Source organism: Pseudomonas sp. NBRC 100443 (assembly GCF_030268185.1).
Lineage (GTDB): Bacteria > Pseudomonadota > Gammaproteobacteria > Pseudomonadales > Pseudomonadaceae > Pseudomonas > Pseudomonas citronellolis.
The window spans coordinates 1-113,200 of the sequence record NZ_BSQE01000005.1 but is presented as its reverse complement, the minus strand read 5'-3'; the positions used below and the strand labels follow the sequence as shown (position 1 = coordinate 113,200).

Annotated in this window: 92 protein-coding genes, 1 tRNA gene and 4 pseudogenes (1 of these 97 cut by a window edge); 50 read left to right on the top strand and 47 right to left on the bottom strand. The window is 68.3% G+C overall.

What is annotated here, in order from left to right; genetic code table 11:
• Positions 1-433 carry the beginning of a nucleotide sugar dehydrogenase gene (locus QSJ95_RS08270; RefSeq protein ID WP_285641534.1) on the bottom strand. The gene continues 872 nt to the left of window position 1, outside the view, so the window shows 433 of its 1,305 coding nt (coding positions 1-433); its start codon is at positions 431-433; its stop codon lies beyond the left edge, outside the window.
• A gap of 191 nt (positions 434-624) precedes the next feature.
• Here QSJ95_RS08270 and QSJ95_RS08265 point away from each other — a divergent pair.
• A tRNA-Thr gene (locus QSJ95_RS08265) sits at positions 625-700 on the top strand.
• A 151-nt stretch (positions 701-851) separates the two neighbouring features.
• Positions 852-1,925 (top strand): diguanylate cyclase, encoded by a 1,074-nt coding sequence (locus tag QSJ95_RS08260; protein WP_109931570.1) that lies wholly within the window; start codon positions 852-854, stop codon positions 1,923-1,925.
• On the opposite strand, the gene QSJ95_RS08255 is transcribed toward QSJ95_RS08260, so the two are convergent.
• Both QSJ95_RS08255 and QSJ95_RS08250 read right to left on the bottom strand, forming a co-directional pair.
• On the bottom strand, positions 1,922-2,062 hold the full coding sequence (locus tag QSJ95_RS08255) for a hypothetical protein (protein ID WP_285641526.1): 141 nt from the start codon (positions 2,060-2,062) through the stop codon (positions 1,922-1,924). The genes QSJ95_RS08260 and QSJ95_RS08255 overlap by 4 nt on opposite strands.
• Before the next feature lie 4 nt (positions 2,063-2,066).
• Positions 2,067-2,305: pseudogene (locus QSJ95_RS08250) on the bottom strand (helix-turn-helix transcriptional regulator).
• Between the two features lie 136 nt (positions 2,306-2,441).
• Between QSJ95_RS08250 and QSJ95_RS08245 the strand changes: the two are divergent.
• The 4 genes and pseudogenes from QSJ95_RS08245 to QSJ95_RS08230 all read left to right on the top strand — a co-directional run.
• Positions 2,442-2,588, top strand: a pseudogene (locus QSJ95_RS08245) (type II toxin-antitoxin system HicA family toxin); the annotation flags it as partial.
• Positions 2,585-2,893, top strand: coding sequence for a type II toxin-antitoxin system HicB family antitoxin (locus QSJ95_RS08240; protein ID WP_285641524.1), 309 nt, complete (start codon positions 2,585-2,587; stop codon positions 2,891-2,893). The pseudogene QSJ95_RS08245 and the gene QSJ95_RS08240, both read left to right, overlap by 4 nt.
• A 199-nt stretch (positions 2,894-3,092) precedes the next feature.
• Entirely contained in the window at positions 3,093-3,320 is a 228-nt protein-coding gene (locus QSJ95_RS08235) for a DUF433 domain-containing protein (RefSeq protein WP_074977519.1), read from the top strand.
• 28 nt (positions 3,321-3,348) lie between these two features.
• The gene (locus QSJ95_RS08230; RefSeq protein ID WP_285641522.1) at positions 3,349-3,642 is read left to right on the top strand and encodes a DUF5615 family PIN-like protein; all 294 of its coding nucleotides are present in this window, start codon (positions 3,349-3,351) and stop codon (positions 3,640-3,642) included.
• A 12-nt stretch (positions 3,643-3,654) separates the two neighbouring features.
• Here QSJ95_RS08230 and QSJ95_RS08225 read toward each other — a convergent pair.
• The 4 genes and pseudogenes from QSJ95_RS08225 to nadC form a co-directional block, all read right to left on the bottom strand.
• Positions 3,655-3,870: pseudogene (locus QSJ95_RS08225) on the bottom strand (carboxylating nicotinate-nucleotide diphosphorylase); the annotation flags it as partial.
• Complete coding sequence (locus QSJ95_RS08220; RefSeq protein WP_285641520.1) at positions 3,864-5,060, bottom strand: type II toxin-antitoxin system HipA family toxin; 1,197 nt, start codon at positions 5,058-5,060, stop codon at positions 3,864-3,866. The pseudogene QSJ95_RS08225 and the gene QSJ95_RS08220, both read right to left, overlap by 7 nt.
• Complete coding sequence (locus QSJ95_RS08215) at positions 5,060-5,311, bottom strand: helix-turn-helix transcriptional regulator (RefSeq protein ID WP_089390530.1); 252 nt, start codon at positions 5,309-5,311, stop codon at positions 5,060-5,062. Before QSJ95_RS08215 ends, QSJ95_RS08220 begins: the two co-directional genes overlap by 1 nt.
• A 353-nt stretch (positions 5,312-5,664) precedes the next feature.
• A complete protein-coding gene (gene nadC / locus QSJ95_RS08210) occupies positions 5,665-6,513 on the bottom strand; it encodes a carboxylating nicotinate-nucleotide diphosphorylase (protein ID WP_109934227.1) in 849 nt (282 codons plus the stop codon).
• 270 nt (positions 6,514-6,783) lie between these two features.
• Here nadC and QSJ95_RS08205 point away from each other — a divergent pair, with 270 nt between their 5' ends.
• The 5 genes and pseudogenes from QSJ95_RS08205 (at position 6,784) to QSJ95_RS32970 (ending at position 13,257) form a co-directional block, all read left to right on the top strand.
• Positions 6,784-9,066 (top strand): DUF1631 domain-containing protein, encoded by a 2,283-nt coding sequence (locus QSJ95_RS08205; protein ID WP_285641484.1) that lies wholly within the window; start codon positions 6,784-6,786, stop codon positions 9,064-9,066.
• A gap of 612 nt (positions 9,067-9,678) precedes the next feature.
• Positions 9,679-10,239 carry a 1,6-anhydro-N-acetylmuramyl-L-alanine amidase AmpD gene (gene ampD, locus QSJ95_RS08200; protein ID WP_285641482.1) on the top strand — a complete coding sequence of 187 codons (561 nt, stop codon included), beginning with the start codon at positions 9,679-9,681 and terminating at the stop codon, positions 10,237-10,239.
• Positions 10,236-11,075, top strand: coding sequence for a regulatory signaling modulator protein AmpE (ampE, locus tag QSJ95_RS08195; RefSeq protein ID WP_285641480.1), 840 nt, complete (start codon positions 10,236-10,238; stop codon positions 11,073-11,075). Before ampD ends, ampE begins: the two co-directional genes overlap by 4 nt.
• Before the next feature lie 184 nt (positions 11,076-11,259).
• A pseudogene (locus QSJ95_RS32975) lies at positions 11,260-12,351 on the top strand (methyl-accepting chemotaxis protein); the annotation flags it as partial.
• The gene (locus QSJ95_RS32970; RefSeq protein ID WP_371857770.1) at positions 12,328-13,257 is read left to right on the top strand and encodes a methyl-accepting chemotaxis protein; all 930 of its coding nucleotides are present in this window, start codon (positions 12,328-12,330) and stop codon (positions 13,255-13,257) included. The pseudogene QSJ95_RS32975 and the gene QSJ95_RS32970, both read left to right, overlap by 24 nt.
• A 366-nt stretch (positions 13,258-13,623) precedes the next feature.
• Here QSJ95_RS32970 and QSJ95_RS08185 read toward each other — a convergent pair whose 3' ends face one another.
• Entirely contained in the window at positions 13,624-14,403 is a 780-nt protein-coding gene (locus tag QSJ95_RS08185; RefSeq protein WP_285641478.1) for a TatD family hydrolase, read from the bottom strand.
• 5 nt (positions 14,404-14,408) lie between these two features.
• Entirely contained in the window at positions 14,409-15,401 is a 993-nt protein-coding gene (gene cra / locus QSJ95_RS08180; protein WP_261746920.1) for a catabolite repressor/activator, read from the bottom strand.
• A 228-nt stretch (positions 15,402-15,629) separates the two neighbouring features.
• Here cra and ptsP point away from each other — a divergent pair, with 228 nt between their 5' ends.
• Genes ptsP through QSJ95_RS08165 form a run of 3 tightly spaced genes read left to right on the top strand, consistent with a single transcriptional unit; the run spans position 15,630 to position 21,210 of the window.
• Positions 15,630-18,506 carry a phosphoenolpyruvate--protein phosphotransferase gene (gene ptsP, locus QSJ95_RS08175; RefSeq protein WP_074977535.1) on the top strand — a complete coding sequence of 959 codons (2,877 nt, stop codon included), beginning with the start codon at positions 15,630-15,632 and terminating at the stop codon, positions 18,504-18,506.
• Positions 18,506-19,435, top strand: a complete 930-nt coding sequence (gene pfkB, locus QSJ95_RS08170; protein WP_285641471.1) for a 1-phosphofructokinase — start codon at positions 18,506-18,508, stop codon at positions 19,433-19,435. Before ptsP ends, pfkB begins: the two co-directional genes overlap by 1 nt.
• A gap of 47 nt (positions 19,436-19,482) precedes the next feature.
• Positions 19,483-21,210, top strand: coding sequence for a PTS fructose-like transporter subunit IIB (locus QSJ95_RS08165; RefSeq protein WP_256514322.1), 1,728 nt, complete (start codon positions 19,483-19,485; stop codon positions 21,208-21,210).
• 412 nt (positions 21,211-21,622) lie between these two features.
• On the opposite strand, the gene QSJ95_RS08160 is transcribed toward QSJ95_RS08165, so the two are convergent.
• Genes QSJ95_RS08160 through arnB form a run of 8 tightly spaced genes read right to left on the bottom strand, consistent with a single transcriptional unit; the run spans position 21,623 to position 30,491 of the window.
• Entirely contained in the window at positions 21,623-22,999 is a 1,377-nt protein-coding gene (locus tag QSJ95_RS08160) for a UDP-glucose dehydrogenase family protein (protein ID WP_074977541.1), read from the bottom strand.
• 17 nt (positions 23,000-23,016) lie between these two features.
• A complete protein-coding gene (gene arnF / locus QSJ95_RS08155; RefSeq protein ID WP_074977543.1) occupies positions 23,017-23,472 on the bottom strand; it encodes a 4-amino-4-deoxy-L-arabinose-phosphoundecaprenol flippase subunit ArnF in 456 nt (151 codons plus the stop codon).
• Entirely contained in the window at positions 23,469-23,813 is a 345-nt protein-coding gene (gene arnE, locus QSJ95_RS08150; RefSeq protein ID WP_285641460.1) for a 4-amino-4-deoxy-L-arabinose-phosphoundecaprenol flippase subunit ArnE, read from the bottom strand. Before arnE ends, arnF begins: the two co-directional genes overlap by 4 nt.
• Positions 23,810-25,456 (bottom strand): lipid IV(A) 4-amino-4-deoxy-L-arabinosyltransferase, encoded by a 1,647-nt coding sequence (gene arnT, locus QSJ95_RS08145; RefSeq protein ID WP_285641458.1) that lies wholly within the window; start codon positions 25,454-25,456, stop codon positions 23,810-23,812. Before arnT ends, arnE begins: the two co-directional genes overlap by 4 nt.
• Complete coding sequence (gene arnD, locus QSJ95_RS08140; protein ID WP_285641846.1) at positions 25,453-26,337, bottom strand: 4-deoxy-4-formamido-L-arabinose-phosphoundecaprenol deformylase; 885 nt, start codon at positions 26,335-26,337, stop codon at positions 25,453-25,455. The genes arnT and arnD overlap by 4 nt, the downstream gene beginning before the upstream one ends.
• A complete protein-coding gene (gene arnA / locus QSJ95_RS08135; protein WP_285641456.1) occupies positions 26,334-28,337 on the bottom strand; it encodes a bifunctional UDP-4-amino-4-deoxy-L-arabinose formyltransferase/UDP-glucuronic acid oxidase ArnA in 2,004 nt (667 codons plus the stop codon). Before arnA ends, arnD begins: the two co-directional genes overlap by 4 nt.
• The gene (arnC, locus tag QSJ95_RS08130) at positions 28,334-29,347 is read right to left on the bottom strand and encodes an undecaprenyl-phosphate 4-deoxy-4-formamido-L-arabinose transferase (RefSeq protein ID WP_285641454.1); all 1,014 of its coding nucleotides are present in this window, start codon (positions 29,345-29,347) and stop codon (positions 28,334-28,336) included. Before arnC ends, arnA begins: the two co-directional genes overlap by 4 nt.
• Before the next feature lie 4 nt (positions 29,348-29,351).
• Positions 29,352-30,491 (bottom strand): UDP-4-amino-4-deoxy-L-arabinose aminotransferase, encoded by a 1,140-nt coding sequence (gene arnB / locus QSJ95_RS08125; RefSeq protein WP_285641452.1) that lies wholly within the window; start codon positions 30,489-30,491, stop codon positions 29,352-29,354.
• Between the two features lie 359 nt (positions 30,492-30,850).
• Here arnB and QSJ95_RS08120 point away from each other — a divergent pair, with 359 nt between their 5' ends.
• From QSJ95_RS08120 to QSJ95_RS08105, 4 genes are all read left to right on the top strand, one after another.
• The gene (locus tag QSJ95_RS08120) at positions 30,851-32,866 is read left to right on the top strand and encodes an aminotransferase class I/II-fold pyridoxal phosphate-dependent enzyme (protein WP_285641450.1); all 2,016 of its coding nucleotides are present in this window, start codon (positions 30,851-30,853) and stop codon (positions 32,864-32,866) included.
• Positions 32,867-32,937: 71 nt separating this feature from the next.
• On the top strand, positions 32,938-33,726 hold the full coding sequence (locus tag QSJ95_RS08115) for a transporter substrate-binding domain-containing protein (protein WP_058488568.1): 789 nt from the start codon (positions 32,938-32,940) through the stop codon (positions 33,724-33,726).
• 51 nt (positions 33,727-33,777) lie between these two features.
• Positions 33,778-34,488, top strand: a complete 711-nt coding sequence (locus tag QSJ95_RS08110) for an ABC transporter permease (protein WP_009617684.1) — start codon at positions 33,778-33,780, stop codon at positions 34,486-34,488.
• A gap of 10 nt (positions 34,489-34,498) precedes the next feature.
• Positions 34,499-35,248, top strand: a complete 750-nt coding sequence (locus tag QSJ95_RS08105; RefSeq protein WP_285641447.1) for an ABC transporter permease — start codon at positions 34,499-34,501, stop codon at positions 35,246-35,248.
• Here QSJ95_RS08105 and QSJ95_RS08100 read toward each other — a convergent pair.
• Positions 35,245-35,868, bottom strand: coding sequence for a TetR/AcrR family transcriptional regulator (locus tag QSJ95_RS08100; RefSeq protein ID WP_064582025.1), 624 nt, complete (start codon positions 35,866-35,868; stop codon positions 35,245-35,247). The genes QSJ95_RS08105 and QSJ95_RS08100 overlap by 4 nt on opposite strands.
• A 104-nt stretch (positions 35,869-35,972) precedes the next feature.
• Here QSJ95_RS08100 and QSJ95_RS08095 point away from each other — a divergent pair, with 104 nt between their 5' ends.
• Entirely contained in the window at positions 35,973-36,986 is a 1,014-nt protein-coding gene (locus QSJ95_RS08095; RefSeq protein ID WP_285641444.1) for a M14 family metallopeptidase, read from the top strand.
• A 332-nt stretch (positions 36,987-37,318) separates the two neighbouring features.
• Here QSJ95_RS08095 and QSJ95_RS08090 read toward each other — a convergent pair whose 3' ends face one another.
• From QSJ95_RS08090 to QSJ95_RS08075, 4 genes are all read right to left on the bottom strand, one after another.
• Positions 37,319-38,908 carry a peptide chain release factor 3 gene (locus QSJ95_RS08090; protein ID WP_285641442.1) on the bottom strand — a complete coding sequence of 530 codons (1,590 nt, stop codon included), beginning with the start codon at positions 38,906-38,908 and terminating at the stop codon, positions 37,319-37,321.
• 178 nt (positions 38,909-39,086) lie between these two features.
• On the bottom strand, positions 39,087-39,416 hold the full coding sequence (locus tag QSJ95_RS08085; RefSeq protein WP_285641440.1) for an XRE family transcriptional regulator: 330 nt from the start codon (positions 39,414-39,416) through the stop codon (positions 39,087-39,089).
• A complete protein-coding gene (locus QSJ95_RS08080; RefSeq protein WP_009617700.1) occupies positions 39,400-39,777 on the bottom strand; it encodes a type II toxin-antitoxin system RelE/ParE family toxin in 378 nt (125 codons plus the stop codon). The genes QSJ95_RS08085 and QSJ95_RS08080 overlap by 17 nt, the downstream gene beginning before the upstream one ends.
• 89 nt (positions 39,778-39,866) lie before the next feature.
• Positions 39,867-41,138, bottom strand: a complete 1,272-nt coding sequence (locus QSJ95_RS08075) for a cation:proton antiporter (protein WP_285641438.1) — start codon at positions 41,136-41,138, stop codon at positions 39,867-39,869.
• A gap of 738 nt (positions 41,139-41,876) precedes the next feature.
• Between QSJ95_RS08075 and QSJ95_RS08070 the strand changes: the two genes are divergently transcribed.
• Positions 41,877-43,040, top strand: coding sequence for a type III PLP-dependent enzyme (locus QSJ95_RS08070; RefSeq protein WP_058071454.1), 1,164 nt, complete (start codon positions 41,877-41,879; stop codon positions 43,038-43,040).
• 614 nt (positions 43,041-43,654) lie between these two features.
• Here the strand turns inward: QSJ95_RS08070 and QSJ95_RS08065 are convergent.
• From QSJ95_RS08065 to QSJ95_RS08055, 3 genes are all read right to left on the bottom strand, one after another.
• Positions 43,655-45,445, bottom strand: a complete 1,791-nt coding sequence (locus QSJ95_RS08065) for a phosphoethanolamine transferase CptA (protein ID WP_285641435.1) — start codon at positions 45,443-45,445, stop codon at positions 43,655-43,657.
• 115 nt (positions 45,446-45,560) lie between these two features.
• Positions 45,561-46,355 (bottom strand): tetratricopeptide repeat protein, encoded by a 795-nt coding sequence (locus tag QSJ95_RS08060; RefSeq protein ID WP_285641433.1) that lies wholly within the window; start codon positions 46,353-46,355, stop codon positions 45,561-45,563.
• Position 46,356: 1 nt separating this feature from the next.
• Entirely contained in the window at positions 46,357-47,037 is a 681-nt protein-coding gene (locus tag QSJ95_RS08055; protein ID WP_069861899.1) for a Fe2+-dependent dioxygenase, read from the bottom strand.
• Positions 47,038-47,240: 203 nt separating this feature from the next.
• On the opposite strand from QSJ95_RS08055, the gene QSJ95_RS08050 reads away from it, so the two are divergent.
• Both QSJ95_RS08050 and QSJ95_RS08045 read left to right on the top strand, forming a co-directional pair.
• Complete coding sequence (locus QSJ95_RS08050; protein ID WP_285641429.1) at positions 47,241-49,490, top strand: TonB-dependent receptor; 2,250 nt, start codon at positions 47,241-47,243, stop codon at positions 49,488-49,490.
• Between the two features lie 90 nt (positions 49,491-49,580).
• Positions 49,581-52,124 carry a PepSY domain-containing protein gene (locus QSJ95_RS08045; RefSeq protein ID WP_285641844.1) on the top strand — a complete coding sequence of 848 codons (2,544 nt, stop codon included), beginning with the start codon at positions 49,581-49,583 and terminating at the stop codon, positions 52,122-52,124.
• 68 nt (positions 52,125-52,192) lie between these two features.
• On the opposite strand, the gene lpxO is transcribed toward QSJ95_RS08045, so the two are convergent.
• Positions 52,193-53,092 (bottom strand): lipid A hydroxylase LpxO, encoded by a 900-nt coding sequence (gene lpxO / locus QSJ95_RS08040; RefSeq protein WP_043315260.1) that lies wholly within the window; start codon positions 53,090-53,092, stop codon positions 52,193-52,195.
• A gap of 144 nt (positions 53,093-53,236) precedes the next feature.
• Here lpxO and QSJ95_RS08035 point away from each other — a divergent pair, with 144 nt between their 5' ends.
• From QSJ95_RS08035 to QSJ95_RS08025, 3 genes are read left to right on the top strand one after another with little or no spacing between them, the layout of a single operon-like run.
• Positions 53,237-53,992, top strand: a complete 756-nt coding sequence (locus QSJ95_RS08035) for a 5-oxoprolinase subunit PxpA (protein ID WP_058488578.1) — start codon at positions 53,237-53,239, stop codon at positions 53,990-53,992.
• Positions 53,989-54,666: a 5-oxoprolinase subunit PxpB gene (gene pxpB / locus QSJ95_RS08030; protein WP_285641423.1), complete on the top strand. Its 678-nt coding sequence runs from the start codon at positions 53,989-53,991 to the stop codon at positions 54,664-54,666. The genes QSJ95_RS08035 and pxpB overlap by 4 nt, the downstream gene beginning before the upstream one ends.
• Positions 54,663-55,583, top strand: a complete 921-nt coding sequence (locus QSJ95_RS08025; RefSeq protein WP_285641420.1) for a 5-oxoprolinase subunit C family protein — start codon at positions 54,663-54,665, stop codon at positions 55,581-55,583. Before pxpB ends, QSJ95_RS08025 begins: the two co-directional genes overlap by 4 nt.
• Here the strand turns inward: QSJ95_RS08025 and QSJ95_RS08020 are convergent.
• Complete coding sequence (locus QSJ95_RS08020; RefSeq protein WP_285641418.1) at positions 55,580-56,062, bottom strand: Lrp/AsnC family transcriptional regulator; 483 nt, start codon at positions 56,060-56,062, stop codon at positions 55,580-55,582. The two genes, QSJ95_RS08025 and QSJ95_RS08020, sit on opposite strands and share 4 nt — an antisense overlap.
• Before the next feature lie 137 nt (positions 56,063-56,199).
• Between QSJ95_RS08020 and QSJ95_RS08015 the strand changes: the two genes are divergently transcribed.
• The gene (locus QSJ95_RS08015; RefSeq protein ID WP_285641416.1) at positions 56,200-56,826 is read left to right on the top strand and encodes a LysE family translocator; all 627 of its coding nucleotides are present in this window, start codon (positions 56,200-56,202) and stop codon (positions 56,824-56,826) included.
• A gap of 227 nt (positions 56,827-57,053) precedes the next feature.
• Here the strand turns inward: QSJ95_RS08015 and QSJ95_RS08010 are convergent, their stop codons facing one another.
• The 9 genes from QSJ95_RS08010 to QSJ95_RS07970 form a co-directional block, all read right to left on the bottom strand.
• A complete protein-coding gene (locus tag QSJ95_RS08010) occupies positions 57,054-58,025 on the bottom strand; it encodes a peptide ABC transporter ATP-binding protein (protein WP_009617718.1) in 972 nt (323 codons plus the stop codon).
• Positions 58,025-58,996: an ABC transporter ATP-binding protein gene (locus QSJ95_RS08005; protein ID WP_043315253.1), complete on the bottom strand. Its 972-nt coding sequence runs from the start codon at positions 58,994-58,996 to the stop codon at positions 58,025-58,027. Before QSJ95_RS08005 ends, QSJ95_RS08010 begins: the two co-directional genes overlap by 1 nt.
• Complete coding sequence (locus tag QSJ95_RS08000) at positions 58,993-59,160, bottom strand: hypothetical protein (protein ID WP_285641411.1); 168 nt, start codon at positions 59,158-59,160, stop codon at positions 58,993-58,995. The genes QSJ95_RS08005 and QSJ95_RS08000 overlap by 4 nt, the downstream gene beginning before the upstream one ends.
• A gap of 11 nt (positions 59,161-59,171) precedes the next feature.
• Positions 59,172-60,083, bottom strand: coding sequence for an ABC transporter permease subunit (locus tag QSJ95_RS07995; protein WP_009617722.1), 912 nt, complete (start codon positions 60,081-60,083; stop codon positions 59,172-59,174).
• A gap of 10 nt (positions 60,084-60,093) precedes the next feature.
• Positions 60,094-61,104: an ABC transporter permease subunit gene (locus QSJ95_RS07990; protein WP_009617723.1), complete on the bottom strand. Its 1,011-nt coding sequence runs from the start codon at positions 61,102-61,104 to the stop codon at positions 60,094-60,096.
• Between the two features lie 64 nt (positions 61,105-61,168).
• Entirely contained in the window at positions 61,169-62,752 is a 1,584-nt protein-coding gene (locus tag QSJ95_RS07985) for an ABC transporter substrate-binding protein (protein WP_285641408.1), read from the bottom strand.
• 10 nt (positions 62,753-62,762) lie between these two features.
• On the bottom strand, positions 62,763-64,142 hold the full coding sequence (locus QSJ95_RS07980; RefSeq protein WP_285641406.1) for an OprD family porin: 1,380 nt from the start codon (positions 64,140-64,142) through the stop codon (positions 62,763-62,765).
• Positions 64,143-64,286: 144 nt separating this feature from the next.
• Complete coding sequence (locus tag QSJ95_RS07975) at positions 64,287-65,870, bottom strand: ABC transporter substrate-binding protein (RefSeq protein WP_442965426.1); 1,584 nt, start codon at positions 65,868-65,870, stop codon at positions 64,287-64,289.
• 239 nt (positions 65,871-66,109) lie between these two features.
• Positions 66,110-66,673: a helix-turn-helix domain-containing protein gene (locus QSJ95_RS07970; RefSeq protein ID WP_009617731.1), complete on the bottom strand. Its 564-nt coding sequence runs from the start codon at positions 66,671-66,673 to the stop codon at positions 66,110-66,112.
• A 182-nt stretch (positions 66,674-66,855) separates the two neighbouring features.
• On the opposite strand from QSJ95_RS07970, the gene QSJ95_RS07965 reads away from it, so the two are divergent.
• Positions 66,856-68,073: a M24 family metallopeptidase gene (locus QSJ95_RS07965; protein WP_285641402.1), complete on the top strand. Its 1,218-nt coding sequence runs from the start codon at positions 66,856-66,858 to the stop codon at positions 68,071-68,073.
• Positions 68,074-68,452: 379 nt separating this feature from the next.
• Here QSJ95_RS07965 and QSJ95_RS07960 read toward each other — a convergent pair whose 3' ends face one another.
• From QSJ95_RS07960 to QSJ95_RS07940, 5 genes are all read right to left on the bottom strand, one after another.
• On the bottom strand, positions 68,453-69,841 hold the full coding sequence (locus tag QSJ95_RS07960; RefSeq protein WP_285641401.1) for an OprD family outer membrane porin: 1,389 nt from the start codon (positions 69,839-69,841) through the stop codon (positions 68,453-68,455).
• Positions 69,842-70,106: 265 nt separating this feature from the next.
• Positions 70,107-71,489 carry an OprD family porin gene (locus QSJ95_RS07955; RefSeq protein ID WP_285641399.1) on the bottom strand — a complete coding sequence of 461 codons (1,383 nt, stop codon included), beginning with the start codon at positions 71,487-71,489 and terminating at the stop codon, positions 70,107-70,109.
• Positions 71,490-72,200: 711 nt separating this feature from the next.
• Positions 72,201-73,826: an ABC transporter substrate-binding protein gene (locus tag QSJ95_RS07950; RefSeq protein ID WP_281687552.1), complete on the bottom strand. Its 1,626-nt coding sequence runs from the start codon at positions 73,824-73,826 to the stop codon at positions 72,201-72,203.
• A 33-nt stretch (positions 73,827-73,859) separates the two neighbouring features.
• Complete coding sequence (locus QSJ95_RS07945; RefSeq protein WP_043272328.1) at positions 73,860-75,461, bottom strand: ABC transporter substrate-binding protein; 1,602 nt, start codon at positions 75,459-75,461, stop codon at positions 73,860-73,862.
• 199 nt (positions 75,462-75,660) lie between these two features.
• Complete coding sequence (locus tag QSJ95_RS07940; RefSeq protein ID WP_064582061.1) at positions 75,661-76,374, bottom strand: SIMPL domain-containing protein; 714 nt, start codon at positions 76,372-76,374, stop codon at positions 75,661-75,663.
• A 195-nt stretch (positions 76,375-76,569) separates the two neighbouring features.
• Between QSJ95_RS07940 and QSJ95_RS07935 the strand changes: the two genes are divergently transcribed.
• The 13 genes from QSJ95_RS07935 (at position 76,570) to QSJ95_RS07875 (ending at position 93,872) form a co-directional block, all read left to right on the top strand.
• On the top strand, positions 76,570-77,826 hold the full coding sequence (locus tag QSJ95_RS07935) for an ATP-binding protein (RefSeq protein WP_285641394.1): 1,257 nt from the start codon (positions 76,570-76,572) through the stop codon (positions 77,824-77,826).
• 22 nt (positions 77,827-77,848) lie between these two features.
• The gene (locus QSJ95_RS07930) at positions 77,849-78,409 is read left to right on the top strand and encodes a response regulator transcription factor (RefSeq protein WP_009617747.1); all 561 of its coding nucleotides are present in this window, start codon (positions 77,849-77,851) and stop codon (positions 78,407-78,409) included.
• 225 nt (positions 78,410-78,634) lie between these two features.
• Positions 78,635-80,368, top strand: a complete 1,734-nt coding sequence (locus QSJ95_RS07925) for an ABC transporter ATP-binding protein/permease (RefSeq protein ID WP_285641391.1) — start codon at positions 78,635-78,637, stop codon at positions 80,366-80,368.
• Positions 80,369-80,567: 199 nt separating this feature from the next.
• Positions 80,568-81,515: a M23 family metallopeptidase gene (locus QSJ95_RS07920; RefSeq protein WP_285641390.1), complete on the top strand. Its 948-nt coding sequence runs from the start codon at positions 80,568-80,570 to the stop codon at positions 81,513-81,515.
• Positions 81,496-81,858 carry a hypothetical protein gene (locus QSJ95_RS07915; protein WP_064582066.1) on the top strand — a complete coding sequence of 121 codons (363 nt, stop codon included), beginning with the start codon at positions 81,496-81,498 and terminating at the stop codon, positions 81,856-81,858. The genes QSJ95_RS07920 and QSJ95_RS07915 overlap by 20 nt, the downstream gene beginning before the upstream one ends.
• Positions 81,859-81,875: 17 nt before the next feature.
• A complete protein-coding gene (locus QSJ95_RS07910; RefSeq protein WP_009617754.1) occupies positions 81,876-82,322 on the top strand; it encodes a bactofilin family protein in 447 nt (148 codons plus the stop codon).
• Positions 82,323-82,395: 73 nt separating this feature from the next.
• A complete protein-coding gene (locus QSJ95_RS07905) occupies positions 82,396-83,337 on the top strand; it encodes an AEC family transporter (protein ID WP_276214956.1) in 942 nt (313 codons plus the stop codon).
• Positions 83,338-83,686: 349 nt separating this feature from the next.
• On the top strand, positions 83,687-84,493 hold the full coding sequence (locus QSJ95_RS07900; RefSeq protein WP_285641384.1) for a YfaP family protein: 807 nt from the start codon (positions 83,687-83,689) through the stop codon (positions 84,491-84,493).
• A gap of 40 nt (positions 84,494-84,533) precedes the next feature.
• Entirely contained in the window at positions 84,534-86,261 is a 1,728-nt protein-coding gene (locus tag QSJ95_RS07895) for a DUF2138 domain-containing protein (protein WP_285641382.1), read from the top strand.
• On the top strand, positions 86,231-86,890 hold the full coding sequence (locus tag QSJ95_RS07890) for a DUF1175 domain-containing protein (protein WP_488445051.1): 660 nt from the start codon (positions 86,231-86,233) through the stop codon (positions 86,888-86,890). The genes QSJ95_RS07895 and QSJ95_RS07890 overlap by 31 nt, the downstream gene beginning before the upstream one ends.
• A complete protein-coding gene (locus tag QSJ95_RS07885; protein ID WP_285641379.1) occupies positions 86,887-91,431 on the top strand; it encodes an alpha-2-macroglobulin family protein in 4,545 nt (1,514 codons plus the stop codon). Before QSJ95_RS07890 ends, QSJ95_RS07885 begins: the two co-directional genes overlap by 4 nt.
• Positions 91,432-93,069 (top strand): DUF2300 domain-containing protein, encoded by a 1,638-nt coding sequence (locus tag QSJ95_RS07880; protein ID WP_285641377.1) that lies wholly within the window; start codon positions 91,432-91,434, stop codon positions 93,067-93,069.
• Positions 93,070-93,074: 5 nt separating this feature from the next.
• Positions 93,075-93,872: a YfaP family protein gene (locus QSJ95_RS07875; protein WP_285641375.1), complete on the top strand. Its 798-nt coding sequence runs from the start codon at positions 93,075-93,077 to the stop codon at positions 93,870-93,872.
• A gap of 732 nt (positions 93,873-94,604) precedes the next feature.
• On the opposite strand, the gene QSJ95_RS07870 is transcribed toward QSJ95_RS07875, so the two are convergent.
• Genes QSJ95_RS07870 through gatC form a run of 5 tightly spaced genes read right to left on the bottom strand, consistent with a single transcriptional unit; the run spans position 94,605 to position 98,661 of the window.
• Positions 94,605-94,991 (bottom strand): carboxymuconolactone decarboxylase family protein, encoded by a 387-nt coding sequence (locus QSJ95_RS07870; protein ID WP_009617763.1) that lies wholly within the window; start codon positions 94,989-94,991, stop codon positions 94,605-94,607.
• Between the two features lie 11 nt (positions 94,992-95,002).
• On the bottom strand, positions 95,003-95,389 hold the full coding sequence (locus tag QSJ95_RS07865; RefSeq protein ID WP_009617764.1) for a septal ring lytic transglycosylase RlpA family protein: 387 nt from the start codon (positions 95,387-95,389) through the stop codon (positions 95,003-95,005).
• 53 nt (positions 95,390-95,442) lie between these two features.
• Positions 95,443-96,888, bottom strand: a complete 1,446-nt coding sequence (gatB, locus tag QSJ95_RS07860; RefSeq protein ID WP_285641372.1) for an Asp-tRNA(Asn)/Glu-tRNA(Gln) amidotransferase subunit GatB — start codon at positions 96,886-96,888, stop codon at positions 95,443-95,445.
• Between the two features lie 11 nt (positions 96,889-96,899).
• Positions 96,900-98,354: an Asp-tRNA(Asn)/Glu-tRNA(Gln) amidotransferase subunit GatA gene (gene gatA / locus QSJ95_RS07855; RefSeq protein WP_009617766.1), complete on the bottom strand. Its 1,455-nt coding sequence runs from the start codon at positions 98,352-98,354 to the stop codon at positions 96,900-96,902.
• A gap of 19 nt (positions 98,355-98,373) precedes the next feature.
• Complete coding sequence (gatC, locus tag QSJ95_RS07850; RefSeq protein WP_009617767.1) at positions 98,374-98,661, bottom strand: Asp-tRNA(Asn)/Glu-tRNA(Gln) amidotransferase subunit GatC; 288 nt, start codon at positions 98,659-98,661, stop codon at positions 98,374-98,376.
• Between the two features lie 241 nt (positions 98,662-98,902).
• Here gatC and mreB point away from each other — a divergent pair, with 241 nt between their 5' ends.
• The 8 genes from mreB (at position 98,903) to tldD (ending at position 109,915) form a co-directional block, all read left to right on the top strand.
• Entirely contained in the window at positions 98,903-99,940 is a 1,038-nt protein-coding gene (gene mreB, locus QSJ95_RS07845) for a rod shape-determining protein MreB (protein ID WP_009617768.1), read from the top strand.
• Between the two features lie 79 nt (positions 99,941-100,019).
• The gene (gene mreC / locus QSJ95_RS07840) at positions 100,020-101,084 is read left to right on the top strand and encodes a rod shape-determining protein MreC (protein ID WP_082816257.1); all 1,065 of its coding nucleotides are present in this window, start codon (positions 100,020-100,022) and stop codon (positions 101,082-101,084) included.
• A complete protein-coding gene (gene mreD, locus QSJ95_RS07835) occupies positions 101,084-101,572 on the top strand; it encodes a rod shape-determining protein MreD (RefSeq protein WP_009617770.1) in 489 nt (162 codons plus the stop codon). Before mreC ends, mreD begins: the two co-directional genes overlap by 1 nt.
• A gap of 71 nt (positions 101,573-101,643) precedes the next feature.
• The gene (locus QSJ95_RS07830; protein WP_009617771.1) at positions 101,644-102,228 is read left to right on the top strand and encodes a Maf family protein; all 585 of its coding nucleotides are present in this window, start codon (positions 101,644-101,646) and stop codon (positions 102,226-102,228) included.
• 39 nt (positions 102,229-102,267) lie between these two features.
• Positions 102,268-103,725, top strand: coding sequence for a ribonuclease G (rng, locus tag QSJ95_RS07825; protein ID WP_009617773.1), 1,458 nt, complete (start codon positions 102,268-102,270; stop codon positions 103,723-103,725).
• 14 nt (positions 103,726-103,739) lie between these two features.
• The gene (locus tag QSJ95_RS07820) at positions 103,740-107,567 is read left to right on the top strand and encodes a YhdP family protein (protein WP_285641366.1); all 3,828 of its coding nucleotides are present in this window, start codon (positions 103,740-103,742) and stop codon (positions 107,565-107,567) included.
• A gap of 54 nt (positions 107,568-107,621) precedes the next feature.
• Positions 107,622-108,470, top strand: a complete 849-nt coding sequence (locus tag QSJ95_RS07815) for a carbon-nitrogen hydrolase family protein (protein ID WP_058488595.1) — start codon at positions 107,622-107,624, stop codon at positions 108,468-108,470.
• 2 nt (positions 108,471-108,472) lie between these two features.
• Complete coding sequence (gene tldD / locus QSJ95_RS07810; RefSeq protein WP_043315227.1) at positions 108,473-109,915, top strand: metalloprotease TldD; 1,443 nt, start codon at positions 108,473-108,475, stop codon at positions 109,913-109,915.
• A gap of 160 nt (positions 109,916-110,075) precedes the next feature.
• On the opposite strand, the gene yjgA is transcribed toward tldD, so the two are convergent.
• The gene (gene yjgA / locus QSJ95_RS07805) at positions 110,076-110,600 is read right to left on the bottom strand and encodes a ribosome biogenesis factor YjgA (protein WP_009617781.1); all 525 of its coding nucleotides are present in this window, start codon (positions 110,598-110,600) and stop codon (positions 110,076-110,078) included.
• Between the two features lie 119 nt (positions 110,601-110,719).
• Between yjgA and pmbA the strand changes: the two genes are divergently transcribed.
• Together pmbA and QSJ95_RS07795 are read left to right on the top strand one after the other, a co-directional pair.
• Complete coding sequence (gene pmbA, locus QSJ95_RS07800; RefSeq protein ID WP_043272348.1) at positions 110,720-112,069, top strand: metalloprotease PmbA; 1,350 nt, start codon at positions 110,720-110,722, stop codon at positions 112,067-112,069.
• 175 nt (positions 112,070-112,244) lie between these two features.
• The coding region (locus QSJ95_RS07795) for an IS110 family RNA-guided transposase (protein ID WP_285641840.1) at positions 112,245-113,200 on the top strand (956 nt) is incomplete at its 3' end.

Below are 113,200 nucleotides of genomic sequence, written 5' to 3'. Positions count from 1 at the left end.
GGGCCAGCTCCTCTTCCGTAGTACCTGGCCAAGTGGTGCTCTCTAGGCTTATAAGTTGCCCTTCGTGAAAATATGGGAGAATAGATTCCACTGTGTTTATGACAAAACTAAGGTCCGGTTCGTGATGAGAGGTGAGCGGTGTTGGGACGCAGATGATTAGTGCATCGGCTTGTTGTGTTTGTGCGAAGTCACAAGTTGCCATGAATCCGTTTGCTAGAGCTTTTTTTATTGAGCTTGAGTCTAGGCGCTCAATATAGCTTTTTCCTGCGTTTAGAGCATTAACCTTTTTTTCATCAATATCAAATCCGATAACCCTTATGCCGACTTCTGAAAAGCGCAATGCAAGTGGGAGTCCGACATAGCCAAGGCCGTATATGCCAACGATTGCTGTGCCGTTGGATATTTTGGTTTGAAGCTGCTCAAGCATGCTCATGAATACTTCCAACTAGTATGTAGGGCTATTCTGGCGAGTTTTTCTCGTGCTGGGAATTGTTGGCTTGGCGGATACGATAATATGTGATGTCGCTCTCGTGATAGGGACGCCGTGCGGTTGTGTGGTTGCAGAAGCAAAAGCCCTGCCAGCAATTGCTTTACATTCATTAGAATGCTAGCTTACGCCGCGCCGCCGGTGTAGCTCAGTCGGTAGAGCAGCTCATTCGTAATGAGAAGGTCGGGGGTTCGATTCCTCTTACCGGCACCATCTCTGGCAAAGGCCCCGCTTCGGCGGGGCCTTTTGCTTTTTCGGCTCCGAAACCGTCGTATCTGCCGCATGGATGCTATCGAACGGCCACCAGGCGCCAGACTATACTGCGGCTGCCCAGGGAAGCTTTCGGTGAGGAAGGGAGCGGTCTGTGAAGCAGTCGAGTGAGTCCGCCAGGTTCAGCCGTTCCTATGCCCAGCGCGTGCTCTTGCCGCGCGCGGTGGGTTTGGCCGTGGGGTTCTTCTGTGTCGCCGGTGTGCTCTGGGGGAAAGGGTATTCGGCGTGGCTGTGGGGGCTGCTGCTGTGGTTCTGCTACCTGTGGCCCCTGATGGCCTACCAGGTCACCTCGCGCTCGTCGCGGCCCAAGGAGCTGGAGCGGCGTTTCGTGCTGTTCGATTCGCTGATGGGCGGGTTCTGGATCGCCACCATCCAGTTCAACGTGCTGCCCTCGGTGATGATGCTTTCCATGCTGGCGATGAACAACACGGCGGCGGGCGGGGCGCGGTTCGTGGTCCAGGGCTTCGTGTTGCAGTCGCTGGGCATGGTGCTGTCCGGCCTGTTGCTGGGCTTCGGTTTCTCGCCCGATACCTCCCAGGTCGAGCTGTACGCCTGCATTCCCATGCTGGTCATCCACCCCATGACCATCGGCCTGGTGCTCTACCGCCTGGCCATCCAGCTGTCGCGGCACAAGAAGGCGCTGCGGGACCTGAGCCGTACCGACAGCCTGACCCAGCTGTTCAACCGCGGCTACTGGAAGGAGCGCCTGCAGCAGGAGTTCGAGCACTGCCGGCAGGCGCAGCAGCAGGCCTCGCTGGCATTGATCGACGTCGATCACTTCAAGGCCACCAACGATAGCCACGGGCACGTGATCGGCGACCTGGTGCTGCGTCGCCTCAGCGAGTTCATGCGCAGCCATCTGCGGGCCGAGGACCTGGCCGGGCGTTATGGCGGCGACGAGTTCTGCGTGCTGTTGCCGCGGCTGGAGCCGGAGGCGGCGCGGGAGGTCCTGGGGCGGCTGTCCCGCGAACTGGCCGCGGAGGCCTGGGAGCGGGTGCCGGAGTTGCGCGTCAGCCTCAGCATCGGCATCGCCGGCTTCGATCCGGCCATGCCCGACGCCACCGAGTGGCTGCGCCGGGCGGACCAGGCGCTCTATGAGGCCAAGGGGCAGGGGCGCGACCGCATCGTCCTGGCTTCCGAGCTGGACGCCGCGGCGCGCCTGGCCTAGCCGAGCGTCCTGGCAAAAGGTTCGGCGCCGTGCCGGTCCTGAATAGAGCGGCCGAAGTTCTTCAGGTGCGCATCGCCATTGCCGACGATGCGGCTCAAGGGCACGATGCCGAGAAGCTGCTCCAGGGTGGCCGGCATGGCATCAGCCGAACACTCCCTGGATTTCCTCCAGCGGCGGGCGAGGGCGAACTCGCAGTCCAGGGCGCCGAGGGGCCGGGCATAGGCCTGCATGGCGACCGAAAGACTGCCTTTCTCGATGGCGATGATTGTCTGTCGGGTTGGCCCTGCCATGGAAGCAAGCTCAGTCTGGGGCAGTCCGCGATTCAGGCGTCTTTGGCGAATCTGCCCGCCCAGTCGGGTGGCGATGAGGGAATCGTCCATGTTCTGAATACGTGACATACCAAGTGATATGTCACGTATGCGGAGCTTTTTGAAAAAGAAAAGCCATGGGCATGTGTCTGGCTGAACGATCCCGTCTACTCCGGCGATCCGCTCGGCGCTGGGTTGCAGGCGACTGGAGGGCAGTGGGAGCCGGGTCAAATTCGACAACGACGATCCGCGGGCCTTGATCAACCTGCGCAGGCCGCACCCGGGTAATGAGCTGAAATCCTATGTCCGGTGCCAGATCATCGAGCACCTCAAGGCGGGAGGACTGATTCCGTGAACAATCTGCTGCAACATCGGGGCTATTACGGTTCCATCGAAGCCAGCACCGAGGACAACTGCCTGTTCGGCAAGCTGCTCTTCATCCGTGCGCTGGTCAATTACGAAGGCGAGACAGTGAGCGAATTGCAGGCCGCCTTCCGCGAGGCGGTGGACGACTACCTGGCCACTTGCCAGGAACAGGGGCGGGAGCCAGAGGTGCCCTGCAAGGGATCGTTCAATGTGCGGGTCGGCCATGACCTGCATCTGGCCGCGAGCGTGGCGGCCAACCGGCAGCGCATGAGCCTGAACGACCTTACCCGGTAGGCGCTGAGCGAATATCTGCAGCACCATGGTTGAGGTGTGAATGGGATTCCCGAGTACCCTCGAAGAGGCGCTTGCTGGACGAGCTATCGGCCTCTTGGCGCTGATCTGGCTCGTCGCGCCGCTACAGGCCAAGCTCGCTATGCGAGCCGAGGCGGATGATATAGTTGGATGACGTTACCCTTTCAACTGAGACAGAGCCATGGCGGATGAGTCGAGGATTACCCTGGAGCCCGGCAAGCGTGGCGGGAAACCCTGTGTGCGCGGGCTGCGGATAACAGTGGAGGATGTCTTGAGCTGGCTGGCCGCCGGAATGAGCCCGGAAGAAATCATCGCTGACTACCCGGAGCTCGAGCGTGAAGACATTCTCGCTTGCCTGGCCTTCGCGGCGGCTCGCATGAAGCATTCGGCGTGGATCAAGGCGGCATGAAGCTGCTGCTGGACGAGAATCTTTCCCGGTGCATGTTGCCCTCCCTGGATTTCCCCGTCTCCTCCAAGTCACCTTGCTCGGGCTCGAGCAGGTAAGTGATCGACAGATATGGGAATACGCTAAGCAGCACGATTATGTGATCGTCACCAAGGATGAGGACTTTCATGATTTGCAGGCAGCTTGGGGATATCCACCCAAGGTGATCCTGCTGGCGATGGGTAACGGTTCGAACCAGTCAATCGTCCAGGCCCTTCGCAATTCGGCAGAGCAATTGAAAAGGAGCCTGGAAGACGAGCGCATCGGCCTGGTGGAGCTGATCTGACCCGCGGTGCCGTTACAGGCTCAACCGCATCGACAGGTCCAGCGCCTTGACGTCCTTGGTCAGGGTGCCGATGGAGATGGAGTCCACGCCGGTCTCGGCGATGCCGCGCAGGGCGCTCTCGTTGATCCCGCCGGAGACTTCCAGCTTGGCACGGCCGGCGGTCAGGGCCTGGTTCAGTTCGTCCAGGTCTTCCACCTTGATTTCCACCGGCTTGCCCGGGCCTAGCCGAAGGTCCTGGCGAAGGGGTCGGCGCTGTGCCGGATGGCGGCCACCACCTGGGGCGCTTGCTCGCAGAGCTCGGGGTGGTTTGCCAGCACTTTTTCCACCGCTTGCAGTTGCGCGCGTATGACTTCGGCCGGCCGGGCCACATCACATACCCTGGCAAGGTCCAGAAGCCCTTGCCTCGACGCGAACAGCGACTTGTTGCCGGCAAGGTCCAGGGCAAGCACGTCCTCTGGGATATAGGCAGTGGTATTGACGATGTCATAGGCCGGCGCCAGCCGCGCGTCGCCTTGTGTCGGATCTGAATAGAGCAGGCCGAAGTTCTTCAGGTGCGCGTCGCCATTGCCGACGATGCAGCTCAGGGACACGATGCCGAAAAGCTGTTCCAGGGAGGCCGGCACATGCTCGGGAGGACAGAACAGTCGGATGGCCTTGGCAATGGCCGCATAGCTCTTGCTGTACTTCTGTTGCGCCGAGAGTCCCATCAGGGCCGCCATGTCCTCGAAGCCGATGGGGTCGAGTTGCTCATCCCTGTCGAAACGTCTCATGACGAACAGCCTGGCGTTGTCTGACAAGTAGAACTCTGGAACGGGAATGCCGCATGCCTTTGCCATGGACATGCAGAGGAATTCATTGATCGCCAGCCCCGGGAATTCAGCCCGGCCGCTCTTGATGATCAGGTCGGAGGTTTTCGAGGTGAACCGCTGCGCAACCGAATCCCGATGTTCTGGAACCAGCACCTTGGGCTGTACGCCCGATATGCCTGCCCGCAGGATGTAGCGGTCCACCAGTTCGGCAAAGATATCGTCCGTGCCATCCCAGGCCAGGATTTCCTCCAGCTTCTCACCTGGAAACTGCCTGCGTTGCAGTAGCGCATCGACCTCTTGCGAATTCACCAGGACCCGTCCGATAGGTGCACTGCTGCCAGACAGGGCCAGCAACAACATCGGGTCCACGTTCACCACCTTGGCCAGGCGGTTGCGCAGTTGTTCCAGGACATAGCCTTCGGGCAGGTTCATCTGGAAAATCGGGTGTAGCTCGCGATGGCGATACTCTTCCTGGCGCACAGGCATGAGCAGGCTGACCGCGGCGCGCGCATCCGTCCCTTCCTGATAGCGAAACAGGTAGTCATCTGCGCTACTGAAGAGCCTTCCGCTCGGACCTTCTGGCGTTGAAACCTTCAGCGTCACCGGCATCAGTCGAACACTCCCTGGATTTCCTCCAGCGTAGGTCTCGCTGCCGGTACGAGCGCGAACTCGCAGTCCAGGGCGCCGAGGATGCGGGCATAGGCCATCATGGCGACCGACAGGCTGCCTTTCTCGGCGGCGATAATCTTTTGTCGGGTGAGCCCGGCCATGGAGGCAAGCTTGGCCTGGGTCAGCCCGCGATTCAGGCGCCTTTGTCGAATCTGCTCACCCAGGCGGGTTGAGATGAGGGAATAGTCCATGTTCTGAATACGTGACAAGGCATGTGTTATGTAACGTATACGGAACCTGCTGGAAAGGCAAAACCCTGAGTTGCCTTGTGTCTTCGCTGGTAGGGGCGTGGGTTCTCATGCCAAACCCGCAATGCTGTTCCTCTTCCTGGTGGCCCGTCGGCCTGGATCGAGGCGGCATGACGCTGCTGCTGGACGGGAGTCTTTCCCGGCGTAGGTTGCCCTCGCTGGAGAAGGCCGACAGTTCGAATCAGACGATCATCCAGGCCCCTTGCGATTCGGCAGAGCAATTGAACAGAGCAATTGAAAGGGAGCCTGGAGAACGGGTGTGTCGGCCTGCTAGGACCGATCCGGCCGCCGCGCCGTTACAGGCTCAGCCGCATGGACAGGTCCAGCGCCTTGACGTCCTTGGTCAGGGTACCGATGGAGATGTAGTCCACGCCGGTCTCGGCGATGCCGCGCAGGGTGCTCTCGTTGATCCCGCCGGAGGCTTCCAGCTTGGCGCGGCCGGCGGTCACCTGCACGGCGGTGCGCATGTCCTCCAGGCTCAGCTCGTCGAGCATGATGATGTCGGCGCCGGCGGCCAGGGCCTGGTTCAGTTCGTCCAGGTCCTCCACTTCGATCTCCACCGGCTTGCCCGGGGCGATGCGCCGGGCCTCGGCGATGGCCTGGGCGATGCCGCCGCAGGCGGCGATGTGGTTTTCCTTGATCAGGAAGGCGTCGTACAGGCCGATGCGGTGGTTGTGGCAGCCGCCGCAGGTGATCGCGTACTTCTGCGCCAGGCGCAGGCCGGGCAGGGTCTTGCGGGTGTCCAGCAGCTTGACGCCGGTGCCTTCCACCAGGTCCGCATAGTGGCGGGCGCGGGTGGCGGTGCCGGAGAGCAGCTGGAAGAAGTTCAAGGCGCTGCGCTCGCCGCTGAGCAGGGCGCGGGCCGGGCCCTGCAGGCTGAACAGCGTCTGGTCGGCGCTGACCCGCTCGCCGTCGCGCACCTGCCATTGCACCTGCACGCGCGGGTCGATCTGCCGGAAGACTTCGTCGACCCAGGCGCAGCCGGCCACGGTGGCGTCCTCGCGGGTGATGACGCGGGCCTGGGCCTCGCGCTCGGCGGGGATCAGCTGCGCGGTGATGTCGCCGCTGCCGATGTCTTCGGCCAGGGCGGCGCGGACGTTGGCCTGGATTTCCCCGGTGAGGTCGGCAAGGGTGAGGTTCGGCATGGCGGGCTCCTGATTCGCGGTGGCGGGATTATACGGGGCGCGGCGGCGGCCGTGTGCATCCGCGGTGGCCGCCGGGAGTCGGACGAACGGTGGCTGTTCTTGTGTGAATTTCATCAAGAATGCCCGTGAAGGCTCTTGGTTGTAATCGGGGGTTCTCTATAATGAATAAGATGATTCTTATTTTTGACGCCATCTGATTGACGTTACGGACAACGCTCCCCCGAACATTGCCGTCGAAGCCCTGGCAGGCCCGTCGGCAGGAGACTTGCGATGCAGAACGACGCGAACGTAGTGCCGCTGAACAAGGCGGCCCAGGGCCAGTCGCCGACTGCTATCCCCGGGCGCCTGCCCGCGGCGCTGGTCAACGTCCGTGACAAGGCTTCGGTCCAGCTGCGCCAGGCCCTGCAGGTGCTGTTCGACAATGCCGACGACACCCTCTTCGAGATGGCCGACCGTGCCACCAGCAACGCCGAGCAGAGCGCCTTCTTCGAGGCCATGCGCGACCTGCGCCTGAAGCGCAAGGGCATCGAGCGCGGCTTCGTGCAGAAGTTCTTCGAGGGCTTCGCCAACCTCAACCAGTACCAGATCGGCAAGGCGCCCCAACTGGACGCCGTCTCCTTCGACAACCTGTCGCTGGTGCAGAACGACGAACTGGAAGAGACCGTGGCGATGGACGCCATGGTCGGCAAGGTGCTCAGCCGCGACGGCCTGGCCCTGGGCCACCTGACCACGCGCCTGAACACCCTGGTCAGCAACAAGGTCGAGGACAAGACCAACCCGCTCGGCCCGCGCCCGCTGTGCGAGGCCTTCCTCGAGGCCTGCCAGGGCTTGGGCGTGGAGATCAAGGTCAAGCTGATCGTCCTCAAGCTGTTCGAGAAGTACGTCCTTTCCGAGCTCGAGCAATTGTATGCCGAGGCCAACGAGATCCTCGTCGCCCACGGCGTGCTGCCCGAGCTGAAGTCCGCCCCCGTGCGCCGCCCGTCCCGTCCCGCCGCCGAGGCCCCGGCCAGTGGCGGCTACGCCGGTGCAGCCGCACAGGGCGCCGCCCCCGCTGCCTATCCGGATGCCGAGAGCCAGGAGGCCTTCGGCGCCCTGCAGGAGCTGATGTCCCAGGTCCGCGGCAGCCTGGCCGCGCGCCGCCAGGTGCCCGCCGACGCGGTGCCGATTTCCAGCAACGACCTGATGCGCCTGCTCTCGCACCTGCAGGACCACCTGCCGGCCCAGGGCATGGACGAGGTGGACGTGCGCCACCACCTGGACCACCTGCTCAACCGCGTCAGCCACAAGAGCGGGCGCTCGCGGGTGGTGGGGCAGGTCGACGAGGACGTCATCAACCTGGTGTCCATGCTCTTCGAGTTCATCCTCGACGACCGCAACCTGCCGGATTCTCTCAAGGCCCTGATCGGCCGCATGCAGATCCCGATGCTCAAGGTCGCGGTGCTGGACAAGACCTTCTTCAGCCGGGGCAACCATCCCGCCCGGCGCCTGCTCAACGAGATCGCCTCGGCGGCGCTCGGCTGGGCGGAACAGACCGACCTGCAGCGCGACAGCCTGTACCAGAAGATCGAGCAGGTGGTGATGCGCCTGCTGAACGACTTCGTCGACGACACGGCGATCTTCGGCGTGCTGCTGGAAGACTTCATCGCCTACACCGGTGACGAGCGCCGCCGCAGCGAACTGCTCGAACAGCGCACCCGCGATGCCGAGGAAGGCCGCGCCCGTGCCGGCGCGGCCCGGCGCGAGGTGGCGCTGGTGCTCAACCAGCGGCTGTTCGGCCGTACCCTGCCCGAGGTGGTGGTGCGCCTGCTGCGCGAAGCCTGGAGCAAGGTCCTGCTGCTGACCTGCCTGAAGCACGGCAGCGATTCGCAACCCTGGCGCGACGCCGTGGCGACCATGGACGACCTGATCTGGAGCGTCGAGCCCCACGAGGACCCGGAGTCCCGCACGCGCCTGCTGGAAATGGTCCCGCAACTGCTCAAATCATTGCGCGAGGGCCTGACCAGCGCGGCCTTCGATCCATTCTCCACCGGCGAGTTCTTCAGCCGCCTGGAGAGCCTGCACGTGCAAGCCTTCCAGCGCTTCAAGCAGGCGCAGGAAGCGGCGGCCGACGACGACCTGCTGGATGGCATCCCGCTGCTCGACGAGCCCGTCGAGGCGCCCGCGGCGCAGGCCAGCGGCCAGCCGGAGATGGTCGCGGTGGTGGAGGAGATCGTCCTGGCGACGCCTGACGAGGAGCGTGCGCCGGAGCCGGAAGAGCTGCTGGCGGACGACGACGACTCGCTGCGCAAGGTCGACGAGCTGCGCGTGGGCAGCTGGGTGGAAATCCACGAGGATGCCGAGCACAAGCTGCGCTGCAAGCTGGCCGCGGTGATCAAGCCGACCGGCCGCTACATCTTTGTCAACCGTACCGGCATGAAGGTGCTGGAGAAGACCCGCATGGGCCTGGCCGTGGAGTTCCGCCGCAATGCCGTACGCCTGCTGGACGACGCCCTGCTGTTCGACCGTGCACTGGAGTCGGTGATCGGCAATTTGCGGCGGTTGAAGAACGCCTGAGCCTTCCTCCCCAGGGAGCACGCTCCGTGCTCCCGGTACCCTCATCTATCGCGGACAAGGCTCCTACGCAGCAGAAACACCATGCCTCACAACAAACTGTAGGAGCGGGCCCTGCCCGCGAATCGCGCGCAGGGCGCGCTCCTACATGGACGCGGTGTTGATGCAACCCGTAGGAGCGGATCTCATCCGCGAATCGTGCCGATACCTCCGGTTATCGCGGACAAAGTCCGCTCCTACACAGCGGAAACGCCCTGCCTCACAGCAAACTGTAGGAGCGGATCTCATCCGCGAATCGCGCCGATACTTCCGGTTATCGCGGACAAAGTCCGCTCCTGCACAGCGGAAACACCCTGCCTCACAGTGACCTGTGAGCGGACTCCGTCCGCGATTCGCCCGCAGGCCGTAGGGCGGATAACGCCTACGGCGTTATCCGCCGTGTCGGACACCAGTGCTCCGGTCAACGGCGGATAACCGCGAACGGTTATCCGCCCTACGGAAGGCCATGCATCGCGGTGGGCTGCAGAACCGCAATGAGCTGACAGCCGCACAACGACCCCAATCGTTCTCTTCCGCCGCAAGCTGCTTTAGAGTGGGCCCAATCAAGGAGCCCCTATGCAGTTCGATCCCCGCAGCGGCTGGTGCCAGGGCGTCAGCCACTGTCCTTCGCCCAATTTCAACGCCCGCCCGGAGGGGGAGGTGGTCTCCCTGCTGGTGATCCACAACATCAGCCTGCCGCCGGGGCAGTTCGGTACCGGCAAGGTGCAGTGCTTCTTCCAGAACCGCCTGGATGCCGACGAGCACCCCTATTTCGCCGACATCGCGCAAATGACGGTGTCCGCGCACTTCCTCATCGAGCGCGATGGCAGCGTGTTCCAGTTCGTCTCCTGCAACGACCGCGCCTGGCATGCCGGCGTGTCGCGCTTCGACGGGCGGGAGAACTGCAACGACTTCTCCATCGGCATAGAGCTGGAAGGCACCGACGATGAGCCCTACAGCGAGGCGCAATATGCCGCCCTGGCGGTGCTGGGCCGGCAGTTGCTGCAGGCCTACCCGGCCATCACCGCCGAACGCATCCGCGGCCACAGCGACATCGCCCCGGGGCGCAAGACCGACCCGGGCCCGGCTTTCGACTGGCAACGTTTCCTCGCCGCTCTTTCCAAGGAGTCGACATGAGTTTCCTGGTACTGCTGCTGGCCCTGCTGGTAGAGAAGTTCTCCGGCTGGCGCGCGCGCCTGCAGAAGGATGGCGCCTGGCTCGCCTGGCTGGGTATGGTGCAGGGGCTGCCGGCCGTGGCGGCGCGGCCCTGGCTGGCGCTGCTGGTGGCCCTGCTCGGGCCCCTGCTGGTGCTGGCGCTGGTGCTGACGTTGCTGCAGCCGCTGGCCTACGGCCTGCTGGCGCTGCCGGTGCACCTGCTGGTGCTGGTCTGGAGCCTGGGCCGCGGCGACGTGCACCAGGCCATGGGGCCGTTCCGCGACGCCTGGCGCCGCGAGGACCTGCAGGGCGCCTACCACGTCGCCGAACGCGACCTGGGCGTGCAGGCCGATTCCGATGCCGAGCTGTTCGCCCAGGTCCAGGGCATGCTGGTGTGGCAGGCCTTCCAGGGCTTCTTCGCGGTGATCTTCTGGTATGCCCTGCTGGGCCCGGCGGCGGCCCTGGCCTACCGGCTGCTGTCGCTGACCGAGGTGCACCTGGGCCGTACGTCGGGGCTCGGTGAGCGGGCCGCGCTGCTGCGCCATGCCTTCGACTGGCTGCCGGCGCGGGCCCTGGCGCTGAGCTTCGCCTTCGTCGGCAACTTCGTCGCCGTGGCCCGGGTGCTGCTGCACCACCTGCTGGCCTGGGACTTCCCGGCGGCGCGCCTGCTGGCCCTGGCCGCCTGCGTCGGCGAGGACCTGTGCGACGCCACCCCCGGCCCGGCCGGGGTGGCCAGCCTGGATGCGCTCTGGCAGCTGCTGGTGCGCACGGCGGTGTTCTGGTACGCGGCCTTCGCCCTGTGCGCGATTTTCCTCTGAGTACCGCACGTCGCCACTGATGGCGTTTTAACCTTAAGTTACAGAACGTCCCGCCGATATCGGGTACACAGGAGCCTGCGCCAAGCGCGGGCTCGTAGCCCGCCTCGGCCATCCCACACAAAAACAACAACGGGAACAGGAGACGTCTTACGTGAAGACCGTGCTCTATCCAGCTATCGCACTGATGAACCGCCTGAGCTTCGGCATGAAGTTCAGCCTCATCAGCGTGCTCTTCTTCCTGCCGATGCTGGTGACCAACTTCTACCTGGTGCGTGATTCCTACCGCCAGTTCGTCAGCACCCGCGCCGAGCTGCAGAGCCTGCAGCTGATCGCCTCGGGCATGCAGATCCGCCGCGACGTCGAGGCCTACAACGATCTCCTGCAGATCAACATCGGCATCGGCCAGACGCGCACCACCGGCGACCTGGACAGCCGCATCGGCCAGCTGCAGCAGCGCCTGCACGCGGCGCTTTCGGCGCTGCAGCCGGTGGCTCGGGACAGCGAGCAGGTGGCCGCCTTCACCGCCAAGCGCGACGAGCTGCTCGCCGCCCTCAAGGCCGTGGAGACCGAAGGCTCGATGCAGAGCAAGGCAGGCATGGCCATGCGCCTGCTGAGCAACGTGCAGATCTTCAACAAGCTGCTGGCCACGCAGTCCGGGCTGAGCCAGGACGACAGCGCCGAAGTGCGGCAGATGGCCGACCTGATCAGCAGCGTCACCCCGGCGGTCACCGAGACCATCAGCCGCGGCCGCGTGCTGGGCACCGCGGCGCTGGGCCAGGGGTTCCTCAATTCCTCCACCAGCAGCAAGCTCGACGACCTGCTGCAGGACCTGGAGAAGCTCCACGCCGAATACGCCCTGAAGCTGCAGGAGGCGCTGGGCGCCAGCAGCGCGGCGCAGCAGGCGCTGGCCGGCGAGGCCGAGGCCAGCCGCGAGACGCTCAAGAGCCTGGGCAAGCTGATCGAGGACAAGGTGGTGATGGCCGACTCCCTCGACCTGCCCTGGGCGCAGTTCTACGACCAGATCAGCCAGGGCATGGACAAGACCTACCAGCTCAACGACAAGGTGCTCGGCTACCTCGGCGGCCAGCTGGAGCAGCGCCTGACCGGCAAGCAGGCGCAGATGGTCCTGCTGGTGGTGGCGCTGCTGGTGGTGTTCCTCGCCATCGTCTACCTCTACGGCGGTTTCTACGTCTCCACCCGCTCCACGCTCAAGAGCCTGGGCGCGATGATGGAGCGCGTCGCCGCCGGCGACATGACGGTCAACTACCAGGCGCAGAGCCGCGATGAGCTGGGCGAGCTGGGCCAGGCCTTCAACGAGACGGTGCGCCGCGTGCACGACCTGATCGAGCAGGTGGGCCGCACCGTGGCCGAGGTTGAGCGGCAGACCGGCCGCGTGGAAGTGGTGTCGGCGCAGAGCAACCAGGCGGTGGCCGGCCAGCGCGACCAGATCGAGCAGGTGGCCACGGCGATGAACCAGATGGCCGCCACGGCCCAGGAAGTGGCGCGCAGCGCCGCCGCCGCGGTGGGCAGCGCGCAGAGCGTGAACCAGGAGACGGTCAGCGGCCGCGACCTGGTGGAATCCCAGGTGGGCAGCATCCAGCGCCTGGCCGCGGAGATCGACCAGTCGGTGGAAGTGATCAACCAGCTGGCCGCCGACAGCGCCTCCATCAGCCGCGTGCTGGACGTGATCAAGGGCATCGCCGAGCAGACCAACCTGCTGGCGCTCAACGCCGCCATCGAGGCGGCCCGGGCCGGCGAGCAGGGCAGGGGCTTCGCGGTGGTGGCCGACGAGGTGCGCACTCTGGCCAAGCGCACCCAGCAGTCCACCGAGGAGATCGAACAGATGATCTCGCGCCTGCAGAGTGGCGTGGGCGCGGCGGTGAAGGCCATGGGCAGCAGCCACCAGACCGCCGACGGCACCGTCAGCCAGTCGGCGCAGGTGCAGCAGGCGCTGGACAACATCCTCGGCGCGGTGGGCATGATCGTCGACCAGAACCAGCAGATCGCCGCCGCCGCCGAGCAGCAGACCACGGTGGCCCACGACATCGACCAGAACATCGTGCAGATCAACCAGGCCGGCGAGCGCACCGCCCTGGGCGCCAACGAGACCGAGCGCGCCAGCCGCGAGCTGTCCGAACAGGTGGTGGAACTGAAGCGGCTGATCGGCGCCTTCAGGGTCTAAAGGGTTTCACCAGCAGCCCGGCATCCGCGCGAGCGCAAGGATGCTTCCCCATCTCGCGGGTGCCGGGTTGTCGGTGAAAAGGCTGTCGCCGGGAGCGTAGGGCGTATAACGCTCCGCGTTATACGCCGTTTGGCCTCGCCTCCCGGCGGCTCCGGGGTTGATATTGGCGTTGGCTGTGGCTCCGGTGTATCGGCGGATAACCGCGAACGGTTATCCGCCCTACGTTATGGATGGATCTGGTGTAGGGCGGATAACGCCTACGGCGTTATCCGCCGTCTGGCCTTGATTCGCGGCGGCTCCGAGGTTGACCTTGGCGTTGGCTGTGGCCCTGGTGTATCGGCGTACAACCGCGAACGGTTGTACGCCCTACGTCCAGCCGAAAACCTCCCCCGCATTCCGCGTACTAACCTCCGCCAACTCCTCCGCACTCACCCCCCGCAACGCCGCCAGCGCCTCGCAGATCGCCGGCAGGTGCTCCGGGCTGTTGCGCTGGCCGGGGAACATCGCCGGGGCCATGTCCGGGGCGTCGGTTTCCAGCACGATCGACTCCAGCGGCAGTTCCGCCACCGTCTTGCGCAGGCGGTTGGCCTGGGGCCAGGTGGGCGCGCCGCCCAGGCCCAGGCGGAAGCCCAGCTTGATGTACTCGCGGGCTTCCTCGCGGCTGCCGGCGAAGGCGTGGACGATGCCGCGGCGCGGCGGGCGGAAGCGCTTGAGGGTGGCGATCATCGCGGCGTGGGCGCGGCGCACGTGGAGCAGCACCGGCAGTTCGCAGTCGATGGCGATGCGCAGCTGTTCCTCGAACAGCGCCTGCTGCGCCTCGCGGTCCAGGTCCTCGAGGTAGTAGTCCAGGCCGATCTCGCCCACAGCGCACAGCTTCGGGTGGCCGGCCAGGCGTTGCAGGTGCTCGCGCAGGTCGCGCAGGTGTTCGGGGCGGTGCTGCGCCAGGTAGATCGGGTGCAGGCCCAGGGCGGCGTAGAGCGAATCGTTTTCCTCTGCCAGTCGCAGCACCCTTTCCCAGGTTTCGCGGAACACCCCCAGCAGCACCTGGCGCTCCACGCCGAGCCTGGCGCAGCGTTGCAGCAGGGCGGCGCGGTCGGCGTCGAAGTCCGGGAAGTCGATGTGGTTGTGGGTGTCGACCAGGCGCATGGCGGTCACCCGGCGCGCAGCTTGAGGGTGCGCGGGATGGGGTGCACGCCGGGCTGATAGTGCTCGTGTTCCACGGCCTCCAGGGCCAGGTCCAGCGCGCGGGCGGCGATCAGCGCGTGCTGCTGGGAGATGGCGTTGACCTTCAGCGGCACGAAGTCGAGCAACTGGGTATCGCCGAAGGTGCCCAGGCGCAGGTCGCTCGGCCAGCCGCCGGGCAGCGCCTGGAACACGTCGAACACGCCTTCGAGCAGCACGTAGGAGGTGGTGATCAGCGCGTCCGGCAGGTAGCCCAGGCGCTGCAGCAGGCCTTCCATCAACTGGCGGCCGCACTCGCGGCTGAAGCTGGCGCCCTGTTCGATGAAGCGCTCGCCGCCAAAGCCCTGCAGGGCCTGTTCGAAGCCGGCGCTGCGCTCCTGGCTGATGATCAGCTCCGGGCGCGCGCCGAGCAGGGCGATGTGCCGCGGCGCGGGCTGCAGCAGGGTGGCGGTGAGGCGCTGGGCGGCATCGCGGTCGTCGCTGACCACCGAGCAGAAGCGCCGTGGGTCCAGCTGGCGGTCGATGGCGATCACCGGCACGCCCTTGTCCAGCAATAGCTGGTGGCTGTCGTCGTCGGCCGGCAGGCAACTGGCCACCACCAGGGCGTCGCAGCGCCGCGCGCGGAACAGGTTCAGGGCCTGGCGCTCGCTTTCCGGTTCGTCGTCGGAGCAGGCGATCAGCAACTGGTAGCCGCGGGCGCGGGCGCCCTGTTCCAGCAGCTTGGCGATGCGCGCGTAGCTGGGGTTCTCTAGGTCCGGGAGGATGAAGCCGAGGGTGCGCGTCTGCCCGCGGCGCAGGCTGGCGGCCTGCTGGTCGGGGTGGTAGCCGTGGGCCTCGATCACCGCGCGCACGCGCTCCACGGTGGCCGCGCTGATGCGCCGCTGCACGGCCTTGCCGTTGATGACGTAGCTGGCCGTGGTCACCGAGACCCCGGCCAGACGGGCGATATCACTGAGTTTCAACACATACCCCGGCACTGCTGACTGACAACTGGAGGCTTCCAAGGATCACGCATTATCGGGTAACGTGCCAGTCTCAATAGGTGAAACGATTCAGCAAAAGCTGTCCCCCTGCCTGCGGCCACTATGCTGGTCACCAGGGACAGCCTCGCTGTTCACCCCAACAAGCGGATAACCGCCCCGTTTCGGCAGCCCGGCTTTCCTCCCGGGCGAGCCGCTGAGGAGAACGATGTGCTCGAACTGACCGCGCAGCAGGTCCGCATGCAACAGCGGGCCGCGGACAAGCCGGCCGCCCTCGAACTGCTCTGCCAGGCCCTGGAGGCCGACGGCCTGGTCGAGCCGGGCTACCTCGCCGGGCTCAAGGATCGCGAGGCCCAGGGCTCCACCTACCTCGGCCAGGGCATCGCAATCCCCCATGGCACCCCGCAGACCCGCGACCTCGTGCGCCGCACCGGCGTGCGCCTGCTGCACTTTCCCGACGGCGTGGACTGGGGCGACGGGCAGATCGTCTACCTGGCCATCGGCATCGCCGCGCGCTCGGACGAGCACCTGAACCTGCTGCAACTGCTGACCCGCGCCCTGGGCGAGGGCGACACCGGCGCGGTGCTGCGCGAGGCGCAGGATGCCGAGCAACTGCTGAAGGCCCTGAGCGGCGCCCCGCAAGCCCTGGCCCTGGACGCGCAACTGGTGGCGCTGGGGCAGGGCGCCGAAGACTTCGACGAACTGCTGCTGCTCGCCGCGCGCCGGCTCAAGGTCGCCGGCTGCGTGGAGAGCGGCTTCCTCGCCGCGTTGCAGCAAGGCGAGGCGCTGCCGCTGGGCGAGGGCCTGTGGTGGCTGGGCGGCGGCGAGAAGGTCAGCCGGCCCGGCCTGGCCTTCGTCACCCCGCAACGCGAGCTGCAGCACGCCGGCCAGCCCCTGCGCGGGCTGTTCTGCCTGGCCGAGCGCGGCGATGCGGCGTGCGTTGTGCTGGAGCGCCTGTGCGACCTGCTGGTGGACGGCCGCGGCGCCGAACTGGCCCGTGCGACTTCGGTACGCGCCGTGCTGGAGGCCCTGGGCGGCGAGCTGCCGGTGGATTGGCCGAGCCTGCGCGTGCCCCTGGCCAACCCCCATGGCCTGCATGCGCGGCCGTCGCAGGTGCTGATGCAGATGGCCCGCGACTTCGACGGCGAAATCCGCGTGCGCATCGCCGACAGCGAGGCGGCGCCGGTATCCATCCGCAGCCTGAGCAAGCTGCTCAGCCTGGGCGCGCGGCGTGGCCAGGTGCTGGAATTCTTCGCTGAACCTGCGATCGCCGAGGCGGCCCTGCCGGCCCTACGCGAGGCGGTGGAGCAGGGCCTGGGCGAGGACGTCCTGCCGCTGACGGAAGCGCCCGTGGAGCCCGAGACGCCGGCCGAGCCGGAAGCGCACCTGCCCGAACTGGTCCGGGGCGAGTGGCTGGATGCCATCGCCGCCGCCCCGGGCATCGCCAGCGGCCCGGCGCACCTGCAGGTGGAGCCGAAATTCCAGTACCCCGCCCGCGGCGAATCCCCCGAGATCGAGGCGCAGCGCCTGGCCGAGGCCAAGGCCGCCATCGCCACGGAGATCGAGGCCCTGGTGGAGCACAGCCGCAGCAAGGCGGTGCGCGACATCTTCGTCACCCACCAGGCCCTGCTCGATGACCCCGAACTGGGCGCCGAAGTGGCCGTGCAACTGGCCGATGGCGCCAGCGCCGAAGCGGCCTGGCACGCGGTGATCGAACGGGCCGCCAGCCAGCAGGAGGCCCTCGGCGACGCCCTGCTCGCCGAGCGCGCGGCGGACCTGCGCGACCTTGGCCGCCGGGTGCTGGCGCGCCTGTGCGGGGTGAGCCTGGCCGCCGAGCCGGCGCAGCCGTACATCCTGGTGATGGACGAGGTCGGCCCCTCCGACGTGGCGCGCCTGGACCCCGAGCGCGTGGCCGGCATCCTCACCGTGCGCGGCGGTGCTACCTCGCACAGCGCCATCATCGCCCGCGCCCTGGGCATTCCCGCCCTGGTCGGCGCCGGTGAAGGGCTGCTGGCGCTGCCGCCGGGCACGCCGCTGCTGCTCGACGGCGAGCGCGGCCGCTTCGTGGTGGCGCCCGCGGACGAGGTGCTGGAACAGGCCCTGCGCCGGCGTGAGGAACACCAGCGCCGCCAGGCCCTCGCCGAGGCGCGCCGGCATGAACCGGCGCGCACCCGCGACGGCCATGCGGTGGAAGTCTGCGCCAACCTCGGCGACAGCGCCGGCGCCGCCCAGGCCGTGGAACTGGGCGCCGAAGGCGTGGGCCTGCTGCGCAGCGAGTTCGTCTTCCTCGACAGCCCGCGCGCGCCGGACCTGGCGGCCCAGGAAGCCGAGTACCGCCGCGTGCTCGACGCCCTCGGCGGCCGTCCGCTGGTGGTGCGCACCCTCGACGTAGGCGGCGACAAGCCGCTGCCGTACTGGCCGATCCCGGCCGAGGCCAACCCCTACCTGGGCGTGCGCGGCATCCGCCTGACGCTGCAGCGCCCGCAGATTTTCGAGACGCAACTGCGCGCCCTGCTGCAGGCTGCCGCCGGGCGGGCGCTGCGGATCATGTTCCCGATGGTCGGCCAGGTCGAGGAATGGCGCCGGGCGCGCGACCTGGCGCTGGCCCTGCGCGAGGAATACGACTGCGCCGACCTGCAGCTGGGCATCATGGTCGAGGTGCCCTCGGCGGCGCTGCTGGCGCCGGTGCTGGCGCGCGAGGTGGACTTCTTCAGCGTCGGCACCAACGACCTGACGCAGTACGCCCTGGCCATCGACCGCGGCCACCCGACGCTGTCCGCCCAGGCCGACGGCCTGCACCCGGCGGTGCTGCAACTGATCGACATGACCGTGCGCGCCGCCCATGCCCACGGCAAGTGGGTGGGCGTGTGCGGCGAGCTGGCCGCCGACGCCCAGGCGCTGCCGGTCCTGCTGGGGCTGGCGGTGGACGAGCTGAGCGTGTCCGCGCGCAGCATCCCGCTGGTGAAGCAGGGCGTGCGCGAGCTGGACCTGGGCCGGGCCCGCGAACTGGCCGGCGCCGCCCTCGGCCTGGCCTCGGCGGCGGAGGTCCGCGCCCTGGTGGCGCGGGCCCTGGGGGAGGCGCGCTGATGGCCCGCATCCTCACTCTCACCCTGAACCCGGCGCTGGACCTCACCGTGCGCCTGCCGAGCCTGGAACTGGGCGCGGTGAACCGCAGCGAGGCGGTGTTGGCCCAGGCCGCCGGCAAGGGCCTGAACGTCGCCCAGGTGCTCGCCGACCTTGGCCATGAGCTGAGCGTGGGCGGCTTCCTCGGCGCCGACAACGCCGAGGCCTTCGAGGCGCTGTTCCGCCGCCGCGGCTTCCGCGACGCCTTCGTCCGGGTGCCGGGCGAGACGCGCAGCAACATCAAGCTGGCCGAGCGCAGCGGGCGCATCACCGACCTCAACGGTCCCGGCCTGGAAGTGGATGCCGAGGCCCAGCGGCGTCTGCTGGACGGCCTGGATGAACTGGCCGCCGATCAGGACCTGGTGGTGGTGGCCGGCAGCCTGCCGCGCGGCGTGGACCCGCAGTGGCTGCATGAACTGTTGCTGCGCTTGAAGCGCCTGGGCCTGCGGGTGGCCCTGGACAGCAGCGGCGAGGCCCTGCGCCAGGGGCTGGCGGCCAGGCCCTGGCTGGTCAAGCCGAACGCCGAGGAGCTGGCCGAGGCCTGCGGCCCGGCGGGCGCGGGCGGCGCCGATGCCCAGGCCCGCGCCCTGCGTGCCGGCGGCATCGAGCACCTGGTGCTCTCCGAGGGCGCCGAGGGCGTGCGCTGGTACGGCCCGGACGGGCTGTGGCAGGCGACGCCGCCGAAGGTCGAGGTGGCCAGCACCGTGGGCGCCGGCGACTCGCTGCTGGCGGCGATGGTTGATGGCCTGCTCGCCGGGCGGCCCGCCGCGCAGGTGCTGCGCCAGGCCACCGCGGTGGCCGCCCTGGCCGTGACCCAGTTCGACTTCGGCATCGCCGACCGCGAGCGCCTGGCCTGCCTGCAGGCGCAGGTGGCGGTGCGCGCGCTGGATTGATCCGCCCGCCCGCAGCGCCGGGCGGAGCCATAACAAGAGGTACGACGATGAACCTTGCCCTGATCACTGCCTGTCCCAACGGCCAGGTCACCAGCCTGCTCAGCGCGCGCCTGCTGCGCGCCGCCGCCGAACGCCTGGGCTGGTCGGTGTGCGTCGAGAGCAACGAGCCGCAGCGCCCCGAGCAGCGCCTGAGCGCCGAACAGATCGGCTCGGCCGACCTGGTGCTGGTGGTCAGCAGCCAGCCGCTGGACTTGTCCCGCTTCGCCGGCAAGCCGCTGTTCCAGGCGCGCCCGGCCGAGGCCCTGGCCGAGCCGGCGGCCTTTCTGCAACGCGCCGCCGCCGAGGCGCAGCCCTGGCAAGGCACGCAGGCCGAGGCCAAGGCGGTGCGGGTAGTGGCGGTGACCGCCTGCCCCACAGGCGTGGCGCACACCTTCATGGCCGCCGAAGCGCTGCAGCAGGCCGCCGAGCGCCTGGGCTGGCAACTGCGGGTGGAAACCCAGGGCTCGGTGGGCGCGCGCAACCCGCTGTCGGCCGAGGACATCGCCGCCGCCGACGTGGTGCTGCTGGCGGCCGACATCGAGGTGAACGCCGAGCGCTTCGCCGGCAAGCGCATCTTCCGCTGCGGCACCGGCGTGGCGCTGAAGCAGCCCGAGGCGACCTTGCGCAAGGCCCTGGAGGAAGGCGCCACGGAAAGCGCCGTCGCCGCCGCTGCGCAGAAGCCGGGCAAGGGCGAGGCGCGCGGGCTGTACAAGCACCTGCTGACCGGCGTGTCGTTCATGCTGCCGATGGTGGTGGCCGGCGGCTTGCTGATCGCGCTGTCCTTCGTGTTCGGCATCCAGGCCTTCAAGGAGCCGGGCACCCTGGCTGCGGCGCTGATGCAGATCGGCGGCGAAAGCGCCTTCAAGCTGATGGTGCCGATGCTCGCCGGCTACATCGCCTGGTCCATCGCCGACCGCCCGGGCCTGGCGCCGGGGATGATCGGCGGGCTGCTGGCCAGCAGCCTGGGCGCGGGCTTCCTCGGCGGCATAGTGGCGGGCTTGCTGGCAGGCTACTCGGCGCGCGCGGTGAGCCAGTGGCTGAAGCTGCCGCAGAGCCTGGAGGCGCTCAAGCCGATCCTGCTGATCCCGCTGCTGTGCAGCCTGTTCACCGGGCTGGTGATGATCTACGTGGTGGGCCAGCCGGTGGCCGGGCTGATGAGCGCGCTGACCGATTTCCTGGCCGGCATGGGCACGGCCAACGCCATCCTCCTCGGCCTGCTGCTTGGCGGCATGATGTGCGTCGACCTCGGCGGGCCGATCAACAAGGCCGCCTACGCCTTTTCCGTGGGTCTGCTGGCCTCGCAGAGCTACGCGCCCATGGCGGCGACCATGGCCGCCGGCATGGTGCCGCCGATCGGCATGGGCCTCGCCACCCTGCTGGCCCGGCGCAAGTTCGCCCAGAGCGAGCGCGAGGCCGGCAAGGCGGCGCTGGTGCTGGGCCTGTGCTTCATCTCCGAGGGCGCCATCCCCTTCGCCGCCAAGGACCCGTTGCGGGTGCTGCCGGCGAGCGTGGTGGGCGGCGCGTTGACCGGGGCGTTGTCGATGTACTTCGGCTGCAAGCTGCTGGCGCCCCATGGCGGGTTGTTCGTGTTGCTGATTCCCAATGCGATGAATCATGCGTTGGCGTATCTGCTGGCGATCGTCGTGGGGAGTGTGGTGACGGGGGTGATTTATGCGGTGCTCAAGCGGGATGAGGCGCAGGGGATGGTGGGGGTGCTGGCGCGGGCCGCCGAATGATCCCGTTGGCCGTTTCACCTTCGCCACAACCCACGCCAAGGTCGAATCCGAAGCCGCCTCGGGCCAAGGTCAGACGGCGGATAACGCCGTAGGCGTTATGCGCCCTACGCCAGGCTTGACCGTGACGTAGGGCGCATAACCGTTCGCGGTTATCCGCCGTTTCACCTTCGCCACAACCCACGCCAAGGTCGAACCCGAAGCCGCCTCGGGCCAAGGTCAGACGGCGGATAACGCCGTAGGCGTTATGCGCCCTACGCCAGGCTTGACCGTGACGCAGGGCGCATAACCGTTCGCGGTTATCCGCCGTTTCACCTTCGCCACAACCCACGCCAAGGTCGAACCCGAAGCCGCCTCGGGCCAAGGCCAGGCGGCGGACACCCGGCGTCCCCCTCGCTCCTACGAAGAGCGCCCCTCAGGCGCTGCGCCGCAACGGCTGCTCCTGCGCCGGCACCGGCAGCCGGTGCGAATCCCCCCGGCCCATGGCGAAGTATTCGAAGCCATAGCGCGCCATCCGCTCCGGATCGTAGAGGTTGCGCCCGTCGAAGATCACCGGCGCCTTCAGGCGGCTGGCCAGCAGCTCGAAGTCCGGGGCCTTGAATTGCTGCCACTCGGTGCAGATCACCAGGGCATCGGCGCCGCCCAGCGCCGCCTCGGGGGTGCCCATCAGTGTCAGGCGTTCGTCATGGCCGTACAGGCGCTGGGCCTCGGGCATGGCTTCGGGGTCGAAGGCGCGGACCTTGGCCCCGGCCGCCCACAGCGCCTCCATCAGGGCGCGGCTGGGGGCGTCGCGCATGTCGTCGGTGTTGGGCTTGAACGACAGGCCCCAGAGGGCGAAGGTGCGGCCCTTGAGGTTGCCGCTGAAGTAGGCGGCGATGCGCTCGAACAGCTTGTGCTTCTGGCGCTGGTTGATGGCTTCCACCGCGCGCAGCAGGTCGCTGGAGCAACTGGCGTCGTCCGCGCTGTGGATCAGGGCCTGGACGTCCTTGGGGAAGCAGGAGCCGCCGTAGCCGCAGCCGGGGTAGATGAAGTGGTAGCCGATGCGCGGGTCGGCGCCCATGCCCTGGCGCACCGCCTCGATGTCGGCGCCCAGGTGCTCGGCCAGCTCGGCGATCTGGTTGATGAAGCTGATCTTGGTGGCGAGCATGCAGTTAGCGGCGTACTTGGTCAGCTCGGCGCTGCGCAGGTTCATGCACAGGATGCGGTCGTGGTTGCGGTTGAACGGCTCGTAGATCTCGCGCATCACGTCCAGCACCTCGGGCCGCTCGCAGCCGATGACGATGCGGTCGGGGCGGCGGCAGTCGGCCAGGGCCGAGCCTTCCTTGAGGAATTCCGGGTTGGACACGATATCGAAGTCCAGGCTGCGGCCATGCTGGCTCAGCACTTTGTGGATGTGCGCCTTGACCAGGTCGCCGGTGCCCACCGGCACCGTGGATTTCTCGACGATCACCACCGGCGCCTTGCGGTGCAGGGCGATGCCCTCGGCCACCGCGAACACCGCGCCCAGGTCGGCCGAGCCGTCGGCGAGCGGCGGCGTGCCGACGGCGATGAACTGCACCAGGCCGTGGGCCGCGGCCACTTCCACCTCGCTGGTGAAGCGCAGGCGGCCGGCTTCCAGGTTCTCCTTCACCAGCTCGGCCAGGCCGGGTTCGTAGATGCTCACCTGGCCGCGCTGCAGCTTGGCGACCTTGGCCTGGTCGATGTCCATGCAGACCACGTCGTGGCCCACTTCGGCCATGACCGCGGCCTGCACCAGGCCGACGTAGCCGATCCCGAATACGCTGATTTTCATGGTTGTGTCCCTGGTGGTTACGGGTGATTCGAGCGCACCGCCGTGCTGCCGCCCTGGCTTGGGCCAGCATGCCGGTGCTTCGTTACGGTTCTTTTGCCGCGCGGCGCGTTGATGGTCAGCACGCCGGCGATCACCAGGGCCACGCCGAGGGCGCCGCGGGCGTTCAGCGGTTCGCCGAAGCCGGGCAGCGCGGCGGCGCCCAGGTAGACCAGGGCGTAGCTGATGCTCAGAAGCGAATAGGCGCGGCCCAGCGGCAGGTGGCGCAGGGCGCCCAGCCAGCACAGCAGCGACAGCGCGTAGGCCAGCACGGCGGCGGCGAGCATCCCCAGCAGTGGCAGGTGGTAGGTGCTCAGCGCTTGCAGCCACTGCGCCGGCTCGGGCAGGCGCACCATGGCCCAGCGCATGCCCAGCTGGGCGCCACTGACCAGGCCTACGCTGCCCAGCGCCAGGGCGAAGCCGGTGACGCGGCTCATGCCTGCGCCCCCAGCAGCGCCACGCCGGCGCCGATCAGCACGATGCCCAGCCAGTGGCGCGCATCGACCTGCTCGCCGAAGAGCAGGCGCGCGGCCAGGGTGACCAGCACGAAGTTCAGGCTCAGCATCGGGTAGGCCAGGCCCACCGGCAGGCGCTGCAACAGCAGCAGCCAGAGCAGCAGGGCGGCGCCCAGGCAGGCCATGGCCAGCAGCAGCCAGGGCGACAGCAGCTTGCCCGCAAGGCCGAGGCTGCGTTCGCCCCAGCCGTCCACGGCGAGCTTCTGGGCCACCTGGCCGAGGCAGGTGAGCAGGCACACGGCGGCGAGCAGCAGGGCGGTCATGGCGCGGCCTGCGGGATCAGCAGGAAGACCAGGTGGTTTTCCCGGTAGCTGGTGACGTCCCGCGGCATCAGCGCCAGCTCGGCTTCGTCGCCGGGGCTGTTGACGCGCAGGATCACGCCCACCGGACCCTTGCGGCGCGCATCGGCGAGCCAGGCGGGGAAGCCTTCCAGGCCCAGCGAGCGGCCCTGGGCGTCGGGGTAGCCGAGGCCGTACTTGAGCTCGCCCTCGGTGTTGAGCAGGAACACCTCGCTGCGCCCGGTGCGCCAGGCCAGCGCCGAGGCGCCGCCCAGGTCGTTGCTCAACAGGGTACGGGCGCTGGCCAGCTCCTCCAGATGCTGGGCGATGAACTGGTCGGGCATCTTGCTGTTGACCATGCGTTCGGGCAGCGCCGCCGGCGCCGCGGCCACCAGCAGCCAGGCGGCCAGCGCCGGCGCGGCCCACAGTTGCTGCGGGCGCAGCCATTGCAACGCGCCGCACAGGGCCCAGAGGGCGCAGGCCAGGCCGATCAGTAGCAGGCTCGGCAGTTGCTGGTGGTACAGCGCCTTCTTCGCCTGCAGGAATGCCAGCGCGGCCAGGCCGAGCAGGCCCAGCAGCAGGTTCAGCGCGCCGTTCAGGCGCAGCGCCCGCAGGCGCCCGCTCTCCAGGGCGCCGGCCAGGGCATCGGCCATCAGCAGGGCCAGGGGCGCGAAGCAGGGCATGATGTAGGTCGGCAGCTTGCCCTTGGCCAGGCTGAAGAACAGGAAGGGCATGGCGAACCACAGCAGCAGGAACACCGCGTGAGGCGAGCGGCGCGCCTGCCAGCCGCGCTGGAAGGCGGCGGGGACCAGCAGCGTCCAGGGCGCCGCGCAAGCGAACAGCAGCGGCACGAAGAACCAGAACGGCCGCGCGTGCTGGGCGTCGCTGCCGGCGAAGCGCTGGATGTGCTCGTGCCAGAAGAAGAAATGCCAGAAGTCCGGCTCGCGCAGGTGCACCGCCAGCACCCAGGGCAGGCTGGCCAGCAGCGCCACCAGCACCGCCAGCGGGCCGAGCAGGAAGAGTTCGCGCAGGCGCCGGCGCCATAGCGCGTAGGGCAACGCCACCAGCACCGGCAGCAGGCCGGCGAGGAAGCCCTTGGTCATGAAGCCCATGGCGCAGGCTGCGCCCAGCGCCACCCAGGCGCCGAGGCGGGCACGGGGCGAGGTGGCCTCGAAGGCGAACCACAGGGCGAACAGGCTCAGGTTCACCCACAGGGTGAATTGCGGGTCGAGGTTGGCGTAGCCGGCCTGCCCGGCGATCAACGCGAAGCTGCCGTACAGCAGCGCGGCCATCCACGCCCGGGCCGGCTGCGGCCACAGCCGCCGGCCCAGCAGCCACACCAGCAGGGTGCTGCAGGCGCTGACCAGCACCGAGGCGAAGCGCACGCCGAACAGGTTCTCGCCGAACGCCGCCTGGCCGAGGGCGACCAGCCAGTAGCCGGCGATGGGCTTCTCGAAGTAGCGCAGGCCGAGGAAGTGCGGCGCTACCCAGTCGCCGCCATGCAGCATGTCCTGGGCGACCTGCGCGTAGCGCGCTTCGTCGGGTATCCACAGGCCGTGCAGGCCCAGCGGCACGAGGAAGAACAGGACCAGCACGGCCCCGGCCAGCAGGGAATAGCGCCGGTTCATCGCTGCACGCCCAGCCAGCCTTCGCGGCCCGCCAGGCTGCCGCGGCGCAGCTCGCCCAGCGGCAGCGTCGCCGGGTCGGCCGGCAGCAACTGGCCGAGGGGGCGGAAGCGGATGCCGCCCTCGCGGGCATGGCTCAGCAGCGTGCGGAAGGCGTCGGCCATGACGATGCCTTCCACTTCGGCGTGCACGGTGTAGACGTTCAGCGCCCGCGGGCGGAAACGGGCCATGATGAAGTCGTTGAAGGCGTCGGCGGAAAGGTCCGGGCCCACCACCTCGTCGAAGGTCGGCAGGTCCACCGGCACCTGCGGGGTGCCCGGGCGGCCGTCGGCCAGGCGCGGGCGGAACGGCGAGGCGCCGCGGCAGTCGCTGTTGTAGCGGAAGCCGAAGGCCTCCTTGGCCTGCACGGTGCGCTCGTCGGCGCGCCAGCCGGCCACCGCCGAGCAGTCCACGCGCTGGCCGAGGATGTCGCTGAGGCTGTCCACGCCCAGGGCGATCTGCCGGTGCAACTGCTCGGCGCTCCAGCGCCCGGCGTTGGCCTGCCAGCCGTGGTGGTCCCAGGCGTGCAGGCCGACCTCGTGGCCGGCGGCCAGGGTGCGCCGCATCAGCGGGCCGAGGTCGCGGCCGATGGGCCGGCCGGGCCAGGCGGTGCCGGCCAGGAGGATGTCCCAGCCGTACAGGCTGGCGGCCTTGGAGCGCAGCATCTTCCACAGGAAGCGCGGCCGCGCCAGGCGCCACAGGTGGCGGCCCATGTTGTCCGGGCCGACGCTGAAGAAGAAGGTTGCCTGCACCCCGGCCTCGTCGAGCAGCTCCAGCAGCCGCGGCACGCCGTCGCGGGTGCCGCGGTAGGTGTCGACGTCGATGCGCAGCCCGGCCTGCATCAGCTGGCGATCCTCAGCTTGCCGGCCTGCTGCTGCTCGGCGATGGCCTCGCGCAGGAAGAAGTCGAGGGTCTTGGCGATGGTTTCGCGCATGTGCACCTTCGGTTCCCAGTCCAGCAGGCGGCGGGCGTTGTCGATGCTCGGCTTGCGGTGCGCCACGTCCTGGTAGCCGTCGCCGTAGAAGCTGCGGCTCTCCACCTCGCGGAAGCCGGCGAAGGGCGGGAAGTGCGCGCGCAGCGGGTGGGTCTCGAACTGGCGCAGCAGTTCCTCGCCCAGCTCGCGGATGCTCGCCTCGTTGTCCGGGTTGCCGATGTTGACGATCTGCCCGTCGCAGCGCCCGCCGTCGTTGTCGACGATGCGCGCCAGGGCTTCGATGCCGTCGTCCACATCGGTGAAGCAGCGCTTCTGCGCGCCGCCGTCGACCAGGCGGATCGGCGTGCCTTCCACCAGGTGCAGGATCAGCTGGGTGATGGCCCGCGATGAGCCGATGCGCGCCGAGTCCAGGCGGTCCAGGCGCGGGCCCATCCAGTTGAACGGGCGGAACAGGGTGAAGCGCAGGCCCTTCTGGCCGTAGGCCCAGATCACCCGGTCGAGCAGCTGCTTGGACACCGAGTAGATCCAGCGCTGCTTGTTGATCGGGCCCACCACCAGGTTCGAGCTGTCCTCGTCGAAGCTGGCGTCGCTGCACATGCCGTACACCTCGGAGGTGGACGGGAAGATCACCCGCTTGCCGTACTTCACGCAGTAGCGCACCAGCTTGAGGTTTTCCTCGAAGTCCAGTTCGAACACGCGCAGCGGGTTGCGGGTGTATTCGATGGGGGTGGCGATGGCTACCAGCGGCAGCACCACATCGCACTTCTTGATGTGGTACTCGATCCACTCGGTGTGGATGCTGATGTCGCCCTCGACGAAGTGGAAGTCCGGGTTGCTCTTCAGCCGTTCGATGGCGTCGGAGCCGATGTCCAGGCCGTACACCTCGTAATTGCCGTCGCGCAGCAGGCGCTCGGAGAGATGGTTGCCGATGAAGCCGTTGACGCCGAGGATCAGCACCCGCGTCTTGCGCCGGGGCTTGCCCACCGCGTGCAGCCGCGAGCCGGTCACCAGGCCCATCTCGCGGGCCAGTTGCGCGCCGGCGAGGAACAGCCCGGCGTCGCCCTGCTGGCCGGCGACTACCTCCAGGCTGTCTTCGCCGCAGGCGATGCGCAGCGGCTCCACACTGAGCACGGCGCCGGCCGGGCGGCCCTGGTTGCCGGGCACCACCTTCGATTGCCAGACGATCAGCTTGCGCTCGCCCACCGGGGCGAAGGCGCCGGGGTAGGGCTGCGTCACCGCGCGCACCAGGTTGTGCAGCTCGCCGGCCGGGCGGCGCCAGTCGAGCAGGCCGTCGGCGGGGGTGCGGCGGCCGAAGTAGCTGGCCTGGCTTTCGTCCTGCTCGCGCTCGACGAAGTCGCCTTCGAGCATCGCCGGCAACAGCCGGCCGAGCAGTTGGCCGGCGGCCTCGCGCAGCTTGCCGTGCAGGCTCAGGGCGGTGTCTTCGGCGTCGATGGCCACGCGCTGCTGGGCGATGATGGCGCCGGCGTCGGCGCGCTTGACCATGCGGTGCAGGGTCACGCCGGTTTCGCTTTCTCCGTTGACCAGCACCCAGTTGGCCGGGGCGCGGCCGCGGTAGCGCGGCAGCAGCGAGCCGTGCAGGTTGAAGGTGCCGCGGCGGGCGCAGGCCAGCAGCTCCTCGCCGAGCAGGTGGCGGTAGTAGAACGAGAAGATGAACTGCGGCTGCAGCTCGTGGATGCGCGCGATCCACAGCGGATGGTTGACGTCCTCCGGGGCGTGCACCGGGATGCCGCGCTGCGCGCACAGCTGCGCCACCGAGCCGAAGAAACGGTTCTCGCGCGCATCGTCGGCGTGGGTGAACACCGCGTCGATCTGGTAGCCGGCGGCCAGCAGGGCTTCGATGCCGGCGCAGCCGATGTCGTGGTAGGCGAATACGAGGGTCTTGGCGCTCATTGGGCTAGGGACTCGACGGCAGGGGTAGGGGAGATCGACGCGGTGCTGGCGGTGGGCAGGGCCGCGCCGCGCGCCACGCGCTCGATGAAGAAGCGCGGGCGGGCGCGCACGTCGTTGTACATGCGGCCCAGGTACTCGCCGAGCAGGCCCATGCCGACCAGCTGCACGCCGCTGAACAGGAAGAGGATGGCGAACAGCACGAACAGGCCGTTGCCGGCCCAGGCCGCGCCGAACAGCAGGCGCAGCACCAGCAGCAGGGCGCCGAAGGCGGTGCCGGCCAGGGCCATGCCGGCGCCGACCAGGCTGAGCAGGCGCAGCGGGCTGGTGGTCATGCAGGTGACCAGGTCGAACATCAGGTTGACCAGGCGCAGGAAGCCGTACTTCGACTCGCCGTGCTCGCGCTCGGCGTGGCCGACCACGATCTCGCTGGTGTGGCGGGCGAAGCTGTTGGCCAGGATGGGGATGAAGGTGCTGCGCTCGCGGCAGGCCAGCATCGCCTTGACGATGCCGCGGCGGTAGGCGCGCAGCATGCAGCCGTAGTCGCTCATGGCCACGCCGGTGGAGCGCTGCACGGCCAGGTTGATCAGCTTCGACGGCCAGCGGCGCAGGGCCGAGTCCTGGCGGTTGCCGCGCACCGTGCCGACCACGTCGTAGCCCCTGGCGGCCTGCTCGACCAGGCGCGGGATTTCCTCCGGCGGGTTCTGCAGGTCGGCGTCGAGGGTGATCACCAGGTCGCCGCGGCACTGCTCGAAGCCGGCCATGATCGCCGCGTGCTGGCCGTAGTTGCGGTTGAGGATGACCGCCAGCACGTGGCTGTCGGGCGCCTCGGCGGCTTCCTGGAGCAACTCGGCGGAGCCGTCGCGGCTGCCGTCGTCGATCAGCACGATTTCGTAGGCGCGGCCGAGCTGGTGGCAGGCGGCGTTGGTGCGGCGCAGCAGTTCGGGCAGGCTGTCCTGCTCGTTGTACACCGGGATGACCACGGAGACGCAGTCGATGGCATAGGGTTTCACGGGTTCACCGAAGAAGGGTTTCGCAGGCCCCGACCACGTGCTCCAGGTCGGCGTCGGTCATGTCGGGGAACAGCGGGATGGAACACAGGCGCGCCGAGTTCCATTCGGTGGCGGGCAGGCTGACGCCGGGGAAGCGCTGGCGGTACCAGGTGTGCAGGTGGGTGCCGATGAAGTGGATGCCGCTGCCGATGCCGCGCTGCTGCAGGGCCTGCATGAAGGCGTCGCGATGCATGCCGCAGGCCTGCTCGTCGATGCGCAGGATGAACAGGTGCCAGGCGTGCTGCTGCGGGTAGCCGGGCACGCTCAGCGGCTGCACCGGCAGGTGCGCCAGGCGCTTGAGGTACTGCGCGGCGAGTTCGGCGCGGCGGGCGTTGAGCGCGTCCAGGCGCTCCAGCTGTATCAGGGCGATGGCGGCGTTGATGTCGGTGAGGTTGTACTTGAAGCCCGGCTCGATCACCTGCGCCTGGGGCTTGCGGCCGTGGCTCAGGCGGTCGTAGGCGTCCACCCCCAGGCCGTGGAACTTCAGGGTGCGCACGCGGTTGGCCAGGGCCTCGTCGTCGCTGACGAACATCCCGCCCTCGGCGCAGGTCATGTTCTTGATCGCGTGGAAGGAGAAGATCGCCGTGCCGCGCGCGCCGACGTGGCGGCCGCGGTAGCGGGTGCCGGCGGCGTGGGCTGCGTCCTCGATCACCGCGATGCGGTGTTTTTCGGCCAGCGCGTAGAGCGGGTCGAGGTCGAAGGCGGCGCCGGCGTAGTGCACCGGGATGATCGCTTTCGTGCGCGGGGTGATGGCTGCCTCGATGCGCGCGGCGTCGGTCATCAGGGTGTCGCGGTCGACGTCGACGAACACCGGCGTGGCGCCCAGCAGGCAGATCATGTTGGCGGTGGACACCCAGGTCTGCGACGGGGTGATCACCTCGTCGCCCGGGCCGATGCCCAGCGCCAGCAGGGCGATGTGCATGGCGCCGGTGGCCGAGGCCACGGCCACCGCGTGCTTGCAGCCGACGTAGTCGGCGAAGCGCTGCTCCAGCAACTGGTTCTGCGGGCCGGTGGTGATCCAGCCGGAGCCGAGCACTTCGCTGACGGCCTGGATTTCTTCGGCGCCGATGCTGGGCCGGGAGAAGGGGAGGAACGCGTTGTCCATGCGGGTCACGGGACTGTGGCCATTGGGTGCGTCCATGCTCGCCGAGCATTCGTTAAGAACCCGTTATGAGCATGTTCGGAAAATGTCGGCTGGCCGCCTGCACCGTCCCGGGGCGGCGGAAAAACGCTGACCTGGGCCGCCGGCGCCCTTCGCCAGAGTCTTCGGCGCTTGCCGCGGCGGGCGCCGAAAATGGGCCTGCAGGCCGCGGCCGCTCTATTCCGGGGCAAATTGAACGATCGCTCGATTTGGCCGGAAAACACTGTTGAACACTCGTTCATTCGTGGTTATGGTGATGCCACGCCCCGCCGCCGAACGCCGTTCAAGCCGCGGGTTCTCCGTCATTCGGGTGAGGTCCGTGCATGCGTTATTCGTCGCTTGTGGACAGGATGGTCGGGCCAGGCGCAGCCGCCTGGGATATCCACTACGCCGCCGTGGCGGCGCAACGCGCCGGGGAGGACGCGATCGTCCTCAGCGTCGGCGATCCGGACTTCGCCACCCCGGCCTTCATCACCGACGCCGCGGTGGCCTCGCTGCAGGCCGGCGACACCCACTACAGCGACGTGGCCGGGCGCCCGGAACTGCGCCAGGCCATCGCCGACCTGTACCGGCGGCGCTTCGACCTGCAGGTGGGCGCGGACAACGTCATCGTCCTCGCCGGCGCGCAGAACGCCCTGTTCGCCGCCGCCCTGTGCCTGCTGGAGGCCGGCGACGAAGTCATCGTCTTCGACCCGGTCTACGTCACCTACGAGGCCACCCTGAAGGCCACCGGCGCCAAGCTGGTGGCGGTGCCCACTCCCGCCGACAACGGCTTCCGCCTCGACGCGGCGGCCCTGGAAGCGGCCATCACCCCGCGCACCAAGGCGATCTTCTTCGCCAACCCGAACAACCCCACCGGCGTGGTCATGCGCCCCGACGAGCTGCGTGCCATCGCCGCCGTCGCCGAGCGCCACGACCTCTGGGTGGTGGTGGACGAGGTGTACGAGGCGCTGACCTTCGAGCAGCCGCACCAGAGCTTCGCCGCGCTGCCGGGCATGGCCGCGCGCACCCTGAGCCTGGGCAGCCTGTCCAAGTCCCACGCCATGACCGGCTGGCGCGCCGGCTGGATCGTCGCCGAGCCGAAGCTGGTCGGGCACATCGAGAACCTGGCGCTGAACATGCTCTACGGCCTGCCCGGCTTCGTGCAGGAGGCCGCGCTGGCGGCGGTGCGCCGCCACGACGAGGTGGCCGCCGGGATGCGCGAGGTCTACCGCCGGCGCCGCGACCTGGTGCTGCGGCAGCTGGCGCGCAGCCCGCGGCTGAAGGTGCTGAGCCCCGAGGCCGGGATGTTCGTGATGGTCGACGTGCGCGGCACCGGCCTGAGCTCCCTGGACTTCGCCTGGCAGCTGTTCCGCGCCCGCGGCGTGTCGGTGCTCGACGCCGCCGCCTTCGGGCCCCAGGCCGACGGCTTCGTGCGGCTGTCCTTCACCCTGGCCGACGAGACCCTGGCCGAGGCCTGCGAGCGCATCCTCGGCTTCGTCGAGGGTTTGCCCGTGGCCTCCCCTGTAGGAGCGGGCCCTGCCCGCGAATCGCGCGCAGGGCGCGCTCCTACACAGAGCGTGCTCGCCAGCAAACCCGTGATCGAAGTCCGCGACCTGCACAAGCGCTTCGGCCAGTTCGAGGTGCTCAAGGGCGTCTCGCTGTCGGCCCGCGAGGGCGGCGTGGTGTCGCTGATCGGCGCCAGCGGCTCGGGCAAGAGCACCCTGCTGCGCTGCATCAACATGCTGGAGGTGCCCAACGCCGGCAGCGTCAGCGTCGACGGCGAGATCATCCGCCTCGACCAGGACCGCCACGGCGAGCCGCGGGTGGCCGACCAGAAGCAGCTGACGCGCATCCGCTCGCGGCTGGGCATGGTGTTCCAGAACTTCAACCTGTGGCCGCACCGCACCGTGCTGGAGAACCTGATGGAGGCGCCGACCTTCGTCCTCCACGAGAGCAAGGCCGAGGCCCGCGAGCGCGCCGAGGCGCTGCTGGCGCGGGTGGGCCTGGCGGAGAAGCGCAACGAGTACCCGGCCTTCCTCTCCGGCGGCCAGCAGCAGCGCGTGGCCATCGCCCGCGCCCTGGCGGTGCGGCCGAAGGTGATGCTGTTCGACGAGCCGACCTCGGCGCTGGACCCGGAGCTGGTCGGCGAGGTGCTGCGGGTGATCCGCTCGCTGGCCGAGGAGGGCCGCACCATGATCCTGGTGACCCACGAAATGGCCTTCGCCCGCGACGTCTCCAGCCACGTGGCCTTCCTCCACCAGGGCCTGATCGAGGAGGAGGGCACCCCCGAGGAGGTCTTCGCGCGGCCGCGCAGCGAGCGCTGCCGGCAGTTCGTCAACGCCCACCAGAATCGTTGAACCGGCCGCCCCGCGCGGCCACCCGGGCAAGCTTCTAGCACGACAAACCACAAGAAAGCGGAAGGGGCATCATGAACAGACAGGGTCTTTGCGGTTGGTTGGCGGGTGCGGCATTGCTGGCGGCGGGCATGGCCAGCGCGCAGGCGGAGACATTGCGCTTCGCCCTGGCGGCGGAGCCCTACCCGCCGTTCTCGGTGAAGCAGCCGGACGGCCAGTGGACCGGCTTCGAGCCGGACCTGATCCACAAGGTCTGCGCCGAGATGAAGGCGCAGTGCGAGATCGACGAGGTGGCCTGGGACGGCATCATCCCGGCGTTGATGGCGAAGAAGATCGACGTCATCTTCAACTCCATGTCCATCACCGACGAGCGCGAGAAGCAGATCGCCTTCAGCGTGCCCTACTACGACACCCCGGTGGCGGTGGCCGCGCCGGCCGCCAGCGACATCACCATCAGCCCCGAGGGCCTGAAGGGCAAGGTGATCGGCGTGCAGATCTCCACCGTCAGCTCCAACTACCTGAAGAAGTACTACGAGAAGATCGCCGACGTGCGCTACTACGACACCCAGGACTCGGTGAACGCCGACCTGGTGGCCGGGCGCATCGACCTGATGATGGCCGACGGCATCGCCGTGAAATCCTTCCTCGATTCCCCCGACGCCAAGGCCGCGGGCATCGTCAGCAAGGGCGAGGTGCCCCACGACCCGCTGTTCGGCCGCGGCGTGGGCGCCGGCCTGCGCAAGGACGACACCGCGCTGAAGGCCAGGCTCGACGAGGCCATCGGTAAGCTGCTGGCCAGCGACGACTACAAGGCGCTGTCGGACAAGTACTTCGGCCTCAGCGTCGCGCCCAAGCAGCAGTGATGAGCCGGCGCCGCCCCTGCCCGGGCGGCGCCGTGGTTCGAGGAATTCGCCATGCAATCCTATCTCGACCTCGTCGGCTTCGGCGCCCAGGGCTGGGGGCCGGCGCTGCTGCGCGGGCTGCTGGTCACCCTGCAGATTTCCTTCGGCGCCTTCCTGGTCGGCATGCTGATCGGCCTGGGCGCCGCCAGCGCCAAGCTCAACGGCCCGCGCCCGCTGGCCGCCGCCGCGCGCGGCTACACCACGCTGTGCCGGGCGGTGCCGGAGCTGCTGCTGATCCTGCTGCTGTACTACGTCGGCTCCATGGGCCTGAACCAGCTGTTCGCCTGGCTCGGCTACGGCGACGTGAAGCTCAACGGCACCATGGTCGCCATCGCCGTGCTCGGCCTGGTGCAGGGCGCCTACGCCTCGGAAATCTTCCGCGGCGCCATCCAGGCCATCCCCTACGGCCAGATCGAGGCGGCGCGGGCCTACGGCATGCACGGCTTCGGCCTGTTCCGCCGCGTCACCCTGCCGATCATGGCGCCCAACGCCCTGGCCGGGATGGCCAACCTGTGGGTCAACCTGATCAAGGACAGCGCGCTGATCAGCGTGGTGGGCACCAACGAACTGCTCTACACCGCCAAGCAGGCCGCCGGCTCGACGCGCCACTACCTGACCTTCTACCTCACCGCGGCGGCGCTGTACTACCTGCTCACGGTGCTCTCCAACCTGTTCTCCGGCTGGCTCGAGCGGCGTTTCCGCCGCTGGATACCGGCGGTATGAGGCGCGCGCGATGAGCGATCACTGGATATTCAGCTACGCCAGCCTGCTGCTGCGCGGCCTGGGCACCACCCTGTCGCTGCTGCTGCTCAGCGCCGTGCTCGGCTTCGCCCTGGCGCTGCTGGTGGCGCTGGCGCGGATGTCGCGCAACCTGTTCGTGGCCAAGGCCAGCCTGGCCTTCACCAGCGTCATCCGCGGCACGCCGCTGCTGGTGCAGATCTACACCTGCTACTACGGCCTGGGCAGCCTGTTCGCCACCTACCCGCCGATCCGCAGCAGCTTCCTCTGGCCGTACCTGCGCGACGGCTACTGGTACATAGTGCTGGCGCTGGTGCTGTCGATGGGGGCCTATGTCGGCGAAGTGGTGCGCGGCGGCCTCAAGGCCGTGCCGCGCGGCGAGCTGGAGGCCGCCGCGGCCTTCGGCATGCACCGCCGCCTGGTGCTCTACCGGGTGTGGCTGCCGCGGGCGATCCGCCTGCTGCTGCCGACCCTGGCCGGGGAAACGGTGCTGCTGCTCAAGTCCACCGCGCTGGCCTCGACCATCGCCGTGGTCGACCTGCTGGGCGCGGCCAACGTGGTGCGCGCGCAGACCTTCCAGGTGTACCAGCCGCTGCTGCTGGTGGCGGCCATCTACGTGTGCCTGACGTTCATCATCGAGGGCTGTTTCAACCTGCTGGAGCGCGCCACGCCGGTCCGCCGCGAGTCCGTCGCGCCGCGTTCGCGCGCCGGCTGGGTGTTCTGGCGGCGCAAGGCGAAGGTCTAGGCGTAGGCGCCGCGGCGCAGGCCCTCGACCCAGTGGCGGCTGAGCTGCAGGCCGTCCTCGGCGCTGAAGGTGGTGGGGTTCAGGCACCACTCCAGCCACAGGCCGTCGAGCATGGCCGACAGGCCGATGGAGGCCAGGCGCGGGTTGGCGATGGCGAAGCCTTCGCTGCGGGCGAGGTCGGTGATCAGGCCTTCGAGCAATTGCAGGTAGGCGCGGTAGCCGCGCTCGTGGGCGTCGTTGACCGGCGTGGAATGGCGGATGAGGCTCCAGAACACCACCCAGGGGCTGAGCAGGTCGGGGTCGAGCACGCCGGGGGCGAAGGAGCCGACCAGGAAGGCGTCCAGGCGCGCGGCGGGGTTCGGGCCGGCGGCGGCGACGCTCTCGCGCAGCGACTGGGTGACGCCGGCGGCGAGGCTTTCGTAGGCCTGGGCGACCAGCGCCTCGATGCTGCCGAAGTGGTGGTTGACCAGGCCCACGGCCACCCCCGCTTCCCTGGCGATGCGCCGCACCGAGATGCCGGCGTGGCCATCGGCGACCAGGCACTTGAGGCAGGCGCGCACCAGGTCCTCGCGGCGTTCCTCGGGCGTGGCGCGGCGGGCTTTCTGGCGGGGGCTGTCCACGCGGGGGAGTTCCTTGTGCGGGGCGCCGGGGCGCGGTGGGTGGAATCGATACTAGGGGGCGCCGGGCAAGTTTGCCATGCCCCGCGACGAGGGAGGAGGCAAGCATGATCGAAGACGTATCGCTGCGGCTGAGCGGGGATTCCGGCGCGCCATTGACGGTGCCGGCCTGGCGCATCGATGCCGGCCGGCCGGGGCCGCGGGTGCACCTGCAGGCCGGGGTCCACGCCGACGAAATCGCCGGCATGCTGGTGCTGCACCAGTTGCTGCCGAGGCTGCGCCAGGCGGCGGAGCAGGGGCGGCTCAACGGCAGCGTGACGCTGGTGCCGCAAGCCAACCCCTTCGGCATCGGCCAGTTCCGCCAGGGCCGGATTCTCGGCCGCCATCACGAAGCGACGGCGCGCAACTTCAACCGCGGCTTCCCGGCCTCGGCGAAAGCCACGGGCACGCTGGACAACCTCAGCGACTGGCAGCGCCAGCTGGCCGCGCTGGCGGCGCCGGCGGACATCGTCCTCGACCTGCACACCGACGACGAGGCGCTGCAATACCTCTACGTCCACGAACGCTTGTGGCCGGCGGCGCAGGACCTGGCCGCGGCGCTGCGCGCCGAGCTGGCGATCATCTGGGAAGGCGACAGCGACGGCGCCTTCGAGGAAGTGGTGATCGAACCCTGGCTGGCCGAGGATCGCTTCGACGGGCGCCTGGTGGCCACGCTGGAACTGCGCGGCCAGGGCGACGTCAGCGACGCGCTGGCGCAGCAGGATGCTGACGGGCTGTGGGCCTTTCTCTGCGGGCGCGGGGTGATCGAGGAAGCGGCGGAGCTGCCGGCCTGGCAAGGCGTGGCGGTGCCCATGGGTTTCATGGAAACGGTGTTTGCGCCGGTGGCCGGGGTGCTGGTGTTCGAGCGCGAGTTGGGTGAGGTGGTGCAGGCCGGCGAGCGCTTCGCCCGCATCGTCGCGAGGCCGGGGGATGCCGGGAGCGAGGTGGTGCTGCGGGCGCCGCAGACTGGGCTGTTCGTTACCCGCTATCGTGACCGGCTGATCCCGCGTGGGGCGATTGCGGCGAAATTTACCGGGGCGGCGCCGTCGTCCACCTGGAGCTCCGGTGCGTTGGATCCGTGATGAGATGTCAGGTGGGAAGAGTTGTGCGGGGGTTGGTTCCGTCCCCTCTCCCCAACCCTCTCCCTGAAGGGAGAGGGGGCTGTCCTGAGCGAGTGGGAAGTCAGGTGCCACCCTGCACCCTTGTTCGAATTCGCTTCTACGAAGCCAGCGCAAAAGCAGATGGTGCAGGATGAAACCGGACTATCTGCCTGCACGTACGGCCCCCTCTCCCTTCAGGGAGAGGGCTGGGGAGAGGGTGCGGAGTTCATTCGGAATACCGGCCCACCCGGGAGGCCCCCGCCACCAACAAAAACGCCCGCACAACGGCGGGCGTTTTCACGAAGGCACCGAACTCAGTGATGCTCGCGCGTGGCGCGGAAGGTGATGTCCGGCCAGCGCTCTTCCATCAGGCTCAGGTTCACCCGGGTGGGGGCCAGGTAGGTGAGGTGGCCGCCGCCGTCCACGGAGAGGTTCTCGAAGGCCTTGTCCTTGAACTCCTTGAGCTTCTTCTCGTCCTTGCACTCGATCCAGCGGGCCGACCAGACGTTGATCTGCTCGTAGGCGCACTCGACCTTGTATTCCTCCTTCAGGCGGCTGGCGACCACGTCGAACTGCAGCACGCCCACGGCGCCGAGGATGATGTCGTTGTTGCGCTCGGGGAAGAACACCTGGGTGGCGCCTTCCTCGGCCAGTTCCTGCAGGCCCTGGCGCAGTTGCTTGGACTTCAGCGGGTCCTTCAGGCGCACGCGGCGGAACAGTTCCGGGGCGAAGTGCGGGATGCCGGTGAAGCCGAGGTTCTCGCCTTCGCTGAAGGTGTCGCCGATCTGGATGGTGCCGTGGTTGTGCAGGCCGATGATGTCGCCGGCGTAGGCCTCTTCCAGCTGCTCGCGCTCGCTGGAGAAGAAGGTCAGGGCGTCGGCGATCTTCACGTCCTTGCCCAGGCGCACGTGGCGCATCTTCATGCCCTTCTCGTACTTGCCCGAGCAGATGCGCATGAAGGCGATGCGGTCGCGGTGTTTCGGGTCCATGTTCGCCTGGATCTTGAACACGAAGCCTGTGAACTTCTCCTCGGTGGGCTCGACGATGCGCTCGTGGGCAGCGCGCGCCAGCGGCTGCGGGGCCCAGTCGACGATGCAGTCGAGCACCTGGTCGACGCCGAAGTTGCCCAGGGCGGTACCGAAGAACACCGGGGTCATCTCGCCCTTGAGGAAGGCGTCCTTGTCGAACTCGTGGCAGGCGCCCTGCACCAGTTCCAGCTCTTCGAGGAAGTTGTCGTAGAGGTCGCCCAGGTGCGCGCGGGCCTCGTCGGAGTCGAGCTTGTCGATCACCTGGGTCTCGATGCGCTCGTGGCCGTGGCCGGGCACGTAGACGATGATCTTGTCCTCGGCCAGGTGGTACACGCCCTTGAAGTCCCGGTAGCAGCCGATCGGCCAGGTGATGGGTGCGGCCTTGATCTTCAGCACCGCCTCGATCTCGTCGAGCAGCTCGATGGGGTCGCGGATGTCGCGGTCGAGTTTGTTGATGAAGCTGACGATGGGCGTGTCGCGCAGGCGGCAGACTTCCATCAGGGCGATGGTCCGCGGCTCTACGCCTTTACCGCCGTCGAGGACCATCAGCGCCGAGTCCACCGCGGTCAGGGTGCGGTAGGTGTCTTCGGAGAAGTCTTCGTGGCCGGGGGTGTCGAGCAGGTTGACCATGTGCTCGCGGTAGGGGAACTGCATCACCGAGGTGGTGATGGAGATGCCGCGCTGCTTCTCCATCTCCATCCAGTCGGAGGTCGCATGGCGGTCGGACTTGCGCGACTTCACGGTGCCGGCGACGGCGATGGCCTTGCCCATCAGCAGCAGCTTCTCGGTGATGGTGGTCTTACCGGCGTCGGGGTGGGAGATGATCGCGAAGGTGCGTCTGGCCTTCACTTCATTGACAATTTTGCTGTCGGACATCGTTCTGGATCTCGATTGTGTACGCTGCTGTGTACACAGCTGAAGAGGCGCCCCTGGCCGTTTGTTCGGGCCAGCGCAGGAAACCGCGCATTGTAACAAAAGGTGGTCGGGATTGCCCGAGGGCGCAGCCGGGCGGGGGCTCGCCGGTTGCGAATGCCGCGATGGGCGAGGCGCTTGTCTATTCGTGCTCGGCGTGGAGGTCGCGGAAACCTTCGAGCTTGACCGGAGGGCGCCCCGGCAGGCGGGCGACCAGCTCCAGCGTGCCACCCATGGCTTCGACATATTCACGCAGGGTCGAGATCAGCATGTCGGTGCGCTTCTCGACCTTGGAGACGTTCCCCTGCTTGATGGCGAGGAGGTCGGCCATGGCTTCCTGGGTCAGGTTCAGCGCCTTGCGCAGTTCCTGTAGCGTCATCTGCTCGGCGATGAGCTCTGCGCCGCGCTGTTCGATCTTCTGCCGGCGGGCCGTGGGGAGCCCTTTCATAACCTGCTCAAGTGACTTGGCCATTGTCTTTCCCCTTCTGCAAAGCGACCAGGTGCCGGTCGAAGCGGGCATCCGCGCTCATGATCAAAGCCTTGTAGAACTTCCTTTCGCTGCCGCCGGACTTGTCGCCACCGACGAGCAGCACGGCCTTGCGTTGCGGATCGAACGCGAAGGCCACGCGCCAGACACCGTCATCGGCCCTGAAGCGCAGTTCCTTCATGTTGGCGTGCTTCGAGCCCTTGAGGGTATCCACTTGCGGACGCCCCAGTTCCGGACCGAAACGCTCCAGCACCTGGAGCTGGGCCAGCAGCTCATCCTGCACGGCCTCGGCCATGGCCGCGAATTCCGGCTCGAATTCATCGCAAAATTCGACCTGCCACCTCATCGTTGAATATATCCTTAAATGAATATTACTTGAAGGGTATAATTCAGGGCGCCCACCTCAAGCCGGCTCCGCGTTTCCTTGCAGGGCTGTCAGTGTTCCTCCACGGCCGCGGGCGCCGCGCCGCGGTAGAGGGTGCGCACCAGCGGGCCGATGGACAGGCCCTGGAGCAGGATGGACACCAGCACCACCACGTAGGTCAGGCTGAGGATCAGGTCGCGCTGTTCGCCCAGCGGCAGCGACAGCGCCAGGGCCACCGAGACGCCGCCGCGCAGACCGCCCCAGACCAGGATGCGGATGGTCCCGCTGGGCACCTGGCGGCGCCCGGCCTCGGTCTGGCGCAGCACCAGGATGGCCGGGGCCACGGTGAGCAGGCGCGAGGCCAGCACCGCGCCGCCGAGGACCAGGGCGGCCACCACGTGCAGCCAGTTGAACGGCAACAGCAGCAGTTCCAGGCCGATCAGGGCGAACAGCAGGGCGTTGAGGATTTCGTCGATCAGCTCCCAGAACTTGTCGATATAGCGCCGCGTCTCGTCGGACATGGCGTACTGGCGCGCCTGGTTGCCGATGATCAGCCCGGCCACCACCATGGCGATCGGCGCCGACACGTGCAGGCGCGCGGCCAGGGCGGCGCCGCCGATGACCAGGGCGAGGGTCAGCATCACTTCCACCTGGTACTGATCGATGCCGCGCATCATCAGGAACACCCCGTAGCCCAGCGCCGCGCCGAACAGCACGCCGCCCACCGCTTCCTGCAGGAACAGCCAGGCGGTGGCCGAGACGGTCGGCGTCTCGCCGGCCATGAGGATGCCCAGGAGGATGGTGAACACCACCACCGCGGTGCCGTCGTTGAACAGCGACTCGCCGACGATGGTGGTGGCCAGCGGCTTGGGCGCGCCGGCCGAGCGCAGGATGCCGAGCACGGCGATGGGGTCGGTGGGCGAGATGAGCGCGCCGAACAGTAGGCAATAGATGAAGTCCACGTGCCAGCCGAACAGGGCGAAGGTGTAGTAGGCCAGGTAGCCGATCACCGTGGTGGCGATCAGCACGCCGAAGGTGGCCAGCAGGCCGATCGGCCACTTGTAGTTGCGCAGGTCGCCGAGGTTCACGTGCAGGGCGCCGGCGAACAGCAGCGCGGGCAGGAACCAGGTCATCAGCACTTCGGAGAAGTCGATGCGGCGGATGATCTGCTGCATCTCCACCTCCAGCACCGGGTAGCCGGCCATCGACAGGCCCTGGGCGAGGAGCGAGAACACCAGCGCCGTGGCCATCACGCCGATGGTCGGCGGCAGCCGCACGAAGCGGTAGTTCACGTAGGTGAGCAGGGTGGTCAGCGTGATGAACGCCGCGGCGAGGTCGAGCATGTCGCAGGTACTCCTTGGCAAGGCAAGTGGGCCGGCCCCAGTGACCTATCCCTGGGTCGGGGGCACGCGGAAAGAGACCGGATGATAACCGGATATGGCGGACATATTGGCGAGCGCCGAGGTTTCGTCCGACAGGGGCGGGGAGTATGGGGTCCAGCCGTGGTTCGGGTTTCCGAGCCTGGTGCGCGAACTTTCTCCAAAGTCAGGGGGCGGTGGTCGGTCGGCACTGCTTGCGGATGAACCCTCGTTGCTGTCCCCGGTCTGTCAAAAAGAAGGGGGATGATCGGGACGTTCCGAAACCCCTGGAAAGCCCGTGCTGTGCGGTATTCCGTGCATTTTGTGGAGTATCTAGAACAGTCAACCGGCCAGGCGACAAAGGGATTCGGCAAAGCGGCAATTTCTGGTTGAACTCACGGACTTCAGGTCCTAAAGTTCGCGCCCGAACGTCCATGCTGGAAACGATCCATCCGGCTCAAGTACTGACGACGAGAGGTCGCCTCTGGTGCCCTGCGACTCCCGCAACCCTCTCCTGGCGTTGTTGCTCCGCCTTGCCGTAGGTCCACTACTGCCTGCGGCGAAGCGCCTAGCCATGAGAGGGTTGCAGTAGCCGCTGGAACATCGAAGGTCTGATCCTCGGCGACATGCCTTGGGAAGTAGGCGAACCAAAGTGGGGAAACGGATTAGACGTTCAGCTTCACCCCTACGTATCCATGTGTTTTGCCATTGGGAGTCCCAACCATGTCCATCAAGGTCGAGGATTACTTCGCCCCTGAAACCTTCCAGCGTATGAAGGCATTTGCCGACAAGCAGGAAACCCCCTTCGTCGTCATCGACAAACAGACCATCGCCGACGCCTACGACCAGCTGACCCACTGCTTTCCGTTCGCCAAGGTGTACTACGCGGTCAAGGCCAACCCGGCCACCGAGATCACCGAGCTGCTGCGCGACAAGGGCTCGAACTTCGACATCGCCTCGATCTACGAGCTGGACAAGGTGATGAAGACCGGCGTGGGCCCGGAGCGCATCAGCTACGGCAACACCATCAAGAAAGCCAAGGACATCCGCTACTTCTTCGATAAGGGCGTGCGCCTGTTCGCCACCGACTCCGAGGCCGACCTGCGCAACATCGCCAAGGCCGCCCCGGGCTCGAAGGTCTACGTGCGCATCCTCACCGAGGGTTCGACCACCGCCGACTGGCCGCTGTCGCGCAAGTTCGGCTGCCAGACCGACATGGCCATGGACCTGCTGATTCTCGCCCGCCAGCTGGGCCTGGTGCCCTACGGCATCTCCTTCCACGTCGGCTCGCAGCAGCGTGACATCTCCGTGTGGGATGCGGCCATCGCCAAGGTCAAGGTGATCTTCGAGCGCCTGAAGGAAGAAGATGGCATCGAGCTGAAGATGATCAACATGGGCGGCGGCTTCCCGGCCAACTACATCGCCAAGACCAACGACCTGGAAACCTACGCCGAGGAAATCATCCGCTTCCTCAAGGAAGACTTCGGCGACGACCTGCCGGAAATCATCCTAGAGCCGGGCCGCTCGCTGATCGCCAACGCCGGCATCCTGGTCAGCGAAGTGGTGCTGGTGGCGCGCAAGTCGCGCACCGCGGTGGAGCGCTGGGTGTACGCGGACGTGGGCAAGTTCTCCGGCCTGATCGAAACCATGGACGAGTCCATCAAGTTCCCCATCTGGACCGAGAAGAAGGGCGAGATGGAAGAAGTGGTGATCGCCGGCCCGACCTGCGACAGCGCCGACATCATGTACGAGCACTACAAGTACGGCCTGCCGCTGAACCTGGCCGCCGGCGACCGCCTCTACTGGCTGTCCACCGGCGCCTACACCACCAGCTACAGCGCGGTGGAATTCAACGGCTTCCCGCCGCTGAAGGCCTTCTACATCTGAGCCGTAGCTGAACCGAAGAAACCCCGCCGATGCGGGGTTTTTTCTTTTGTCCCGGCCAATGCCTTCCCGACTGCGCCGAGGGGCTTTTCGTAGGATGGGTTGAGCTTGCGAAACCCATGCGGTGGTGATGATGGGTATCGCTTCGCTCAACCCATCCTACGGGCTGGATGGCACGGACGTAAGAGCGGACTCTGTCCGCGATAGCCGGAGGTATCGGCGCGATTCGCGGATGAGATCCGCTCCTACGCGACCCCACCCACGCCATTCCCATGTAGGAGCGCGCCCTGCGCGCGAAATCGCGGGCAGGGCCCGCTCCTACAGTTCCAGGGACGCACGGGCGTAGGAGCGGACCTTGTCCGCGATAGCCGGGGGTGTCGGCGCGATTCGCGGATGAGATCCGCTACGCTGCCCCGCCCACACCATCCCCGGGACGCACGTCATGCGCACGAAATCGCGGGCAGGGCCCGCTCCTACAGTTCCAGGAAAGCACGGGCGTAGGAGCGGACCTTGTCCGCGATAGCCGGACGTATCGGCGTGATTCGCAGATTGCCCCAACACCGTACCCATGTAGGAGCGCGCCCTGCGCGCGATTTCGCGGGCAGGGCCCGCGCGGCTCAACCCTCGTTGGCCTGGCGTGCCTGGGCGGTAGCCGGCGCCTTGCCGGCCTTGGCCAGTTGCTGGTCGCCCATGGCGTTATCCAGCGGCAGCTTGTCGAACTCATGCAGGCCGTTCTTCGCGTAGGGATCGCCGATCCAGCGGGGTGCCGCCACGAAGCGCTCGTTGACCAGGCTCTTGCCCGGCTCGTAGCGGTCGTAGCTCAGGCCGGCCAGGTCGGACAGGGTGTGGATCAGGTGCGAGCTGCTGTAGGGCCTTCCGCTCAGCGCCTGCAGGTCGCGCGGGTGGGCCTGCTGCCAGCTCGGCGAGGTCCAGAGCAGGAAGGGGATGGTGTACATCGGCCGTGTCGGGTCGCCCTCGTTGCGCCCCAGGCGGTCGTGCTTGCCGGAGCTGAAGACTTCCTCGCCATGGTCGGAGAGGTACACCAGGAAGCCGTTCGGCTCGCTGGCGGCGTAGCGCTTGATCAGGCTGGCGACCACGAAGTCGTTGTGCAGCACCGCGTTGTCGTAGGCGTTGTAGGTGTCCGCCTGGTCGTCCGAGAGCCCGGCCGGCACGCCCTGGCGGTCCTTGAAGCGGGCGAACGCCTTGGGGTAGCGATAGCGGTAGTCCATGTGGGTGCCCAGCAGGTGCACCACGATGAGTTTCTTCGGCGCCGGGTCCTTGAGCACCTGTTCGAAGGGCGCGAAGACCACGTCGTCGTACTGGCGGGCGTTCTGGTTGCGCTGGTTGTTCAGGTAGAACTGCTCGTCCGTCTGCTGCGAGAAGGTGGTGAGCATGGTGTTGCGCTTGGTCATCGTCTGCTGGTTGGTGATCCAGAAGGTCTTGTAGCCGGCCTGTTTCATCAGGTTGATCAGCGACGGGTCGGTGAGGAAGCGGTCCGGGTGCTGCTCGTCGCCGAAGGTGAGGATCTGCTGCATCACCTCGATGGTGTAGGGGCGCGGCGAGACCACGTCCTTGAACACCGTCAGGTTGCGGTCGCCGGCGGCCAGGGCGTCGAGGTTCGGCGTGGTCGGCCGGTCGTAGCCGTACAGGTGCATGTGCTCGCGGGTGGTGGATTCGCCCAGCACCAGCACCAGGGTGCGCGGCGCCTCGCCGCTGCCATCCTTGAGGTTCTTCAGCGGCGGCAGGGCGGCGTTGCGCTGCAGCAGCTTCTGCATGTTGTCCAGCTGCTGGCGGTACTGCGCGTAGCCCACCACCAGTTGCCAGGGCACCGCCGGCTCCATGCGCTGCTGCACCTTCTCCAGGGCCTGGGCGAAGCTGCGCTCCTGGCTGACCATCTGCTTGTAGAAGGGGTAGGCCAGGTTCGCCGCCACCAGCAGCACGGCCAGGGCCACCCGGGCCGGCGCCGGCATGCGCAGCGGGCGCACGCGCCGCCACAGCAGCACCGCCACCGCCGTGTAGAGCAGCAGCGCCAGGCACAGCCAGGTGCTGAAGTACTGGCTGAAGTATTCGCCGGCCTCGGCCGTGTTCGACTCGAACATGACGAAGATGACGCTCTGCGAGAACTCCTGGTGGTAGATGCCGAAGTAGCTCAGGCCCACCAGCGAGGCCGCCCACAGCACCAGGCCGATCAGCGCCGCCAGGCCGCGGGTGAAGCGCGGCAGCAGCAACGGCGGGGCCAGCCACAGGCTGCTGAGGAAGAAGGCGTCGCGGAAGCCGGCGAAGCCGGTGGTGCCGCTGAACAGGATCAGCGCCTGGGTGACGCCGGAGAAGTACCAGAAGAACAGCAGCAGCCAGCCCAGGCCGGCCCAGTCCACCTTGCGGCGGGAGGGGTTGGTTGCAGTCGACACGCTTGCCTCGTCTTGCAGGGGCCGCCCGTGTGGGGCGGTCAGTTGGCTTGCGAGCCTAGCGAGGCATGTGTGAAGGGCGGGGCAAGGGTATGTGAAAAAAACGTCAAGAAATCGCTTACAGGCGTTTGAGCGCCGCGGCGAACAGATCGGCGTCGGCCGTCTCGCCGAGTTCCGCGGCGCGCCGGTAGTAGGCCAGGGCCAGGCTGCGCAATTGCGGCTGCGGCGCCCGTTCCAGCTGCTCGCGGGCCACCCGCAGGAAGTTCAGGTTGCCGCCCTCCAGGGCGCGCAGCAGCCAGTAGCGCGCGTCCTCCACCTCGCCCCGCTCGGCCAGCGCCGCGGCGTGGCTGAACTGGCCGCGGAAGTCGCCGGCCACCGCCGAGCGGCGGTACCACTCGCGGGCCTGCTCGGGGTCGCGCGGCACGCACAGGCCTTCCTCGTAGTGGCGGCCGACCAGGTTCATCGACTTGGCGTGGCCGAGGTCGGCGGCGCGCCGGTACAGCGCCAGGGCATGGGCCGCGTCGCGCGGCACGCCGCGGCCGGTGGCCAGCAGGTTGGCCAGGTTGTACAGGCCCCAGTCGAGGTCCACCGCCGCCGCGCGGGCGTAGTGTTCGGCCGCCTCGGCGGGGTTGGCGGGCACGCCCCAGCCGTGCTCCAGGCAGCGCCCGAGCATGTTGCGCGCCATGGCGTGGCCGCGCTCGGCGGCGATGCGGAACCAGGTCACCGCCAGCGCGGCGTCGCGCTCGATGCCCTGGCCGTCGAGGAGGATCTGCCCGAGCAGCGCCTGGGCCTCGACGTCGCCCTGGCGCGCGGCTTCGAGGATGGCCGCCGCGGCCTGGCGCGGGTCGCTGGCCAGGCGGGCGCGCAATTGCTCCACCGAGAGCTCTTCGCGCCGGCGCAGGACGAACGCCATGTCAGACCTCGACCCAGCGCCGCAGCAGGTTGTGGTAGGTGCCGGTCAGCTCGATCAGGGCCGGGTGCTCCGGCACGTCGGCGCTGAGCTTCTGGATCGCCTGGTCCATCTGGAACAGCAGGGCGCGCTGGCTGTCCTCGCGCACCAGGCTCTGCGTCCAGAAGAACGAGGCGAAGCGCGCGCCGCGGGTCACCGGCTCGACCTTGTGCAGGCTGGTGCCGGGGTAGAGCACCAGGTCGCCGGCCGGCAGCTTCACGCGCTGCTCGCCGTAGGTGTCCTGGATGACCAGTTCGCCGCCGTCGTAGTCCTCGGGGTCGCTGAAGAACAGGGTGGAGGAGAGGTCGGTGCGCACCCGCTCGCGGCCGCCCTGCACGTCGCGCACGGCGTTGTCGATGTGGAAGTCGAAGCTGCCGCCGCCGGTGTAGCAGTTGAACAGCGGCGGGAACACCTTGTGCGGCAGGGCCGCGGACATGAACAGCGGGTTCTGCCACAGGCGCAGCAGCATGGCCTCGGAAATCTCACGGGCCAGCGGGTGGTCCTGGGCCAGCTGCAGGTTGTGCTTGGCCTTGGCCGACTGGTAGCCGGCGGTGACCTTGCCGTCGCCCCACTCGGCCTGCTCCAGGGCGGTGCGGATGCGGGTCACCTCGTCGCGGGTGAACAGGCCGGGAATGTGCAGCAGCATGGCGGGGCTCGGTCAAATGAAAATCCGACGCCGATGATAGACATTTGCATTTGCAGCGTATAGCGGAGGTGGCGAACGGTCGCACGGGGTAAATGTAAATGTTGTAAATAAAGTGCGTCTGATAATATTTACTAATTGATACATATTCTCGTTTTGCACTAGATTGCGCCGCCTTCAGCAAGTCCCTGGGGAGGGAACTTTCGATGTCGCGTCAATCTGTCGAAGCCACCAGCGCTCCGCGCCTGCTGGTCTCCGCCGTCGGTGTGGCCATCACCGCCATGTCCGGCAGCCACTTCGCCCAGGCGGCGGAGTCCACCGAGAAGAAGCCCGCACAGGATGTGCTGTCGCTGGATGCCGACACCGTCGTCGGCCAGCAGGGCGAAGAAACCTACAACGTCCAGCAGTCGGCCTCGCAGAAGTACACCGCGCCGCTGCTCGACACGCCCAAGACCGTCACCGTGATCCCGCAGCAGGTGATCAAGGACACCGGCGCCCTGACCCTGGTCGATGCCCTGCGCACCACGCCCGGCATCACCTTCGGCGCCGGCGAGGGCGGCAACCCGGCGGGCGACCGTCCGTTCATCCGCGGTTTCAACGCCGAGAGCGACACCTTCCTCGACGGCATGCGCGACGTCGCCTCGCAGACCCGCGAAGTGTTCAACATCGAGCAGATCGAAGTCAGCAAGGGCCCGGGCTCGGCCTACACCGGCGCCGGCTCCACCGGCGGCAGCCTGAACCTGGTGAGCAAGACCGCCAAGCTGCAGGACTTCAACGACGCCAGCTTCACCTACGGTTCCGACCAGACCCACCGCACCACCCTGGACGTCAACCACACCCTGGGCGACAACGCGGCCTTCCGCCTGAACCTGATGAAGCACGAAGCCAACGTCGCCGGCCGCGACGACGTCAGCGTCAGCCGCTGGGGCGTGGCGCCGACCATCACCTTCGGCTTCAACACCCCGACCCGCGCGACCTTCTCCTACTACCACCTGGCCACCGACGACATCCCGGACTACGGCCTGCCGCTGACCAACGTCGACCGCAGCAAGCACAACCCGAGCAAGCCGGCCTCGGTCGACCGCGACAACTTCTACGGCCTGACCCACCGCGACTACCGCAAGAGCACCACCGACAGCGGCACCTTCCGCATCGAGCACGACCTCAACGACGACCTGACGCTGTCCAACAGCTTCCGCATGGTCCGCACCACCCTCGACTACGTGGTCAGCAACCCCGACGACAGCCGCGGCAACGTCGCCAACGGCTACGTCTATCGCTCGTCGAAGAACCGCAATTCCACCTCCAAGGGCTGGGTCAACCAGACCGACCTGAAGGCCACCTTCGACACCGGCAGCATCCAGCACAGCCTGGTGACCGGCCTGGAGTTCAGCTACGAGGACGTGCACAACCGCCCCTACGTGGTGACCCCGGGGGCCACGGGCAACACCTGCAACGCCGCCCTGCTGGCCAGCGGCGACTGCACCAGCCTGGCCAACCCGACGCCCAAGGACCCCTGGACCGGCAGCATCGTCGACAGCCAGGCCTACACCGACACCGATACCAAGACCTCGGCCGTCTACGTGTTCGACACCCTCAAGCTCAACGAGCAGTGGGACCTGAACCTGGGCCTGCGCTACGACGACTTCGACACCGAGTCCAGCGGCTACAGCACCGGCGGCCGCGGCTCGGCGCCGGGCAACTTCAAGCGCGAGAGCAACACCCACTTCTGGAACTACCAGACCGGCCTGGTCTACAAGCCGCTGCCCAACGGCAGCATCTACCTGGCCTGGTCCACCTCCAGCAACCCCAGCGGCGAGACCGCAGGCGAAGGCGGCCAGGAAGTCAGCGCGGCCAACACCAGCCTGGACCCGGAACGCAACCGCAACCTGGAGCTGGGCACCAAGTGGGACTTCTTCGACGAGGCGCTGTCGCTGAACGCCGCGGTGTTCCGCACCGACAAGACCAACGCCCGCGTCGCCGACCCGGACAACAGCTCCTTCCAGGTGCTCGACGGCGAACAGCGCGTACAAGGCGTGGAACTGGGCTTCAGCGGCCAGCTGACGCCCAAGTGGAAGGTCTTCGGCGGCTACACCTACCTGGATAGCGAGATCCGCAAGTCGACCACCAAGTCCGACGAAGGCAACCGCATGCCGCAGGTGGCACCGAACAACTTCACCCTGTGGACCACCTACGAGGTGCTGCAGGACCTGACCATCGGCGGCGGCACCACCTACGTGGACAAGCAGTTCGGCAACACTGCCAACTCGACCTACATCCCGTCCTACTGGCGCTACGACGCCATGGCCAGCTACAAGCTGAGCAAGAACGTCGACCTGCAGCTGAACGTGCAGAACCTGACCGACAAGCGTTACTTCGACCAGGTCTACAGCACCCACATGGCCCACGTGGCTCCGGGCCGCACGGCGCTGCTGGGGGTGAACCTGCACTTCTGATCGCACGGCCTTCCGTGCACCCCGCCCGTTGCTCCTTCGGGCGGGGTTTTCTATTGTTTGGCGCCCCGCGCCCGAGGTGAGAGCAAGGTGTTGAAGAAAGTCTGGTTCCAGCTGCACTGGTTCTTCGGCATAAGCGCCGGCCTGGTGCTGGCCCTGATGGGCGTGACCGGGGCGGCGCTGTCGTTCCAGGACGAACTGCTGCGCGCCTTCAACCCTGCCAGCCTGACGGTGCAGGAGCAGCCCGGCGGCACCCTGGCGCTGGACGAACTGGTGCAGCGGGTGGAGTCCGCCGAGCCGGGCAAGAAGGTGTCCTTCGTCTGGGCCAAGGTCGACGGCGACGAGGCCGCGCGCATCTTCTTCACCCCGCCGCCGGGCCAGCGCCGCGGCGAGTCGCGCTACGTCGACCCCTACACCGGTGCCTCGCTGCCGGCGCCGTCCGGGGAAGGCTTGTTCATGTTCATCATGCAGCTGCACCGCTTCCTGGCCCTGGGCGAGTTCGGCAAGCAGGTGACCGCGGCCTGCACCCTGATCCTCATCTATTTCTGCCTCTCCGGCTTGTACCTGCGCTGGCCGCGCAAGACCCTGAGCTGGCGCGCCTGGCTGGCCCTGGACTGGCGCAAGAAGGGCCGCGCCTTCAACTGGGACCTGCACGCCGTGGCCGGCACCTGGTGCCTGGCCTTCTACCTGCTGGCCTCGCTGACCGGCCTGTACTGGTCCTACGACTGGTACCGCGGCGCGCTGTTCAAGCTGCTCGACGACGCCCCGGCCGGCCAGCAGCGCCAGGGCGGCCGCGGTGGCCGTGGCGGCGAAGCGCCCAAGGGGCCGCCGCTGGAAGTGGATTACACAGCCCTGTGGAACACCCTGCGCAGCACCGCCGGCCCTGGTCTTGAGGCCTACAACCTGCGCCTGCCGCCGGTGGGCGGGCAGCCGGCCACGGTGTTCTACCGCCTGGACGACGCCGCCCACGAACGCGCCTTCAACGAAATGCGCATCGACCCGAAAAGCGGCCGCCTGCTGGGCGACAAGCGCTACGCCGACAGCAGCTTCGGCAAACAGCTGCTGACCAGCGTCTACGCCCTGCACGTGGGCAGCTACTTCGGTATGCCCGGGCGCATCCTGATGATGCTGGCGAGCCTGGCCATGCCGCTGTTCTTCGTCACCGGCTGGCTGCTCTACCTCGACCGCCGGCGCAAGAAGAAGGCCGCCCAGGCCGCCCGCGTCGAACTGGCTGGCGCCGGCGGCGCCGATGCCTGGCTGGTGGGCTACGCCAGCCAGAGCGGTTTCGCCGAGCAACTGGCCTGGCAGAGCGCCGGGCAGCTGCAGGCCGCGGGCCTGGCGGTGCGCGTCGAGCCCCTGGCGCGCCTGGACCGCCAGCAACTGGAGCAGACGCGCAACGCGCTCTTCGTGGTCAGCACCTTCGGCGACGGCGAGGCCCCGGACAGCGCCCGCGGCTTCGAGCGCAAGCTGCTCGGCGAAGCCGCCGGCCTCGGCCAGCTGCGCTTCGCCATGCTCGCCCTGGGCGACCGCCAGTACCAGGCCTTCTGCGGCTTCGCCCGGCGGATGCAGGGCTGGCTGCAAGGGCAGGGCGCGCAACCGCTGTTCGACGGCGTGGAAGTGGACAACGGCGACGCCGCCGCCCTGCGCGAGTGGCAGCAACACCTGGCGCAACTGACCGGCGTGACCGCGCCGACGCCCTTCGCCGCGCCGCAATACGAGCTGTGGAGCCTGGCCGCCCGCGAGCACCTGAACCCCGGCAGCCAGGGCCAGTCCACCTGGCTGCTGCGCCTGCAGGCGCCGGCCGGCAGCAGCGCCGACTGGCGCGCCGGCGACCTGGTGGAAATCCTTCCGCAGCACCCGCGCGAACGCGTGCTGGCCTGGCTGGCGCGGCTGGGGGTGGACAGCATGGCTTGCGTCGAGGTCGACGGCGGCCGCGTGGGCCTGGCCGAAGCCCTGACCGGGCGCGAGCTGCCGGCCTCCCTCGGCCACCTGGTCGGCCTGCACCCACAGGCCGTGCTGGACGCCCTGGTGCCGCTGGCGGCGCGGGAATACTCCATCGCCTCGCTGCCCAGCGACGGCGCCCTGGAACTGATCGTGCGCCAGGAACGCCGCCCCGACGGCAGCCTGGGCGTGGGCTCCGGCTGGCTCACCGAATACCTGCAACCCGGCGCCGGCCTGGCCCTGCGCCTGCGCCGCAACGCCGGCTTCCACCTGCCGGAGGAAGACCGCCCGCTGATCCTGATCGGCAACGGCACCGGCCTGGCCGGCCTGCGCTCGCTGCTGCGCGCCAGCATAGGCGCGGGCCGCCGGCGCAACTGGCTGCTGTTCGGCGAACGCAACCGCGAGCACGACTTCTACTGCCGCGAAGAGCTGGAAGGCTACCTGCTGAGCGGCGAACTCCAGCGCCTGGACGTGGCCTTCTCCCGCGACCAGGCGAGCAAGGTCTACGTGCAGGACGTGCTGCGCGAACGCGCTGAGGAGTTGCGGCAGTGGCTGGAAGAGGGCGCGGCGATCTACGTCTGCGGCAGCCTGGAAGGCATGGCCGGCGGCGTGGACGCGGTGCTGCGCGAAGCGCTGGGCGACCTGGCGGTGGAAGCGTTGCTGGAAGAAGGGCGCTATCGGCGGGATGTTTATTAAAGAGGCTGAAGGCTGAAGGCGGAAAGGCTCTTACCTCCAGCCTTCAGCCTCTAGCCTCCAGCGGCTCTTCAAACCCAGAGAATGAACGCCAGGATCGCCCCGAAGAACGCCCACTTCTGCAGGTAGTACAGCTTGCGGTTGCGCTTCTTCAACGCCTTGCCCTGCAGGCGGATCTTGTACAGCGTGCCGAAGGCGCGGTTGATGCCGCCGGTCTTGTCGCCGTCGTCGTTGGGCGAGGCGGCGGCGGCCATCACGTTGCGGCTGAACCAGCGGTTGAAGGCCTGCGCCCAGCGGTACTTCAGCGGCCGCTCGACGTCGCAGAAGAGGATCACCCGGTCATGCTCGGTGGTGTTCTCGGCGTAGTGGATGTAGGTCTCGTCGAACACCACGGCCTCGCCGTCCTTCCACGAGTAGCGCTGGCCGTCCACCTCGATGAAGCAGCCTTCGTCGTTCGGCGTGAACAGCCCCAGGTGGTAGCGCAGCGAGCCGGCGTAGGGGTCGCGGTGGCGCACCAGGCGCGAGCCCGGCGGCAGCTCGGCGAACATCGCCGCCTTCACCGAGGGGATTTCCCGCAGCAGCGCGGTGGTCTGCGGGCAGACCACGTCGGCCGAGGGGTGGGCGTCGTCGTACCACTTCAGGTAGAAGCGCTTCCAGCCGGTCTTGAAGAAGGAGTTGAAGCCGACGTCGTTGTACTGCTCGGAGCGCTTGATGCTGCCGGCCTCGCGCAGGCGCAGGGCTTCGGCGCGGATGACTTCCCAGTTGTCGGTGAGCTTCTGCATCTCCGGGAAGGCGTTGGGCGTCAGGTACGGCGTATTGGGCACCCTGGAGAACAGGTACATGAAGCAGTTCAGCGGAGCGAGGAAGCTGGAGTGGTCGCTCAGCTGCCGGGACAGCTTGTGGCGGACCTTGCCGCGCACGTGCACATAGGCGATGCAGGCCGCGTAGGCAGCCAGGATCAGGGCTTTCATCTTCGAGTCGATGGCTTTCGGCGGGAGGAAGCGGAGGATATTACTCCCCTGAATCGTTACTGAATATTCCTAAGACTAAATGATGGCCCTCTGGTTTAACCTAGGGATGTTTCCGAAACTCGCCGGCGAAGTCGAGGCAGTATCATGACCGATCAGTCAACTCGCATCCTGCTCAACTGCGACATGGGGGAAAGCTACGGCGCCTGGCGCATGGGCGACGACGTCCACGCCATGCCGCTGATCGACCAGGCCAACCTGGCCTGCGGCTTCCACGCCGGCGACCCGCTGACCATCCAGCGCACCGTGCGCCTGGCGCTGGAGCAGGGCGTGAGCATAGGCGCGCACCCGTCCTACCCCGACCTGGCCGGCTTCGGCCGCCGCCATCTGAGCTGTTCGCCGGAAGAGGTGCAGGCCCTGGTGCTGTACCAGGTGGGCGCGCTGGACGCCTTCTGCCGTGCCGCCGGCACCCGCGTCGACTATGTGAAGCCCCACGGCGCGCTGTACAACGACCTGGTGCGCGACGACGCCCTGCTGGCGGCGGTGCTCGATGCCTGCGCGGCCTACCGCAAGGGCCTGCCGCTGATGGTCCTGGCCCTGGCCGACAACCGCCGCGAACTGGCCCTGGCCGACGCTGCCGACGTACCGCTGATGTTCGAGGCCTTCGCCGACCGCGCCTACCTGCCCGACGGCCAGCTGGCCCCGCGGCGCCTGGCCGGCGCGGTGCACCACGAGCCGCAGCGCATCCTCGACCAGGCCTTGGCCATCGCCCGTGGCGAGCCCTTCCCGGACATCGACGGCAACCCCCTGCGGCTGCGCGCCGACAGCCTTTGCGTGCACGGCGACAACCCCGAATCCCTGGCGGTGCTGCGGCGCCTGCGTGGCCTGCTGGACGCCGCATGATCCGCGTCGAGCCCTTCGGCGCCGAAGCCCTGCTGCTGACCCTGGCCGAACGCCCGGACGCGCACCTGCCGCTGCGCATCGCCGCCCTGGCCGAACGCCTGCGCGCAGCCCTGGGCGAGGTGCTGACCGACCTGGTGCCGGGCTGGACCACGCTGCTGCTGCACTATGATCTGCGCCGCACCGAGCCCCTCGACCTGCAGCGCCGCCTGGCGCCGTTGCTGGCGGACTGGCCCGGCCCCGAGCCGAGCGACGCCGCCGGGCGCCTGCATGAAATCGGCGTGTGGTACGCCGGCGAGGACCTCGACGAGGTGGCCCGGCGCTGCGGCCTGCGGCGGGACCAGGTGATCGAACTGCACAGCGCCCGCGAGTACCGCGTCGGCGCCATCGGTTTCGCCCCGGGCTTCGCCTACCTCGGCGAGCTGGACGAGCGCCTGGCCCTGCCGCGCCGGGCCAACCCGCGCACCCGCGTGGCGGCCGGCAGCCTGGCCATCGCCGAGCGGCAGACCGCGGTCTATCCACAGGCCTCGCCGGGCGGCTGGCACCTGCTGGGGCTCACCGCGCAGCGCCTGTTCGACCCACACCAGGAGCCGCCGTGCCCGCTGGCGGTGGGCGACCGGGTGCGTTTCCTGCCCATCGACGAGGCTGCCTTCCGCCGCGCCGGAGGTCGCTCATGAGCGGCCTGCGGGTGCTCAATGCCGGCCCGCTGAGCCTGCTGCAGGATGCCGGCCGCCAGGGCTGGCAGCACCTCGGTGTTTCCACCGGCGGGCCTGTGGATATCCATGCCGCGGCTTGGGCCAACCATCTGCTGGGCAACGCCTGGGGCACGCCGCTGCTGGAGGTGGCCCTCGGCGGCCTGCGCCTGCGGGCCGAAGCGGACTGCTGGTTGGCGCTGTGCGGTGCGCAAGTGCCGATCCGCGTGGACGGCGAAGCGCGCCCTGGCTGGTCGCGCTTCGCCCTGCGCACCGGGCAGGAACTGGAACTGGGCTTCGCCGCCAGCGGCCAGCGCGCCTACCTGGCGGTGGCGGGCGGCTTCCGCGTCGAACCCGTGCTGGGCAGCGTCGCCACCCAGCGCCGCGAGGGCCTGGGCGGCCTGCACGGCGACGGCCGGGCGCTGGAGGAGGACGACCTGCTGCCTTGCGCGGCTAGCGGCGAAGCCTTCGGGCGCGGCGCCAGTGTGCCCTGGCCCTACGTGCCGGACTACCGCGAGACGCCGGTGCTGCGCGTGCTGCCCGGCGGCGACGTCTTCGAGCCGGAGCAGCGCGCGGCCTTCTTCGAGCGCACCTGGCAACTCAGCCCGCAATCCGACCGCATGGGCGCGCGCCTGCACGGCGAGCCGATCCGCGCACCCCGCCGGCAGTGGTCGCTGGGCATGGTCCGCGGCGCCATCCAGGTGCCGCCGGATGGCCAGCCCATCGTCCTGCAGGCCGACCACCAGAGCATGGGCGGCTACCCGCTGCTCGGCTTCGTCCACCCCCTGGACCTGGGCCGCCTGGCGCAGTGCCCGGCCCACGCCGAGGTGCGCTTCGCCGAGACGACGCTGGAAGTAGCGCAGGATGAACTGCGGCGCTTCTACCGTTTCTTCCGCGGCTAGCGGGGCAGGTGCTGCAAGGGCAGCGGCGCCGATTCCTTGAGGGTGCTGATGGCGAAGTTGCTGCGGATGTCGCTCACCCCCGGCAGCTTCAGCAGGGTGCTGGTGAGGAAGTGCTCGTAGGCGCGCAGGTCCGGCACCACCACTTGCAGGAGGAAGTCCGCTTCGCCGGAGACCAGGTGCACCGAGATCACCTCGGGCAGGTCGACCACCGCGCGGCGGAAGGCTTCGGCCTGCTCCTCGTGGTGACGCTCCACCTTGATCCCGACGAACACCGTCAGACCCAGGCCGATCTGGTCGCGGTCCAGGTCGGCGCCGTAGCGGCGGATCACCCCGGCCTCTTCCAGCAGGCGCACGCGGCGCAGGCAGGGGGAGGGCGACAGGCCGATGGCCTCGGCCAGTTGCACGTTGCTCAGGCGGCCGTCGCGTTGCAGGGCGGCGAGGATGCGGTGGTCGTAGGCGTCCAGTTTGTGGTTTGGCATATCTGGCCAGCTTTCAGGATTTGGATTGGCAGATCATGCCAAAACCAGATGGACTGGCAAGCCGAATACGCAAGCACCTGCCCTGGCCTTCGGGCATAGAATCCTTGACCGGAGTCCCTTGCTGCGGAGTGCGAACCATGGATTTCGGCGTCTTCCTGCTGGCCCTGGCGATGGTCTACCTGCTGCCCGGGCCGGACATGCTCCTGCTGCTGCACACCGGCGCCAGCCGCGGCGGCAGCACGGCCCTGGTCACCGCCCTGGGCCTGGCCACGGCGCGGGGCTGCCATGTGGTATTGGCTGGTGCCGGGCTGGCGCTGTTGTTCCGCAGCGTGCCCTGGACCTTCGATGTGGTGCGTCTGGCTGGCGCGGCGTACCTGGCGTGGCTGGGCTTGCGCATGTTGCTGGCGCGGCCGTCGTTGGCGGGCATCGGGCCTGTGGCCGAGGTTCAGGCGCGGAGTTGGCGGCGGGCCTTTGGCAATGGGTTGCTGACCAATCTGCTCAATCCCAAGGCGTTGTTGTTCTGTTCGGTGCTGTTGCCGCAGTTCGTGCGGCCGGATGCGGGGCCGTTGGCGTTGCAGTTCGGCGTGCTGGGGGCGGTGCTGGTGGGGGTGGGGTTGGTGTTCGATAGTTTCTATGCGTTGAGCGGGGCGCGGTTGGGGCGTTGGCTGGAGCGGCATGCCTTGGCGCAGCGGGTGCAGCAGTGGGCTTTTGCTTCGTTGCTGATCGGGTTCGGGGCGCGGTTGGCGTTGTTGAGGGAGGTGTAGGAGTGTGGGGGAGTTGTGGAGTACAGGGATGCTCCGTTCCCCTCACCCCAGCCCTCTCCCGGAGGGAGAGGGGGCCGTTCGGAGTGCGCTGATAATTCGGCGTTAGCCGGACGCTGTGCTATCCGGCTGAAACCTTACCTCCAGCCGGCACGGACAAGCTCCCTCTCCCTTCAGGGAGAGGGTTGGGGAGAGGGAACGGGACCCAGCACGAGCACCACCGTCCCCGGCTACCCCAGAAACTGCTCCGCATGATGGCAAGCCACCTGCCGCTCATCCAGCAGCCGCAGTTCCGGCACTTCCGTCTTGCAGCGCTCCGTCGCATAGGGGCAGCGCTTGTGGAAGGCGCAGCCGCTGGGCGGGTTGAGCGGGTTGGGCAGTTCGCCCTGGATCTTGATCTTCGGCTTGCCCGGGTCCGGGTGGATCGCCGGGGTGGCCGAGAGCAGGGCGCGGGTGTAGGGGTGCAGCGGGCGTTCGTAGAGCTTGTCCGCCGGGCCCATTTCCGCCGGGCGGCCGAGGTACATCACCAGCACGTCGTCGGCCACGTGGCGCACCACCGCCAGGTTGTGGGAGATGAACACGTAGGCGGTGCCGAACTCCTGCTGCAGGTCCATGAACAGGTTGAGCACCTGGGCCTGGATGGACACGTCCAGCGCCGAGGTCGGCTCGTCGGCCACCAGCACCTTGGGCTGCAGCATCATGGCGCGGGCCAGGGCGATGCGCTGGCGCTGGCCGCCGGAGAACATGTGCGGGTAGCGCTGGTAGTGCTCCGGGCGCAGGCCCACCTGCTGCATCATCGCCTGCACCCGCTCGCGGCGTTCGCTGCGCGACAGGCCGGTGTTGATCAGCAGCGGCTCGCCGAGCTGGTCGCCGATCTTCTGCCGCGGGTTGAGCGAGGCGTAGGGGTTCTGGAACACCATCTGCACGTCGCGGCGCAGTTGCTTGCGCTGCTCGTGGCTGGCGCCCTTCACTTCCTGGCCGGCGATGCGCAGGGAGCCGGAGGTGGGCTCCTCGATCAGCGTCAGGGCGCGGGCCAGGGTGGACTTGCCGCAGCCGGACTCGCCGACCACCGCCAGGGTCTTGCCGGCCTGCAGTTCGAAGGACACGCCGTTGAGGGCGCGGACCAGGGCGTGGGGCTTGAACAGACCCTGGGCGATGTCGTAGTGGCGGGTCAGGTCGCGGGCGGTCAGTACGGCTTCCATCAGACCACCTCCTTGAGGTTCAGCGGGTAGTAGCAGCGCACCGCGCCGCGGACGTGGGGTTCCAGGGCCGGGCGGATGGCGCGGCAGTCGTCCTGCACATAGGGGCAGCGCGGCGACAGCAGGCAGCCCTGTGGCCGGTCGTAGCGCCCGGGGACGATGCCGGGCAGGGTGGCCAGGCGTTCTTCGCCTGCGCTGTGCTCGGGAATCGCCTTGAGCAGCGCCTCGGTGTAGGGGTGGGTGGGCAGGTCGAACAGCGCCGGCACCTGGCCGATCTCCACCGCCTGGCCGGCATACATCACGCAGACGCGCTGGGCGGTCTCGGCGACCACGGCGAGGTCGTGGGTGATCAGGATCAGCGCCATGCCCTGGTCGCGCTGCAGGTTCAGCAGCAACTCCATGATCTGTGCCTGGATGGTCACGTCCAGGGCCGTGGTGGGTTCGTCGGCGATCAGCAGCTTGGGCTCGCCGGCGATGGCCATGGCGATGGCCACGCGCTGGCTCATGCCGCCGGAGAGCTGGTGCGGGTAGGCGTCCAGGCGCTGGGCGGCGCCGGGGATCTCGACCTTCTCCAGCAGTTCCAGGGCGCGCTGGCGCGCGGCCTTGCCGCGCAGGCCCAGGTGCAGGCGCAGCACTTCCTCGATCTGGAAGCCCACGGTGTAGCTGGGGTTGAGCGCGGTCATCGGGTCCTGGAAGACCATGGCGATGTCCTTGCCGACGATGCGCCGGCGCTCGCGGCCCTTGAGCTTGAGCATGTCGCTGCCGTCGAAGCGCAGGGTGTCGGCGGTGATGCGCCCGGGGGCGTCGATCAGGCCCATCAGCGCCATCATGGTCACCGACTTGCCGGAGCCGGACTCGCCGACGATGGCCAGCACCTCGCCCTTGTCGACGTTCAGGTCGAGGCCGTCGACCACGGGCACGGCGTCGGCGCCGCCGAAGCGCACCGAGAGGTTGCGGATTTCCAGGAGGCTCATACGGCGGTCTCCATCAGGCGCTGCACGGGAACATTCATCGTTGCGGGGGCGGGCATGCGGGGCGCGTAGGATGGGTTGAGTGCAACGAAACCCATCGGCTTGGCGCTGGAATGATGGGTATCGCTTCGCTCCACCCATCCTACGAGGAGCATGAGGTTCTTCATCTGCATGCTCCTTACGCCGCGCTCTTGAGTTTCGGATCCAGCGCGTCGCGCAGGCCGTCGCCCACCAGGTTGATGGCCAGCACGCTGAGCAGGATGGCCAGGCCCGGCAGGCTCACCACCCACCAGGCGCGCTCGATGTAGTCGCGCGCCGAGGCCAGCATGGTGCCCCACTCCGGGGTCGGCGGTTGCACGCCGAGGCCGAGGAAGCCCAGGGCGGCGGCGTCGAGGATGGCCGAGGAGAAGCTCAGGGTGGCCTGGACGATCAGCGGCGCCATGCAGTTGGGCAGCACGGTGACGAACATCAGCCGCCAGAGGCCGGCGCCGGCCAGGCGCGAGGCGGTGACGTAGTCGCGGTTGACCTCGCCGAGCACCGCCGCGCGGGTCAGGCGCACGTAGGAGGGCAGCGAGACCACGGCGATGGCGATCACGGTGTTGAACAGCCCCGGGCCGAGCACCGCGACGATGGCCACCGCCAGCAGCAGCGAGGGCAGCGCCAGCATGATGTCCATCAGGCGCATGATCACCGGGCCCAGGCGGTTCGGCGAGAAGCCGGCGACCAGGCCCAGCACCAGCCCCGGCAGCAGCGAGATGACCACCGAGCTCAAGGCGATCAGCAGCGACAGGCGGGCGCCGAAGATCAGCCGCGAGAGCATGTCGCGGCCCACTTCGTCGGTGCCCAGCAGGAACTGCCCGGTGCCGCCTTCCAGCCACACCGGCGGGGTGAGCAGGAAGTCGCGGAACTGCTCGCTGGGGTCGTAGGGCGCCACCCAGGGCGCGAACAGCGCGCAGAAGACGATCAGCACCATGAAGGCCAGGCCGCCCACCGCACCCTTGTTGTGCGCGAAGGCTTGCCAGAACTCTTTCAGGGGCGAGGGGTAGACCAGGCTCGGGTCGCCGGCGGGAGCGTTTTGCATGGAATTCATCGCGGGCTCCTCAGCGTTGGTGGCGGATGCGCGGGTTGACCAGGCCGTAGAGGATGTCCACGGTGAAGTTGACCAGGATCACCAGGGTGGCGACCAGCAGGATGCCGTTCTGCACCACCGGGTAGTCGCGGCGGCTGATGGCGTCGATCAGCCACTTGCCGATGCCCGGCCAGGAGAAGATGGTCTCGGTCAGCACGGCGCCGGCCAGCAGCGCGCCGACCTGCAGGCCGAACACGGTGAGCACCGGGATCATGGCGTTGCGCAGGGCGTGCACGAACACCACGCGGGCCGGCGACAGGCCCTTGGCGCGGGCGGTGCGCACGTAGTCCTCGCGCAGCACTTCGAGCATGGCCGAGCGGGTCATGCGGGCGATCACCGCCAGCGGGATGGTGCCCAGCACGATGGCCGGCAGGATGAGGTGGTGCAGGGCGTCGAGGAAGGCGCCCTCCTCGTCGGAGAGCAGCGTGTCGATGAGCATGAAGCCGGTTTTCGGCTCGATGTCGTAGAGCAGGTCCAGGCGCCCGGACACCGGCGTCCAGCCGAGGGTCACGGAGAACAGCATGATGAGGATCAGGCCCCACCAGAAGATCGGCATCGAGTAGCCGGCCAGGGAGATGGTCATCACCCCGTGGTCGAAGACCGAGCCGCGCTTGAGCGCCGCTATCACCCCCGCCAGCAGGCCGAAGGTGCCGGCGAAGAGCATGGCGGCGATGGCCAGTTCCAGGGTCGCCGGGAACAGCGTGAGGAACTCGTGCCAGACGCTGTCGCGGGTCACCAGGGATTCGCCGAGGTTGCCCTGGGCGAGGTTGCCGATGTAGTCCAGGTACTGCTGGTACAGCGGCTTGTCCAGGCCCAGGCGGTGCATGGCCTCGGCGTGCATCTGCGGGTCGACGCGGCGCTCGCCCATCATCACCTCGACCGGGTCGCCGGGGATCATGCGGATCAGCGCGAAGGTCAGCAGCGTGACGCCGAAGAAGGTCGGAATGAGCAGGCCGAAACGGCGTGCGATGAAACTCAGCATGGTGGGGGCGGACTCCTCATCACGCGGCTGCCCGCGGGGATAACGCGGGCGCCCGTTTTTATTGTCACTTCACCCGGATATCGGCGAAGTTGTTATTGCTCAGCGGGCTGATGGTGTAGCCCTCGATATTGCTGCGGCGCACATTGAACAGCTTAGGATGCGCCAGGGGAATCCAGGGGGCCTGTTCGTGGAATATCTTTGTCGCCTTTTCATAAAGTTCCTGCCGTTTCGACCGCTCGTCGGTGCGCCGGGCCTGCTGGATCAGTGATTCGAAGGCCGCATCGCACCAGCGCGCCTGGTTTTCCCCGGATTTGGCCGCCGCGCAGCTGAGGTTGGGGCTGAGGAAGTTGTCCGGGTCGCCGTTGTCGCCGGCCCAGCCGAGCAGCGAGAGGTCGTGCTCGCCGGCCTTGGAGCGCTTGAGCAGCTCGCCCCATTCCAGCGAGCGGATCTGCAGCGCGATGCCGACCTTGGCCAGGTCCGCCTGCATCATCTGTGCCGCCAGCGCGGGGTTGGGGATGGTCGGCGAGCTGCCGTTGCGGATGAACAGCGTCAGCTTCAGGCCGTCGTCCACCCCGGCTTCCTTGAGCAGGGCCCGGGCGCGCCCGGGGTCGTGCGGCCAGTCCTGGAGCTGCCGGTTATAGCCGAGCAGCGTCGCCGGGTAGGGGTTGATCGCCGGCGTCGCCGCGCCGGGGCCGAACACCGCGTCCAGCAGCGCCGGCTTGTCGATGGCCAGGTTGATGGCCTGGCGCACCCGCGCATCGTCCAGCGGCTTGTGCTGGGTGTTGAGGGCCACGTAGGTGGTCAGCAGGGCGTCGGTGCTGTCCACCGCCAGGTTCGCTTCCTTCTGCAGCTGCGGCACGTCGGCCGGCTTCGGGTAGAGCGCCACCTGGCACTCGCCGCGGCGCAGCTTCTGCATGCGCACGTTGGGGTCGAGGGTGATGGCGAACACCAGGTTGTCGATGGCCGGCTTGCCGCCGAAGTAGTCCGGGTTGGCCTTGTAGCGCACCTGGGCGTCGCGGGCGTAGCGGCTGAAGACGAAGGGCCCGGTGCCGATGGGCTGGGTGTTGAGCTGTTCCTGCTTGCCGGCCTTGAGCAACTGGTCGCCATATTCGGCCGAGTAGATGGAGGCGAAGCCCATGGCCATGTCGGCGAGGAAGGGCGCTTCCGGGTGGTTGAGGGTGAAGCGCACGGTCAGCTCGTCGAGCTTGTCCACCGACTTGATCAGCTCGCCCATGCCCATGGCCTCGAAGTAGGCGTAGCCGCGCGGCGCCGAGGCGTGCCAGGGGTGTTGCGGGTCCAGCGCGCGGCGGAAGCTCCAGAGCACGTCGTCGGCGTTCAGCGGGCGGCTGGGCTTGAAGTAGTCGGTGCTGTGGAACTTCACCCCCGGGCGCAGGTGGAAGGTGTAGGCCAGCCCGTCGGGGCTGACCTCCCAGCGCTGCGCCAGGGCCGGCACTACCTCGGTGGTGCCCGGGCGGAACGCCACCAGGCGGCTGAACACCGTCTCGGCGGCGGCGTCGGCGGTGACCGCGCCGGTGTACTGGACGATGTCGAAGCCCTCCGGGCTGGCCTCGGTGCACACCACCAGGTTCTGCGCCAGCGCGGGGCCGGCGCCGAGCGCCAGGAGCAGGGGCAGGTAGCGCGGGATCATGGGGGTTCTCCTACAGCAGGTCGAAGGGGAAGGTGCTGACCAGGCGGACCTCGTCGATGCTGCCGTCGACCTGGTTCTGGCTGGCCAGGTGCTTCATGTACATCAGGCGGAACTTGCTGCGCTTGAGCGGGCCGTCCTGGACCACGTAGGTGCCCATCAGGCCCAGCTCGTGGTGCTTCTCGCCGTCCTGGTTGCGGACCTCGGCGTAGTTGCCGTAGGCGCCGTTGCGATCGCCGTCGTAGTGGGTGCCGTCGATGTCCCAGCCCTTGGCGTACCACACCGCGGTGCTCAGGCCGGGCACGCCATAGGGCGCGAAGTCGGTGCCGTAGCGCAGCTGCACGGACTTTTCGTTGGGACCGTTGTAGTCCGACAGCAGCGAGTTGGCCAGGTAGATGGCCGAGGTCTCGTGCACGTAGTCGAAGTACTCGTTGCCGTCCACCTGCTGCCAGCCGAGCATCAGGCTGTGGGCGCCATGGCTGAGGGTGAAGGCCAGGCTCCAGGTGTCGTTGTCGATGTAGCCGGCCTCGCGGTTGCCGGTGTCGCGGGTGCTGTAGAGGTTGAAGCTGGTGTTCAGGGCCAGGCTCTGCGCATCGCCCAGGTCGTGGGAGAAGCCGAGGTAGTACTGGTTCCAGACGTCCTCGAAATGCCCGCCGTAGGCGCTCACCGAGAGGTTGTCGGCGACCTTGTAGGTGCCGCCGAGGTAGCTGTAGCGGTCGCCCTTGACCTGGCGCGTGCCGTACTCGGTGGTGAAGTCCTCGTCGCCCGCCCCGGTGCGCGGGCTGGCGCGGGTGAAGCTGCCGGCCTGCAGCGAGAGGCCGGCCAGCTCTTCGCTGAGCAGGCCGACGCCGTTGAAGCTCGACGGCAGGGCGCGGTTGTCGATGCTGTTGAACACCGGCGTCTCCACCTGGAAGCGCCCGGCCTTGAGTTCGGTGTTGGAGACGCGCAGGCGCAGGTTGGCGATGCCCAGCTTCGACCACTCGTCCACCGCCTCGCCGTCGCTGTGGGCCAGGGTGCGGTTGCCGCCGCCGCCGATCACGCCCTTGCCGCGCTCCAGGTTGATGGCGTTGAAGCCGGCCACGTCGAGGCCGAAGCCGACGGTGCCCTGGGTGTAGCCGGAGCTGTACTGGAGGATGGTGCCCTGCACCCAGGCGCGGCGGCTGTGGGTGAATTCCGAGCCGCCTTCCTTGGGAATGCGGAAGCCGAAGCTGTCGTGCATCTGCTCGCGGGAAAAGAAGTTGCGCGTGCTGAGGGTCAGTTTCTGGCCCTCGATGAAGCCGCTGGCGCCGGCCTGGCCCCTGTTCGCATCGTCCTCGGCGGCCTGGGCCTGGCCGAGCAGCCCGGCGCCGATCGCCAGGCCCAGTACAGCGGGTTTGAGGTAGGGACACTGCATGGATTGCTCCTTTTTCTTCTTCGTTGTTGTTCGAGACGGCAAACGCATCCCGCCGCGCCTGCCTGGGCGGGCGCGCGGGGTGTGGGGCAGTGGCGAAACGAAGGGCCGCCCGTCTGCGCCGGGTCGGCGGGCCGAAAGCCTCGGCTAGGGCTGGTTGCTCACGCCGTAGAAGGTGTTGCGCCCGAAGGGGCTGATGAGGAAGCCCTGCACCGACTTGCGCATGGGCTGGTACACCGTGGAGTGGGCGATGGGGCTGATGGGCAGTTGCTGGGCGAGCAGTTGCTGGGCCTGCTGGTAGAGGGCGACGCGCTGGGCGTGGTCGGTGGTGGCCTTGGCCTGCTTGACCAGCTTGTCGTAGGCCGCGTCGCACCACTTGGAGATGTTGTTGCCGTTGACCGCGTCGCAGCCGTAGAGGGTGCCGAGCCAGTTGTCCGGGTCGCCGTTGTCGCCGGTCCAGCCGAACAGGGCGGCGTCGTGCTCGCCGGCGTGGGCGCGCTTGATGTACTCGCCCCACTCGTAGCTGACGATCCTGGCCTTGATGCCGACCTTGGCCCAGTCGGCCTGGATCATCTCGGCCATCAGCTTGGCATTGGGGTTGTACGGGCGCTGCACCGGCATGGCCCAGAGGGTGATCTCGGTGCCTTCGGCGATGCCGGCCTGCTTCAGCAGTTCGCGGGCCTTCGCCGGATCGTAGGCCTGGCCCTTGATGGATTCGTCATAGGACCACTGCGTCGGCGGCATGGCGTTCACCGCCAGCTGGCCGGCGCCCTGGTAGATGGCGTCGATGATCGCCTGCTTGTTCACCGCCATGTCCAGCGCCTGGCGCACCTCGACGCGGTCCAGCGGCTTGTGGGTGACGTTGTAGGCGATGTAGCCGAGGTTGAAGCCCGGCTGCGAGGGCATGTTCAGGTTGGCGTCCTGCTTCAGCGAGGCCAGGTCCGCCGGGCGCGGGTTGAGGCTGATCTGGCATTCGCCGGCCTTGAGCTTCTGCATGCGCACCGAGGCGTCGGTGTTGATGGCGAAGATCAGGTTGTCCAGGCGCACGTCCTCGGGCTTCCAGTAGTCCTTGTTGCCCTTGAAGCGGATCAGCGCGTCCTTCTGGTAGCGGCTGAGCACGAAGGGCCCGGTGCCGATGGGCTTCTGGTTGATCTCGCTGGCCTTGCCCCGGGCGAGCAGCTGGCCGGCGTACTCGGCGGACTGGATGGCCGCGAAGCTCATGGCCAGGTTCTGGATGAAGGCGGCGTCGACCTCGTTGAGGACGAACTTCACGGTGTAGTCGTCGAGCTTCTCCACCCTGGCGATGTTGCGGTCCAGGCCCATGTCGGTGAAGTAGGGGAACTCGGTGGGGTAGGCCTTGCGGAACGGCTGGTCCTTGTCGAGCATGCGCTCGAAGGTGAAGACCACGTCGTCGGCGTTGAACTCGCGGCTGGGCTTGAAGTAGTCGGTGGTGTGGAACTTCACGCCGTGGCGCAGGTGGAAGGTCCAGGCCTTGCCGTCGGCGCTGGTCTCCCAGCTTTCGGCCAGGGCCGGCACGGCCTCGGTGCCGCCGCGCTCGAACTGCACCAGGCGGTTGAACAGGGTTTCCGACGTGGCGTCGTAGTCGGTGCCGGTGGTGTACTGGCCCGGGTCGAAGCCGGCCGGGCTGCCTTCGGAGCAGTACACCAGGGTGCTGCCGGCGAAGCTCGCCGAGCTGGCCAGCAGCAGGCCGCCGGCGACCAGTGAATGCATGGAGTTACGACGCTTCATACGCATGCCTAACCTCGTTGTTCTTTTTCTGAGGGAGCCGGGCGCGGGCCTGATGGACCTGTGCCGGCTCGGGCGCCACCGCTCCCCCGTGGGCGATGGTCGGATGCCGCCGGGGTAGCCGGCGAACGTCGAACGCGAAGTTAAGTCAGGCTGAAATTAAGGTCAACTTAAATTCAGTGCTACTGCAAAAATCAGAAGCGTCCTAACACCTAGGGAATGTCTCAGGTACCCGGATGCTCGCCGAACAGCGGCATGGTGGTGACGGTCAGCACCTCGGCGGTTTCCTCGCCGGCATTGCGCAGGCAGTGGGGCTTGCCGGCGTCGAAGTGCACCGAGTCGCCGGGGCCGAGGGGGTAGCTGCGGCCGTCGATGGTGTAGACGATGCTGCCGCTGAGCACGTAGGCGAATTCCGCGCCCTCGTGGGCAATCAGCTCGGACTGGTAGCCGACCGGCATGTTCATCTTCACCGCGTTGAGCTGGTTGCCGGGGAAGGAACTGGACAGGCGCTCGTAGCCCAGCGGCTGGCCCTCGATGGCATAGCGCACGCGCTCGCCCTGGTGGGTGTCCGGCTGCGCTTGCTGCGGCTGGTCGAACAGTTCGTTGAGCGGCACCCCCAGGGACTTGGCGATGCTGGCCAGGGACGAGATGGAAACCCCGGTGAGGTTGCGTTCGGCCTGGGACAGGAAGCTGGCGGTGAGGCCGGATTCGCTGGCCACCTGGTTGAGGGTCTTCTTCGCGGCGCGCCTATAGCGACGCAGGCGCTCTCCGATTCGATCGACGGTCATTGGCTGGGCTCTTGGAGGATGCCGGCAGTATACCGGCGAAGGAAGGCGGAGGAAGAGGGCCGGAAAGGTTGGCTTGCGAAGAGGGCTTTTGCCGTGATTTTAAGTGGTGCTTAAAATTCGTTTGGCACGGATTTTAAGTAATGCTTAAATTCCGCCGGAATTCTCAGGATGGGAGTTGGGCGATGACGTTGGGCGTTGGGGGCAGCAGCCCCGAGCAGGCTCTGGCGGGGCTGCGCGACATGAGCGGCGGCGTCGAGCCGATCGGGCTGGACGAATACCGGGCCCGGGTGGCCGGCCTGCAGGCGCGCCTGCGCGAGCAGGGCATGGCCGCGGCGTTCGTCGATGCCGGCAGCTACCTGCGCTATTTCAGCGGGGTGAAATGGAACCCCAGCGAACGCCTGGTCGGCCTGCTGGTGCCCGCCGAGGGCGCGCCGCAGTACCTCGCCCCGGCCTTCGAGGAGGGCACGGTGCGCGACTTCCAGGTGCTGCCCGGGGCGATCCGCACCTGGCAGGAACACCAGAGCCCCTACCGCCTGCTGCTGGACATGCTGGTGGAGCTGGGCGTGCCGGCCAACGCCCGCCTCGGCCTGTGCCCGAGCCTGCCGTTCGGCATGGTCGAGCGCCTGCGCGAGGTTGCCGGCGCCCTGCGCCTGGTGGATGCGAGCGCCGCCGTCGACCATGGCCGGCAGCGCAAGTCGGCCGCCGAGCTGGCGCTGATGCAGCGCGCCAAGGACATGACCCTGGAAGTGCACAAGGCCGTCGCCAGCATCCTCCGCGAAGGCATCACCACCACCGAGGTGGTGCGCTTCATCGAGGCGGCGCACCGCCGCGTCGGCGCGCCCGGCTCGACCTTCTGCATCGTGCTGTTCGGCGAGGACAGCGCCTTCCCCCACGGCGTGCGCGAGCCGCGCCCGCTGCGCGAAGGCGACATGGTGCTGATCGACACCGGCTGCCAGTTGCACGGCTACAACTCGGACATCACCCGCAGCTACGTGTTCGGCACGCCCAGCGAGCGCCAGCGCAGCCTGTGGAACCTGGAGAAGGCCGCGCAACTGGCCGCCTTCGCCGCCGCCGTGCCGGGTGCGCCCTGCCAGGCGGTGGACGCCGCCGCGCGGCGCTGCCTGGAAGCCGGCGGGCTGGGCCCGGACTACGCCTTGCCCGGCCTGCCGCACCGCACCGGCCACGGCATCGGCCTCGACATACACGAAGGCCCCTACCTGGTGCGCGGCGACGAAACCCCGCTGGAGGCCGGCATGTGCTTCAGCAACGAACCGATGATCTGCGTGCCCGGCGAGTTCGGCATCCGCCTGGAAGACCACTTCTACATGAGCGCCGAAGGCCCACGCTGGTTCACCCGGCCGAGCCATTCCATCGACGATCCGTTCGGTCTGGCGGGGTAAGGCCTACCGCACCGGGGGGCATTGTAGGAGCGGGCCCTGCCCGCGATTCGCGCGCAGGGCGCGCTCCTACAGGGGGATGGCGGCGCAGGATTTCATCCGTGATCGCGCCGGGGCGTTCGGCTATCGCGGACAAGGTCCGCTCCTACGGGAGAAATGCCGCGCTGCCCGGCGACCTGTAGGAGCAGGCCCTGCCTGCGATTCGCGCGCAGGGCGCGCTCCTATAGGGGACTGGTGCGGGTGGGGCAGCGTAGCGGATCTCATCCGCGAATCGCGCCGGGACGTCCGGCTATCGCGGACAAGGTCCGCTCCTACGTTGCAGGCGAGCACAGCTTTTCGTAGGAGCGAGCACCTCGGTACAGCCTGCAATGTTGCACGGTGGCTAGAGCAATTCGAAGGGAAAGGTACTGACCAGCCGCAGCTCGTCGACGCTGCCGTTGCTCTGCTTCTGGCTGGCGCGGTGGCTGACGTACATGAGGCGGAAGTGGCTGCGTTTGAGCGCCCCGTTCTGCACCACGTAGGCGGCCGACAGGCCCAGTTCGCGGTGCTTCTCGCCGTCCTGCTCGCGGCCCTTCGCGTAGTTGCCGTAGGCGCCGTTGCGGTCGCCGGTGTAGCCCGTGCCGTCGATGTCCCAGCCCTTGACGTACCACACCGAGGTGCTCAGCCCCGGCACGCCGTAGGCTGCCCAGTCGGTGTTGTAGCGCAGCTGCGCGGATTTCTCGTTGGGCCCGTTGTAGTCGGCGAAGGCCACGTTGCTCAGGTGGATGGCCTTGGTCTCGTGCACGTAGTCGAAGTATTCGTCGCCTTCGACCTGCTGCCAGCCGAACATCAGCGAGTGGGCGCCGCGGCTGAGGGTGAAGTCCAGGCTCCAGGTGTCGTTGTCGATGTAGCCGGCGGCGCGGCGGCCGGTGTCGCGGGTGCTGTAGAGGTTGGCGCGGGTCCGCAGGGCGAGCTTCTGCGGGTCGCCCAGGCTGTGGCTCAGGCCCAGGTAATACTGGTTCCAGATGTCCTCGAAATGCCCGCCGTAGAGTGTCGCCGACAGGCCGCCGGGGGCCTTGTAGCTGCCGCCGAGGTAGCTGTAGCGGTCGCCCTTGGCCAGGCGGGTGCCGTATTCGGTGGTCAGGTCTTCCTCGCCGGCGCCGGCGCGGGGGCTGGCGCGGGTGAAGCTGCCGGCCTGCAGCGCCAGGCCCGGCAGTTCCTCGCTGAGCAGGGCGAAGCCGTCGAAGCTGGCGGGCAGGACGCGGTTGTCGTGGCTGTTGAACACCGGCGTGTCGACCTGGAAGCGGCCGCCCCTGAGTTCGGTGCTGGAGACGCGCAGGCGCAGGTTGGCGATGCCCAGCTTGGACCATTCGTCCACCGCGTTGCCGTCGCTGTCGGTCAGGGTGCGGTTGCCGCCGCCGCCGGCGATCACGCCTTTGCCGCGCTCCAGGCTGAGGGCGTGGTAGCCGGCCACGTCCAGGCCGAAGCCGACGGTGCCCCGGGTGTAGCCGGAGCTGTACTTGAGCAGGGTGCCCTGCACCCAGGTGCGGCGGTTGTGGGTGAACTCCGCGCCGTCTTCCTTGGGGATGCGGAAGCCGTTGCTGTCCTGGGCCTGTTCCAGGGCGGCGAAGTTGCGGGTGCGCAGGCTCAGGCTCTGGCCTTCGACGAAGCCCTTGGCGCCGGCCTGGCCGCGGGCCTCGCGGCGGTCGTCCTCGGCGGCCCAGGCCTGGCCGAACAGACAGGCGCCGAGGGACAGGCCCAGGGCGGTGGGGCGGATGTGCTGCTGGATCATTGGCTGTTGCTCCCTTCTTGTTCTTGTTGGAGGGGCTAGGCCGATGACGCCGTGGGTGCGCTGGCCCCTGTGAGGGGCCGAAGCTAAGTGGGGGCGGGAAGGGCGATCAAGGCGGATTCGGCCGCGCTGCGAAAAACGGAAAATTCCGAATATTCAGGGGATTGCATTCGGGCGACGGGGTACTCGTCGAAGGTAGGCGCGGGGGCGATGGAGGGCGCCTACCTGCCCGGCGCCGCCTCTGGCGGGGCGGCGCCGGGGTGGGGGACTACAGCAGGTTGAAGGGCAGGGTGGTGATCAGGCGCACGTCGTCGATGCTGCCGTCGGCCTGGTTCTGGCTGGCCCGGTGGCGCCGGTAGGTCAGCTTGATGCTGCTGCTCTTGAGCGGGCCGTCCTGGATCTTGTAGGCGATGGTCATGCCCAGTTCGCGATGCCTTTCGCCGTCCTGCTTGCGCACCTCGGCGTAGCTGCCGTGGGCGCCGTTGCGGTCGCCGTCGTAGCGGGTGCCGTCGATGCCCCAGCCCTTGGCGTACCACAGCGTGCTGCTCAGCCCCGGTATGCCGTAGCGGGCCCAGTCGGTGCCGTAGGCCAGCTGGGCGGACTTCTCGTTGGGGCCGTTGTAGTCGGATTGCAGGTAGTTGACCAGGTAGATGGCCGCGGTCTCGTTGACGTAGTCGAAGTACTCGTCGCCATCGACCTGCTGCCAGCCCGCCATCAGGCTATGGGCGCCGCGGGCGAGGGTGAAGGCCAGGCTCCAGGTGTCGTTGTCGATGTAGCCGGCCTTGCGGCTGCCGGCATCGCGGGTGCTGTAGCCGTCGAAGCGGGTGTGCAGGGCCAGCACGTCGGGGTCGCCGAGGTCGTGGGAGAAGCCCAGGTAGTACTGCCGCCAGATGTCCTCGAACTCGCCGCCGTAGGCGCTGAGGCTGAGGTTGGGCGTCGCGCGGTAGGTCCCGCCGAGGTAGCTGTAGCGGTCGCCCTTGGCCTTGCGGTCGCCGTAGGTGGTGGTGAGTTTCTCGTCGCCGGCGCCGGTGCGCGGGCTGACGCGATCGAAGCTGCCGGCCTGCAGCCTGAGCCCGGTGAGTTCGCTGCTGGTCAGGCCGACACCGCGGAAGGTGGAGGGCAGGGCGCGGTTGTCGATGGTGGCCAGCACCGGCGTCTGGACCTGGAAGCGGCCGGCGCGCAGTTCGCTGTTGGACAGCCGCAGGCGCAGGTTGGCCACGCCCAGCTTGGACCACTCGTCCAGCGGCCGCCCGTCGCTGTCGGTCAGGGTGCGGTTGCTGCCGCCGGCGACCACGCCCTTGCCGCGCTCCAGGTTGAGGGCATGGAAGGCGCCGACGTCGAGGCCGAAGCCGACGGTGCCCCGGGTGTAGCCGGAGCTGTACTGCAGGATGCTGCCCTGCACCCAGGTGCGCCGGCTGTGGGTGGGCTCGTAGCCGTCCTCCTTGGGGATCTTGAAGACGAAGCGCCCATGTTTTTGCTCGCGGGAGGCGAAGTTGCGGGTGCTCAGGGTCAGGCTCTGGCCTTCGATGAAGCCCTTGGCGGCGGCCTGCCCCCGCTGCCTGTCGTCCTCTTCGGCCGCCCAGGCCTGGCCGGTGACGCCGGCGAGCAGCGCCAGGCCGATGGCGGTGGGGCGGAAGTGTGGATTGGTCATCTGATTGCTCCTCGTTTCTAGTGCTGTGCGCAACGGCGGGCACCTGGGCGCGCGCCGGGAACGGCCGGTGGCCGGCTGCAAGGCGGAAAGCGAGTGCGGTGGGATGATTGTTGGAAGAGCCTGGCCGGTCGGGCCTGGCTCATGGCTGCCCGCAGCGGATGGGGCGGGCGCAGGGACGGCAGCGGCGGGTACGCCGTGCCGTGGAAGGCGTGGGGGCCGGGGCTGCCGGACCTTCAGGGGGGAAGCTAAGCCATGCCTGGCGGCCGCGACAATGAAAAAATGCCTGGTGCTTCACTACGCCGCTTCTCGCCGATGCCCGGAATAGAGGCTTCGCAGCGTTTTGGGGAGGCGGCGTGGTGGGAATCTTGGTACCCACCTGTAGGAGCGGGCCCTGCCCGCGATTTCGCGCGCAGGGCGCGCTCCTACATTGGAATGGTGTGGGTGGGGCGGCGTAGGAGCTGATCTTATCCGCGAATCGCGCCGGAACGCCTGGCTATCGCGGACAAGGTCCGCTCCTACGGGGGAGGCATGCCGTGTCTCTCGGTAACCTGTAGGAGCGGGCCCTGCCCGCGATTTCGCGCGCAGGGCGCGCTCCTACATTGGAATGGTGTGGGTGGGGCGGCATAGGAGCGGATCTCATCCGCGAACCGCGCCGGAACCTCCGGCTATCGCGGACAAGGTCCGCTCCTACGGGGGGCGGGAAATATGGGCTCAGGGCCCCAGTTCGACGTGGGTGAAGTTGTTCGAGCCCAGCGGGCTGAGGGTGAAGCCCTTCACCCTGGGGCTCAGCACCACGAACTGTTTCGGGTAGGCCAGGGCTATCCAGGGCGCTTCGCGCTGGAAGATCGCCAGGGCCTGGCGGTACAGCGCGGCGCGGGCGTCCTGGTCTGTGCTGGCGCGGGCCTGGCGCAGCAGGTCGTCGAACTGGGCGTTGCACCAGCCGGCCATGTTCTCGCCGCTCTGCGCGGCGGCGCAGGACAGGTTGGGGGTGAGGAAGTTGTCCGGGTCGCCGTTGTCGCCCACCCAGCCCATGAACACCAGGTCGTGCTCGCCATGCTTGGCACGGCGGATCAGCTCACCCCATTCGTAGACGCGGATGTCGGCGCGGATGCCCAGCTTGCCCAGGTCGTTCTGCAGCATCTGCGCGCCTATGCCGGGGTTGGGGTTGGCCGGGCCGCCGCCGGGGCGGGTCCAGATGCTGAGCTTCTGCCCGGGCTGCACGCCGGCCTCGGCCAGCAGCTGGCGGGCCCGTTCGAGGTCGCGCGGCCAGCCTTTCAGGTCCGCGTCCGAACCCCACAGCGTCGGCGGGTAGGGCGCCACCGCCGGGCTGGCGCCGCCCTCGCCGAACTGCGCCTTGCGGTAGGCGTCGCGGTCGAAGGCGAGGTTGATGGCCTGGCGCACGCGCACGTCGTCCAGCGGCTTGTGCCGGGTGTTGATGGCGACGTAGGCGACCAGCAGGGAGTCCAGTTCCTCCACCTTCAGGCGCGGGTCCCTGCGCAGTTCGGGGATGTCCGTGGGCCGCGGGTACACCGCCACCTGGCAGTCGCCGGCGCGCAGTTTCTGGATGCGCACGCTGGGGTCGGGAGTGATCGCCAGCAGCAGGCGCTCGATCTTCGGCGTGCCGCCCCAGTAGTCGGGGTTGGCGGCGAAGCGCACCTGGGCGTCCTTCTGGTAGCGCTGGAAGACGAAGGGGCCGGTGCCCAGGGGCAGGTTGTTCAGTTGCTCTGGCTTGCCGGCCGCCAGCAGCAGGTCGGCGTATTCGGCCGAGTAGATGGAGGCGAAGCCCATGGCCAAGTCGGCGAGGAAGGGCGCCTCGGGATGGCGCAGGGTGAAGCGCACTGTCAGGTCGTCGACTTTCTCGACGCGCTCGATCAGCCCCGGCAGGCCCATCGACTGGGCGTAGGGGAAGCCGCGCGGGGCCAGCCTGTTCCACGGATGCGCCGGGTCGAGCTGGCGCCGGAAGCTCCAGAGCACGTCGTCGGCGTTGAAGGTGCGGGTAGGCGTGAAGTAGTCGGTGCGCTGGAACTTCACGCCGGGGCGCAGGTGGAAGGTGTAGGCCAGGCCGTCGGCGCTGATGTCCCAACTCTGCGCCAGCGCGGGGATCACCTTCGTGCTGCCGGGGGCGAACTGCACCAGGCGTTCGTACACCGTCTCCGCCGTGGCGTCGGCGGTGGTGGCGGCGGTGTACTGGGTGATGTCGAAGCCTTCCGGGCTGCCCTCAGTGCACACCACCAGGGGCCGGGCCAGGGCCGGCGCGGCGGCGAGCAGCAACGCCAGGGCCGCCCACGCGGGGCGGCCCGGTCGTCCATCGGCAAGCGGCTGTGGCCAGCGCAGCATGGCGTGACGGCCGCCTCGCGGCGGCCGCGGGCCTTACTTGCCGACGCCCACGCCGTAGAAGGAGTTGAGCGCGAAGGGGCTGATCTTGAAGTCCTCGACCGTCTTGCGCATCGGCTGGTACACGGTGGAGTGGGCGATCGGGGTGATCGGCACCTGCTCCTTGAGGATGTGCTGGGCCTGCTTGTACAGCTCGGTGCGCTTGGCCTGGTCGGGGGTTCGCTTGGCTTCCTTGATCAGCTTGTCGTAGGGCTGGTCGCACCATTTGGAGAAGTTGTTGCCGTTGACCGCGTCGCAGCTGTACAGGGTGCCCAGCCAGTTGTCCGGGTCGCCGTTGTCGCCGCTCCAGCCGATCAGCATGGCGTCGTGCTCGCCGGCCTTGGCGCGCTTGATGTACTCGCCCCATTCGTAGGTGACGATCTTCGCCTTGATGCCGACCTTGGCCCAGTCGGCCTGGAGCATCTCGGCCATCAGCTTGGCGTTGGGGTTGTACGGGCGCTGCACGGGCATGGCCCACAGGGTGATCTCGGTGCCTTCGGGCACGCCGGCCTTCTTCAGCAGTTCCTTGGCCTTCTCCGGGTTGTAGCCGGCGTCCTTGATGCTGTCGTCGTAGGACCACTGGGTCGGCGGCATGCCGTTCACGGCGAGCTGGCCGGCGCCCTGGTAGACGGCGTCGATGATGGCCTTCTTGTTCACCGCCATGTCCAGCGCCTCGCGCACTTCCAGCTTGTCCAGCGGCTTGTGCAGCACGTTGTAGGCGATGTAGCCGAGGTTGAAGCCCGGCTGCGAAGGCATGTTCAGGTTGGCGTCCTTCTTCAGCGACTCCAGGTCCGCCGGGCGCGGGAACAGGGTGATCTGGCACTCGTTGGCCTTGAGCTTCTGCATGCGCACCGAGGCGTCGGTGTTGATGGCGAAGATCAGGTTGTCGATCTTCACCTCGCCGGGCACCCAGTAGTCCTTGTTGGCCTTGAAGCGGATCATCGCGTCCTTCTGGTAGCGGCTGAACACGAAGGGCCCGGTGCCGATCGGCTTCTGATTGATGTCGCTGGCGCGGTTCCGCTTGAGCAACTGGTCGGCGTATTCGGCGGACTGGATGGAGGCGAAGCTCATGGCCAGGTTCTGGATGAACGCGGCGTCGACCTCGTTGAGGACGAACCTGACGGTGTAGTCGTCGACCTTCTCCACCTTGGCGATGTTGGCGTCCATGCCCATGTCGGTGAAGTAGGGGAATTCGGTGGGGTAGGCCTTACGGAACGGGTGGTTCTTGTCGAGCATGCGCTCGAAGGTGAACAGCACGTCGTCGGCGTTGAATTCGCGGGTCGGCTTGAAGTAGTCGGTGGTGTGGAACTTCACGCCGTGGCGCAGGTGGAAGGTGTAGGTCTTGCCGTCATCGGATACGTCCCACTTCTCGGCCAGGCCGGGGATCACCTGGGTGCCGCCGCGCTCGAACTGGGTGAGGCGGTTGAATACCGTCTCGGCGGCGGCGTCGAAATCGGTGCCGGTGGTGTACTGGCCGGGGTCGAAGCCCGCCGGGCTGCCCTCGGAGCAGAACACCAGGTTGCCGGCGGCGTGGGCGAAGGGAGCGCTGGCGATCAACCCAGCGGCGATCATGGAGCGGATGACGGCATTCTTGCGCATGCTGACCTCAGTTTGTTGTGGTTGTCATCGAGGCACGTCCTTGTGGGGCGTGTCGCCTGAAACTATGCAGGGCACATGCCGGGCGCAAGGGCCACACCCGCCACAGTGTAGAAGCTGTGGGGAAGTCGTAAGGGAATGTCGCAATAACGCAAGAAGCCCGCCGCGGCGCCCGGCTGGGCGGCGCCGCGGCGGGCCCGCATCAGGGCATCTGCACTTCGATGGTGCCGTCGGCGGTCACCGTGACCTGGCTGGTGCCGGCCTCGATCTCCGGGGCCGCGGCGAAACCGGCGTCGGCCTTCATCGCCGCCATGCGCATCACCGGCATCGGCCGCGGCGCGCCGGCGCTGTTCAGGTTCAGGTTGACCAGGCGGTAGCCCTTGCCGCCGAGGGAGTCGGTCAGCAACTGGGCGCGGGCCTTGAACGCCGCCACGGCGTTCTTCATCAGGCTGTCCTCGTTCTGCTGGCGGGTGGAGTCGGCGATGCTGAAGCTCATGTTGCCCATCTTCAGCTTGCCCAGCAGGCTGGCGGTGAGCTGCGACAGCGCGGCGAAGTCGGAGCTTTCCAGGCGCAGCTCGGCGCGTTCGCGCCAGGCGGTGATCTTCTGGCCCTTGTCGTCGTACACCGGGTAGCTGTTGCGGCTGCCCAGGCTGACGGTCACGCCCTTGGCCTTGCGCGCCTCGGTCACCGCGGCGTTGAGGGCGGCGGTGGTCTCGGCGGCGAGCTTGGCCGGGTCGCTGGCCTGGGCTTCGTTGAAGAGGGTCACGTGCATCTGGTCGTGGGCCACTTCCTGGCTGGCCTCGGCATGCAGCGACACCAGGTTGTAGCGCGGCTCGTCGGCGTGGGCGGCGAAGCTGGTGGCGGCCAGGGCGACGGCTGCGGCCAGGGCGGCGAGGCTTTTCTTCAATGCGGACATGTTCGACTCCTTGGTCCTGTAATGAGTCCCGGGTGCAGGGTAGACGACCCCGCACATGGACAGTCAGACCTATTGACGCAGGTCGGCGTTCAAAGGGGTTGAATCGCGATAGCCTTTATCTCGTATGCTGTGTCGCTATGACGCACCGAGAGGGGAAGGGGCTTGGCTATACTCGCGCAAATTCCGGAATTCACCATGCGCACACCGGTTTTCCAGTTATCCGCCAGCCGGCAGAACCTGCTGCACCTGACGCTCATCCGTATTCTCGTGCTGGCCGCCCAGGCCGGTTCGGTGGGCATCGCCTACAAGGTCCAATTGATCCCGCTGCCCTGGGCGGCGCTGGGGGTGACCCTCGGCGTGTCCCTGGTGCTGTGCCTGGCCACCGCCCTGCGCCTGCGCGGGCCCTGGCCGGTGACCGAGGTGGAATACGCGGTGCAGCTGGGCTGCGACCTGATCATCCACAGCGCCCTGCTGTATTTCTCCGGCGGCTCGTCCAACCCCTTCGTCTCCTATTACCTGGTGCCGCTGACCATCGCCGCGGCGACCCTGCCGTGGCTCTACACCATCGTCCTCGCCGGCCTGGCCCTGGCCGCTTACACGGTGCTGCTGGTGTGGTTCCACCCGCTGAACATCGCCCCGGCGCAGCGCGACTACCTGCTGATCTACGGCATGTGGCTGAGCTTCGCCCTGGCCGCCGGGCTGATCACCTTCTTCGTCGCGCGCATGTCCCAGGCGCTGCGCCGCCAGGAACAGATAGTCGCGCAGCGCCGCGAGGAGGGCATGCGCGACCAGCAGCTGCTGGCCGTGGCCACCCAGGCCGCCGGCGCCGCCCATGAGCTGGGCACGCCGCTGGCGACCATGAGCGTGCTGCTCAAGGAGCTGCGCCAGGCGCACCCGAAGGATCCGCTGCTGCAGGAAGACCTGGCGCTGCTGCAGGAGCAGGTCAAGCTGTGCAAGGACACCCTGCAGCAACTGGTGCGCGCCGCCGAGGCCGACCGCCGCCAGGCCATCCAGGAACAGGGCGTCAACGAATGGCTGGAGGCGGTGCTGCGCCGCTGGCACCTGATGCGCCCGGAGGCCACCTACCGCTACCTGAACCTGGGCCCGGGCAGCGCCCCGCGGCTGACGCCGCCCACCGACCTCACCCAGGCCCTGCTGAACCTGCTGAACAACGCCGCCGATGCCTGCCCGGACGACCTGGAGATCTGCGTCGACTGGACTGCCACCGACATCTGCCTGAGCATCCGCGACCACGGCCCCGGCGTGCCTCTGGCGATCGCCGAGCAACTCGGCAAACCCTTCTTCACCACCAAGGGCAAGGGCTTCGGCCTCGGCCTGTTCCTCAGCCAGGCCAGCGTCACCCGCGCCGGCGGCACGGTGAAGTTGTACAACCACGAAGACGGCGGCACGCTTACCGAGCTGCGCCTGCCGCGCAGCTATGGTGTGGTGTGAACCCACGCGCGAGGAAGTACCCATGAGCGAAGAGAATCTGTTCGAAGGCGAAGAGCAACCCCACCTGCTGCTGGTGGACGACGACGCCACCTTCACCCGTGTGATGGCGCGTGCGATGAGCCGCCGCGGCCTGCGCGTATCGGTCGCCGGCTCTGCCGAGGAAGGCCTGGCATTGGCCAAGGAGGACCTGCCCGACTACGCCGTGCTCGACCTGAAGATGGACGGCGACTCCGGCCTGGTGCTGCTGCCCAAGCTGCTGGAGCTGGATGCGGAGATGCGCGTGGTGATCCTCACCGGCTACTCCAGCATCGCCACCGCGGTGGAGGCCATCAAGCGCGGCGCCACCAACTACCTGTGCAAGCCGGCCGACGCCGACGACGTGCTGACCGCGCTGCTCTCGCAGCACGCCGACCTGGACAGCCTGGTGCCGGAAAACCCCATGTCGGTGGACCGCCTGCAGTGGGAGCACATCCAGCGCGTGCTGGCCGAGCACGACGGCAACATTTCCGCCACCGCCCGCGCCCTGGGGATGCATCGGCGGACGTTGCAGCGTAAGCTGCAGAAGCGCCCCGTGAGGCGTTAAGGAATTCATAAGAAGCTGTATCTACGATCTCGCGAGCTAGCGCAGAACAAGGCGAAAACAGGCGAGGGAGGCACCGGGCTCGCGTTCGAGTTTAGTCCGCTAAATGAGCATCACTCGCCTGTTTTTAACGCAGTTATGCCGACGCGCAGCAGATCGTAGACAGGTTCTAAGACAGGGAGCGCCGACTGGGCGCTCTTTTTTTGTGCCCGTGCTGAGCCCGACCCGATGACCGAAAGCGCCGAATACCGTGCCGCGAACGATGCCGTTCGCGGGCATTTCTTCTCCCAGGTGTGGAAACTGACGGCGCCCTACTGGCGCAGCGAAGAGAAGGGCATGGCCTGGTTGCTGCTGATCGTGGTGATCGCCCTGTCGCTGGTGGTGGTGGCCCTGCAGGTCTGGCTCAACAACTGGTCCCGGGACTTCTACAACGCCCTGCAGAACAAGGACCTGAAGAGCTTCATCCACCTGATGTTCATGTTCTCGGGGATCGCCGCGGTGTTCATTCTGACCGCCGTCTACCGTCTCTATCTCACGCAGATGCTGACCATCCGCTGGCGTCGCTGGCTCACCGAGCAGCATTTCGCCGCCTGGCTGTCGCACAAGAACTATTACCTGATGGAACAGAGCGGCTACACCGACAACCCCGACCAGCGCCTCACCGACGACCTCAAGGACTTCACCGACACCACGCTGAGCCTCGGCCTGGGGCTGATCAGCAACATCGTCAGCCTGGTGTCCTTCTCGGTGATCCTCTGGGGCGTGTCCGGCAGCATCGAACTATTCGGCATCAGCATCCCCGGCTACATGTTCTGGGCCGCGTTGCTCTACGCCCTGGTCGGCAGCTGGCTGACGCACCTGATCGCCCGCCGCCTGATCGGTCTGAGCAACCGCCAGCAGCGCTACGAGGCCGACTTGCGCTTCGGTCTGGTGCGGGTGCGCGAGAACGCCGAGAGCATCGCCCAGTACGATGGCGATGAGAACGAGCGGCAGCGCCTGATGGGGCGCTTCGCCAATGTCTGGCACAACTTCCGTGAACTGATGAACGTGCAGAAACGCCTGACGTTCTTCTCCTCGGGCTATGCGCAGATCGCCACCGTGTTCCCCTTCATCGTCGCCTCGCCACGCTACTTCGCCGGCAAGATTCAGCTCGGCGAGCTCATGCAGATCAACTCCGCCTTCGGCAACGTCCAGGACGGCCTCAGCTGGTTCATCAACGCCTATGGCAGCCTGGCGGGCTGGCGCGCCACCTGCGACCGTCTGCTGAGTTTCCGCCGGGCCCTGGAGGAGAGCCAGGCCGAGCACGCCGGTATCGAAGTGCGCAAGGATGGCAACGGCCTGCAGCTCAAGCACCTGAGCCTGTGCCTGGGCGACGGCAGCGTGCTGCTGGAACCCACCGACCTGACCCTGCGAGCCGGCGAGCACGTGCTGATCAGCGGCCCCTCCGGCGCCGGCAAGAGCACCCTGCTGCGTGCCATGAGCGGGCTCTGGCGCTACGGCGCCGGGCAGGTGCAGATGCCCGCGGCGCGCACGCTGTTCCTGCCGCAGAAGCCCTACCTGCCGATCGGCAGCCTGGCCACGGCCCTGAGCTATCCGGAAGAACCCGGCCGGCACGGCCCCGAGCGCCTGCGCGAAGTGCTGCGCCTGTGCCGCCTGGAGCACCTGGGCGAACGCCTGGACGAAGCCCAGCACTGGCAGCGCCTGCTCTCGCCGGGCGAACAGCAGCGCCTGGCCATCGCCCGCGCGCTGCTCTATGCGCCGGCCTGGCTGTTCCTCGACGAGGCCACCTCGGCGCTGGACGACAACGACGAAGCCGCGCTCTACCAGACCCTGCTGGAGCAACTGCCCGGCGTGACCCTGGTCAGCATCGGCCACCGCGCCGACCTCAGGCGCTTCCACGAGCGCCAGCTGCGCCTGGAGGATCGTCACCTGCGGGAGGTCGGGGCGGTGCTCCCGGCCTGACACGCCTACCTGTCGCAAGGGAATCCCCCGGCGATAGGATTTTGGGAAAGATCGTGCTGTGAATTCCTTCAGATTTTGCAGGAAAGCTCGCAATTGCTTGGCAGTTTTGGGGACTGCTGCATCGTTCCCTGACCCATACCCGGTACCCTCGACGGCTTTGCGGTAAACAGCCCGTCGCATTCGGATTCCGGATATCGCCATGCATGGTCTTTCCCCTTCTGGTCAGGCGTTGACGCGCGAGGCATTGCGCCTGGTGAACCCGCGCCGCTTCCTTGGCCTCGCGCTCGCCGGCGCCGCGGCGCTGGCGCTGCTGGCCTTCGCCGCCGGCCTGTGGCTCGGCCGCGTCATGGCGCCGCCCGCGCCGCTGGCCGAGGCCGCCCCGCAGCAGACGCCGGAGCAGCGCTTCGCCGTGGCGCGCCTGGGCGAGCTGGCCGGGCGCCTGCAAGTGCTGGAAAAGGACGCCGCCTACCTGCTGAAAGTGGTCGACGGCCACGAGGACATCGCCCGCAAGCTGGCGCGCATCGACCCCGGCCTGGTGCCGGAGCAGGCACCGGCACGCGGCGCTGACGGGGAGGGCGGCCTGCTGCTGCCGCCGCGGCCATGCCAGGCCGCGCCGCTGGTCGACGTGCAGCAGGGCACCGAGGCCGCCCGTTGCCTGCGCCGCCAGCTCGACCTGCTGCTGGACGCGGTGTCGCGGCGCAACGCCGACTTCCTCGCCATCCCCACCCATCGTCCGGTGGACAAGGCGCGCCTGGGCTCGGCCTTCGGCAACCGGGTGGACCCGTTCAACCGCCGCCTGGCCTTCCACTCCGGGCTCGACTTCGCCGCGCCCGGCGGCACCGAGATCCAGGCCGCCGCCGGTGGCCGGGTGGTCGCCGCCGGCCCCTTCAGCTCCTATGGCATCCGCGTGGAAATCGACCACGGCAACGGCCTGCTCACCCGTTATGCGCACCTGTCCAGGGCCGAGGTGCGCGTCGGCGACGTGGTGATGCCCGGCCAGCGCATCGCCGCCATGGGCTCCACGGGCCGCTCCACCGGCTCGCACCTGCATTTCGAAGTGCTCTACCGCGGCGAGTTCGTCGACCCGCAGCACTTCCTTTCCCTCGGCGACATGGAGAAGGCCCTCGATGCGCTGGCGCAGGACTAGGCCGGCGACCACCCGCGAACTGCTGCGCGCCGAGCACCAGCCGCGGGCCCAGGTGGCGCGCAGCTACCGGCCGCTGCTCTGGGCCGCGCTGGCGCTGGCCGTGGCTTTCGCCGCGCTGCATTTCTGGCGCGGCTCGCAGCAGGCCGAAACACAGCGGCGCATCGACGCGCTGCAGGCCGGCAATGCCGCGCTGGCCGCCGACCTGCAGCGCCAGCGCCTGCTGACCGCCGAGGCCCAGGCCACGCGCGAGCAGCTGCAGCGGCGCATCGACCAGATGTCCGGGGAACTCAAGAAGCTCAAGACCGACCTGGCGTTCTACCGCCAGCAGAAACCCGCCAAGTGATCCGCAGGAGGACGAACATGTTCAGCAGCAACAAGAAGAAGGGGCCGCAGGTGGCGGTGGACAGGTTTTCCAGCCTGCTGTCGGGCAACCTGGCGCTGGTGGGCGACCTGGAGTTCGAGGAGGGCCTGAAGGTCCAGGGCCGCATCCAGGGCAACGTGCGCCACAAGCCGGGTACCCAGAGCCTGCTGGCCCTGGGCGCGGAAGGGCGGATCGAGGGCTGCGTCAGCAGCTACGACGCGCTGATCGACGGCACCATCGTCGGCGACCTCTACGTCGAGCACCTGCTGGAGCTGCATTCCAACGCCCGCGTCATCGGCAACATCCACTACCGCCAACTGAGCATGGAGAACGGCGCCAGCGTCGACGGCAAGCTCACCCGCCTGGACGAGCAGCGCCCGCTGGAACTGCCGGCGCCCGAGAGCCACCGGGCGCGTGCCGGGGCCGAGGAAGCGGAGCCCGCCTGAGGCAAATCGTTAGCACGCGAAGCACTGCCCCTTGCTATGATCGCCGCAGTTCTTCCGCCGGCGTTTCCCCTCCATGCTCGCACTGCTGTTCCAGACCCTCGGCATCACCGCGCCGGTGTTCTCCATGCTGTTCATCGGCGTGCTGCTGCGCCGCGTCGGCTGGATCGACCAGGGCTTCATCCAGACCGCCTCGGCCCTGGTGTTCAACGCCACCATGCCGGTGATGCTGTTCCTCGGCATCTACCATTCCGACCTGCACCGCGCGGCCAGCCCGGCGGTGCTGACGTTCTTCTGCCTGGCCACCCTCGGCGGCTTCCTGCTCGCCTGGGCCTGGGCGCACTGGCGGGTGCCGCGGCAAGAACGCGGCGTCTACGTGCAGGGCGCCTTCCGCGGCAACAACGGCATCGTCGGCCTGGCCCTGGCCACCAGCCTCTACGGCGAGCACGGCCTGGCCCTGGGCTCGGTGCTCGCGGCCCTGGTGATCCTCTGCTACAACACGTTGGCCACGGTGGTCCTGGCGATCTACAGCCCTGTACTCAAGTCCGACCCGCTGAGCATCGCCCGCCAGGTGCTGGTCAACCCGCTGATCATCGGCGTGCTGGCGGCCTTTCCGTTCGCCTGGTGGGGCATCCAGCTGCCGGCCTGGGTGCTCACCTCCGGCGACTACTTCGCGCAGATGACCCTGCCCCTGGCGCTGGTCTGCATCGGCGGCACCCTGTCGCTGCCGGCCCTGCGCAGCAGCGGTAGCCTGGCCCTGAGCGCCAGCCTGATGAAAATGGTCTGGCTGCCGGCGCTGTGCACCGCCGCCGCCTGGCTCTGCGGCTTCCGTGGCGCCGAACTGGGCGTGCTGTTCCTCTACTTCGCCAGCCCCACGGCCGCCGCCAGCTACGTGATGGCGCGCGCCGCCCAGGGCAACGCCGAACTGGCGGCCTCGATCATCGTCATCACCACCCTGGCCGCGGCGCTAACCACCAACCTCGGGCTGTTCATCCTGCAGTGGGGTGGATGGATCTGAGGTGCTCAACCCCGAATCGCGGCGTCAGCCGGCAAGTTCGTAGGGCGTATAACCGTTCGCGGTTATACGCCGCTTCACCTAACTCATGCCCGGCGTTGCGGTCGAGCTTGGAGTGCCCCGAAACAGGCGCTCCGTGGCCGAACCCGAAGCGCGCCTGGGATCGAGGTTAAACGGCGTATAACGCCGTAGGCGTTATACGCCCTACGCCCTGGACAACCTCCCACTGGGGCGCGGTCTAGGCAGAATCTGAATTCGCAGACAGCATCACTTACTCTGCCCGAAGGCCATTTCAAGCCGTTTTACAGGCGGTTACACTGTCCCCCTTCCAACGCGCGACAAAGGATTGCTCATGCGTTTCCAGGATTCCGCCCGCAGCCTCGCGCTGCTGCTCGGCCTGCTGTGGCTGGCGTCGTCGTATGCCGGGCCGGGGGCCAAACTGTCCAGCCCGGCCGCCGGCTGGCGCTACTCGGGGTTGCTCGACGACCTCGACAGCCCGCGCGTGGCCTATCCGACCCCGCCCATCGACCGTGGCGGCCAGCGCGGCCGCAGCCTGATCGAGGGCGACCTGAAGAACCTCGCCGGCACCGACCGCGCCCAGCGCCTGGTGGTCAACGGCAACCCGCTGCCGCTCTATACCGACGCCCAGGGCCACTTCGTCCGCCCCTACGCCTTCGGCGCGGGTTCCAACAGCGTCGAGGTGGCCAGCGCCGACGGCCAGTCGCTCAAGCGCGTGCAGTTCTACGAGGCCAACGCCGGGCGCGTGCCGCCGCGGGTGCGCGTGGCCCTGGGCTGGGACGACCCCAAGGCCGAGCTGGACCTGCACATAGTCACCCCCGACGGCCAGCACGCCTTCTGGGCGCGCCCGCGGCTGGGCAACGGCGGCGGCCTCGACCCGGACGGCGTCGACGGCCCCGGCCCGGAAATGTTCAGCATGGCCGCGCCGCTGCACGGCACCTACCTGGTCTACGTCAACTACTGGGGCAATTTCGGCGCGCAGGGCTATAACTTCCAGGCCGGCGCCAATCAGCAGGACGTGATCACCGCCCAGGTCAACCTGGTGTTCAACGAAAACAGCGTCGACGAGAAGCGCGAGACCTTCGTGGTGCCGCTGCGCACCATCGGCGACCTGGTCCTGGTCAAGACCTTCACCTATTGAAAGCTGTCCCCTGCCAGGGATGAAACGGGATCGAGCAAGCATGAGCGACAACACCACTCCCAGCCCCACTCCTTCCGCCGAAGCCGCACCGGTGAAGCGCTGGCCGCTGATCTTCGGCGGCCTGGTGCTGGCCTTGCTGGTCCTCGGCGGCCTGTTGGCGCGCTACGTCTGGCTGGCGCCGCCGAGCGGCCCGCTGGCCGGGCTGGAGGCGCCGCCGGCCAATGCCCCGGGCCGCGACATCAGGCACCCGGACGCGCTCATCGAAAGCGCCTCGCTCGCCCGCCTGCCCAAGGAACTGCTGGAGGTGCCGCTGCTGCGCGACACCCTCACCGAGGACTTCGTCTTCTACTACGAGAACGACGGCGACCGCCTCGGCCTGGCCGGCAGCCTGCGGCGCATCGTCTACGAGCACGACCTGACGCTGAAGGACAGCCTGGTCGAGGAACTGCTCGACCAGCCGGCCCAGGTCGCCCTGTGGCGTGGCGCCGACGGCCGCCTGCGCGATTTCCTGGTGGTGATGAAGCGCGGCGGCCTGGCCAAGTTGCTGGAGCCGCTGGCGCACATCGCCGCCGACGACAGCCAGTTGCGCAAGGTCGGCGAGCTGAAGGGCGGCACCGGTGTCTACCGCCTGCGCTACAACGCCCAGAAGACCCTGCTGTTCGCCTCCAGCGGTGACTACCTGGTGCTGCTGTCCAACCCGAAGATGCTGTTCCCCGACGCCAGCGACGAGGAGCCTGGCGCGGCCGACGCCCAGGTCAGCGCCGACCTGGCTGCCCTGCTCGGCGGTGACGACGCCTTCCCGCGCGCCTTCGGCCTGGGCCCGCGCGGCGAGCTGAGCCAGCGCATCAGCCTCGGCGCCGGTGCCCTGGCCATGGGCTACCAGCGCTTCATCCCGGCCTTCGCCGGGGTGCGCTTCGACAAGGGCGCCAAGGGCTGGAGCAGCTACCTGGCGCTGAACGCGGTGGAGCGCCAGCCGGACCTCGACTTCAGCCCCGTGTGGCAGGCCATGCCCATGGGCGCCAGCGCCTGCGTGGCCCTGCCGCTGACCCCGGGCCTGTACGACAGCCTGCTGGTGCGCCTGGGCGCCGAGCAGAAGATGGCCGCGGCCTTCTCCGAACACCTCTCCGGCGCCGCCGGCCTGTGCTGGTACGCCGACTCGCGCCTGTACACGCCGCTGCTGGTGGCCACGCTCAGCGCGCCGCCCGGCCCGGAACTGGACGCCGACCTGGGCAGGCTGTTCGACAGCCTGGTGGGCGCCTACGAGGCCAACGCCGAAGGCGGCAACTTCCCGGTGGACGAGCAGAACCAGGGCGAGACCCACAAGTGGCTGCGCCAGGTCAGCTCCAATTTCGGCCAGTACGCCGCCGCCGATGCGGCCGACCCGGACGCCGTCAGCGGCCGCGGCTTCTTCCGCGTCGGCCTGGCGCGGCAGGGCAGCACCCTGCTGTTCTCCCTCGACGACCAGTTGCTGGACAAGGCCCTGGGCACCCTCGACAAGCGCTTCCCGCCGCTGGCCGACGTGCTGCCCAAGGACGCCCTGGTGCCGGCCTACCTGGCGCCGCAGTCGCTTTCCACGCTGCTCCAGCGCGAAACCCTGGACAGCCTGCCGCAGGACATGGAGCCGGTGTTCCGCAACGCCGCCGACAGCCTGCTGCTGCCGCGCCTGAAGGCCCTGGCCGGGCACGGCGGCTACGCCCTCGGCCTGCCCGCCGGCAGCCGCGCCGAACAACCCTGGCAATGGCTGCCGCTGCAGTGGCGCGCGCTGTGACGGCACGCGCCCTGCTGCTGGCGTTCGGCCTGTGGGCCGCCCAGGCGGCACAGGCCGGTAGCGCGTCGCTCGACCCGCAGCAGTCCCAGGTGTTCCGCGCCTGGTTCGTGCGCATCGCCGAGGAACAGCTGCGCCAGGGCCCCAGCCCGCGCTGGCACCAGCAGGACTGCGCGGGCCTGGTGCGCTTCGCCGCCAACGAGGCGCTCAAGCCCCACGACGCCAAGTGGCTGCGCGCCAACGGCCTGTCCAACCGCTACCTGCCGCCGGAGCTGGCGCTGAGCGACGAGCAGCGCGCCCTGGCGCAGAACTGGCGGCAGGGCGGCGGCCAGGTCGGCCCCTACGTCAACGCCATCAAGCTGATCCAGTACAACAGCACCTTCGTCGGCCGCGACCTCAACCAGGCGCGGCCGGGCGACCTGATCTTCTTCGACCAGGGCGACGACCAGCACCTGATGATCTGGATGGGCCGCAACATCGCCTACCACACAGGTACCAGCACGCCGACCGACAACGGCATGCGCTCGGTCAGCCTGCAACAACTCATGACATGGAAGGACACCCGATGGATACCCGACCCTGCCAACCCCAACTTCGTCGGCGTGTACCGCTTGTCGTTCCTCGCCCGATGAAGCTGCTCGCGCTGTGCGCCGGCCTGGCCCTGGGCGGCCTGCTGGCGGGCGCGCCGGCGCAGGCGTGGGCCGACGACGAGGTGCCGGCGAGCAACTACGCGCCGATCAGCGGCGAGTCGTTCTTCCTGCTCGCCGACAGCAGCTTCGCCCCCGACGAAGAGGCCCGCGTGCGCCTGGAGGCGCCGGGCCGCGACTACCGCCGCTACCGCATGGAGGCCTACGGCGGGGTGGACATGCGCGTCTACCGCATCGACAAGCCGCTGGACTTCCTCAAGCGCCAGAAGAACCTGCACCGGGTACTGGCCGAGGGGCAGTTCAAGGGCGAGGGGCTGTCCAACACCCTGGCCTACCTGTGGGACAACTGGTACCGCAAGTCGCGGCGGGTGATGCAGCGCGCCTTCTCCTATGAGTCGCGCAAGCAGGTCACCGAGGTGGTGCCGGAGCTGAAGATGGGCCAGGCCATGGCCGCGCCCACGCCCTACGACGCCCAGCCGCAGTACGCGCCGATCCCCGGCCTGCCGCTGGTCGAGCAGTTCCGCTATCCGCTGTGGGACGCCAAGCCCATCGAGCCGCCGGCCGACGTCAAGCTGGCCGGTTCCTCCAGCGAGTTCATCAACGTCTCGCCGGGCAACGTCTACGTGCCGCTGGGCAAGCTCAAGCCGGGGCTGTACCTGGTCGAGGCGCTGGTGGGCAAGTACCGCGCCACCACCGTGGTGTTCGTCTCCAGCAGCGTGGCGGTAAGCAAGATCGCCGGCAACGAACTGCTGGTGTGGTCGGCGCGCAAGCATGAAGGCACCCCGGTACCGGATACCCAGGTGCTCTGGACCGACGGCCTGGGCGTGATGAGCAGCGGCCGCACCGACGCCGAGGGCCTGCTGCGCCTGCAGCACGCCAGCCCCGAGCGCTCCTTCGTGATCGGCGAGGACAAGGAAGGCGGCGTCTTCGTCTCGGAAAACTTCTACTACGACAGCGAAATCTACGACACCAAGCTCTACGCCTTCACCGACCGCCCGCTGTACCGCCCCGGCGACTGGGTGGCGCTGAAGATCTACGGCCGCGAATTCAAGAACGCCCGCGACTCCGCCGCGCCCCAGGCCGCGCCGGTGAAGCTGAGCGTGATCGACGCCGCCGGCACCACCCTGCAGACCCTCGACCTGCAACTGGACGCCAAGGCCGGCGCCAACGGCCGCTTCCAGCTGCCCAGCAATGCCGTGGCCGGCGGCTACGAGCTGCGCTTCGACTACCGCGGGCAGACCTACAGCAGCGCCTTCCGCGTGGCCGAGTACATCAAGCCGCACTTCGAGATTTCCCTCGACCTGGCCAAGCCCGACTTCAAGACCGGTGAAGCGGTGAAGGGCAACCTGATCCTGCTCTACCCGGACGGCAAGCCGGTGGCCAATGCCAAGCTGCAACTGAGCCTGCGTGCCCAGCAGCTGTCCATGGTGGACAACGAGCTGCAGTACCTCGGCCAGTTCCCGGTGGAGCTGACCAGCGCCGAACTCAGCACCGACGCGCAAGGCCGCGCGGCCCTCGAACTGCCGGCGGCGGACAAGCCCAGTCGCTACCTGCTGACGGTGTTCGCCAGCGACGGCGCCGCCTACCGGGTGAAGACCAGCAAGGAAATCCTCATCGAGCGCGGCGCCGCGCGCTACCGCCTGGCCGCGCCGCAGCGCTTCAGCGCAGTGGGCGACAAGGTCGAGTTCAGCTATGCGGCGGAGCAGCCCACCGAACTCAAGCCCAAGAGCTACCGCTGGGTACGCCTGGAGGATCGCTCCACGGGTGACGGCGAGGCCGGCGACGGCAAGTTCGTCATCGCTTTCGACAAGCCCGGCACCTACAGCATCGAGCTGCGCGACGCCCAGGGCCAACTGCTCGGCGGCACCGGCTACGCGGTGAGCGGGGAGGGCGTGAAGGCGGTGCCCGGCACCGTGGAAATCGTCCTCGACAAGGCCGAGTACCAGGCCGGCGACGAGGCCCTGGCGCTGATCACCTTCCCCGAGCCGGTGGACGACGCCCTGCTGTCCCTGGAGCGCGACAAGGTCGAGGCCACCGCGCTGCTGTCCAAGGGCGGCGACTGGCTGAAGCTGGAGAAGCTCAACCCCACCCAGTACCGCGCGCGCATCCCGGTGAAGCCCGACTTCTCGCCGAACCTGACCTTCTCCGTGCTCTACACCCGCGGCGGCGACTACAGCTTCCAGAACGCCGGCATCAAGGTGACGGTGCCGCAGGTGGAAATCGCCATCGCCACCGACAAGGAACGCTACGAGCCGGGCGACACAGTGACCGTCGACCTCTCCACCACCTACGCCGGCAAGCCGGTATCCAGCCAGGTGGCGGTGGGCGTGGTGGACGAGATGATCTACGCCCTGCAGCCGGAGATCGCCCCGGGCATCGACCAGTTCTTCTACCACCCGCGGCGCAACAACGTGCGCACCAGCGCCAGCCTGTCGTTCATCAGCTACGACGTGGCCCTGCCGGGCAGCGCCAGCGCGCCGGGGCGCAGCAACCGCAGCGAGCGCGGAGTGAAGGTGCTGGAACGGCCGCGCCGCGAGGACGTGGACACCGCCGCCTGGGAACCGAAACTGGTCACCGACGCCAAGGGCAAGGCGCGCTTCAGCTTCCGCATGCCCGATTCGCTGACGCGCTGGCGCATCACCGCGCGGGCCATGGACGGCGACGGCCAGGTCGGCCAGAAGAAGCAGTTCATCCGCTCGGAAAAACCGCTGTACCTGAAGTGGAGCGGCCCGAAGCGCTTCCGCGCCGGCGACAAGCCGGACCTCGGCCTGTTCGTCTTCAACCAGGGCGAGCAGGCCAAGGCCGAGCTGCTGGTGCGCTACGCCGGCCAGGAACAGACCCAGGCGCTGGAGCTGGCCAAGGGCGTGAACTACGTGCGCCTGCCGGCCCAGGCCCTGAGCGACGGCGAGTGGAGCGCCGAGCTGCGCCAGGACGGCCAGGTGCGCGACAGCCTGGCCGTGCGCTTCGCCCTGGCCGCCGACGGCTGGCAGGTGCTGCAAGCGCGCAGCCTGCAACTGGCCGGGCAGAACAGCCCGCTGCAACTGCCGGCGGACGCCCGCGACATCCGCCTGCGCCTGGACGACAGCGCCAGCGCGCTGTTCCGCGGCAGCCTCGACGACCTGCTGGCCTACCCCTACGGCTGCGTCGAGCAGACCGCCAGCCGCCTGCTGCCGCTGAGCGTGGCCTACCCGCTGCTGGCTGAGGGCGAGCCGCGGGTGCGCGACCGCCTGCGCCTGATCATGCAGAACAGCCGCCTGCGCCTGGTGCAGATGGCCGGGCCGAACGCCTACTTCACCTGGTGGGGCGACAACACCGACAGCGACGCCTTCCTCACCGCCTATGCCTACTATGCCGACTGGCACGCCAGCCGCGCCCTGCAGATCAGCCTGCCGCCGGAGCACTGGCAGCGCGTGCTCGACCTCTACGCCAAGCTGGCCGAGCAGACGCCGCTGCTGCAACGCGCGCTGATCCTCGGCTTCGCCCGCGACATGCAGCTGCCGGTGCAGACCCTGGTCGGCGGCCTGCTCGACGACCTGGCCAAGGCCGGGGAGGGCGAGGACGCGAAGCTGCCGGCCGACGCCGAAGTCAGCCTGGTGATGGCCGAGCCGGACTCCAGCCTCGGCCTGGCAGTGGCGCGGGTGCTGGCCAACAACCTTGCGCAGCAGGCCAAGGTGCCGCTGCCGGCGGCCTTCGCCAAGCAACTGGATGGCGCGCGGCTGAAGGTCAACGGCAGCGACCAGCCGTTCGCCCAGGCAGTGCAGCTGTCGCTGGCGGCGCCCGACGTCAACCGCGCCCGCGCCCTGCTGGCGCGCCTGGGGCCGCAGCAGTCGACCCTGGAACGCGCCCTGGCGCTGACCTGGCTGCAGCGCGCCCTGGCCCAGGCTCCAGCGGCCGAACCGCTCAAGCCGGGCAAGGACTGGGCCGAGCAGCAGGGCCCCAGCGGCGAGCGCTACTGGCAGTGGCAAGGCCAGGGCGTGCCCGCCGAGCTGACCCTGCAGACTCCGCCGTCGCGCCCGCTCAATGCTTCGCTCAGCTACCGCAGCGCCGAGGCGCCGGCCAGTCAGTTGCCGGTGAGCATCAGCCGCCGCCTGCTGCGCCTGGTGCCGGGGGACAAGGCCTTCGAGTTCAAGGTCGAGGAACTGGGCGACAAGCCGCTGTCCAGCGACGAGCTGTACCTGGACGAAGTGACGGTCAAGACCGAGCAGCCCACCGCGCTGCGCTACGGCATGCTGGAAGTGCCGTTGCCGCCGGGCGCCGACGTCGAGCGCACCACCTGGGGCATCCAGGTCAGCGGCCTGGGCGGCACCGAGGCGACCAGCCTGGAACGCGCGCGCAACGAACCGGGCGACCTGCACTACGGCATCCCGGTGGACAGCCTGGCCGGCGAACTGCGCTTCCGCCACCTGGTGCGCTTCTCACAGAAGGGCGAGTTCGCCCTGCCGCCGGCGCGCTATGTGCGCATGTACGCGCCGGCGGAGCAGGCCCTGGAGCAGAACCCGGCGCTGGCCAGGGTGAAGGTGCAGTAAATGGGACGGCGCCTGGCCTGGCTGCTGCTTCTGCTGCCGCTGTGCGCGGCGGCGCAGGCGCCCGTCGAGCTGGCCTGGCGCAGCCCCCAGGGCGACCTGCTGCTGCATCTGGACCAGCAGCAGGTGCTCGCCCGCGAGCCCCTGCCGGCGGACCTGCGCACGCCGCTGGGCAGCCTGTGGAAACTCTTCGTCTTCGCCTGGCTGGTGGACAACGACCGGCACGAGCCGGAGTACGCCTGCAAGGGCCAGTCCCGCGAGGAGGTGTACTGCTGCTCGGCCGGGCAGAGCATCGGCCGCGACCAGGCGCTGGTGAAGTCCTGCGGCCTCTACTACCAGCCGGCGCGCCTCGGCCTGGACGCCGCCACCTGGCGCCGCTACTGGCAGGAACGCCAGGCGCCGGCCTGGCTGCTCGACCTCGAACACCTGCAACCACAGACCGAAGTGCCGGTGGCCGAACTGCTCGACATGCTGATGCGCCTGCCGGCCCAGGCCGAGGCGCGCCAAGTGCTGCTCGACGTGGTGGTCAACGCCGACGACGGCCGCGCCCTGGCCAGCCTGGGCGGGCGCCTGCGGGTGAAGACCTGGAGCTGGCTCGATCCAAACGATTCGCAGGCCCGCCGTGGCGGCTTCGCCGGCTGGCTGGCGGACGGCTCGGCGGTCTGGGCCTCCGGGCCCGGCACCAGCAAGACGGTGCTGGCGCACTACGCCGAAGCCCTCGGCGCCGCGCTGCCGGCGCCCTGGCCGCGCGAGCCGGGGCGCTGCGTGGCGGTGGCGCTGTTCGAGCGCTACCCGCTGCGCGAGGTCTTCGACGTCCAGGGCCGCCCGGCGGCGGCCGGTGGCCTCAGCGGCAGCTACCGGGTGCGCTTCGCGAACGGCAACGATCTGGATATCCACAGCGACGGCGAACTCTTCCTGCAGCGCGACGGCAAGCCGCAACTGGTGGCGCGCCTGGACCGCGAGGAATACGTCGCCCGGGTGCTGCAACGCGAAGCCGCGGCGACCCCGGTCGAGGCCGCCCGCGCCCTGGCCGTGGCCATTCGCAGCTACCTGCTGCAGAACGCCGGGCAGCGCGGCGAGTGCCTGAGCATCGCCGATAGCAGCCAGCGCCAGCGCGTCGCGCCGCGCCCGGCCACGGCGCAGATGCGCGCCGTGGCGGCCTTCACCGACGGCCTGGTGCTGGCCGGCAGCCCGGTCACCTACCACGCCGACCAGGCCGGCCCGGCGAGACTCTCCTGGCAGGACGCCAAGGCCCAGGCGGCCAACGGCCTGCGCTTCGACGCCATCCTCGCCCGCGCCTTCCCGCAGGCCAGCCTCAGCGCCTGGAACAACCCGGTGGCCGCCTGCCAGCCGCTGCCGGCGGCCGAGGACTGGCTGCGCAAGCAGCGCCGCGCGTGGCGCGCGAAGCTGGACGGTGAGCCGGGCTACGAGGAACTGCAAAGCTTCGCCGTGTGCCAGCTGTCCTCCGGGCGCCCCTACGTCGACCGCGAGCGCCAGCGCATCTACGTGCGCGGCCTGTATTCGCTGCAGGACCGCCTCGACCTCACCCACGAATACCTGCACCTGGCCTTCCAGGCGCACCCCAACGGCCAGGACGAGGGTTTCGTCGAAAGCCTCGCCCGCCGCCTGATACTGGAATGACCGCCATGAAGCTGCGTCCCTGCCTGCTCCTCCTCCTCATCACCGGGCTCGCCCAGGCCGCCGAGCCGGGCATCCGCCTGGACGCCCCGCTGGGCGGCTGGCGCCCCGGCAACGGCGAGGGCGCCAACTTCCGGCAGAGGGTGAACTACCCGGCGGCCTCGGTGAACACCCCGGCCGACCAGGCCATGACCGCGCGGATCAAGGGCGAGATCGCCAATGCAGCAAAGGACAAGCCGGCCACCCTGGTGGTCAACGGCGTGTCGATGCCGCTGAAGATAGGCGAAGACGGTGGCTTCGACAGGCCTTACGCGTTCCCGGCCGGCAGCAACAGCCTGGAAGTGATCAACCCCGATGGCCAGCAGCGCAAGCGCGTGCAGTTCTACCACGGCGGTGGCGGCGGCGAGGTGCCGGCCAAGCTGCGGGTGATGCTGTCCTGGGACAGCGACAACACCGACCTCGACCTGCACCTGGTGACCCCCGACGGCGGCCACGTCTGGTACGGCAACCGCAGCCTGCCCAACGGCGCCACCCAGGACGTCGACGTGACCACCGGCTACGGCCCGGAAATCATCGCCACGCCTACGCCGCTGAAGGGCGCGTACCTGGTCTACGTGAACTACTTCGGCGGCGGCTACAGCCAGGACAGCGAGAGCGGCGACGTGGAAGCCGCCCAGCCGCTGACCACGGCCAGGGTGACGATAGTGACGGAGGAGGGCACGCCGAACGAGAAACAGGAGAGCTTCCTGGTGCCGATGCGCCAGCCGGGGGAGCTGACGTTGGTGAAGCGGTTCAGTTATCCGTAGGGGCGGCTGGAGGCTGGAAGCCGTAAGCAAAAGCGTTCCCTACGAAAGCGCCGGGGTTGCCGGCTGACTCTTGACCTTGAACTCGCTCAGGACAAGCTCCCTCTCCCTTCAGGGAGAGGGCTGGGGAGAGGGTTACGGACTTCGCCCACACACCTCTGCCAACCCTGACTCCGCTCCCTCTCCCTAACCCTCTCCCTGAAGGGAGAGGGGACCGTCCGGAGCGAGCTGGAATCGCGGAGCTCCCGGTTATCCGCCATTGGCCCTGTCTCCGGCGTTCCGGCTGTCGTAGGAGCGAGCTTGCTCGCGAACGGTTTTGCTGCGAGGCGGGTTCGCGAGCAAGCTCGCTCCTACGAAAGCGCCGGGGTTGCCGGCTGACTCTTGACCTTGAGCTTGCTCAGGACAGGCTCCCTCTCCCTTCAGGGAGAGGGCTGGGGAGAGGGTTACGGACTTCGCCCACACACCTCTGCCAACCCTGACTCCGCTCCCTCTCCCTAACCCTCTCCCTGAAGGGAGAGGGGACCGTTTGGAGCGAGCTGGAATCGCGGAGCTCCCGGTTATCCGCCATTGGCCGCGGTCTCCGGCGTTCCGGCTGTCGTAGGAGCGGACCTTGTCCGCGATAGCTGGACGTATCGGCGCGATTCGCGGATGAGATCCGCTCCTACGGGCTGCCCCAACACCATGCCCATGTAGGAGCGCGCCCTGCGCGCGATTCGCGGGCAAGGCCCGCGCCCGTCAGGCCTTCTGATCCCCCTGCCACGCCTCGATCACTTCCTGTGCCGCGCGGAAGGCATCGATCGCCGCTGGCACCCCGGCGTAGACCGCGCAATGCAGCAGCGCCTCGCGGATTTCTTCCACCGTGCAGCCGTTGTTCAGCGCGCCGCGCACGTGGCCTTTCAGCTCCTGCGGGCATTTCAGCGCTGTCAGGGCGGCCAGGGTGATCAGGCTGCGGGTCTTGCGCGGCAGGCCGTCGCGGGACCAGACGCTGCCCCAGGCGTTTTCGTTGACGAAATCCTGCAGCGGCTGGGTGAAGTCGGTAGCGTTGTTCAGGGCGCGGTCGACGAAGGCGTCGCCCATCACTTCGCGGCGAACCTGTTCGCCGGCCTTGCGCTTGTCGGTCATGCTCGGTGCTCCTAATCGATGGCTTCCAGGCGCACCGGCGCGGTGCCGCTGCGCAACATGTCGAGGCGTTCCGCGGCCGCCCGCGACAGGTCGATGATCCGCCCGCGGCCGAAGGGCCCGCGGTCGTTCACCCGCACCACCACGCTGCGGCCGTTGTCGAGGTTGGTGACCTTCAGCCGCGTGCCGAACGGCAGGCTGCGGTGCGCGGCGGTCAGGGCGTGCTGGTCGAAGCGCTCACCGCTGGCGGTTTTCTTCCCATGGTGCGCGCGGCCGTAATAGGACGCGGTGCCCTCGGCGCGGTAGCCGCGCGCCGAGCCGCTTTCATAGGACGAGCTGGCGCAACCGGCCAGCAGGGCCAGGCCGCAGAGCAGGGCAGGCAGGGCGAGGGAACGCAGCATCGAGCCTCCGGACGAAAAAACGCCGGGCAAGCCCGGCGTCAGGAAGAGTGGGCTCAGCCTTCGAGCTTTTTCTTCAGCAGTTCGTTCACCTGGCCGGGGTTGGCTTTCCCCTTCGAGGCCTTCATGGCCTGGCCGACGAAGAAGCCGAACATCTTGCCGCGCTTGGCTTCGTCGCTGGCACGGTACTGTTCGACCTGCTCGGCGTTGGCCGCCAGCACCTCGTCGAGCATCTTTTCGATGGCGCCGGTGTCGGTGACCTGCTTCAGGCCCTTGGCCTCGATGATCTGGTCGGCCGAGCCTTCGCCGGCGGCCATGGCCTCGAAGACCATCTTGGCGATCTTGCCGCTGATGGTGTTGTCCTTGATGCGCAGGATCATGCCGCCCAGCTGTTCGGCGGAAACCGGCGACTGCTCGATCTCCAGGCCGTCCTTGTTGAGCAGGCTGGACAGCTCGCCCATCACCCAGTTGGCCGCCAGCTTGGCATCGGCGCAGATGCCCTGCACCTGCTCGAAGTAGTCGGCCATCTCGCGGCTGGCCGAGAGCACGCTGGCGTCGTAGGCGGACAGGCCGTACTGGCTCTCGAAGCGCTCGCGCTTCTGGTCCGGCAGCTCCGGCAGGCCGGCGCGCAGCTCTTCCAGGAAGCTGCGCTCGATCACCACCGGCAGCAGGTCCGGGCAGGGGAAGTAGCGGTAGTCGTTGGCTTCTTCCTTGCTGCGCATGGAGCGCGTCTCGTCCTTGTTCGGGTCGTACAGGCGGGTTTCCTGCACCACCTTGCCGCCGTCCTCGATCAGCTCGATCTGCCGCTGCACTTCGTGGTTGATGGCCTTTTCGATGAAGCGGAAGGAGTTGACGTTCTTGATCTCGGCGCGGGTGCCGAACTCGGCCTGGCCCTTCGGCCGCACCGAGACGTTGCAGTCGCAGCGCAGCGAGCCCTCGGCCATGTTGCCGTCGCAGATGCCCAGGTAGCGCACCAGCGCGTGGATGGCCTTGACGTAGGCCACCGCTTCCTTGGCGCTGCGGATGTCCGGCTCCGAGACGATCTCCAGCAGCGGCGTGCCGGCACGGTTCAGGTCGATGCCGCTCATGCCGTGGAAGTCTTCGTGCAGGCTCTTGCCGGCGTCCTCTTCCAGGTGCGCGCGGGTGATGCCGACGCGCTTGACGGTGCCGTCTTCCAGGGTGATGTCGAGGAAGCCCTTGCCGACGATGGGGTGGTCCATCTGGCTGGTCTGGTAGCCCTTGGGCAGGTCCGGGTAGAAGTAGTTCTTGCGCGCAAAGACGTTGCGCTCGGCGATTTCGGCGTTGATCGCCAGGCCGAACTGGCAGGCCATGCGCACCGCCTCGGCGTTGAGCACCGGCAGGGTGCCGGGCATCGCCAGGTCGATCAGGCTGGCCTGGGTGTTGGGCTCGGCGCCGAAGGTGGTGGCGCTGCCGGAGAAGATCTTCGATTGGGTGGCGAGCTGCGCGTGGATTTCCAGCCCGATCACGGTTTCCCATTGCATGTGCGTCGTCCTCAGAATCCAGCCGGTGCTTGTTTGTGCCAGTCGGTCACCTGTTGGTACTGGTGCGCGACGTTGAGCAGGCGGCCTTCCTGGAAGTACGGGGCGAGCAGCTGCACGCCCACCGGCAGGCCATCGACGAACCCGGCGGGCATGGACAGCCCGGGGATGCCGGCGAGGTTGGCGGTGATGGTGTAGATGTCTTCCAGGTACTGGGCGACCGGGTCGTCGTTCTTGGTGCCGAGCTTCCAGGCCGGGTTCGGCGTGGTCGGGCCGAGGATGACGTCGACGTCGGCGAAGGCGCTGACGAAATCGTTCTTGATCAGCCGGCGAATCTTCTGCGCCTTCAGGTAATAGGCGTCGTAGTAACCGGCGGAAAGCGCGTAGGTGCCGACCATGATGCGGCGCTTCACCTCGGCGCCGAAGCCTTCGGCGCGGGAGCGCTTGTACAGGTCCTGCAGGTCCCTGGGGTTCTCGCAGCGGTAGCCGTAGCGCACGCCGTCGAAGCGCGACAGGTTGGAGCTGGCCTCTGCAGGCGCGATCACGTAGTAGGCCGGGATGGCGTGCTGCATGTTCGGCAGGGAGATGTCCTTGACCTGCGCGCCCAGTTGCTTGAGCTGCTCGACCACGGCCAGCACGGCGTCGGCGATGCGGCTGTCCAGGCCGGCGCCGAAGTATTCCTTCGGCAGGCCGATGCGCAGGCCGGCCAGGGGCTTGCCCAGGGCGGCCAGGTAGTCGTCCAGCGGCTGGTCGACGCAGGTGGAGTCCTTGGGATCGAAGCCGGCCATGGCGCCGAGCATCAGCGCGCAGTCCTCGGCGGTGCGGGCCAGCGGGCCGGCCTGGTCGAGGCTGGAGGCGTAGGCGATCATGCCCCAGCGCGAGACGCGGCCGTAGGTCGGCTTGATCCCGGTGAGGTTGGTCAGCGCCGCCGGCTGGCGGATCGAGCCGCCGGTGTCGGTGCCGGTGGCCGCCGGGATCAGGCGCGCGGCCACGGCAGCGGCTGAGCCGCCGGAGGAGCCGCCGGGCACGCGGCTGGTGTCCCAGGGGTTCTTCACCGCGCCGTAGTGGCTGGATTCGTTGGCCGAGCCCATGGCGAACTCGTCCATGTTCAGCTTGCCCAGGCTCACGGCGCCGGCGGCGGCCAGGCGCTCGACCACGGTGGCGTCGTAGGGCGAGACGAAGTTGTCGAGGATCTTCGAGCCGCAGCTGGTGCGCACGCCCTTGGTGCAGAACAGGTCCTTGTGGGCGATGGGCGCGCCGAGCAGGGCGCCAGTCTCGCCATTGGCGCGCCGTTGGTCGGCTGCCTTGGCCTGGGCGATAGCCTGGTCGGCGGTGACGCTGATGAAGCTGTTGAGCTGCGGGTCGAGCTGCTCGATGCGGCTCAGCAGGGCACGGGTCAGCTCTTCGGCGGAGAACTGTTTGTCGGCGAGGCCGCGGGCGACTTCGGCGAGGGTCAGTTGGTGCAGCATGGGTCCGTGTCCTTCCTTATTACTCGATCACTTTCGGAACCAGGTACAGGCCGTCTTCCACGGCCGGTGCGATGGCCTGGTAGGCTTCGCGCTGGTTGCTTTCGGTCACCAGGTCCTGGCGCAGGCGCTGGGTGGCTTCCAGGGGGTGGGCGAGGGGTTCGACGCCGTCGGTGTTCACCGCCTGCATCTGGTCGACCAGGCCGAGGATGTTGTTCAGGGTCGCGGTGGTCGGTTGGACGTCGGTTTCCGCCAGGCCCAGGCGGGCCAGGTGGGCGATTTTTTCCACGTCGGAGCGGTCAAGCGCCATCGGGGGTCTCCAGGCTAGAGCTGCCAGCGTCGATCGGACGCATGGCCGGACGAAACGTAGGCGGGGGAACGGAACCCGCGGCGGGCGGTCCCAGGGACCGCGGGGACAGGCCTCAAAGGCACTGAAAGTCAAGCAATTTAACACAATGCCGCCTTGCCCAAAATCCCCGTCGTTGTTAGAGTTTGCCGCACTTTTTTACCCGCGCATTTTTCACCCACGCATCGTCCAGGGTTCCCTTTCCATGTTCAAAAAATTGCGTGGCATGTTCTCCAGTGATCTGTCGATCGACCTGGGCACTGCCAATACCCTTATTTATGTGCGCGAACGCGGCATCGTCCTCAATGAGCCTTCGGTAGTGGCCATCCGCAACCATGGCAACCAGAAGAGCGTGGTCGCCGTCGGCACCGAGGCCAAGCGCATGCTCGGCCGCACCCCGGGCAACATCTCGGCCATCCGCCCGATGAAGGACGGCGTCATCGCCGACTTCAGCGTCTGCGAGAAGATGCTGCAGTACTTCATCAACAAGGTGCACGAGAACAGCTTCCTGCAGCCCAGCCCGCGCGTGCTGATCTGCGTGCCGTGCAAGTCCACCCAGGTGGAACGCCGCGCCATCCGCGAGTCGGCCCTCGGCGCCGGCGCCCGCGAGGTGTACCTGATCGAAGAACCGATGGCCGCGGCCATCGGCGCCGGCCTGCCGGTCGAGGAAGCCCGTGGCTCGATGGTCGTCGACATCGGCGGCGGCACCACCGAGATCGCCCTGATCTCGCTGAACGGCGTGGTCTACGCCGAGTCCGTGCGCGTCGGCGGCGACCGCTTCGACGAAGCCATCGTCACCTACGTGCGCCGCAACTACGGCAGCCTGATCGGCGAATCCACCGCCGAGCGCATCAAGCAGGAGATCGGCGCGGCCTTCTCCGGCGGCGAAGTGCGCGAGGTGGACGTCCGCGGCCGCAACCTGGCCGAAGGCGTGCCGCGCAGCTTCACCCTGAACTCCAACGAGGTCCTGGAAGCCCTGCAGGAATCCCTGGCGACCATCGTCCAGGCGGTCAAGAGCGCCCTGGAGCAGTCCCCGCCGGAGCTGGCCTCGGACATCGCCGAGCGCGGCCTGGTGCTGACCGGTGGTGGCGCCCTGCTGCGCGACCTGGACAAGCTGCTGGCCCAGGAAACCGGCCTGCCGGTGATCGTCGCCGAAGACCCGCTGACCTGCGTGGCCCGTGGCGGCGGCAAGGCGCTGGACATGATGGACCGTCACTCCATGGACCTGCTCTCCACCGAGTGAGGTGGGAGCCTTGAGGGTGGTTGACGTTTTGTCGCGCGCGGCGAAACATCAACCGCCTTCAATCAGCTAGGAGCTGGTCATCAAACCGCTATTCTCCAAAGGGCCCTCGCTGGGCGTGCGCCTGCTGGTGCTCGCCGTGCTCTCGGTGGGCCTGATGGTGGTCGACGCGCGTTTCGACTACCTCAAGCCCGTGCGCAGCCAGATGGGCCTGGTGCTGACCCCCTTCTATGGCGTGGCCGACCTGCCGGTGCGCGCCTGGGAAGGCGTGCGCGACCAGTTCACCAGCCGCAGCGAGCTGCTCGCCGAGAACGAACGGCTGAAGGCCGAGTCGCTGTTGATGCAGCGCCGCCTGCAGAAGCTGGCCACCCTGACCGAACAGAACGTGCGCCTGCGCGAGCTGCTCAACTCCGCCGCCCTGGTGGACGACAAGGTGCTGGTCAGCGAGCTGATCGGCGTCGACCCCAACCCCTTCACCCAGCGCATCCTCATCGACAAGGGCTCGAAGGACGGCGTGTTCCAGGGCCAGCCGGTGCTCGACGCCAGCGGCCTGATGGGCCAGGTGGTCGAGGTCATGCCCTACACCGCCCGCGTGCTGCTGCTCACCGACACCACCCACAGCATCCCGGTGCAGGTCAACCGCAACGGCCTGCGCGCCATCGCCGTCGGCACCGGCAACCCGGAACGCCTGGAACTGCGCTTCGTCGCCGACACCGCGGACATCAAGGAAGGCGACCTGCTGGTCAGCTCCGGCCTCGGCCAGCGCTTCCCGGCCGGCTACCCGGTGGCGGTGGTCAAGGAAGTCATCCATGATTCCGGCCAGCCGTTCGCGGTGATCCGCGCCGTGCCCACCGCGAAGATGAACCGCAGCCGCTACGTGCTGCTGGTGTTCAGCGACAGCCGCACCCCCGAACAGCGCGCCACCGAGGCCGCCGAAGCCCAGGCCGAGGCCGACCGCAAGGCCGCCGAGGCCGCCGGCCAGGCACCGGCACCGAGCGCGCCTGCGCCTGCCGCTCCAGCCACGCCTGCCGCTCCGGCTGCCCCGGCCCAGGGCGCCGCTCCGGCACCCGCACCCGCCGCGCCGGCCGCTACCCCCGCGCATCCGCCGGCGCCGGCCCAGGCCGCACCACAAAGGAACCGTCACTGATGCCTGCCCAAGGACCGCGCAACGGCTGGCTGATCTGGGTCAGCCTGCTGCTGGCGCTGCTGCTGTCGGTGGCGCCGATGCCCAGCTTCACGGAAATCGGCCGGCCGCTGTGGCTGGCGCTGTTCCTCACCTTCTGGGTGCTGATGGTGCCGCAGCGGGTGGGCATGGTCACCGCCTGGGTCTGCGGCCTGGCCGAGGACGTGCTGTACGGCAGCCTGCTCGGGCAGAACGCGCTGATCCTCAGCTTCATCGTGTTCCTGGTCATGGCCCTGCAGCAGCGCCTGCGCCTGTACCCCGTCTGGCAGCAGTGCCTGGTGCTGATGGTGGTCTACGGCCTGGCGCAGCTGGTGCAGCTGTGGCTCAACGCCCTGACCGGCAACCGTCCGCCGACCCTGGCCTTCCTGTTGCCGGCGCTGGTCAGCGGCCTGCTCTGGCCCTGGGTGCTGGTGCTGCTCAAGGGCCTGGGCCAGCGCCTGAAGGTCTACTAATAGCCGTCCCGCCGCTTCCCACCTGGCACGGGCCGGGGGAGGGGCGGCCGGGACTCTTCCGGGAGTCGCAGATGCCCCAGCTTTACCTGGCCTCCAGCTCGCCGCGCCGGCGTGAGCTGCTGACACAGATCGGCCTGTCCTTCCACCTGGTTTCCGGCAATATCGACGAAACCCCGCAGGACGGCGAGACGCCGGCCGCCTACGTCGAGCGCCTGGCGCGCGGCAAGGCCCTGGCCGGACTGACTATGCTTGCCCAGAGACCCGACGTCTGCGTGCTCGGCGCCGATACCGCGGTGGTGCTCGACGGCCGCATCCTCGGCAAGCCGGCGGACCGCGAGGACAGCCTGGCCATGCTGCGCGCGCTGTCCGGCCGCCAGCACCAGGTGCTGACCGCGGTGGCGGTGGCCGACCGCGACCGCTGCGAGGTGCGGGTGGTGACCAGCCTGGTATCGTTCCGCAATGTTTCCGAGGCCGAAGCCGAGGCCTACTGGGCCACCGGCGAGCCCCAGGACAAGGCGGGCGGCTACGCTATCCAGGGGCTGGCGGCGATCTTCGTCAACCGCGTCGAGGGCAGCTACAGCGGGGTGGTCGGCCTGCCCCTGTGCGAGACCGCGGAACTGTTGGCTGACTTCGCGATCCCTTGCTGGCAGTCTTGAAGAAGTAGCGCTGCACACGGGCGCGATAAGGAAGGGCGCATGAGCGAAGAGATCCTGATCAATATCACGCCGATGGAATCGCGCGTGGCGGTGGTGGAAAACGGTGTCCTTCAGGAAGTCCACGTCGAGCGCACGCTGCGCCGCGGGATAGTCGGCAACATCTACAAGGGCAAGGTGGTCCGCGTGCTGCCGGGGATGCAGGCGGCCTTCGTCGACATCGGCCTGGAGCGTGCGGCCTTCATCCACGCGGCGGAAATCTCCACCCGCGAGGGCAGCGCGGTGGAAAGCATCGGCGCCCTGGTCCACGAGGGCCAGAGCCTGGTGGTGCAGGTCACCAAGGACCCGATCGGCACCAAGGGCGCGCGCCTGACCACGCACCTGTCGATCCCCTCGCGCTACCTGGTGTACATGCCGCGCACCAGCCACGTCGGCATTTCCCTGAAGATCGAGGACGAGCAGGAGCGCGAGCGCCTCAAGCAGGTGGTGGCCAAGTGCGTCGAGGCCGAGGGCATCGTCGAGAAGGGCGGCTTCATCCTGCGCACCGCCGCCGAGGGCGCCGGGGAGGACGAGATCCTCGCCGACATCCGCTACCTGCGCCGGCTGTGGGACCAGATCGATGCGCAGATGCAGACGGTCGGCGCGCCGACGGTGATCTACGAGGACCTGTCCCTGGCCCAGCGCACCCTGCGCGACCTGGTCAACCCGCGCATCGAGAAGATCCGCGTGGATTCCCGGGAGAACTTCCAGAAGATCACGCAGTTCGTCGACGAACTCATGCCGGAAATCGCCGACCGCCTGGAGCACTACCCCGGCGAGCGGCCGATCTTCGACCTCTACGGCGTCGAGGACGAGATCCAGAAGGCCCTGGAGCGCAAGGTGCTGCTCAAGTCCGGCGGCTACCTGATCATCGACCCGACCGAGGCGATGACCACCATCGACGTCAACACCGGCGCCTTCGTCGGGCACCGCAACCTCGAAGAGACCATCTTCAAGACCAATCTCGAGGCCGCCACCGCCATCGCCCGCCAACTGCGCCTGCGCAACCTCGGCGGGATCATCATCATCGACTTCATCGACATGGAGGACGAGGAGCACCGCCGCCAGGTCCTGCGCACGCTGGAGAAGCAGCTCGAGCGCGACCATGCCAAGACCAACATCATCGGCATCACCGAGCTGGGCCTGGTGCAGATGACCCGCAAGCGCACCCGCGAGAGCCTGGTGCAGGTGCTCTGCGAGCCCTGCCCGTGCTGCCAGGGGCGCGGCATGCTGAAGACCCCGGAAACCATCTGCTACGAGATCTTCCGCGAGATTCTCCGTGAGGCCCGCGCCTACCAGGCCGATTCCTACGTGGTGCTGGCCAACCAGAAGGTGGTCGACCGCCTGCTCGACGAAGAGTCGGGCAACGTTGCCGATCTGGAGATGTTCATCGGCCGCACCATCAAATTCCAGGTCGAGCCGATGTATTCCCAGGAGCAGTACGACGTGGTCCTGCTCTGAGGCGCGCGGCTGAGATGGACCGCTTTGGCCGCCTGCTCGCCCGCCTGCTGCGCCTGCTCCTGGGGCTCTGCGCCCTGGGCCTGGTGCTGCTGGCGCTGTACGTCAGCCTGGGGCGCCAGTTGGCGCCGCTGGTGGCGGAATATCGCGAAGACCTGGCCGAGCAGGCCAGCGCGCGGCTGCACATGCCGGTGCGCATCGGCGCCCTGGAAGGCAGCTGGCGCGGCTTCGGCCCGATCATCACGGTGCGCGACATCCAGCTCGGCGAGGGCAGCGACGCCCTGCGCCTGGAGCAGGTGCGCCTGACCCCCGACATCCCCGCCAGCCTGCTGGCGCGCCAGCCGCGCATCGACAGCCTGGAGCTGCAGGGGCTGCACCTGAGCCTGCGCGAGGGCGAGGACGGCCACTGGCAGGTCGAGGGCCTGCCGGCCAGCCCGCAGGGCAGCGACCCGCGCCAGCTCGTCGACCTGCTGCTGACGCCGCGCCGCCTGTCGCTGCTGGACAGCCAGCTGAGCCTGCTGCCGCGCGAGGGGCAGACGCTCAACCTGACCTACCTCGGCCTGACGCTGCACAGCGGCGTGTTCGGCCAGCGCCTGGACGGCCGCTTCAACCTGCCCGACGGCCAGCCGGTGGCGCTGCGGGTGGACACGCGCATCGACCGCGAGGACTGGAAGCGCAGCTCGGCCGACGCCTACCTCAGCCTGCCGCAGAGCGACTGGGCGAAGTGGCTGCCGGCGAGCCTGACGCGGCAATGGCGCATCCAGCGCCTGGAGGCCGGCGGCGAGTTCTGGGCGCGCATCGACAAGGGCCAGCCCAGCGCGGCGGTGGCCAGGCTCAATGCGCCGCAGGTGCAGGCCTCCTTCGATGGCCGCGAGGCGGTGAAGGTCGGCGACCTCGGCGTGGGGTTGTACTTCCAGCGCCAGGGCGAGGAAATGAGCCTGCGCGTCAGCGATCTGGCGGCCAACCTCGGCGAAAAGCGCTGGGGCGAGGCGGAACTGGAACTGAACCGGCAGACCCGCGGCGAAGACCACTGGCGCCTGCGCGCCGACCGCCTGGACCTGGGCCCGCTGCTGCCGGTGGTGGAAAGCCTGGCGCCCTTGCCGGACAAGGCTGTGGAGTGGCTGCAGGGCCTGGCGCCGCAGGGCGTGCTGCACCACCTCAACCTCGACTGGTGGCCGCAGCGCCAGGGCGCCGAGCGCCTGGCCTACGGCGTGAACCTGGAGAAGGTCGGCGTCAACGCCTTCCACGAGGTGCCGGCGGTGGCCAACGTCGACGGCACCTTCAGCGGCAACCTCGGCGGCGGCCAGCTGGACGCCTCGGCCAAGGACTTCATGCTCCACCTGGCCGCCCTGTTCCCCGAGCCGTGGCGCTTCCGCAGCGCCAACGCGCGGCTGTTCTGGAAGTGGGACGACGAGGCCTTCACCCTTGGCAGCCACCTGATGAAGGTCGAGGGCGACGTCGGCCGCCTGGGCGGCGACATGCTGATCCGCCTGATGCACGACCACGACAAGGAAAGCTACATGGACCTGCGCGTGGGCCTGGAGGACGGCGACGGCAGCTACACCCCGCAGTTCCTGCCCACGGTGCTGCCGGAGATGAACAAGGACCTGGCCCGCTGGCTGGCCAGCGCCATCAAGGGCGGGCGCGTCGAGCAGGGCTACTTCCAGTGGCAGGGTTCGCTGAAAAAGGGCTCGGCGCCGGAAGACCACGCCATGAGCCTGTACTTCAAGGTCCACGACGGCGAGCTGGACTACCAGCCGGGCTGGCCGGCGCTGAGCCAGGCCGAGGGCGAGGTGCTGGTGGAGGACAGCGGCGTGCGCATCCGCGCGCAGTCCGGGCGCATCCTGCAGAGCCAGGTCCGCGACGTGCAGGTGGACATTCCCCACGTGCCCAAGGGCGAAGTCGCCCACCTGCACGTCGATGGCGACGTCGACAGCAGCCTGGGCGATGGCCTGAAGATCCTCCAGGACTCGCCCCTGGGCGTGCAGCAGGTCTTCGCCGGCTGGGAAGGCGAGGGCCCGCTCAAGGGCCACCTGAACCTGGACATCCCGCTGGCCAAGGAACAGGCGAAGCAGGCGCGGGTGGTGGTGGACTTCGCCACCGAGGGCGCGCGCCTGAAGATCGCCAAGCCGAGCCTGGAACTGGCCCAGCTCAAGGGCGACTTCCGCTACGACACCAATAGCGGCCTGAGCGCCAAGGGCCTCAGCGCCCAGGCCCTGGGCAGCCGCGTCAGCGGCAGCATCCGCGCCGAGGGCAGCCCGGGCAAGCCGCGCACCCGCGTGCTGGTGGGCGGCCAGGTGGCGCTGAAGAGCCTGCTCGACTGGGGCGGCGTGAAGCAGGCCGTGCCGGCCGCCGGGCGCCTGCCGTTCCAGCTCGACCTGCTGCTCGACGGCCATGACAGTCAGTTGCAGGTCAATTCCGACCTCAAGGGCCTGGCCATCGACCTGCCGGCCCCCTTTGGCAAGGCCGCCGACGAGACCCGCGCCAGCGACTGGCGCATGACCCTCGAAGGCCCCGAGCGGCGCTACTGGGCCAACTACGACAAGGTGGCCAGCCTGGCCTATGCCGCCCCCGCCGACAAACCCCTGGGCGGCCGCGGCACCCTGCGCCTGGGCGGCGACCCGGCGCTGCTGCCCAACTGGAGCGGGGTGCAGGTGCGCGGCAGCCTGGACACCCTGGATGTCGAGCAGTGGCAGGCGGTGCTGAAGAAGTACGGCATCGGCAGCGTGCCCAGCGATAACCAGGGCCTGTTGCGCGGTGCCGACCTGCAGATCGGTCACTTCCGCGGCTTCGGCGCCAGCCTGGACAACTTCAAGCTCGACCTGGCGCGGGTTTCCGGCGGCTGGCAGCTGGGCGTCGACAGCGCCCCGCTGGCCGGCCAGGCGGTGTTCCCGGACAGCGGCCAGCGGCCGATCCAGATCAACCTGGCGCGCCTGGACCTGCCGAAGAACCCCACCAACGACCTGGCCGCCGCGCCGACCATCGCCCCCGACCCGCTGGAAAAGGTCGACCCGCGCAGCATTCCGGCGATGGACGTGGCCATCCGCCAGATCTCCCAGGGCGGCAAGCCCATCGGCGCCTGGAGCTTCAACGTGCGCCCGACCACCAGCGGCATCGCCTTCAACAGCCTCAAGCTCGACCTGCGCGGCCTCAAGGTCGGCGGGACGCTGCGCTGGGAAGGCCCGGTGGGCTCCACGCGCAGCACCTTTCAGGGGCGCCTGGAAGGCAGGAACCTGGCCGACGTGCTCAAGGCCTGGGACTTCGCCCCCACCGCCACCAGCGACCGCTTCAGCCTGGACATCGACGGCAACTGGCCCGGCTCGCCGGCCTACATCAGCCTGCGCCGCTTCGGCGGGCGCCTGGAGGCCGACATGCGCAAGGGCCAGTTCGTCGACGTCGAGGGCAGCGCCCAGGCCCTGCGGGTGTTCGGCCTGCTCAACTTCAACGCCATCAACCGCCGCCTGCGCCTGGACTTCTCCGACCTGTTCGGCAAGGGCCTGAGCTACGACCGCGTGCAGGGCGTGCTGGGCGCCACCAATGGCGTCTACCTCACCCGCGAGCCGATCAGGCTCACCGGGCCGTCCAGCAACATCGAGATGAACGGCACCCTGGACCTGGCCCACGACCAGATCGACGCCAAGCTGCTGGTGACCCTGCCGCTGACCAACAACCTGCCGCTGGCCGCGCTCATCGTCGGCGCGCCGGCGGTGGGCGGCGCGCTCTTCGTGGTGGACAAGCTGCTGGGCGACAGGGTGGCGCGCTTCGCCAGCGTGCAGTACCGCGTCAAGGGACCCTGGCAGAACCCCGAGATCGCCTTCGACAAGCCGTTCGAGAAACCGCGGTGAGCAGAGCCGGCGGGCATCGGTTAGGATGAATCGCATCTGTCGTCGGAGAAACGCATGTCCCTCGCCGTGATCCAGATGGTCAGCCAGGACGACGTCCCGGCCAACCTCGCCGCCGCCCGTCGCCTGCTCGAACAGGCCGCCGAGGGCGGCGCGCGCCTCGCCGTGCTGCCGGAGAACTTCGCTGCCATGGGCCGCCGCGACCTGGCCGAGCTGGGCCGCGCCGAGGCCCTGGGCGAGGGCCCGATCCTGCCCTGGTTGAAAAGCGCCGCCCGCGACCTCAGGTTGTGGATAGTCGCCGGTACCCTGCCGCTGCCGCCGGACGGCCAGCCCGAAGCCAAGGCCAACGCCTGCTCGCTGCTGGTCGACGAGCGCGGCGAGCGGGTGGCGCGCTACGACAAGCTGCACCTGTTCGACGTGGACGTCGCCGATGCCCGCGGCCGCTACCGCGAGTCCGACGACTACGCCTTCGGCGGCCAGGTGGTGGTGGCCGACACGCCGGTCGGCCGGCTGGGCCTGACGGTGTGCTACGACCTGCGCTTCCCCGAGCTCTACACCCGGCTGCGCGAGGCCGGCGCCGAGCTGATCACGGCGCCCTCGGCCTTCACCGCGGTGACCGGCCAGGCGCATTGGGAAGTGCTGATCCGCGCCCGCGCCATCGAGACGCAGTGCTACGTGCTGGCGGCGGGGCAGGGCGGCACCCACCCGCGCGGCCGCGAGACCTGGGGCCAGTCGGCCATCGTCGACCCCTGGGGGCGCATCCTCGCCGAGCGCGACAAGGGCGAGGCGGTGCTGCTGGCCGAACGCGACAGTGAAGAACAAACGGCGCTCCGGCAACGCATGCCGGTGGTCCGCCATCGAAGATTCTACCCGCCGGCCGTACCCGGACCGGCGCCTACGGAGTAGCCATGAGCGAGTTGTTGTCATCCGTCAGCCAGCACCTGCTGGCCCCCGGCGGCCTGGACGTCGACGGCCTGCAGCCGATCCTGCACGAGCTGAGCGGCCCGGGCATCGACGCCGCCGACCTGTACTTCCAGAGCCAGGTGTCCGAGTCCTGGATGCTCGAGGACGGCATCGTCAAGGAAGGCAGCTTCCACATGGACCAGGGCGTGGGCGTGCGCGCCCAGTCCGGCGAGAAGACCGGCTTCGCCTACAGCAACGCCATCACCCCCGATGCGCTGTCCCAGGCGGCGCTCGCTGCGCGCTCGATCTCCCGGGCCGGGCAGAACGGCCGGGTGCAGGCGTTCAAGGCGGTCGCGCCGACGCGCCTGTACGCCGGCGAGAACCCGCTGGACGTGCTCAGCCGCGCCGAGAAGGTCGAGCTGCTGAAGAAAATCGACGCCGCCACCCGCGCCCTCGACCCGCGCATCCAGCAGGTCACCGTGAGCCTTGCCGGCGTCTGGGAGCAGGTTCTTATCGCCGCCGCCGATGGTTCCCTGGCTGCGGACATCCGCCCGCTGGTGCGCTTCAACGTCAGCGTCATCGTCGAGCAGAACGGCCGCCGCGAGCGCGGCGGCCATGGCGGCGGCGGGCGTACCGATTATCGCTATTTCCTCAGTGAAGACCGCGCCATGTCCTACGCCCGCGAGGCGCTGCGCCAGGCCCTGGTCAACCTCGAAGCGGTCCCCGCGCCGGCCGGCACCCTGCCGGTGGTGATGGGCGCCGGCTGGTCCGGCGTGCTGCTGCACGAGGCGGTGGGCCACGGCCTGGAAGGCGACTTCAACCGCAAGGGCAGCTCGGCCTACAGCGGGCGCATCGGCGAGAAGGTGGCCTCCAGCCTGTGCACCATCGTCGACGACGGTACCCTGGCCGGGCGCCGCGGTTCGCTGTCGGTGGACGACGAGGGCACCCCGACGCAGTACAACGTGCTGATCGAGAACGGCATCCTCAAGGGCTACATGCAGGACAAGCTCAACGCCCGCCTGATGGGCGTGGCGCGCACCGGCAATGGCCGCCGCGAGTCCTACGCGCACCTGCCGATGCCGCGCATGACCAACACCTACATGCTGGCCGGGCAGAGCGACCCGGCGGAAATCATCGCCTCGGTGGAGAAGGGCATCTACTGCGCCAACCTCGGCGGCGGCCAGGTGGACATCACCAGCGGCAAGTTCGTCTTCGCCACCAGCGAGGCCTACCTGATCGAGAACGGCAGGATCACCCGCCCGGTGAAGGGCGCGACCCTGATCGGCAACGGGCCGGAAGTGATGAGCCGGGTGTCCATGGTCGGCAACGACATGGCCCTGGACAGCGGCGTGGGCACCTGCGGCAAGGATGGCCAGTCGGTGCCGGTGGGCGTCGGCCAGCCGACGCTGAAGATCGACGGCATCACCGTGGGCGGGACCGGCGCCTGAGGCGCCGGGGAGCATTTGGAAAGTCTGCTCACGGCCTCGCGAGCTAGAGCAGAACAAGGCAAAAACAGGTGAGGAAGCGCAGTTTACTGATGCTAAATGAGCATTTCTCACCTGTTTTTAACGCAGTTATGCCGACGCGCAGCAGGTCGTGGGTAGGCTTTCAGCGGAGGCCGCGCTTGAGCTCGTCCAGTTCGCGGATGTATTTGAAGATCTTCCGCGCCGCGGCCGGGGGCTTGTCGTGAGCGGCCTCGTGCTGGGCGTGGCGGATCAGCTGCAGCAGGTGCTGGCGGTCGCTGTCCGGGTATTCGGCGAAGAAGGCGGAAAGGGCCTCGTCGCCGCCGGTGACGAGGCGGTCGCGCCAGCGCTCCAGGGCGTGGAAGCGCTCGTTGTACTGGCGCGTGGAGCTGTCGAGCTGGTCGAGCAGGGCGACGATGGCGTCGAGGTCCTGGTCTCGCATCAGCTTGCCGATGAACTGCCGGTGGCGTTTGCGGGCGGCATTGGCCTTGTGCTTGGGCGCCTCGTCGATGGCGCGGCGCAGCGGCTCGGTGAGCGGCAGGCGGTCGAGCATGTCCGGCTTGAGCGCGGTCAGGCGCTCGCCGAGGTCCTGCAGGGCGTGCAGCTCGCGTTTTACTTGCGACTTGCTCTTCTCTTCGAACAGCGAGTCGTCGTCTTGATATTCAGCCATGGCGGTGGTCCAGTGGAAAACGCCGCCATGATAACGAGTCGAGGGTCGCTTGTCCGGCCCGCCCGCGATGCCACGGGGCCCGTCGCCCCGTCCGCGGAACAGAACAGGAGAGTTTGGCAATGAGCGAACAGGCCAAGGCAGTCGGCCCCGAGGCACTTCCGGCGCTGCGCGAGCAGGTCGAGCGGATCGTCGCCGAGGCGAAGCGCCAGGGCGCCACGGGCTGCGAAGTGGCGGTGTCCCTGGAGCAGGGGCTGTCCACCAGCGTGCGCCAGCGTGAGGTCGAGACGGTCGAATTCAACCGCGACCAGGGCTTCGGCATCACCCTCTACGTCGGCCAGCGCAAGGGCTCGGCGAGCACCTCGGCGACCGGCGACGAGGCCATCCGCGAAACCGTGGCGGCGGCCCTGGCCATCGCCAGGCACACCTCGGAGGACGACTGCGCCGGCCTGGCCGATCCCGCGCTCATGGCCCGCGACCTCCCCGACCTGGACCTCTACCACGCCTGGTCGCTGACCCCGGACCAGGCTGTGGAGCGCGCCCTGGCCTGCGAAGCCGCGGCCTTCGATGCCGACCCGCGGGTGACCAAGGCCGACGGCACCACCCTGAACATCCACCATGGCTGCCGCGTCTATGGCAACAGCCATGGCTTCATCGGCGGCTACGCCAGCACCCGTCACAGCCTCAGCTGCGTGATGATCGCCGAGGGCGAGGGGCAGATGCAGCGCGACTACTGGTACGACGTGAAGCGCCGCGGCGAGCTGCTGGACAGCCCGGAGAGCATCGGCCGCCGCGCCGCCCTGCGCGCCGCCAGCCGCCTGGGCGCGCGCCCGGTGCCGACCGCCGAGGTGCCGGTGCTGTTCGCCCCGGAAGTCGCCGTGGGCCTGTTCGGCCACTTCCTCGGCGCCATTTCCGGCGGCAGCCTGTACCGCAAGTCGTCGTTCCTCGAAGGCTGCCTGGGCCAGCGTCTGTTCCCCGAGTGGCTGACCCTCGACGAACGCCCGCTGCTGCCCGGCGCCCTGGGCAGCGCCTCGTTCGACAACGACGGCCTGGCCACCTACGCCAAGCCCTTCGTGGAGAACGGCACCCTGGTTTCCTACGTGCTCGGCACCTACTCCGGGCGCAAGCTGGGCATGCCCAGCACGGCCAACGCCGGCGGCGTGCACAACCTCTTCGTCAGCCACGGCGACGAGGACCAGAAGGCCCTGCTGCGGCGCATGGGCCGCGGCCTGCTGGTCACCGAGCTGATGGGGCAGGGCGTCAATCTGGTCACCGGCGACTACTCCCGCGGCGCCGGCGGCTATTGGGTGGAGAACGGCGAGATCCAGTTCCCGGTGCAGGAAGTCACCATCGCCGCCAACCTCAAGGACCTGTTCGCCAGCATCCTGGCCATCGGCAACGACGTGGAGAATCGCGGGAACCTGCATACCGGGTCGGTGCTGGTGGAAAGGATGATGGTAGCCGGGAACTGATAGCAGGCTGTGGTTCTGGAGAACGCCGTTTCCTGCCGAGGGAAGCGGCGTTTTTCTTTCCGCAATGGCTCTTCGTAATTGGATGGACTCACCCTCACCGAGGCGTCGAGGCGCCACGGTGGCGGTCTAAGAAGCCACCGACAGTGAGGGTGAGTCCATGAGAAAGCATACGACGATGAATAAGCCGGTGTCTGCAATCGATGTATCGGTGTGCACGACAGTCGCCGTGGATCTGGCGAAAAAGGTCTTCCAGGTGGCGGGGGAAGACGCCCTGGGTCAACTGGCGTACGAACAGCGAATCAAGTCGCGTGAAGCGTTCCAGGTGTTTCTGCAGAAGCTGCCGGAGGGCGTGACGGTGCTGATGGAGACCGGCCCCGGAGCACAAGCCTGGGCCCGGCTGCTGCAGGCGCAGGGCAACCCGGTGCGTATCCTGCCAGCCCAGCGGGTGGCCGAGCACCGGAGCGGAGCGAAGAATGATCGCAATGATGCCCACGCCATTCTGCGGGCGGGCCGGGATAGCAGTATCGCGTCGGTGCCGGTGAAGAGCGTCGCGGCACTGGCGATGCAGGCCTGGCACCGTGTCCGGCGGGGCTATGTGCAGCGGCGCACCGCCATGGGTAATCAGATCCGCGGGCTGCTGCTGGAGCAGGGCATCGCCCTGGCGCAGGGGGATGTGGGCTTGAAGCAAGGTGTCACCCGGGTGCTGGAAGACGCCAGCCAGCCGTTGCCGGCTCTGCTGCGCGAGCTGATCGACGAGATGCTGAAGGAATGGCAACGGCTGGGCGAGCGTATCGCCGCGCTGACCGGGCGTCTGGAAGCCTGTGCCGCCGCCGACCCGACAGCCAAACGGCTGATGACGGTACGTGGTATCGGTCCGATCACGGCTACGGCCTTGCTGGCCAAACAGGTCGAGCCGGAACGTTTCGCCAATGCGCGTCAGTTCGCTGCCTACTTCGGCATCGTGCCCGACCAGCACAGCAGCGGGCAGAAGGTAAGGCTGGGCAAGATGACCAAACGTGGCGACGCCTATGTGCGCAGCCTGATGGTCGTAGGCTCGCATGCGGTGTTGAAGCAACTGCGGCCCGATTCCGAACACCCGGACGATCGGCGCCTGCAGCGCTGGCTACAACG

What these genes read in the sequence shown, in the direction of transcription:
- pxpB (WP_285641423.1), top strand. Translation starts at nt 53,989, where the DNA reads ATGATCCGCGTCGAGCCCTTCGGCGCCGAAGCCCTGCTGCTGACCCTG.
- QSJ95_RS07995 (WP_009617722.1), bottom strand. Translation starts at nt 60,083, where the DNA reads ATGAATTCCATGCAAAACGCTCCCGCCGGCGACCCGAGCCTGGTCTAC.
- gatB (WP_285641372.1), bottom strand. Translation starts at nt 96,888, where the DNA reads ATGCAATGGGAAACCGTGATCGGGCTGGAAATCCACGCGCAGCTCGCC.
- tldD (WP_043315227.1), top strand. Translation starts at nt 108,473, where the DNA reads ATGAGCGAGTTGTTGTCATCCGTCAGCCAGCACCTGCTGGCCCCCGGC.
- QSJ95_RS07820 (WP_285641366.1), top strand. Translation starts at nt 103,740, where the DNA reads ATGGACCGCTTTGGCCGCCTGCTCGCCCGCCTGCTGCGCCTGCTCCTG.
- QSJ95_RS07865 (WP_009617764.1), bottom strand. Translation starts at nt 95,389, where the DNA reads ATGCTGCGTTCCCTCGCCCTGCCTGCCCTGCTCTGCGGCCTGGCCCTG.
- QSJ95_RS08060 (WP_285641433.1), bottom strand. Translation starts at nt 46,355, where the DNA reads ATGGCGTTCGTCCTGCGCCGGCGCGAAGAGCTCTCGGTGGAGCAATTG.
- pfkB (WP_285641471.1), top strand. Translation starts at nt 18,506, where the DNA reads ATGGCCCGCATCCTCACTCTCACCCTGAACCCGGCGCTGGACCTCACC.
- nadC (WP_109934227.1), bottom strand. Translation starts at nt 6,513, where the DNA reads ATGCCGAACCTCACCCTTGCCGACCTCACCGGGGAAATCCAGGCCAAC.
- ampE (WP_285641480.1), top strand. Translation starts at nt 10,236, where the DNA reads ATGAGTTTCCTGGTACTGCTGCTGGCCCTGCTGGTAGAGAAGTTCTCC.
- arnF (WP_074977543.1), bottom strand. Translation starts at nt 23,472, where the DNA reads ATGAGCCGCGTCACCGGCTTCGCCCTGGCGCTGGGCAGCGTAGGCCTG.
- QSJ95_RS07970 (WP_009617731.1), bottom strand. Translation starts at nt 66,673, where the DNA reads ATGACCGTCGATCGAATCGGAGAGCGCCTGCGTCGCTATAGGCGCGCC.
- QSJ95_RS07890 (WP_488445051.1), top strand. Translation starts at nt 86,231, where the DNA reads ATGGCTGCCGCTGCAGTGGCGCGCGCTGTGACGGCACGCGCCCTGCTG.
- QSJ95_RS07945 (WP_043272328.1), bottom strand. Translation starts at nt 75,461, where the DNA reads ATGCGCAAGAATGCCGTCATCCGCTCCATGATCGCCGCTGGGTTGATC.
- QSJ95_RS08015 (WP_285641416.1), top strand. Translation starts at nt 56,200, where the DNA reads ATGGATTTCGGCGTCTTCCTGCTGGCCCTGGCGATGGTCTACCTGCTG.
- QSJ95_RS08220 (WP_285641520.1), bottom strand. Translation starts at nt 5,060, where the DNA reads ATGCCGGTGACGCTGAAGGTTTCAACGCCAGAAGGTCCGAGCGGAAGG.
- QSJ95_RS08115 (WP_058488568.1), top strand. Translation starts at nt 32,938, where the DNA reads ATGAACAGACAGGGTCTTTGCGGTTGGTTGGCGGGTGCGGCATTGCTG.
- QSJ95_RS07930 (WP_009617747.1), top strand. Translation starts at nt 77,849, where the DNA reads ATGAGCGAAGAGAATCTGTTCGAAGGCGAAGAGCAACCCCACCTGCTG.
- QSJ95_RS08080 (WP_009617700.1), bottom strand. Translation starts at nt 39,777, where the DNA reads ATGAGGTGGCAGGTCGAATTTTGCGATGAATTCGAGCCGGAATTCGCG.
- QSJ95_RS08055 (WP_069861899.1), bottom strand. Translation starts at nt 47,037, where the DNA reads ATGCTGCTGCACATTCCCGGCCTGTTCACCCGCGACGAGGTGACCCGC.
- QSJ95_RS07990 (WP_009617723.1), bottom strand. Translation starts at nt 61,104, where the DNA reads ATGCTGAGTTTCATCGCACGCCGTTTCGGCCTGCTCATTCCGACCTTC.
- yjgA (WP_009617781.1), bottom strand. Translation starts at nt 110,600, where the DNA reads ATGGCTGAATATCAAGACGACGACTCGCTGTTCGAAGAGAAGAGCAAG.
- QSJ95_RS07965 (WP_285641402.1), top strand. Translation starts at nt 66,856, where the DNA reads ATGACGTTGGGCGTTGGGGGCAGCAGCCCCGAGCAGGCTCTGGCGGGG.
- QSJ95_RS08090 (WP_285641442.1), bottom strand. Translation starts at nt 38,908, where the DNA reads ATGTCCGACAGCAAAATTGTCAATGAAGTGAAGGCCAGACGCACCTTC.
- QSJ95_RS07870 (WP_009617763.1), bottom strand. Translation starts at nt 94,991, where the DNA reads ATGACCGACAAGCGCAAGGCCGGCGAACAGGTTCGCCGCGAAGTGATG.
- arnB (WP_285641452.1), bottom strand. Translation starts at nt 30,491, where the DNA reads ATGGACAACGCGTTCCTCCCCTTCTCCCGGCCCAGCATCGGCGCCGAA.
- QSJ95_RS08185 (WP_285641478.1), bottom strand. Translation starts at nt 14,403, where the DNA reads ATGCGCCTGGTCGACACCCACAACCACATCGACTTCCCGGACTTCGAC.
- QSJ95_RS08110 (WP_009617684.1), top strand. Translation starts at nt 33,778, where the DNA reads ATGCAATCCTATCTCGACCTCGTCGGCTTCGGCGCCCAGGGCTGGGGG.
- QSJ95_RS07985 (WP_285641408.1), bottom strand. Translation starts at nt 62,752, where the DNA reads ATGATCCCGCGCTACCTGCCCCTGCTCCTGGCGCTCGGCGCCGGCCCC.
- QSJ95_RS08160 (WP_074977541.1), bottom strand. Translation starts at nt 22,999, where the DNA reads ATGAAAATCAGCGTATTCGGGATCGGCTACGTCGGCCTGGTGCAGGCC.
- arnA (WP_285641456.1), bottom strand. Translation starts at nt 28,337, where the DNA reads ATGAGCGCCAAGACCCTCGTATTCGCCTACCACGACATCGGCTGCGCC.
- QSJ95_RS07885 (WP_285641379.1), top strand. Translation starts at nt 86,887, where the DNA reads ATGAAGCTGCTCGCGCTGTGCGCCGGCCTGGCCCTGGGCGGCCTGCTG.
- QSJ95_RS08165 (WP_256514322.1), top strand. Translation starts at nt 19,483, where the DNA reads ATGAACCTTGCCCTGATCACTGCCTGTCCCAACGGCCAGGTCACCAGC.
- QSJ95_RS08215 (WP_089390530.1), bottom strand. Translation starts at nt 5,311, where the DNA reads ATGGACTATTCCCTCATCTCAACCCGCCTGGGTGAGCAGATTCGACAA.
- QSJ95_RS08255 (WP_285641526.1), bottom strand. Translation starts at nt 2,062, where the DNA reads ATGCCGGCCACCCTGGAGCAGCTTCTCGGCATCGTGCCCTTGAGCCGC.
- QSJ95_RS08120 (WP_285641450.1), top strand. Translation starts at nt 30,851, where the DNA reads ATGCGTTATTCGTCGCTTGTGGACAGGATGGTCGGGCCAGGCGCAGCC.
- QSJ95_RS07920 (WP_285641390.1), top strand. Translation starts at nt 80,568, where the DNA reads ATGCATGGTCTTTCCCCTTCTGGTCAGGCGTTGACGCGCGAGGCATTG.
- QSJ95_RS08010 (WP_009617718.1), bottom strand. Translation starts at nt 58,025, where the DNA reads ATGGAAGCCGTACTGACCGCCCGCGACCTGACCCGCCACTACGACATC.
- ampD (WP_285641482.1), top strand. Translation starts at nt 9,679, where the DNA reads ATGCAGTTCGATCCCCGCAGCGGCTGGTGCCAGGGCGTCAGCCACTGT.
- QSJ95_RS07875 (WP_285641375.1), top strand. Translation starts at nt 93,075, where the DNA reads ATGAAGCTGCGTCCCTGCCTGCTCCTCCTCCTCATCACCGGGCTCGCC.
- QSJ95_RS07955 (WP_285641399.1), bottom strand. Translation starts at nt 71,489, where the DNA reads ATGACCAATCCACACTTCCGCCCCACCGCCATCGGCCTGGCGCTGCTC.
- QSJ95_RS07960 (WP_285641401.1), bottom strand. Translation starts at nt 69,841, where the DNA reads ATGATCCAGCAGCACATCCGCCCCACCGCCCTGGGCCTGTCCCTCGGC.
- QSJ95_RS07950 (WP_281687552.1), bottom strand. Translation starts at nt 73,826, where the DNA reads ATGCTGCGCTGGCCACAGCCGCTTGCCGATGGACGACCGGGCCGCCCC.
- QSJ95_RS07900 (WP_285641384.1), top strand. Translation starts at nt 83,687, where the DNA reads ATGCGTTTCCAGGATTCCGCCCGCAGCCTCGCGCTGCTGCTCGGCCTG.
- QSJ95_RS08050 (WP_285641429.1), top strand. Translation starts at nt 47,241, where the DNA reads ATGTCGCGTCAATCTGTCGAAGCCACCAGCGCTCCGCGCCTGCTGGTC.
- QSJ95_RS07910 (WP_009617754.1), top strand. Translation starts at nt 81,876, where the DNA reads ATGTTCAGCAGCAACAAGAAGAAGGGGCCGCAGGTGGCGGTGGACAGG.
- QSJ95_RS08095 (WP_285641444.1), top strand. Translation starts at nt 35,973, where the DNA reads ATGATCGAAGACGTATCGCTGCGGCTGAGCGGGGATTCCGGCGCGCCA.
- QSJ95_RS07940 (WP_064582061.1), bottom strand. Translation starts at nt 76,374, where the DNA reads ATGTCCGCATTGAAGAAAAGCCTCGCCGCCCTGGCCGCAGCCGTCGCC.
- rng (WP_009617773.1), top strand. Translation starts at nt 102,268, where the DNA reads ATGAGCGAAGAGATCCTGATCAATATCACGCCGATGGAATCGCGCGTG.
- QSJ95_RS07975 (WP_442965426.1), bottom strand. Translation starts at nt 65,870, where the DNA reads ATGCATTCACTGGTCGCCGGCGGCCTGCTGCTGGCCAGCTCGGCGAGC.
- QSJ95_RS08235 (WP_074977519.1), top strand. Translation starts at nt 3,093, where the DNA reads ATGGCGGATGAGTCGAGGATTACCCTGGAGCCCGGCAAGCGTGGCGGG.
- QSJ95_RS07815 (WP_058488595.1), top strand. Translation starts at nt 107,622, where the DNA reads ATGTCCCTCGCCGTGATCCAGATGGTCAGCCAGGACGACGTCCCGGCC.
- arnT (WP_285641458.1), bottom strand. Translation starts at nt 25,456, where the DNA reads ATGAACCGGCGCTATTCCCTGCTGGCCGGGGCCGTGCTGGTCCTGTTC.
- QSJ95_RS07980 (WP_285641406.1), bottom strand. Translation starts at nt 64,142, where the DNA reads ATGCAGTGTCCCTACCTCAAACCCGCTGTACTGGGCCTGGCGATCGGC.
- QSJ95_RS08085 (WP_285641440.1), bottom strand. Translation starts at nt 39,416, where the DNA reads ATGGCCAAGTCACTTGAGCAGGTTATGAAAGGGCTCCCCACGGCCCGC.
- QSJ95_RS08070 (WP_058071454.1), top strand. Translation starts at nt 41,877, where the DNA reads ATGTCCATCAAGGTCGAGGATTACTTCGCCCCTGAAACCTTCCAGCGT.
- QSJ95_RS08105 (WP_285641447.1), top strand. Translation starts at nt 34,499, where the DNA reads ATGAGCGATCACTGGATATTCAGCTACGCCAGCCTGCTGCTGCGCGGC.
- arnE (WP_285641460.1), bottom strand. Translation starts at nt 23,813, where the DNA reads ATGACCGCCCTGCTGCTCGCCGCCGTGTGCCTGCTCACCTGCCTCGGC.
- QSJ95_RS07880 (WP_285641377.1), top strand. Translation starts at nt 91,432, where the DNA reads ATGGGACGGCGCCTGGCCTGGCTGCTGCTTCTGCTGCCGCTGTGCGCG.
- QSJ95_RS32970 (WP_371857770.1), top strand. Translation starts at nt 12,328, where the DNA reads ATGACGGTCAACTACCAGGCGCAGAGCCGCGATGAGCTGGGCGAGCTG.
- QSJ95_RS08035 (WP_058488578.1), top strand. Translation starts at nt 53,237, where the DNA reads ATGACCGATCAGTCAACTCGCATCCTGCTCAACTGCGACATGGGGGAA.
- QSJ95_RS07925 (WP_285641391.1), top strand. Translation starts at nt 78,635, where the DNA reads ATGACCGAAAGCGCCGAATACCGTGCCGCGAACGATGCCGTTCGCGGG.
- lpxO (WP_043315260.1), bottom strand. Translation starts at nt 53,092, where the DNA reads ATGAAAGCCCTGATCCTGGCTGCCTACGCGGCCTGCATCGCCTATGTG.
- gatA (WP_009617766.1), bottom strand. Translation starts at nt 98,354, where the DNA reads ATGCTGCACCAACTGACCCTCGCCGAAGTCGCCCGCGGCCTCGCCGAC.
- pmbA (WP_043272348.1), top strand. Translation starts at nt 110,720, where the DNA reads ATGAGCGAACAGGCCAAGGCAGTCGGCCCCGAGGCACTTCCGGCGCTG.
- QSJ95_RS08075 (WP_285641438.1), bottom strand. Translation starts at nt 41,138, where the DNA reads ATGCTCGACCTCGCCGCGGCGTTCATCACGCTGACCACCCTGCTCACC.
- mreD (WP_009617770.1), top strand. Translation starts at nt 101,084, where the DNA reads ATGCCTGCCCAAGGACCGCGCAACGGCTGGCTGATCTGGGTCAGCCTG.
- QSJ95_RS07895 (WP_285641382.1), top strand. Translation starts at nt 84,534, where the DNA reads ATGAGCGACAACACCACTCCCAGCCCCACTCCTTCCGCCGAAGCCGCA.
- QSJ95_RS08025 (WP_285641420.1), top strand. Translation starts at nt 54,663, where the DNA reads ATGAGCGGCCTGCGGGTGCTCAATGCCGGCCCGCTGAGCCTGCTGCAG.
- QSJ95_RS07935 (WP_285641394.1), top strand. Translation starts at nt 76,570, where the DNA reads ATGCGCACACCGGTTTTCCAGTTATCCGCCAGCCGGCAGAACCTGCTG.
- QSJ95_RS07905 (WP_276214956.1), top strand. Translation starts at nt 82,396, where the DNA reads ATGCTCGCACTGCTGTTCCAGACCCTCGGCATCACCGCGCCGGTGTTC.
- QSJ95_RS08020 (WP_285641418.1), bottom strand. Translation starts at nt 56,062, where the DNA reads ATGCCAAACCACAAACTGGACGCCTACGACCACCGCATCCTCGCCGCC.
- QSJ95_RS08205 (WP_285641484.1), top strand. Translation starts at nt 6,784, where the DNA reads ATGCAGAACGACGCGAACGTAGTGCCGCTGAACAAGGCGGCCCAGGGC.
- QSJ95_RS07915 (WP_064582066.1), top strand. Translation starts at nt 81,496, where the DNA reads ATGCGCTGGCGCAGGACTAGGCCGGCGACCACCCGCGAACTGCTGCGC.
- QSJ95_RS08005 (WP_043315253.1), bottom strand. Translation starts at nt 58,996, where the DNA reads ATGAGCCTCCTGGAAATCCGCAACCTCTCGGTGCGCTTCGGCGGCGCC.
- QSJ95_RS07830 (WP_009617771.1), top strand. Translation starts at nt 101,644, where the DNA reads ATGCCCCAGCTTTACCTGGCCTCCAGCTCGCCGCGCCGGCGTGAGCTG.
- QSJ95_RS08000 (WP_285641411.1), bottom strand. Translation starts at nt 59,160, where the DNA reads ATGAAGAACCTCATGCTCCTCGTAGGATGGGTGGAGCGAAGCGATACC.
- mreB (WP_009617768.1), top strand. Translation starts at nt 98,903, where the DNA reads ATGTTCAAAAAATTGCGTGGCATGTTCTCCAGTGATCTGTCGATCGAC.
- gatC (WP_009617767.1), bottom strand. Translation starts at nt 98,661, where the DNA reads ATGGCGCTTGACCGCTCCGACGTGGAAAAAATCGCCCACCTGGCCCGC.